The organism is Aliivibrio fischeri ATCC 7744 = JCM 18803 = DSM 507, assembly GCF_023983475.1.
Lineage (GTDB): Bacteria > Pseudomonadota > Gammaproteobacteria > Enterobacterales > Vibrionaceae > Aliivibrio > Aliivibrio fischeri.
The window spans coordinates 346,027-461,369 of record NZ_CP092713.1 but is presented as its reverse complement, the minus strand read 5'-3'; the positions used below and the strand labels follow the sequence as shown (position 1 = coordinate 461,369).

The window sequence follows — 115,343 nt, the reverse complement described above, 5'->3', positions numbered from 1 at the left end:
GGCTTCCATTAACGGTGGTATGGCGATTGTTTTTTATCTCATTAAACTGATTGTTATGTACTATTTTATGCTCATCATTAAACACTTCTATCGTGTGATCATGTTGGATCTGACTGTCCATGTCTTTTGCTGCATGAATATAAATTTGCTCTGCGTCTTTTTTATCTTCAAAGCGCAGTTCATTGAAGTTTTCACCACCTAATGAACTTGAGGTTTTAAAGGTACTGCGTGTTTTATGCTCAGGTAAGGTATAAGGTGGTTTATTAGCACCGTTATAAAGCGCTCCAGTAATAATGGGCTTATCTGGATCACCATGAATGAAACTGACAATCACCTCGTGTCCTATCCTAGGTAAAATAAACTGCCCATATTGGTTTCCAGCCCAGCCCTGAGATGTTCGTAACCAACAACTGGTCTTTTCATTTCCTTGACCATTTCTATCCCAATGAAACTGTACTTTTACGCGACCATGCTCATCACAATATATCTCTTCGCTTTCAGGGCCTGTTACGATAGCGGTATCAACATTATGGATCAGTGGTTTAGGTTGAGTGTTAAGCTTAAAAGGAACTATCCATGGCATACAGCGAAAGCTGGCATTATATTCAGAGCCACCATCAGCCAATTCTTCAAGTACCTGTGGCTGACGCCCGCTATGAAACACTTGAGTTAGCAACCAAGTATCGTTCCACTTAGGGTTAGGATGTTCTTGAATAGGTTGGAAATACCCTGCGGTCAATTGTGCGCAGTCGCTCTCGCCGAAAAGTTCAATACTCCTAGCTCTTTGTCGCTCTAATCGTAATGACGCTTGTTTTGTGGCTTTTTCTGATGAGGTTTGATTAATTGGGTATTGATAATGTTCTAATGCTAACTCAGAAGCACATTCACCTTGATCATCGTTCTGCATAATCCCAGCAGGAAGTCGTGTCGGCGTTTCAAAATTAAAGTCTCTTACTGATACTTTACCGACGCTTACTTGCTGCTTTTTCATTAAAGAAGTAATGGTGTTGCCATCTTTCGTCATTCCATTATCAGCAACAACGCACAAGGGAGGTAATTCGGTATATATTTCAGGTCCATCCGAAATAATCTGTTTAACCCCACTCTCTGTATGTTCAAAATAATACACTAAGCCTTCTTCAGACAATAAGCGCTGAACAAACATGGCATCGGATTCACCATATTGAACACAGTACTCTCTTGGTTCATGAGTATTAAACAGCTCAATAGTAAAATGATTACTCAAGATCCCCGCTTGTTGATAAATCTCGGTAATGATGTCTGGTACGGTTTTATTTTGAAATATTTGATAATTGGTTCGATAATTGAGAAGTGCAAAAATAGGAACCAGACTTAATCGGTAGGTACTGTTTCGAAAAGAAGTGCTGATTTGCTCTATCGATTCAATAATGCCATGCACATACCTTGGCGCAAAATCAGGATTATTGTCATGATGCAATGTCAAGCAAGCTGGCAATTGTAGCCATTGAGCTAAATTCAATTCAGGCTCTTCACAAATAAAAGTAACATCAAACTGATAGTTTTCTCCCAACGTTTCTTGCCCTGAGAATGAATACACTTGAAGTGGAATGTCTATCGTTGCAACGTTAATTTCAAATTGAGCTTGGTTTGCATCCTGCATAATGATCCTTCCTAATACACGATTCTATTTTCATCGCGTTAAACACGGTGACTTAATTAAATAAGCTAAAACGCAAAAAGGGAGAGCCATCATAAACAGCTAGGGGTGCTTATGATATTGACTCTCCCGAAAATGCGAGCGATTACGCTTTCATTGCTGTACGCCAGTCATCGTTACCTGATGTACCTGCGACTTCGTGCGTCCAATCAATGGCACGATATGTCATAAATACATCTTCTAGGTGTGTGAAATGCGCTTGTGATGGGTCTTGACAGTTAGGCATTGACGCTGTGATATCAACGATAATCGCATCGTGTAGAACTGTTGTGAAATAGTGCTCTTGTGTACCTGTTGCAGAAGTACGGTACCACTTAATCTCAACTTTAGGCAGTTTCTCACCAGACGTTAATGCGTTATACATTAGTGGTGATGCCTTATCGAATACTTTTGTAATACGTACAGGCTTATGCACACGTTGACCAGTAGGCTGACCTGATTGAGGATCACGAGGTAATAAAACCTGGTGTTCAAATCCTTGAACTAACACTTCGTCTTCATGACCTTCTTGGTAAATGTTACCTACTGAATCTTCAGTAAATGTACCTGCAGTAATTAGTCCCTGTTTTTCGCCTTCAATGCGCATATAAGCTGGAGTTGGCATACTTTCTTCCTTTTAAACAATAGTAAATGAATAATTCCTTATCCCTATAGCTAAAGGTGTGCCAATTTTTTAACCGTTAAATATCAACAAGATAAAATGATAAAAAACATAAATTATAAAATAAAAGTTTGAAAAACAATCAAAAATTCTTGAAAATCAATCAAACTAATATCCGTGCCAAATTAAACTATCTTTCGTACTGAATCACGATTTTCCGATTCAGTTATCAAAAAAACCATTAATTAAGTAAATGAGCATAAAGGTGACTCACTTTTTCACTGCATTTAGGATTCGCTTCCATTCTTTTATAATGTGCGATGGTTTTATGTAAATACTCTTGGTGCTCAGTATCACTCAAGTTCCACATTTCAGAACCTATGCAATGTAATGGCTGTGTTGATCGGTTACTCACATGCAATACTTCATAAAATCGTTGGTTTTCTTTTACAAGCGTTTCAGAGATCAAACCAAAGCCCATTTCAATTAATTCTCGCCTTACCCTGTAATTATGCAAAACTGGGCAAAGAATAAACTCTAAATCAGCATCTTTATTATACTGATAAATAGACCGTACTAACTCAATAAGTAAATCGCCACCAACACCAGCAATAATAATTAAATTTTTAGAATCATTAACTAATGGAAGGTGCGCCACATCCATACAATGAACCTGCCATTGAGGTTGAATATCAGCAGCGTATTTATTAAGTCGAGTTTCTAGCTCTACCATTAAGCTATCTACCACATCCACAAAATGAATCACGCTTTTGGGTTGTGAGGCTAATAAAGCCATACCTAACTGGCCATGGTCACAGCAACAGTCCCAAATATGATCATAATGGGTGGTTACTTTATTTCTGATGGTATCTAAACGAGAGCTTAATTTCATGAGTTTAATCTGTAGTAAAAATCAGACACAGTATATAGTATTTTTTTCATAAAAATCAGGTAAGCTACCCTATAGAATTCTTAATCAAATGGTAATGATGATGTATAAACTGATCGCGCTTGATATGGATGGCACTCTGCTTAATTCCGACAAACAAATCTCTGCAGAAAACAAAGCTGCAATTACCGCTGCTCGTGAAAAAGGTGTCGTTGTCGTATTGGCTTCTGGGCGCCCACTAAATGGCATGAAACCACAGCTTGAAGAACTTGGAATGACAACTGAAAACGACTACGTGCTCAGCTATAACGCATCATTAGTTCAAAAAGTGAAAAATGAAGAAGTGATCCGTAGCCAAATCATTACTGGTGCAGATGCCAAAGCCATTGCAAAACTTGCACAAGAGCTTGGTGTGAATGTTCATGCATTTTCTCAAGAAAAAGGCTTAATTACACCAGCACTAAGCCACTACACAGAGCATGAATCAAAAATCACAGGTATGCCAATCACAGTGATTGATTTTGAAGAACTTGCTGATGATGAACAGATACTTAAAGCAATGATGATTGATGAACCAGAACTGCTTTCTGCAGCTATCAAACAACTTCCTGAAGCACTTTATAAACAATTTACCATTGTGCAAAGTGCGCCTTTCTTCTTAGAGTTTTTAAACCCAAATAGCAACAAAGGTGTGGGTGTAGAAGCACTGGCTGATCATCTAGGCATTACCGCCGATGAGGTAATTTGTATGGGTGATGCTGGCAATGACTGGCACATGATTAAATACGCAGGTTTAGGCGTTGCAATGGCCAATGCAACCGACGATGTAAAAGAGATTGCTAATCACATTACCGTAAGTAATAACGAACATGGTGTAGCAAAAGTGATTGAAGAGTTTGTATTAAGCGCTTAATTTAATTACATAAATACAACTAAAAATAGCCCCTAGCATGAATAAACATACTAAGGGCTATTTTATTTCTGATAAAAGCTTATTACATGATTACGCTTCTGATTCAACCATGTGTTTTTCGTTATCTCCACCACTGTTCTTCTTCTTCAATGAAATAAGAATGAGTGAACACACCATACCAACAACAGCAACAGTTAAACCAATACCAAAGATCATTTGATATGCCTGAACTGCAGGATAGCTATCAATAATCCAGCCATTTAATGCATATGCCCAGAATACAGAAGCATAAGCTGCAAATGAACCGACGCTCATTGCTGAACCACTGTAATCTTTAGGTACGCCCGCTTCTGCCACTGGCGCTAAAATAATACCTTTTGCTAAGAAAATGCTAAATGAAAAACACATTAATAGAACCATGTTCATCATTAACATACCTTCTGATTTAGGCAGAGCAATCGTCACACCTAAACATACCGCAGTTAATCCTAATGCAAAGAACATCATCTTAATGGAAGATTTAAATACAAAATCAGCAATTGAACCCGCAACAAGACCTGCAACAACACCCATTGCGCCTGTATTAATGATACCGAAGATCGCAGCTTGAGCAGTAGACAACCCGAACACAGCTTGAAGATAAGGAACCGTATAAATCAGTGTAATATAAATCCAATATACGGTTAGAGAAGTAATTGCCGCTAACCATACCGTTGGCATTTTTAAAACGTGAATTAAGCCTTTTAACGCTTCTTTGTTTTTGCTCTCACCTTGCTTAATTTCCATGTGGTTATCTGGTACGAATTTCCATACACAGAAGATCATAGGAAGAATAAGTAAAGTATAGAAAACAATTGCACCTTGGAATACAAGAATAGAGCCTCCAACCAATGCCATGATACCTACGATAACGGCATTCATACTCATCTCAGCTGCACGTCGCACTGATTCTAATAACCCAAATGCCATCCCTTTGTTTCTATCGCCAGACATTAACGTCACACCATTCACAACGGCAGGCCAGAATGCTGCGTCGACTAAGCCCCAAATACCTGCAATAACGACAAGTACGCTAAAGCCAGGCTCTAAGAAGATGATCGCCATCATGCTTAAAAAACGAATCAACAAACTGGTTATTAAAATGGATTTAACAGAAAAACGATTATTGACCCAACCAGCTGGAATATAGAAGAACATTGCTGAGCCTATCAGCGTAAATAGGATACCCATTTGGGTATTATCTATTTTTAGTACTTCTAATAATAAATTGTAAAATGTTCCTTTAAAGGCTTCAAAAGCCGAGTAAATAATTTGCCCTGACATTACGACAGAGAAAAAACCGAATAGCTGATTTCGACTGGTAAACCCAATCTTTTCAAATAAGTTCATTTGAGCAATCCTTTCACGTTATTGAATTATTAGTTTTGTTATTATTGTTTTGCTTTGTATTTAGAAGGAAACTTATGAGCTATATCAGTACAAATACCATCTACACCCCAATTGAAAAGTTCATTTGCACGAGCCAAATCATTCACCGTCCAAACATTTACTTTAATGCCTGATGCTTTAAATTTTTGCACCATATCGCGAGTTAGTCCTTTTTCTTCGGGGTGAATATAGTCAGCTTGGCACCACTCAATAATCGAATTCCAGTCATCCCACAATGTATGGCTTTCAAAAAGACATGCTACTTTCGTTTCTGGGCTTTTGCGCTTAAATTCAGATAAAACAAGGTGGTTAAAACTTGAGATAATCAATTCTCGTTCTGGGTTTAATTCTTTAAGTGCAGAGATTAAATTATCAATCAACAAGTGACTTAACTTAGCGCTAGCTGAACATGATTTAATTTCAATATTGAGATTCAGCTCTTTTTCGTTCGCTAATGTAATTAATTGCTGAATCGTCGGTAAACGCTCATCAATATAATCATCACTAAACCAACTGCCAGCATCAATAGAAGATAAATCAGCGCTGCTAATATCACATAGGCGACCACTTTTATCTGTACAACGATCTAATGTATCGTCATGAGATATGATCACCGTGCCATCTTGTAGAATATCGACATCACATTCAAACCATTGAACACCATGATCTTTACATAATGAGAATGCTGAAAGGGTATTTTCAGGAGCTAGAGAAGACATTCCACGATGAGCTATTAATGTTTTCATTGTTAACCTATTTCACGTGTTAAAAGATAGAAATAATAATAACGCTTAGGTCATTGCATAAATGTGACAGAAACGAACAAAATGCGCATTCGAACGCTCGAATTGGAACTTTTATTACTTTTTGCAGCAAAGTTAACAATATTAATCACTAGAAATTAGCTCGCAAACTAATTTAGCATCCATCAAATCATACCCATTTAGTAGTAAAAACCATTTCAATAGCAATTTTCAACAGAATAAGTAACTATTACTTATAAGCTAAATAGATAAGTAAATTGATTAATAATGGACATTATGGCTTTGCTAATACAATTTGTTAGTAAGCAAAAAAATGGCACTTCATCTAAGATAAAGTGCCATCACGTTGGTCTATGAAATATTACTGCTGATAATAAGCTTTTTTCTCTCGATACATATGTTCATCTGCAATGGTAAACATTTTGAATAACTCTGTTTTATCTGAACATGCCCAACCAATAGAATAATGGGCTGCATAAGAGTTCCCCTCTTTATCTAAAAATGAAAGTCCTTTTTGATTCACTCTCAATTTATCAGACAACTGCAAGCACTCACTTTGCGTTACATTCTCTACAAGCAAAACAAACTCATCACCACCAATACGATAAAACTTAATGTCGCTTGATAATAACTGAGCAATATTGTGACAACTCGCTTTAATCAATTCATCACCAATACTATGCCCATATTGATCATTAATCGACTTTAATCCATTGACGTCTAAAATGAACAAACCAAAATTCCAAACTGCTTTAGAATCTCTATAACGTTGCTGATAATGCGTTAAGTCTTCATCAAACGCTTTTCTGTTTCCGCATGCGAGTAATACATCCGTTCTTGCAATATCAGCAAGCTCTAACCAAGACGATAATTGCTTTATAAATAGCTCAAATACCAGTACCTGCTTTTCTAATGCTTCTGTAGAAACAAAATGCAAACTCGCCAGCACTTTATAATTGCTAGCAACTATTTCAATGCCTGCATTATCACCTAAAGGATCAAAGCTGAGTTTCCAAACCGTCTCTGGAAACAATTTACTCAGTTGTTGTTCAACCTTTGCGGGTACATCATGAAAATCTAATGCTTTATATTCCGAGCCAAACTCAATCACTGCGGCTAAGTTGTTCTTGTTTACCTCTTCACGAAACAAAGCATCGCTAATTAAAGCCGTTTGTTTTTTTACTTGAACTTCCAATTCTTGATTAAATGATGATAATTTTTCATTACTTAATTCAATTAAGTTCTTAGATTCATTTAACTCTTCGTTTTTCTTCTTAAGTTCCAGTAGTTGATTACGAATCGTTAAACTCATTGTTTTTAATACGATTGCCATTCGTTCAAATTCGCTAAACTGAAAACGTTTCTCTCGTTTATTCGGTTTATTAGATGCGTAACTAACAATGGTATCTTCCATCTCAAGAAACTCTTTTGAAATCCAACGAGTGATCCCCATCGCTACAAAAATGACGGTAATAAGTGTCCAACCAATAACGGTAAATAGAGCTAATAAAGACGATTTCATGTCCTTCAAGCGTGACACATCAGAAAATTGGTACGTTATATCTAATGTCAGCGATGATGAAAATGAAGGATTATTTAATATAAAGATACGCTCAAGTGCACCATCTTTTGTTTTTGATTGCTCAATTTCATGTTCTTCATGACCAACATGTTGATTTAATTTAAAATTCTCATCTTTAAACAGGAAATGTTGGAAATGCTGCTCAATGGTCTCAAATGAAATAAGCACGACAACATAACCAGAGGCTCGATAACGACCAGATCCCTCTAAGTTATAAGCTAACATTGGAGTAATTAAAGCGATTCCTTTAGAAGATGAGGACTCCTTTATTAGATTTGGTTCTGAGTAAAACAGTGTCTTAGTTAGCCCTTTCTCATATATCGTATGATCGATATTAATCTGCTTAAGCAACTGACTATTTTCAAAATGATATGGACGACCGTTTAAATTATATAATGGTTCCCATTTATCGTTGAGAACGTACACGCTATTAATCAAGCGTGACAGTTCACTAAACCGAGTTAAATTATGTCTAACTACACTAGAATAAAGAATATTATCTAACGCTTGAATGTTAAATCGGTCACGTGACAGCCAATTGAGGCTTTGCTGAATACGATCGAACTCCACCACTATCTCTTGCGCAATGGTAGATACGGCATTTTGAATTTGCTGTTCTTTTTGATTAAATAGCGTTTCACCTATGCTATTAGTTAAAAATTGACTAATAAATATCAATGGCACAAGCGAGCAAATAATCAAAACGTAAGTGAATGCTTTACGTAAACTCACATATGGGCGAGAAATCATGATCCTTCTACCTTTTTAGAAAAACGATCAATTAATTGATTAATATAAAGCATGGTTTCTTCTTTGGGCATACCATCAGAATAACGAGATACGCCTCTTGCTAGTGCTTCCCAAATAAACGAGACTCGCACACTTGTTGGCATCGGCTGCGATTGTAAATATTGTTGATACACTGCATACATCACTTCTTGCTCAGGTTGTATCGATATTTGATTTACTTCCGTTGAAGCCGAAATATATTGATGCTCATTAATTAATTTGGTCAAAAATGCTTTGTCTTGAACCATAGTCAATAACTGTTTAATCATCACTCTTTTAGCTGGGTTCTGTAATGCTGTTTTCGTGATCATTAGTACTTTACCTGCAGATAGAGATTTCATTGGTATACCACGATAGCTTGGTAATGAGGCAATGCCGAGGTTACTACCGAACTTTTCACGTAAATCACTTACCGCCCAGTCCCCATCAATAAGGTATGACGCTTTACCATCTATAAATAACTGTCGACTACATAAACTATTACATTGAGACCCTAAGTGATTAAGCCTTACTAATTCATGAAAGAAAACTAATGTATTCATGCATTCATGATCTTTAAAATGAATCTGATCAAGCGGTATCTCTGGATGAAATAAACTAAAAAAAGCCGAAAAGAAATACATATCACGCGAGCTAAATGCAATGTGTGTTTTCTCTGGTTCTTTTTCAGATAACGCTTGTAATTGCTCCCACTGAGTAACAGGGTTAGGAGTCTTACTCTTATCGTAAAAAAGCATTAAATGATTACCAAGAAACAGAGGTAAGCCCATATAACTATCACCTACCATCGCACTTTGGCGCGCAGCAGGCTCTAACTGATCTTGATTTATCCACACTTTTGGAATCGGTGAAATACCTATAAATTTATGCAACCCAAGAAAATCAGAAGGTACCCACGCCACATCTGGCATGTAATTTTTAGATCTTGAAGCTAATAAGAGTTCTGCTTTCATTTCATCAATTGAGAATTTACGAATCATCAATTGGTTCCCTGTTCTTACTTCAAATTCAGCAGCTAACTCCTGATCAACGTTATCGCCAAATGCACTCCAAAATTCAAGCATTTCCGCTTTCGATATAAATGAAATAAATAATAATATAAGGGTGAAGAATTTAGACATGGGATTGTTTTTAAAAGTCAGATAAAAATGGAAAATATGCAGAGTAAATTAGTATAGTTTTAAGGTTGAATATTATATCAGATAAAGCTTAATTTACCTCTTTCTATTTATAAAATACCTCTTTAGGAGTTCATATTAGGTATTGAACTTCGCACCTTCGATTTCCAAAAAAGAAAAGACTATTTGAATTAATTTCACTAACTGAAACAGTAATAATTTCATTAGAATATAACCATACTAATAAAAAGGGTTTTATCATGAGTCAAGAACGTTTCTATAGCATCATTACCGATGCCAATTTGTCACCAAAACAAAAATCAAACTACTTAGCATTAGAAGCTGAAGCAAGTTTGCCTTATATGGAAATTAATACAGAAACTCGCAAAGCAATGGATGACGGCGTTCTTTGTGACATGTTTGAAGGCCATGCCCCTTTTAAACCTCGCTATGTATTACCTGATTACGCTAAGTTTTTAACTCAAGGTTCAGAATATTTAGAGTTAAGCCCAGCAGAAAATTTTGATGATGCATTAAATTTACTCACCATCATTTATCATCATGTCCCTTCTGTTACTTCTATTCCTGTTTATCTTGGTCAACTTGATACTGTACTTCTGCCTTATGTTGGCGCCCTTAGCGATGAAGAAATTTACCAAAAAATAAAACGTTTTTGGATCATGTTAGATCGCACGCTTCCTGATGCATTCATGCACGTAAACATTGGCCCAACGGACAATATCATTTGTCGTACCATCTTACGTGTCGATGCTGAGCTAAAACAAATAGCTCCAAACTTGACCTTTATGTATGACGCAGACATTACGCCTGATGACCTACTGCGCCAAGCGGCATCTAACATTTGTGAATGCAGCAAGCCTCACATTGCTAACTACCCTGTGCATGCACAAGCGTATAATAATACAGGCTTTGGCATTGTAAGTTGTTATAACTCACTGCCTCTTGCTGGTGGCTCAAATACCTTAGTTCGTATGAACTTAAAAGAAGCCGCTAAGAAAGCAGAAAACAAATCTGATTTCGTTAACCATATTCTGCCTCATTACTGCAACATCATGTTTAACTTAATCGAAACTCGTAGCGCTTTCTTACATGAAAAATCAAACTTCTTTGAAGGTTTCTTAACTAAAGAAGGTCTTATCAATGAAGATCGCTTTGCCCCTATGTTCGGTATTTATGGCATGGCTGAAGCTGTTGATATTTTGATGGAAAAAGAAGGTATCGAAGCCAAATATGGTCATGATGAAATCGCAAACCAATTAGGTCATGCGATTTCTAAGCAATTATCAGAAATCGTTGATGCGACCGATGTTAAATACGGTTATCACGGTAAAGCACTACTTCATGCTCAAGGCGGCATCAGCTTAGATATCGATGTAACACCTGGGGTTCGTATTCCTTATGGCACAGAACCGGATCCAGTTAGCTATGTACAAGCAACCGTTGGTCACCACCAATACTATACATCGGGTATTAGTGATATTTTAACGATTGATGAAACGGTAAAATCAAACCCTGAAGCCATGTTTAATTTAGCCAAAGGTGCATTACAATTAGGTTACCGTGAGTTTACTGCGAACGTTGCTTCAAATGATTTAGTTCGAATCACAGGTTACATGGTGAAACTGTCTGATATCGCAAAATACGATGCTGAAGGCTCACGAACTAACACCACTTTCTTGGGTGCAGAAGCAGCGAAAAATACAGAAGTATTAAATCGTACTCCGCGTGTTGCTGCGTTAGAAACGACACCAACCTACGCTAAGTAACCGCATTTATGGTTAACACTGCCCTTTTAAATGGCGATAGCTTCAACTATGAAAAAACAGGAATGGTCAGTAAAGTGCTGACCTTTTCTTGTGTTGATGGGCCGGGTAATCGCCTTGTGATCTTCTTACAAGGCTGTAACTATGACTGCATTACTTGTCATAACCCTCATACCATAAACCATTGTGATCACTGTGGTGATTGCGTTGCTCATTGCCCAACTAACGCATTAACGTTTGATGACTCACCAAACCAAAAAGTCATCTGGAATGAATCTCTGTGTACTCAATGTGACAAATGCATTGATGTTTGCCCAAGTAAATCGAATCCTAAAATCACCCTATATTCGGTTCAAGAATTACTTGAGTTAACCAAAAAACATGCACCTTTTTTAAGTGGTGTAACGGTTTCAGGAGGAGAAGCGACACTGCAACTTCCCTTTATTATTGAGTATTTTAAAGCAATTAAAGTCACTGATTCATTACGTCATTTAACCTGTTTTATTGATAGTAACGGTAGCTTGTCTGAACAAGGTTGGAACAAAATCCTACCTTATTTAGATGGTGCAATGATTGACTTAAAAGCATGGCAAAATGAAACGCATTTATGGCTCGTCGGTAGAGAGAACCATCGTGTATTAAACACAATAAGCTTACTCACTCAGCACAATAAGCTTCATGAAGTACGTTTGCTGTACATTCCCAATAAAACCGATTTACTCACTGAAGTGGATGCGGTGAGTGACTATCTAAAAACGTTACCTGAACACGTTCAGATCCGATTAAACGCCTTTCAACATCACGGTGTTATTGGTGAGGCATTAACGTGGGACAAATGCAGTAAAGCACAAATGGAAGAGTTTGAAGCCGACCTAGTACAGAGATTAGGTCGTAAAGTGATAACTCCATCTATCTACACTTAAGAAATAATAATGTGTTAGATACTAAAATAAAAACAAATTCCTAATACAAATAGCCAACACTATCCCCCTTATGTTGGCTATTTTTTTAAAAGTTATTTTGAAAATACTGCGGTTAAATAACGATTATTTAAGCCTTTAGTAATAATCGAATGCATTCGATAAAACAACGCACTTGGTTTTTGAATATAATGCTTAACGATATTACGACCAACGCCTTGCGAGCGGTTTTCTTTTGACTCTTTTTTTGAAAAAAGTCCTTTGAATTCCCAATATTGAATTTGCTCAAACGTTTCATAAGCTTGGTAATTAGATGCTGCGAATAACTGATAAAAAGAATCAACGGTAAAGTCGTGTAGATGATGAGGATTACCATCGACTGTTGGCGTCGTTGGTACAGAAGCAATCATGATGCCATTATCACTTAGTTGTGTGAGTAAATGCGTTACCATTTTTTGAGGTTCAGGGACGTGTTCAATGGTCTCTAAACTAATAATGGTATCAAATCGCTGATATAAGCCATCATATATTGCTAACTGAAAATCCATACCATCGCCGCACTCAAAATACAGGTTATCCGCTTGATAATGCTCTTTTGCGTACTCTATTGCTAATGGATCAACATCAACACCTACAAACAATTTATCTGGGTGAGCTTCTGCCATCATAGCGGTTCCATAACCACAACCACAGGCGATATCTAATATATACATCCCTTGTAATTGATCTGAAGCGAATTGATAACGCTCGATATGGATATCCAATACATCTTGGTGCTTTTGAGGATCCTGCTCTAACTGTTTTGGATAAATTCGTTCTAAAGAGTGCTCTGCAGTGATCTTTCCTTGTAATACATCCATTTAACTACCTATAAAATCAATTCATCAATGGTATGATTTAGATAGTAACATCATTCAAGGTTTTGTATTGCTTACTTGCTCTTTTATGCGATTCAACAACCAACTCAATGCTTGATCATTCAAACTCAACTTATTATAAACCACGCTATATGCAACTTGCCCATAACCAAATGGCAATGTTTTTTGAACTAATCCTTGCGCTTGTTTAGTCACTTCAAACCACTTTTTTGAGCTCGTAAATAAAAAATCAGATTGCTGACACATAGCTGCTGCGCTACCAAAATCGGCAACGAACATCGCCATCGTTCTAGACTGATGCTGTTGTGTTAGTAGCTGCTCAAAATAGGGCTTATTAAGTTCTTTATCAAAAATGCCTATATGTTTATAAGAAAGATAATCTTCAATAGTTAATTCATTTTTTGCTAAAGGATGATCCTCTCGCATTAAACAAACCATCTCATCTTCGATAACGCTTTCCCATACTAGCTGCTTTTCATTTGTCGGAGGCTGACTCTTATCATGAGGTAAAATAATCAGGTCAACTTGCCCATTAAGTAATGCATCAAATCCCAATTGCTCCTTTGAATGGACATTTATTTGAGCATTTGTCGCTTGATTTGACAAAATATCGCTAATAACAGGAGCAAAAACTTCAAGAGTACTTTCTCGCATAGAAAGAGAAAAACGACCAGAAAATAATGCCGGGTCAAACGTAGATTGGTTAAGTAGGCCATTCATATTATTCAAAATCAAATGAACCGTTGGCCCTATTTTTACTGCATAAGGTGTTGGGATCAGCTGTGTTCCATCTCGATAAAACAATTCATCATCTAGCACAATTCTTAATTGAGTTAATGTTTTACTGACACTGGATGGACTCATGCATAGCGTTTCAGCACTTTTAGTAACACTGTGAGTCGAAAGCATAATATGCAAAGCCGTCAAGTGCTTAAAACTAATACGAGAAAGTTGAATAAGATCCATTAGTGTCCACAAATAAGAATTAACCGAGAATACACATTATAAAACACTTTGCAGTTGAAATGACAAATAACATCCTTTACCATTCTTCACCTTACTCTTTGGGGAGTAGCCTGCTTTCTCGTTTTTCATAAAAATACATAAAACAGAAAGCTCATATATCAACATAATTGATGCAAAATCATCATGGTATATGAGACAAGCCAGAGCAGCTTGTTTGGCAAGACCTTAGATTAACATCACGAACCATTGGGTGGGCGTGAGGTTTTTCTATGGTTTTTATAATTATAATCCCACCCAAATGAGTAATGTCGTGAGTGTATTAGCTATATCAATAACCACCGTCGCCCTAGCGGAGATCGGTGACAAAACCCAACTCCTTTCTTTACTGCTTGCCAGTAGATACCGAAAACCAATCCCTATTATTGCTGCGATCTTTTTTGCAACTATTGTAAACCATGCTTTAGCTGCCTATTTAGGTGTTGTCGTTGCCGATTTCTTAACCCCTGAAACATTAAAGTGGGTTTTAATCATCAGTTTTGTAGCAATGGCTGGTTGGGTATTAATTCCTGATAAGCTAGATGATGATGAAGCTATATCAAATAGAGGCCCTTTTGTTGCCAGTTTCATCGCCTTTTTTATTGCTGAAATTGGAGACAAAACGCAAATCGCCACTTCTATTTTAGGAGCACAAAATGCCGATGCCTTACATTGGGTTATTTTAGGCACGACCATTGGCATGCTATTGGCAAACGTTCCTGTTGTATTAATAGGAAAACTTTCAGCAGATAAGTTGCCATTAACTCTAATCCATAGAATTACCGCTGTTATTTTCTTGGGGTTAGCAGTCGGTACGTTCTTGGGTATGTGATCACAGTAATTTTTAATTCTCTTCAATAAGACTGGTTAATGAAAAGCGAATTATAAAATTGCTCAAACTACAGGTTAACTTGTTTTCTATTAATAAGCCCTTATGTTTGTAATAGAAGCAGATCATCCTTTGATGATCTGCAGCCTATTTTACAGACGTTTAATAATGGACGGCCTTATGAACCCAGTTATCGATACCATTTTAGAGCATCGCTCTATTCGCTCTTTTACTAATGAACCTATCTCTAAAGAGCAATTAGATACCATCATCAGTGCGGGTATTGCAGCCTCTTCTTCTAGCTTGCTCCAAGTCAATTCTATTATTCGAATTACCGATAAGGAAAAACGAAAAGCATTAGTTGAGCTATCAGGAGGCCAGCCTTATGTTGAAGGTGCGGCGGAGTTTCTTGTTTTCTGTATTGATTTTCAACGTCATTATGAAATGAACCCGGAGATCAAAGCCGAATTTACCGAACTTACTCTTATTGGTGCTGTTGATGCAGGTATTATGGCGCAAAATTGTCTTTTAGCTGCAGAATCTATGGGATTAGGAGGTGTGTATATCGGTGGGTTACGTACAAACGCACAAGGTGTCGATGATTTATTAGAACTGCCAAAAAACACAGCTGTTTTGTTTGGTATGTGCCTAGGTTACCCAAATCAAGCGCCTCAAAAAAAGCCACGTTTAAGTCCTGATGTTATTGTTCATGAAAATAGTTATCAGCCACTGGATAAAAGTAAAATTGATGAATATGACGAAATAATGCAAAGCTACTATGCAACGCGCTCGACGAATCAAAAACAAAGTTCATGGTCAGAGCAAATTACAGGAAAACTATCTCAAGAATCTCGCCCTCACATTAAAGGCTACTTAAATAATAAAGGCCTAGCTATTAAGTGATATAAGCATAAATAGAGAAAACAACTAAACTTAAAACAATAAATACGGTTTTAAGGTGTTGTTATGCTTTCTATCTTTGATATTTTCAAAATTGGGGTTGGTCCATCAAGTTCTCATACTAATGGGCCAATGATTGCGGGTTATCATTTTACTCAACTGATTGAGCCTTACTTACCTCAAATAACACGCATTCAAGTTGATCTTTATGGATCTCTTTCATTAACCGGTATAGGGCACCATACTGATCGTGCAACGCTTCTGGGTTTACTTGGAAACAAACCCGATACGATAAAAATAACCAGTGCCAATCGCGCTATGCGTAAAGCAATAGAAGAACATACCCTCCAACTCTCTGGCCTATCAACCATCTCCTTCGATTATCAAACAGACATGCGGTTTCATAAAACAAATTTACCCTTGCATGAAAATGGTATGACTATTTCTGCTTTTACTACTGATAACAAACAAATCGCAATCGAAACGTATTACTCTGTTGGCGGCGGTTTCATCGCAACCGAAAGCGAACTTAAAAATGAAAATCAAGCACCAGAAATCAAGGTAGAGTTCCCTTTTGGCTCAGCGGATGAAATGCTAGAAAAAGCAGAAAAGTATGGACTCAGCCTAAGTGGATTAGTCTTACGTAACGAAGTCTCATTCCAATCAATAGAAGCAATTAACTCTAAAGCAGACCAAATCTGGAAAGTCATGTCCCTTTGCATGGAAAGAGGCTTTCAAACTGAAGGCATTCTTGAAGGTGGCTTAAATGTCACCCGTAGAGCACCTGCATTACTCAAAAAATTAGAAGTGAATACATCCACGCATAATGATCCTATGGAAGTATTAGATTGGGTGAATCTGTTTGCTTTTGCCGTTAGCGAAGAAAATGCAGCGGGCGGTCAGGTTGTAACCTCCCCTACAAACGGAGCAGCAGGTGTGATCCCAAGTGTTTTGATGTACTACCACAAGTTTATTAAACCCTTAGACACTAAGCAACTTAAAGACTTTTTAGCCGTATCGGGTGCTATCGGGATTTTATACAAAACCAACGCCTCTATCTCTGGAGCCGAAGTTGGTTGCCAAGGTGAAGTTGGCGTGTCGTCCTCCATGGCGGCAGCGGGGCTAACATCGCTTCTTGGTGGCAGTAATGAACAAATTTGCATGGCCGCTGAAATTGCAATGGAACATTCCTTAGGCATGACTTGTGACCCTATTGGGGGACTGGTTCAGGTTCCTTGTATCGAACGAAACGCGATGGGAGCAATGAAAGCCATAAATGCTTCACGTATGGCGTTAAAGCGCACAAGCAAATGCTTAATCTCACTAGATAAAGTCATTGAGACCATGTACCAAACAGGAAAAGACATGAATAAGAAATATCGAGAAACTTCACTAGGAGGATTGGCTTTAATTCATATGGCTCCTCCTTGTGAGTAATAATGGCCGCTCTATACTTCCATGAAGCTCTTCTTCTACAGGCCTAAATAACTCGATTAAGCCCTATTTTCATAGTTTGATTTGCATAACAGAAATACAAATCAACCTCTTTAATTTGTGACTACTATCATACTATTCCCACACAAATAGATAAGAGCGGAAAAATTTCCGCTTTTTGCTTTTTTAGCCGCCGTATTGTCTTTATTACCTTTTAAATCCTTTGGAGTATTTCATGTCATTATTCATGAGCTGTGTTGGAATCTTGGTGCTATTGTTCATTGGATTTTTACTATCCGAGAATAAAAAAGCCATCAATGTAAGAACGATCGTCATTGCGCTTATTACTCAAATATCATTCGGGGCTTTTGTAATGTATGTTCCTTTAGGTCAAGGAATACTACAAATGATGAGTGATGCGGTTAATCATATTATTAACTTCTCAAATGAGGGACTAACCTTCGTATTTGGCGATCTCGCTAACTATAAAGTCGGCTTTATTTTTGTGATTAACGTTCTTTGTGTCGTTATCTTTATTTCTGCACTTATCTCCGTGCTTTATTACCTCAAAATAATGCAGTTTGTAATTAATTTAATCGGTGGTGCGTTATCTAAATTATTCGGTACGAGTAAGGCGGAATCAATGTCTGCTACAGCTAACATTTTTGTTGGCCCTATCGAAGCTCCTTCAATGGTACGTCCGTTAATCAAAAAAATGACTCGCTCTGAACTGTTTGCGGTAATGACAGGCGGATTAGCGAGCGTTGCTGGCGGTACAATGATTGGCTACATCAATTTAGGAATAGACCCAAAATATATTTTAACCGCTTGCTTTATGACGGCTCCTGCTGGACTTCTGTTTGCCAAATTACTTTGCCCACAAACAGAACAAGAAAAAATCACTAATGAAATCGAAATCGATGACGAAACCACACCTAAATCACTCTTAGATGCGATAACTGATGGTTCTATCATGGGGATGAATCAAGTCGCCACCGTGACAGCCTTACTTATCTCCTTTGTTGCTTTGATCGCATTAGTAAATAGCTTAGTTGGCGGTATTGGTGATTTAATCTCGATTGAAGGTTTAAGCCTAGAACTGATTATCGGTTATATATTATCTCCTCTGGCTTTTTTAATGGGGGTTCCTTGGAGCGAAGCCGTTACCGCAGCATCACTAATTGGCCAAAAAATTGCGGTTAATGAGTTTGTTGCCTATATCAACTTTATTGAAATAGCGGAAACCTTGTCTCCAAAGACTCAAGCTATTGTTGTATTCAGCCTTTGTGGTTTTGCCAACATTGGTTCTTTAGCGATGGTTATTGGTGGCCTTGGTGCTATATGTCCAAATAAACGCCATATTCTTTCGGAAATTGGACCTCGTGTTTTAATGGCCGCAATTCTTGCAAACTTAATGTCAGGTACCATTGCTGGTGCGCTTCTTTCATTTTCTTAACATGTACTAATAAGGATTAATCATGTCGACTCCACATATTAATGCACCACTGGATGCATTTGCAGATACTATCTTGATGCCAGGTGATCCACTTCGCGCAAAATTAATAGCAGAAACTTATTTAGAAAATGTTGTTCAAGTTACTGATGTTCGAGGCATGTTAGGTTTTACTGGCGAATTTAAAGGTCGAAAAATCTCAGTCATGGGTCACGGAATGGGCGCACCATCTGCATCCATTTACTTTCATGAACTAATGACAACTTATAAGGTAAAAAACTTCATCCGCATAGGAAGCTGTGGCGCTATTCATGATGATGTGAAACTTAAAGATCTTATTGTAGCTATTGGTGCATCAACCGATTCAAAAATGAATCGCATTCGTTTTAAAGATAACGATTTTGCTGCAACTGCAAATTACAATATGCTTAGCGAGTGTGTTAATACGTTAAAAACGACTGACATTAATTACCTTGTAGGTAACGTTTTTTCTTCTGATCTATTTTATCGTCCAGATGAAGAGCAATACGACATGATGGCACGTTATGGCATTCTTGGAGTAGAGATGGAAGTTAATGCACTTTATAGTGCAGCAGCAGAAAACCATTGTAATGCCGTTGCCCTATGTACCGTGACTGACCATATTAAAAACCATGAACATTTGACGGCGGATGAACGTCGCACTGAACTTCATGAAATGATTAATGTTGCACTGGATGTAGCATTAAAATTACCAACTGAATAAAACATATCTTAAAGGCCAATTAATCATTGGCCTTTTTTCAAAGTGTAGAAATAACTAATGAATATAAAAAAAGGCGTCGTTGGTAAAGTTTATCATTGCCCGATTAAAGGGGAATTTGAATTTATCTCTAATGGGCTGATTACTATCGATCAGCAAGGTAAGATATGTGACGTTCTCCATCCTTCCGATCCTAATTATTCAAAAACGCTTAACTTCTTAAAAGAAAAAGATTCTCTACAAGAGTTAACCGAACAACAATTTTTATTACCTGGCATGGTTGATCTTCATATCCATGCACCACAATGGCCTCAAGCTGGGAAAGGGTTAGATCTTCCTCTCAATGAATGGCTTGACCATTATACGTTCCCTTTAGAGCATAAGTTTAGCGATCTGTCATTTGCAGAACAGTACTACCCTCACCTAGTAAAAACCTATTTAGCTAACGGCACTACAACAGCAACCTATTTTGCGACTATAGATACTTCATCTTCTCTTTATTTGGCAGAAACTTGCATTAAATATGGCCAACGTGCATTAGTTGGTAAAATCTCAATGGATGATAAGGAGATGTGTCCTAGCTACTACGTGGAAGAGAGTGCAGATCACTCTATTCAAGAAGCAGAAAAATTCATAATATCGTTTTCTCAACTAGCTAATAACAATAACTTAGTCGAACCAATCATCACGCCTAGGTTTATCCCTACCTGTTCGTTAGACGCATTAAAAGGGTTAGGTGATTTAGCGAAAAAATATCAATGTGCGGTTCAAACTCATGCTTCAGAAAGCGATTGGGCAAGAGATTTCAGCCAAGAAAAATACAATAAAACAGATATCGAAATTTACAACGAAGCAGGACTACTTGGTGAACGAACCATCTTAGCTCACTCTATCTTCTTAACCGATTCAGACATTAGCACTATCAAACAAAAAGGCTCGGGAATCGCTCACTGTCCAAGGTCCAATATCTATTTTGCAAATGCAGCATTGCCATTACGTGAATACTTAGATCAAGAGATTCAGCTCGGATTAGGCTCTGACATTGCAGGTGGCCCTTTTCCCTCGCTATTTATGGCTTGCTCAGATGCAGTCCTTCACTCAAGAGCACGAGAATGTGGAACAAATGCGAGTCTACCGGCAGAGATAAGGGGGCAAGAAAACAGCCGAGTCTCATTACTAGAAGCTTACTGGATGGCAACAACAGGTGGCGGTCAATTACTAAAGCTACCAGTTGGACAGTTTAAAAAGGGTTACTGCTTCGACGCTCTAGTTATTGATGATGAAGATTCTAACCTATTGATTTGTCCTGAACTCGATTCACCTCAAGACATACTAGAAAAAATCATCACTCACACAACCAGAAATAATATTCGTCAAATCTGGGTTGATGGCAATCAAGTAAAGTAAAACATTTAGAGCTGAGTTTGCAGAAAGAATCACGAACTGAGACAAAGCAGAATATTCTGCAACTCGCTCTTTATTATTATCGCATTTTTTTATGAAACCATTACCATAGAGCTATCTTTAATACACAGAGATAGAGCATGGATCTGTTTCAACAATTAATCTCAGAGCTTAATTTACCTAAGATCTCTTATGTTAAGAATGAGTTACTTTTACAGCAATCGACACCAATTAATTCGCTTCTATTTTGCCAAGACGCCGATTTAACCATTTTCCATATAAATGAACATGGTAAAGAATTTATTCTTGGAGTAGATACGAATTATTCAGGTCCTCTAGGTGAGATGGAATTCTTCCAACGAAAGCCTTATTCAACGTTGAATGTTAAAGCGAATAAAGCTGGTTATCTCTATAAAATTCCTAAACTTAAACTTCTTGAATTATTAAGAGAAAAACCAGAGCTAACGATTCTTCTGCTCGAATTCATTTCAACAAGATATAACAAAAATATCACTAAGTTAATGAATAACATCACATTATCAGCAAGGATTAATGTCATCGAACAGATCCTTGAATTAAAACAGCACTCAAATAGTCCGCTATTTAAAATTCCTGTGACCTTAAAAGCCAAGCAGCTAGGTATAACTGACCGATGCTATCGCCAAATTTTACAAGTTTTGAAAAAAGAAAATAAGCTAATCAAACAAGGGCATGAGTTTGAGTTACTGGATGAAAAAGCACTAAAAGACGAAGTGCTTTATACCGAAGTAGACAAATAAAAATGATCATCACTATTTTTTATATGGCGATACGATCGTATTTCCTGTCACGGCATGATGAGAGACCATCACCAAATCTTGATATAAGGTGCGAATATTCTCTTCACTCAACACATCATTTGGCTTTCCTTCAGCCATAATTTCACCTTGATTAATCAAAATCAAACGATCACAAAACTCAGCAGCGGTATTTAAGTTATGAATAGCAACCAATGCTGATTTTCCTTTTTGACATTCTTGGTATAAGACATTCATTAATTGAGATTCATGGCCAATATCTAAACTCGCTGTTGGCTCATCAAACAACATTAAAGGCGTATCTTGAACTAAAGTTCGGGCAAAATGAACGAGCTGTTTTTCACCACCAGATAAATCAGTAACATTACGCTTATGTAAATGCTCTATTCCCACTTTTTCTAATGCAGCTTGGCTTTGTTTCTCTATCTCAGCTGGAGATATAATTGAGTGTTGCTGTCTCGCATGAAAACCAAAACCAATGGTTTCCATCACATTAAAAGAAAAAGCGGCTTCACTGTATTGAGGCAAATAACTCATACATAACGCACGCTCAATATGAGATAAAACAGCAAGAGATTGACCTTGGATCTCAATACTTCCTTCGGCATAAGGCTGGAATCCACTGATGCACTTCATTAATGTACTTTTACCCGCGCCATTCGGGCCAATAATACCAACCAATTCACCAGAATTGACGGTAAATGAAATCGACTTTAATAATGCTTTAGTCCCAACCTGATAGTTTAATTGTGAGACATTTAATAATGGTTTCATGCTAAACGTCCCTTTCTTTGAAATCGAATGATCAAACCAATAAAGTAGCAACCACCAATAAATGAAGTAATGATCCCCGCTTTCAATTCATTAGGCGCAATGATCCAACGTCCTAATAAGTCACAAACCAATAGAAATATCACACCAAATATGGCTGAAAACGGCAATAATTTCTCATGACTTGGTCCTACTAATAGACGCACTAAATGAGGAACCATTAAGCCGATAAAACCAATAGGTCCAGCAATAGCAATCGACATCGCCGTTAATAACGTAGCAAACATCAATAATTTAAATCGTGTCTGTTTTACATTTAGCCCCATACCATGAGCACTCTCCTCACCTAAAGCGAGTAAATTGAGAGAACGACTCTCTTTGAGTAACAAGGTAGACACAATAATAATCACAGGTGTTGGCCATAATAAATGCTGCCACATACGACCATCCAGCCCCCCCATTGCCCAGAAAACAAATTGACTGACTTCATACTGTTGCGCCATTAATAGCAGTCCCATACGAGCACCGCCCAATAAACTCGATAGCGCCAAGCCAGTTAATATTAAAAATAAAATTTGTGAAGAAGAGTGACGAGATGCAAGAACATAAATAAACGCAGAAGCAACAAGAGCACCAACCGTTGTAAAAATAGGTAACCACATCGGGTTCATAAAAGAAAAACCCGTCACAATAGCGATAACAGCACCAAAACTGCTTCCCGAACTTACTCCTAATACATCAGGGCTCGCTAATGGGTTTTTAAATAATCCTTGAGTACAGGCTCCAGCTAAAGCCAATGCACCACCAGCCATAATTGCCGCACACGCCCTTGGCAAACGAATGTGCATCACAATTGCAGAGGCAAGCGGATACTCTTTAGTTGCTAACTCACTCCCACCAAATATATAACTCTTAAACATAGCTAAAATATCAATGATTGGAATGTGAACCGCACCAAGACTTAAATAAGCCAAGAATAATCCTAAAAATATGCAAATAGCAGCAACCGCTTGGAATGAGGTTAAACGATAAAAAGACATTAGCGTTTCTTATAAGCAGAATGATTAACAAACAAAATCGCATCAACAATATATTGACTGTAAACGCTTCTTAAAACGTGGGGCATTTGATAAACGCGTCCGTTTTTAATCGCTTTTACTGATTGCAGAGAAGGGTCAGATAAGACGTCTTGCTTAAATTTATCAGCACCTTTTTCATCTCCATACACCCACGCAGGTATAAATAAAATATCAGGATTTAATGCAATGACCATTTCTTTAGATACAGGAACTTGTCCGTATTTATCACTCACTAGCCCTTCAATGGCATTATTCAGATTTGCCTGTTTTAAGACTTCATCCCAAGTAGAATCTTGACCGCTCGATGTTCCCCACGGATTATAATCCAAAGCAGTTAATCGCTTTTTAGGTAAGATAACCTCTTGCTGTAAACGCTGTTGCATATCTTCGATGACTCGCTCAGCAGCAAGTCGACGATTAACAATATCACCGACTCGCAAAATCTCTGTTTCAACCTCTTTTAAGGTATTAGGCGTTTGAATGCGATAAACCGGGATACCAGCACTCTCAATAATCGCTAACTTTGATGCATCACTCCAATTAGCAGCAAAAACAATGTCAGGACGATTCGCTATGATCATTTCCACATTAAGTGCTAACAAAGGTATTGATTTTGGCAATATATCTTTAATCGCTGAATAGTTAGGATTATTAGCAAGATCTGTCAAACTGGATAATTGTTCTTTATCAACCAACTCCAATAATACGGCATCGGTGAATAACGTTTTTGACGATATTTTTGTAGGTGCTTTCTCTAAAATAACGGTATTACCTAACCCATCAACAACATGTAATGGATAGGTAGTTTCGGCCATCGTTGACCAAGAAAGCAAAAGAGAAAAAACAATAATAAATGGGTTTAACGCAAGCCAACGCATGGCAACTCCTGTAAATCGCGTACATAATATGAACCAACTTCGTATCTGACTCAAACTCTTGCAAGCTCTCACAGTGGCGCGCCCGTTACGGATTCTCACCGTATTCCGAAGTAATCTTCATTGTACGATGCTATGTTGATATATTCTATCTATAACCCTGAAAACATGGGATTAATTAGAGATACCCCCTACAACGTGATAAAATTCATCACCTCTTTAATCAACAAAGTAAATATTTATGGCACTTAAAGCATCTGGAAATATTGGTGAACTTTCATACCCATTCATTTTTGAAGACAGCCCATTATGTGACTTTGAAATATTAACGGATGAATTGTGTGCCTATACTGGCTTAGCTCTATCACAAGTAACTAATCAAGAAGTCCGTGAATCGCTAGAACGTCTACAACCAAAAATATTTCACCTTAATGGCTCGATTCGTGGGAAATGTGGCATCTTTGAGCTAGACGTTCAAGAGCTCGTGTCTGAAATGTTTTACTTTAAAGAACAAGTTCATGACAAAGGTAAGCGCTTTGTTCTTCCTCGTGGAACTGGCCCAGTGATTCAACTTCATCAATGCCGTAGCTTAAGTAAAAAAGTGGTTCGTGCCTTAGTCCTTATTGATAAATTAACCAATAAAACCATCCCAGAAACACTTCCTCGTTTTGCAAATGCGCTCGCTAACTATTACTTTGTGCTTACACGAGTATTAAACCAAGATATGGGTATTGATGAACCTGAATACACAAGCATTAATTATCCAACACCTGAATAGGTTAAATGTTATGTAAATATATCGTTAAGCGAATAATGAAAAAGAATATTAATAATAAGAACCATAATATTCTCTTTCATTATCAATGGCAGTAACACGATACAAGTCAATGCAACTCTATTTATGATCTTTAATTATATTGATAGCAAACCTCATATATTATAAAGTCCACCTCAATTATTACAGTCATGCAATAAATGACTTTTTTGTTAAATTTAGGTTAAGTGATTAGAGTGATTACATTTGGTAAGTCCAATAAATTATTTTTTTGGCCACGCTTTATCGTTTTATTTACAATGTTAAATATCTTATTATTTTCAGTGTTTTATTTCTATAAGTTCTCACAGAACCAGATAGAAATAAGTAAAATAAAATCAGAACAAAGTGCTCTAATTTCAGCACAAAAAAAATACATTGCCATGACTCTAAACAGCATTGGGCAAGACTTACTGCTGCTTTCTGATTTTATTGAAATTAACAAAGCGTATCAAAAACACGAACGTAAACTCATTAAACTAGCTGAAATGAACACGCTTGCTCTGAGCTTACGTAAAGGACTTTATGATCAATTAAGATACCTTGATCTTGAAGGCAATGAGCTCATTCGTATTAACTATAATAATGGTATTCCAAGTGTTGTTGCTGGTAATGAATTACAAAATAAATTTAACCGTTATTATTTTCAAGACAGCTTATCTTTAAATGATGGGGATATTTACGTTTCTATTTTAGATTTAAATATTGAGCATGGTGAAATCGAAGAACCTTATAAACCTATGATTCGTCTAGCTACGCCTGTATATGATGATCAGGGAAATAAAAGAGGTATCGTTATATTAAATTACCTTGCAGCGCATTTATTAGATGGTCTAAAACTATTTTCTTTGGATAAAAGAAACCATCACATGCTAATAAACAGTAATAATTACTTTTTATTTTATGATAAGAGACCCGATCTCGAATTTGCTTTCATGTTTAGTGATGACAAAAGTAAAACATACCCAGAAATTTATCCAATAACTTATTCTTGTATCGAGAAAGAATCTAAAGGTCAATATGAAATTGGTTCAGGTATTTTAACGTTCGATTCCGTCTTCGCTTACCCTAAAAATTTAGATTCAGTGAAATCAGTTAAAATTGTGAAAACGGACTCATGTTGGCGATTGATCACTTTTGTTCCTAATTACCCTAAGTGGTCAATTGAGCGAATCTCAAGCGGTGAAGTGACTCTAATTGGATGCTTTATTCTACTTTCTTTTGTTGTATCGTTGGTTATTACTCAATTACAACTGAAGAAAAAAATTGACCATAACGAAATAAAAAAACTGGCTCACCACGATAGCCTGACAGGCCTAATCAACCGTGGATACTTTAAAAAACTGTTTCATTGGAAAATGCAAAAAGCACGAAAAAATGAAACTAAATTAGCTCTGATCTACATTGATTTAGATGGATTTAAAGATCTCAATGACAACTTTGGCCACAGTGCAGGTGATTTAGCATTAAAAGCAGTAGCTCGAAATCTATACAGTACTTTCGCAGAAAATAGCTATGTTGCTCGATTAGGTGGTGATGAATTTGCCGTGCTTATTCATACGATTATTGATGAAGAAGCAATATTTGCTCTTGTTGAGGAGTTTTTAGAAAGCAGTAATGCACCATTGATGCTTGAAGATATTCCATACCAACTAAGCACAAGTATTGGTATCGCTTTCTTCCCTGAACATGGTCGTTCTATTAATGACTTAATGCACAACGCTGATGCTGCAATGTATGACATTAAACGTTCAGGAAAGAATGGATTTAAAGTATTTGAAAACCTTTAACTCAGGTTTTTATTACTAGGCTATATTGACCTTTTCTACGCCCAAGCCACTTTAGCTTGGGCGTAGTGATTTAAACGCCAACATAAAGCAAAAATAATCATATATAGGAAACTCGCTCCAAGCATTACTGTATTCCACCCTCCATGCTGCCAACAAAACATCAAATAAAAACCACCTAAACTACCACTGACATAATAATGCACCAAATACAAAGCTGTCGCCGTAGATTTAGCAGTTTCTGCTTGCTGACTCACCCAACCATAAGCTAATGAATGAGTAAAAAACGCTCCAAAGCTTAATACATTTAAACCAATCACTATTATAATTAGTGAATCGCTTGTCGTAATAAGCATTCCAATTAAGCTAATGAATGTCCCTACGAACATACCAAATACAGAACTAAAACGTTGACTCCATAAACCCACTAACCTAGAGCTTACCGTTCCGGATAAATAACAAAGAAAAATCATAGAAGTAACGCTTAAAGGTAAAGAGTAAGGCTCAGCAATTAGTCGAAAGCCAGTAACAGAATAAAGGTTTACAAATAAAGCAAAATTCACCCCGCCAATAACCATAGCAAGAAAGAGACGTCGGTTTCTTAAGTGTTGCACTATCACTCGATAATAAGAAGATAATTCCATTTTATCTTCATGGATTTTACTCTCTTTTGGTAATACAAATGCAACAAGCATCGCACCAATAAAACTGACACTAGCCATGAATATCACGGCAGTTTGCCAATCAAAATGATCCGTAATAATCCCTCCAAACAACCGCCCTGAAATACCACCTAATGAGTTTGCACTAATATAAGCACCGATCGCATAACTGAACGCTTTTGCTGTAAATGCTTCAGCCATATAAGCAACCGCTACAGCTGTAAACCCAGCTAGAGCCATCCCCATTATGGCTCGACTCACAATTAATACGGTTAAGCTATCTGTAAATAGCGACAATAAGCCTATTGCTGGTAATAAAAATAGACTTAATAACATCACATTACGACGACCAATAAAATCAGAGACAATAGCCCAAGGCAAAAGCATAAAGGCTAACGTAAATGTTCCAGCAGCTAGCAACCAATTGATTTTCGTGGCAGATACAGAAAAGTGCTCAGCAAGAACAGGTAGCATTGGCTGAAACAAATATAAATTACAAAATACAATAAAAGACCCAAATGCAAGAGCTGCACTTACTTGATAATAGGCCTTACTTTTAAACTCAATCATCTTAGTGATCGCCATTAGAAAACTGTACTAAAACTGTAGCAACTCCATTTGAATAGTGAAAATATATTATAATTATCATTTCAATAGCATTTAGTTATCACATGGATACTCGACTTCTTACTTATTTTGTTTCTATTGCTGAGCACAAAAACATGACACACGCCGCTCGCGCTCTACACATAGCTCAACCTGCCTTAAGTGTTGCAATAAAAAAACTAGAGAACCAACTAGAACTAGAACTATTTCGTAGAGATGAGAGAAAAATGATACTGACTCATGAAGGCGAAGTATTACTAACTCATGCAAAGCAAATCCTACAACAATTGGACGACGCCACACTGGCGATGAAAGAATTACGAGGTTTAGAGAAAGGGGAAGTTAGATTAGGTGTTCCAAGTATTATGGGGACCTATTATTTCCCAGATGTTTTAATGGCATTTAAAAGTCGTTATCCAAAATTAAAACTCACCATTGTTGATGCTGGTGCTCAATCAATACAAAAAATGCTGCTTGATGGTGAAATTGATCTTGGGATTACACAAATAAAAAACCTACCGAATGAACTGGATTCTGACCACTTACTTCGCTCCCAAATGGTTGCAGTTGTAAGTAATGAACATGAATTTGCTGATAAAAAATCACTCACTTTTTCAGAGTTTTTCTCTCAAGAATTAGTCATGTTCAAGCAAGGCTACTTTCATCGAGAAAAACTGGATGCCATCTGTAAACAAGAGGGACTAACTGCAAACTTTTCTTTTGAAACCAACCTATTAGCAGTGATTATGAAAATTGTAAAGCGTGACTTTGCCATTAGTGCATTACTAGAATTAGCTACCGAAAATGAGCCTGATATTGTTTCTATTCCATTTAGTGAGCCTATCTATTTAGATATATCCATTGCATGGAGAAAGAATGGTTATTTGTCTAAAGCTGATAGAACTTTTCTCGAATTTGTAAAACAAAACCATTAGAAGCTACATCAAGAAGCACGAAAAGTTCCCTAAAATCACACCTCATAAATGCAAAGTATGACTACCAAATTTGGTACTGACATTAATAAAAATTAGTGGAATATTAAATCTTACTTACTTTCTAGTTCAGTAACGAAAGTAATAAAAGATGAAATTAAAACAACAGCGCTAAACACTGTTTGCTAATAAATGAGGTGTCACAATGAAAAAATATATTCCTGTTCTATTTGCTCTAAGTGCTGTATCTGGTGTTAGTTATGCAGGTACAACAACACAAAGTGATTCTGTTGATTACTTACAAATGCGTAATGGCATTGCCTATCAAGTAAACCAAGAGACACCTTACTACAGGGAAATTTGTTCAAAAATACGATAATGGACAAATCTCAACAAAAGCTCAATTCAAAGATGGCGTTGAGATTGGTACAGAAAGTAATTGGTATCCAAATGGACAAATGGCTTCGAAACTTAATTATAAAGACGGCAAGCTTGATGGTTTAATGCAAACTTGGTACGTGAATGGTCAGAAAAAAACAGAATTCACGTATAAAAATAATCAGTTAGATGGCCAAGCAACACGTTGGTATGACAATGGCGAAAAAAATCTAACCGTTAATTACGATGATGGCCAAAAAGATGGCCTATACACCAGCTACTACGCTAATGGTAAAAAAGCCACTCAAGCCAATTACGACGATGGAAAAATCAAAGATGGCTCAGTCACCCACTGGAACAATCATGGTGACAAAGTGGAACAATTAACTTTTAAAAACCAAAAAGTCGTTTCAGAACAAACATGGATGCCAGAGAGTTAATCTGTTTATATAAGCCAATAAAAAAACGGCACTTCTATAATAGAAGTGCCGTTTGATTATTTAATGACTGAATTTATGTTTCTAACGTAAATTACTTAACGCTAGTTACACGGCTAACACGCTCACCAGTAAATGATGCTGAACGAATTTGAACGTCACCAGTTACTTTTGGTTTGTTTGCATTGTCGTATTCAGCCCATGTTTTACCGCCATCTACAGAGTATTGTAGCGTTACACCTGGGAATGAAATGTTCATGCTTAGCTCACCGTTCACAACTTCTGCACCTGGGATAGGTAGACGGTAATCAATACCCGCTCTTTCAAGTTTAGCTAACTCACGTTGACCCATTGTGTTTGCAAACTTAGTCCAATCAGCTAATTGTGCTTTCTTATCTACTAGGTTTGTTTGTAGAGAGTACTTAACACCCGCTTTGTATTCATTTTCCCAAGATGCTTCATGCCATGCACGCTCAGCCGCGGCGATAACACGTGGGAACACCATGTATTCATATTGCTCATCAGTACGTACGGTTTCAGACCAAAGTTGAGCAGATAGACCATAGAAAGGTTTCTTAGGTGATACTGTGCCCGCACTTTCAAAGCCATTACCGTCACGGTCAACTGATGTTTCCGCATTTTGAGGTAAGTTTTCTGGTGCAAAACCGAACATCTTACGAGTATCTGTTGCACGAGTTGCCCAGTAGTAACCACGCTCTTTTGCATCGACTTCGTATGGGAAGTCCATGTAAACGTAATCTGGGTTAGAGATAACTACATCGTAACCTTTTTCAGCCCATTCGTAAGCTGAAGCACCGCCGCCCCAGTACAATGTATCCCAGAAGTTTGCACGTACTGATTCCGTTGCAAATGCATTTGCATCTTCAGAGTGTTTTAAACCATCTTGCCATGCTTGGAAGTGTGGAATGCCTTGCTTAGCAACGATCTTAGATACTTGCTCTGCGAAGTGACTTGGTAAATGTTCGAAATCAGCAACTTCACCGTTTGCAATCAGAGACTGACACTGTGGCGATTTTTCAAATGGGAAGTCTTGCTTAGATAAATCTAAATCCCCTTTCCATGCGATTTTCTCTTCATCGTTGATATCTTGGAAACCAGCGTGAAGTTTGATGTTTTTCGCTTCATCACCACCGAAGTGCCATGTTGATAGAGGAACACCCGCCGCTTTGTGCATTGCTGCAACTTCTGTGATTACTTTATCTACGAACGTTGCAGATGAATCTAAACATGGGTTAATGAAGCTTTGTTTGTTGTAGAACTGAACCGTAGTTACGTTTGATTCATCCTTTGGATCCATCAGACGGTATTGGTTCGCTTCTTCCATCTTACCTTCAGCAGCAAGACGAGCATAACGTGCTTCCATTGACATAACTGCTGCACGTGAGTGAGCTGGCATATCGATTTCTGGAATCACTTCAATGTTACGGTTCTTAGCGTAAGTTAAGATTTCTAGGTAATCTTCTGTTGTGAAGTAACCAGAACCAAAGTTATCTGAATCAGCACCAGAACCTAGTTGAGGTAGTAGACAAGAAGTTTCTGTCTCATCAAAACAACGATTACCACCAATATCTGTTAGCTCAGGAAGACCAGGGATCTCTAAACGCCAACCTTCATCATCAGTTAAGTGAAGGTGTAGTTTGTTTAGCTTGTATGCTGCCATTTGATCAACAGTCGCTAGAATTGCTTCTTTTGAATGGAAGTTACGAGCGACATCAACCATTACACCACGGTATTCAAAACGTGGAGCATCTTCTACGTTTAACGTTGGGATTTCTGAGTTATCTAAACTTACTAGAGCAAGTAAAGATTGTACGCCGTAGAATGCACCCGCTTGGTCAAATGCTACAACTGTAGTTTTACCTTCAGTCACATCTAATTTGTATGCACCAGATACGCCATCCTTAAATTGTTTCTTATCAACAGAAACTGACACTGGGTATTCACCCGATGTTTCAAGACCAAGCAGCTCTGCACGTTGGTTTAACGCAGCAAGTTGGTCAGCATCAATACCGTTTGCAGTAATTGAGATACCTTTAGCTAAATCTACCGTTTTGTTCGTTAGTGTTGTTTTTAATGGTGTTGGAATAATGTGAGAAGCCACGTTTTCTTCAACTACATCTGCGTTTTTCTCAAAACGAGTGTTTGCCGTTGCAACAACGTTATTATCAGCAAGAGTACGTTTTAATTGAACACCGATGATTTCATCTACGTATTCGCCAGTATCTTCTGTATCTAAAGAAATGATATTACGAGCTTCAGCACCTGGAGCCGTTACAAACGCACCTGGCATAAAGTCCGTTTCAAATAACTGCCAGTATTCAGCGATCAGTGGAATAACCACTTCTTCACCAGCCGCGAAGCCGTCAAATTTTTCAGTTGGTTCAAGTTTATGTAAATCACCCGTTACGCGAGTAATTTTAAATTGGTCATTTTCTACATCTAAAATTAAACGGATGCTGTGGAAATAAATTGTCCAATCTTTTGAATCAACAGCTTCACCAGTGTTAGTTAGCGTCATGTTTACTTTGTTACATGATGCCCATTCAGCTTGAAGCTCTTTACATGCAAGACCGTCATCAGCACCTTGGTTTGTAATAACTGTGTAGTTAATATCTAGGTTTTCAGCTAGTTGATTAACAGCAGACTGCTCAGATGATGTTGATGAACAACCTGCAAGGCCAGCTAGTATTAGGGTTGATAAAAGCGTTTTCTTAAACATGATATACAATTCCATTATGAGTAATTTAATTTCTAATCTGGAATTACAATACGAAACTTTTTTGACTTTACAAATTAAGTAAATTCGCAATTTTGCTCTAAATCACACTTATTTTTATATTTTGCGGTATAAATTATTTTAATGCGATTCACGTCAACTTATAACGGAATGCAATTCCATTTAAATATTAAAAATATAACTATCATTATGTGAAGCAAAGCACATTTACTATTAAGTTAGTAATTATCAATACAAATTTTTACGACAAACGCTGCATATAATTGGTGTTAATAGACTTAATTCACTTTGAAATAAAGTTTTACAACTATATGAAACTTTATTCCAAAATAACTCAATATATTCATAAATTAATTTAAAACCCGCCGTAATCGATTGCTATCTCAATTTAAAAGAAAACAGATGTAAGAATAACCATTTTAAGAGATTTACATCACTAAAATAATTTCAAGAAATCACTATTATTACTAATTAGCAAACAGACAACACAGGCAAAGTTATGAGCACATTGATTGCGATCGCAATTACTACAGGTATTCTTTCAGGAGTTTGGGGCTGGGTAGCCATAAGCTTAGGTTTATTGAGTTGGGCAGGTTTTTTAGGATGTACAACCTACTTCGCCTCCCCTATTGATGGCATCAAAGGTATTGGATTAAGTATTGCGACGAATTTAAGTGGTGTTTTCTGGGCTATGGTGATCATAAAATTATCATCTATGATGAGCTTAGAGATCATTGGTTATATCATTACAGCCATTGTTGCTTTCTTTATGTGTGCTCAAGCTAAAAAGTCATGGCTAAGCTTTATTCCAGGTACGTTTATTGGTTCTTGCGCTACTTTTGCTTCCAATGGTAATTGGCAACTTGTTATTCCATCACTAATTTTGGGTGTTATATTTGCTTATGCGATGAAAACATCGGGCTTATGGTTAAAAGAAAAATTAGAAACAAACAAATTAATTGAAGCCAGTAAAAATTAGTCACTTTAGTACTATTGATTAGATACAAAAAAAAACTCTTACATATGCGAGCAGTAAGAGGTTTTTTTATTTGTTCTTTATACTAATATAATAAATTGCTTAAATGCAAAAACGCCGCTTGATATAACTATCAAGCGGCGTTCTTAAAAGTGGCTCCCTTTGCTGGACTTGAACCAGCGACATACGGATTAACAGTCCGCCGTTCTACCGACTGAACTAAAAGGGAACAGATTGTATCTCATAAAGAGAAAAGATGGTGCCGACTACCGGAGTCGAACTGGTGACCTACTGATTACAAGTCAGTTGCTCTACCTACTGAGCTAAGTCGGCACACTTTATCTTTTTACTATCAAGCTACAAGCTCAACAGTGTAATAGTGGCGGAGGGATAGGGATTTGAACCCTAGAAGGGCTATTAACCCTTGCCGGTTTTCAAGACCGGTGCTTTCGACCACTCAGCCATCCCTCCGCGGGACCATCTGAAGCAACTGCCTCATCAAGTGATGTCGCGCATTATAGAGAAAATGAGATCGGGCGCAAGTGTTTTTTGAAAAAAAATGTTTGTTTGATTAAAAAAAAGCCAAACTGATGTAATTTACGCAGAATTGAATGAATTATATCCATTTATCAATTACTTATTAACGATATGCAGTTGCGTCCCTGTTTTTTTGCTTTATATAACTGCTGATCGGCGGTTTCTAATAAAAATTGTTCTGATTTAATAGATTCCGCATTAATCAAAGCAGCGCCAACACTGATACTTACTCTACCATACGATGAAAATTCATGCGTAATGTTTAAATCATAAATACATTGACGTAATAACTCCGCAGTCTGTCTTAACTGTTCAAGATCGGTATCAAATTGGATTAAAGTAAACTCTTCACCACCGTACCGGTAAACTCTGTCCGTTTTCCTTTGTAAGGTTCTCATTAAAGCTTTCGCGACTCTAATAAGCACCTCATCCCCAGCTGAATGCCCATAGTTATCATTAAAAAGTTTAAAATGATCAATATCAAATATAATTAATCCCAGATTACCCTTTAAGCGTTGGCTTTCAGCCCATCGATTTTCTAAATCAAAATCAAACATACGACGATTGAGCAAATTAGTTAATCCATCTAAAGATGCATGTTTCTCTAATAAATCCGATTTGAGCTTAAGCGCTAACTGATTACGAATACGTTTTTGCAAAATAACAGCGTGAAATGGTTTAGTTACAAAATCAACAGCACCAAGATCTAAAGCTCGAATTTCATCTTCTATAGATTGATTAACCGTAATAACAATGATTGGGATATCTTTCGTTGTTTCATTATTTTTAAGCCTTTCAATTACCTCAAAGCCATCCATAATAGGCATATGAATGTCCAATAACACCAAATCTATATGTTCTTGATGGATAACGTCCAGAGCTTCCTGTCCATTTGTAACTGAAACACATGTGAATGCCTTTAATAACCGCTGCAATACAAGACGGCTCACAGGTTCATCTTCTGCAATTAAAATTTTTGGTTCAGTTAACATACATCACCTACTTCCATATTAAGAACCTCTGCTTTATTGATATCATAATTTTTATAGAAAGAATGTGATTCATAAAAAGAAATCTTAACCTATTGTTTATAAATGATATGTTTTTTATTATTTATCTTCTATAGTTAAAATATATAACATCAATGGGTGAGTAATAGTGATTAATATTAGCATATTAGAAGAAATGTTTGATGGGGATAAAGAGATCCTCCGCCAATTGTTCGAACTCTATCTAGAGGAGCACTCAACACTTTCAGATACAATAAATGAAGAATATAAAAACAATAAGTTACCTGAATTATTTCGCACTTTTCATACCCTTTATGGGGCATTAAGCAATTTATGTGAAGAAGATATTTTACCTTTAATTAAAGCAATTGAAGCCAATGCCAAAAACCATGAAACACCGTCTCAACACTCTATAGATTCAGTAATAGCTGAACTAGCGAAAATAAGACAGCAAATGATAGATTATTTAAATGATTAGCATCAATTCTCCCATACCGATTAACGATATGGGAGAAGAGTCGTACATGACTTGTACTGAGCAGTCATACTAAGCGATAGCTGACATTTTTTCTCTTTCAATTAACTTTAATGACCAATTTATAATACTATCAATATCCTGAGGCTTACTAATGTAATAACCTTGGACATAATCACAACCTAATTCTTGCAATTCAGCAAACAAATGTTCATCTTCTACCCCTTCAGCGACCACATTACAGCCTAAACTATGTGCAAGATAAATCGTCGATGCCACTATTGCATAATCACTATTACCAACAGCCATATTCCTAATAAATGATTGGTCAATTTTAATTTGATTAAATGCCAATATTCTTAACAGAGATAAAGAAGAGTACCCTGTACCAAAATCATCAATACTGATGTAAAAACCCAACTCTGATAATTTAGATAACATCAAATAGGCCGCATCTACATCAGACATTAAGGCACTTTCCGTAACTTCTAAAATCATACTCGATGGTTCAAGATGCTTATTTGCTACCATATCAAATAACTGGTTATACAAATCATCATCATATAGATCCAATGTAGAGATATTGATATGAACCTGAAAGTTTAAATTATCATTTTTTAATCGAATAATATCTGAAGCGACTTGACTCACAACCCACTGAGTAATGCCTTTGATATAATTGTTTTTTTCAGCAATTGAAATGAATTTATCTGGAGGGATCATACTGCCATCTTTTTGTGGCCAACGAATCAATGCTTCATAACCATGTAGAGTTTTATCTATACTATTCACAATAGGTTGATAATAAAGCTCAAACTCTTTATTCGGAATAGCATGAACTAGTTTACTCAAAATATCGACTTCATCATTAATAGATTGCGCATAATTTTCTGAATAAAAATCAATAACTAAGCCCAATTTTTTTGCTTTATAACAAGCGATATCTGCTCGTTTAAGTATTTCATCTGCGTTATCAATATCATTGGAGTAGATTACATTACCTATAATAGGTTGCAGTATGAAATTTTTGCCTTTCATTTTAATAGGTTGAATAAGTTGCTCATATACCTCTAAAGCAATACTGTAGATTTTGTCCTTATTCGTTAAATTTCCAATAATTATAATTTCATTGTTATCGTAAAAGATAGAAACATTTCTATCATTACGATGTTTCTTAACCAATAAGGAAGCATAAGATAAAATGCTATTAAATGTTTTATCTGAAGAATATTCAATTAATGTTCTATAATTTTGTATTTTAATCTTTGTTAAGTTAAACAATTCACCATTATTTATTTTTTCTTCAATAAGAGTTTTATAAATTTCTACTTTATTGGTTATAACTTCTGTTTCATCATTATTAGATACCGTTTTCACTATCTTGTTTATTATCAATATAAAAATGAATGCTAATTGAGTAAAAAAAGTAACACTAATTAACATTGAGATATCTACATAGTCTCTTAGCCCTTTTTCTAAAAGCATATTTTCAATATATACAAACCCAACAAAGTATATAAACAAAAGTATATAAGCTAATATTCTCTTCGAAAGCTCATTATTCTTAACAAGATCATAGATTCCTTTAGATAACAAAACCAAAGAAACAACATTAGCAAACAACAATAATTTTAAAATAACGCCATCATCCATATAAATACAACCTCAAAATCCATGACATTAAATATGAAACAAAATCAACCTAGTGCTATTTCTAAATCCAATTTGTTTTTCTTAAAAATAGTATTCAATTTAACGAGTGTTTCGGATTGTATTTGTCGAACTCTTTCTTTTGATAAATCCAAATCTTTACCTAAATCTTCTAATGTCTTAACCTTACATCCAAACAAACCATATCGATTGATGATGATCTCCTTCTCTCTATAATTTAAAGAATCAATCCAAGATGACAAATTCATTTCTAAGTTATCTTGAGATAAAGAGTTATCAGGTTCTAATGCTTTATTATTTGATGAAAGTTCAAAAAAATTAGGGGATAATTCATCACTACATGCTGAGTGACAAGTCAGTTGGTTAGGTATCAAGCTTATAATCTTACTTACTTTAATTTGTTCCTCTTCACAATAAGTAGAGATGTCTCTAATTGATGGTTCACGTTTTAATGATTTAGATAATTCACGAGCAGCTCTAAGATAAGTATTTAGTTCTTTCGTTATATGGACAGGGAGACGAACGGTTCTAGAATGATTAAATAATGCACTTTCAATGGATTCTCTGATCCACCAAACAGCATAAGTTGAAAAACGATATCCTAATTCCGGGTTAAATTTATCAATGGCTTTGATTAAACCCAAATTCCCTTCTTCAATAATATCTAAAATTGCCAAATCCGTTTGATTTCTTTTTCGATACTTATTCGCAACTTTAACAACAAGCCTCAGATTTGACTCAATTAATGTATTCCTTGCTGACAGGTCCCCTTTTTTATACAGTCGGCTATAAACCAACTCCTCTTCTGCAGTAAGTAACTGATAGCGATTTATTTCCTTTAAATATAAAGAATATGAATCTTTTAAACCCTGCTCTTCACAGGCTCTCATATCTAACTTTGCATAAGCCATAACATATCCTTGTACCTAGCTGTTTTATATTTATTGTTATCAACTGTTTTTTCAGTTGTAAATAAACTATGGTACAAACACTAACAAGCAGCAATACCGTAAATTAATTTTCATAAAAAAAAATAAAGATTTGTAGGCAAGGTCACAAGTAATTCAACTATAGTCTCAAATATAAGGCGACAATATATTGACACGTAACTACTTACAATATAAACAATAAAATATACTGTAGATAACAACATTTAAATAACATATTTATCAATATGAATTCTGATATATTCAATCTTAGTCCAATATCAAATAAACGATTAATTAATGTTTAAAAACAAAAGATAATTACTTGTTCTTACTTTTTCATCCTATGCTTTACTTATAGGTTGGCACTTATGCCTTTATGAACAAGGATTGTTTATGTCACTACTAGATCATTTTTCTATCAAATCAAGAGTTTTGGTCATTACTTTTGTCCCTTTAATTCTTATCTCTCTCTTTTTTAGTAAGGAAACATATGATCATGTTAAAAGTAATAATAACCTACACAACATCAGTGCTAATCTTAAATTAAGTCAATTGTTATTTTCATACATAAACACCATGCACATGGTACGAATGAGCTTTCTTTCAGAAGCAAGCACATCATCAGAAAGTTTGGACTCTGACATTTTGATAAATCGCATGCTATTAAAGACTATAAATATCGAATCAGCTAAGTTACATAAAGAAATAAGCAAATTAGATAGTACAGTAGAACGAGAAAACAATACATTAGATACAATAGTTCAAAAAAATGAATCACAGATCAACAGCCTCAATAATGTGTATAGACTTTTAATAAATACTATTTCCACCTCTAGATTTGAGTCCATCAGCCAAAAGCTAACTTTGCTAAATCAACTAGAACTAATACACTATTGGGCTCTAAATGAAAATTGGTACACTCAACTATATTCTCGTTTTCCATCTCAACAATTTGAAAAACAAATAGACCGTTTTTATTACCAACAAGACCTATATATTACTGATTTAATTCAAATAGAAGAGTTAAACTCAGATTTTCAAACATTAAAAGCAGCGTTTGATGCAAAACAATCATCTCAGGCTAATACCAATAATTACCTTTCCCAGATCGAAGTAAATAGGAATACAGTATTCTCTGAGCTAGAACAACAAGTTACAAATAAAATAAAAAGCTACCAACTTACTATTGCAGGCTACAGCATCTTACTCATTTCCTTATTTATACTCATTATAGGTATTGGTTTATCGTTATCATCACGAATTCGTTCATACTTAAAAATGGTGTCTTTATCAATGAATAATATTGAGAAAAACCATGATTACAGTATAAAACTATCCGAAAATGGAAAAGATGAACTCACTGTTTTTTCTAACGAAATGAATACTCTCATTGCCAAACGACACCAAAATGAGAAAAAACTAATCAACGAAAAAGAAGAGGCTGAAAATGCCAATAAAGCGAAAACAACTTTTTTAGCTAATATGTCACACGAGATAAGAACGCCACTCAATGGTATTATCGGTATGTCTGGCGTTCTCGCAGAGACTAAACTAACCCCTATTCAACTTGATTATCTCAATACAATAGAAACCTCATCACAAACCTTGCTTGTTTTGATTAACGATATTCTTGATTTATCAAAGATAGAAGCTGGAAATTTTGCCATTTATTCTCAACCAAGTAATGTACGTGAAGTGATCTTTGATACGCTTTCAATCGACATTGCTAAGGCAACAGAAAAAAATCTAGACCTACATATTCACATATCACCTGACGTTCCAAACTTCTTAACTCTTGATGAGCATAGGATTAAACAGGTGTTGATGAACTTAACATCGAATGCAATGAAGTTTACACATAAAGGCTTCATATCTATATCTGTAAGTTTTTCACACCGTGTTGATAACGAAGGGTATTTAACTATTGCAGTCAAAGATTCAGGCATAGGTATAAATACTAGTGCAAAAGAAAATATACTTAACCCATTTATACAAGGCGATAGTTCCATTACTCGTCGCTTTGGAGGCACAGGGTTAGGATTAACAATAACCAATCAATTAATTGAATTAATGGGAGGGGCTCTTGATATTGAATCAGAGCAAGAAAAAGGAAGCCGTTTTTCCTTCCGTATAAAAACCAATATTGTTAATAAGAAACTCCCAATCCCAGAAAAACTGGAGAAATTAACAATAATATTAGTTGATGACAATTCTGGTTTATCACGCCCATTAACGGAAGAACTACATCGTTACCGTATCAACAATATCATAGTTAAAAAAGAAACAGATAAAATCACTATTTTTGATAGTAGCAAAGCCATTATCTTATATTGTGTAACTAGCTGTTTAGAAGATAATTGCCGAGAAAAACTAATCAGCATTCATAACAAAAATTTGAACACGCCTTTAATCCTCGTTCAAAAACATAAAAGTCGTATTACTACCCTTGATTCCATCATTGATGGATTAGTCACGTTCCCTATTTTAGGACATCGTTTTATCAAAACCTTGGAGAATTCATTAAGTATTCATCAAGAAAATCAAATATCTATTAATGATGTAATGCATTCACCACCATTACACTTAAAAGCACAAAATGAACAAATTAGTGTAAACAAGGAACATATACTCATTGTTGAAGATAATTTGGTAAACCAAAAAGTTGCATCATTATTTCTTGGTAATTCAGGATACACTTTTGATATTGCGAACAATGGACAAGAAGCGGTAGAAAAGTTCACCGATAGTGAAGCATACAATATCATTTTGATGGATTGTATGATGCCAGTAAAAGATGGATTTACAGCAACTAAAGAGATCCGAAAAGTAGAAAAAAATCAAAAGCGCAAAAAAATACCAATCATAGCGTTAACTGCCAGCATTCTGGATCAAGATATATCAAAATGCTATGAATCAGGAATGGATGACTTTATTGCAAAACCATTTAAAAAAGAAATTTTATTAGAAAAAATCATGACGATAAAATAAGGACGATGCATGACTTCGGTTTTTAATCCAACATCAAATAATTTTAAGCAGTCAAACTTTGATATTCTCATTGTCGATGATTGTCAAATATCGTCCATGTATTTATTTCAGTTGATTAAACAGCTTGGTTTTACACAGATAGATAAAGCGTATTCATACCAAGACGCTATAAAGTGCTGTGCAAAAAAAAGATACGCATTACTTTTCATCGACTTCCATCTTGAACAAGCCATTAATGGCTCTGAATTACATGATTTACTAAAAGAAAAAGGGTTTATATCTCCTTACGCAAGAGTCATAACTGTATCAGGCGACAACACAACACAAACAGTCCTTGGCACTCTCTCAAAAGGTCGAGGGGATTATTTATGTAAGCCAATAAGTAAAGCGACACTCAAAAATAAAGTACAAAATGCTTTTTCAGAGTACAAGTTATTTAAAAAACTCTACACACTTTTAGAACAGCATAAATATGAAGAATTGATATCTAAAACGATATCAATCGCATCTCATAAAAACATTGTTGAACTTGACATGTTTCTTATCGATTTTTTATTTAAGCACGATAAGGAACTATTATTAAAACTGACTCAAACTCCCTCATTTAATAGCAGAAAAAATTACGTTCTTGCTCGTCTAAAAGTTCAAAATGACATTAAATCTGCTACTTCTGATAATCTAATACAGACAACAGTGCAACTGTGTGAAAAATACCCACTATTCGTTCAAGCTTTTGATTTTTTAAGTTTATTACAAATGAATGCTCAACATTATGAGGAGTCATTAAACACAGCATTAGATGCACTGACCCTAACAGCAAGAGATCCACATCGTTCATTATTAGTGCTAAAGCTGTCTTTAATATGTAATGACAAGTGTGAATTTCTGAAGGCAAGTCATCTACTAGCAAATCATTTACCAATTGCCTCTCCTAGCTGGTGTTCGTACCTCTCTGAATGTTTAAGTTACTTTGATAGCTACATCCAACAAACGACATCAGAAGTAGACAAAAAACAGCTGATTTTGGAACAAAAAAATTTCGTTCGTCGTTGCGAATATCGTTTAACAGACAAACAGAAAGTACAGTTAAATATTTTATACAATTATTCAATCAGTAAGCGTTTAATTGAAGAAGGGCATATATCAAAAGCAAAAAGACTGATCTTAAAAGCAACCTCTTCTTTTTATGATAATCTGCACCAACTCAATACGATTGTATTGATCGAACTAGTGTACTTACTTTCTTTTTTTGGTGAGCTTTGGCTTATAGCTAAGGTCAATGCAGTATTAAAAACAAAAACAAATTTAGATAATTATTGCCGAGATTGTCTTAACGTATTAAAGAATGATGCGGAGTTAATTCAATCTATAACACAATTATCCGTTACAATAGAAAAACTTTCAGGCCCTGAAGTTGAACAACCAACATTTGAACAACTTTTGAACGAATTGCAACGCCATCCCTATTCTTCTGAATTGTGTATTAGCTTTTTAGAAAAAATTATTAAATTGAGCCAAGACCTTCCTAATAATTTAAATAAAACAATAGATTTAATTAATGAAATGCCGCTTTCATTAGAGCTAAATCTACGTCGTGATACGATATTAAAACAGTTACATGCTCATATCGATATTGATAATGAATTACCATCGCACGTATCTAACCCTCCTTCGGCCTTGAACATCCCGTTATTTGTCGTAGACAAAAAACTAAAACAATTAACATAAAAAAAGCCACGTAGTACTACGTGGCTTCTAAGTTGCTCGCATCTATTATTTTAAATTAATACCATTCCCATTGAGTACCATCTACAACAAATTTTTTCTGCTGTGGATCACTGCCATCATATAACCAAATTTCAACAACGCTTTCATTCAAGCTATCAGCAATTGCGAACTCAATATCAACAGCTCCATTAGTTAATGGTACATCTATAATTTTACTTCCATAATCAACAAGATACCTACCATCCTCTTTCTCACTAAAACTCGAATAAACAGATAAATGTGCACGAGATGGTAAACTACCACTCAAATCGACAATTAACCGTTGATCGTCTATTGGATTAAATGAAAACCCTTCAGGAGCAACTAGGTCTTGTGTTTTTATTGGTTCAGGTTGTTCATCTGCGGCTGGAGAACTTCCACCAACACTCCCACCAGATGATGAACCTCCGCTATCACTACATGCCATTAAGAACAGTGCTGTTATTGATACAATAGCTATCTTATCCAACATAATATTTTTCATAATAACGTCCTTTTCTTAATAGTATTTGTTCGCAATAGCATTAGTGATGTCATACCAATCTGTATGAGTTTCACCACCTGATGTTGTGTAATCTGCGAATTGAGGATATGCCACAACTAAATCAACACGCTCTCTTGGCCATTTCCACTCATCATAAATAAGCAGAGCCCATGGCATATTATTGCTAGTTTTAAAATAACGAGACGTATTAGGATCACTGGTATCTTCTGCTAACTGATAAAAATTAGTATCAAATTTCTCAGTCGGTGCTTGGTCTGCTAAGTGAACCTCATAGCTTCGTCCTGGCGCTTGAGCAAAGCTTGGACCATGGTAATAGCCAGGAGTCGCATATAAGAACGGGTCATAAGGCATAGCTGGCATAGTACTGGTTGTAACAGGTGTGACAAGACTAAAGTGCAACTCAAACTCAACACCTACATCTTCTCGACAGTCATCTTGGGTTCTAAAGAAGTAGCAACTATAACTAGAAACTTCGATCGCATCATTAATTAAGATAAAGCTTGCTTCCGTCATTCCAGGCTCTTGAGCATCACCATCTTGCAGTGTCGAGTTGTAATATAAGCGAGTCTTATCTGAATCGATGTTAGTGGCATCAATGCCGGCTAATCGTACTGCAAAGCCACTGTGATAACTTGCACCAACAGCAACTAACTGGCCACTAATACTTACTTTAGCAACATCACCATCTTTTAATGTTTCAGTGATTCGATATCTTAAAACCATATCATTCATATCGTAATCAGCAGTTTCTGGCCAATTATCCTCATAAGCAATTGTTACGTAACCATCCGCTGATGGGAAATGACGTTGTGATGTATTTGCATCAACGATTGTAGCAACATGATCCTCTACTTCACCTGAAGTTGAACCACCATAATAAGCTAATCCAGTTTGTTGACTAAAACGGAATCTTGACCAAGTTTCACCAACCGTAGCGCCAAATGGCACACTAATAACTAAATTATTACTACCAGCTTCCAGTGCTTTATCTGCAATAACTTGTTCGCCATCATCAGAGAAGTCACCATCGTCATTCCAGTCGAACCACGCTGATAAATAACCAGTTGTTGATGCACTCACCGTAATAACAGAATCAAGTCCCGGCTCTAAAGCGGTAACAAAACCCACTCCATCTTCGTCATCACTGGTAATTGAATCATCAGAATCTGGAGACTGCGCTGCATAATAATCACCATCTACTGAAGCACCTAACCACGTAACCCCATCCATTTCATGACGTGCACCATTAGAAGCTAATGTGGTTCCATAATTTGAATCTGGAGCATCACCGAAATCAATCGTAGCAGGTTCATCGGTATCAATAAGAGGAGCATTAGCACAGCGAGCACCATCATTTTGGTTAGAATAAGGACCATCGGCAAATTTGACAGCAGGAACAACGCCTGAATCAATAATCGTTTGAGTAGATAAATTTACTCGATAAATTTGACCATCTTGGTTACGAGATAAATATAAATAACCATCAACATCAAAATACATAGCACCAAAAGTACCTAACTCACCAGTATCACCAATATAAGTCGCAGCGCCTGTATTGATATCGAATTCATATAATCCACCACTACCATTATCTACACCATATAGACGACTGTTACTTGGGTGAAAAGCAAAATCCGTTAATGACACAGAGGCAGTTGAAGTAATTAACTGCGCCGTTAGAGTGGAGTTCACATTCGAATCTAAAGGAGATAAATCGATCTTATATAAACCCGTTCCACTACGATATACATAGTAATGATGGTCATATACATCACCGACATAAAATGTTTTATCCGAAGGTAATCCATTTACATTTAACGTCGTTGCTTGAAAATTTTGTCCTAACCGAACCACGTTATAATTTGTGGTATCAAAGCCATAAATATATCGGTCAGTTTCATTAAAACCCACCCCATTTATATTAGAAGATAATCCCGTATCATCTTGCAAAAGACTATTGGTCCCGGTAACTAAATTAATACCATAGACAGATACAGGTTTACCTTGAAATAAATATGCCTTACTTGGACACGAATCAAAAGCAACAGCAAACACTTTTGAGCTGACTAATAAAAGTATTAGCATTGTTATCTTAAAAAATTGATACATAGCTTCTTCCTTATAGTTATGATGTTACTTTTTATAACTATTCAAAAGATATGCCAAAAATAAAGTATTGTTTTTAAAGGGTTTTAATTTACCCTACCTCTGTTTTTTTATTCTGATTATCAGATTGCACTCAATTAATTTCATTTTAATAAATAAAAACACACAGTAAATCCATCTTATTCATTCAAAAATAGGCGTATCAAAAACCACCTCTTTTTTACTCTCTTTACCTATCTGATCTTAAGTCGATTCTCATTCTGCAAACTGCATTGCAAATTGAGAATATATCATCACAACACCAAAAAAAGAGAATCATTAAATTTAAAGCACTGATAAATAAGAATTTAATTTTTGGCACGTATACTGCTCTAGTAACCTTATCAAAACAACGAGGATTATTCCCTAGGAGCTTATTATGGAACTACATCAATTCGAATCAAATGCAGATATTTTGGTGCTATCAGTTCAAGGTGATATGGACGCCATCGGTTGTAGAGATATTCAACCATCCATCGATAGCGTGATTGAACAAGAACATCATCAAGTTCAAATCGATTTATCACACGTAGCCTTTTTAGATTCATCAGGTATTGGCGCGATTGTTTATCTATATAAACGACTTATAGAGAAAGATCGTACTATGCAAATTAAAAATGCACATGGCCAGCCACTAGAGTTACTAAAACTTCTGCGTATTGAAAACGCAATTCCTGTTAATAAAACAACGCATTAATTAGTGCAAAACACCATTTTAACTGTATGACACATGGAGAGTTATAAAATGAAAAAAATATTAGGATTAGTTTTTGGATTACTTTCTGTGTCTGGTTGTACATCTTTTGCTGAACCTGGAAAAGGTGGAGAAGCTGAAAATTACCCGCAAGCGGCTTTTAGCCCTGTCATGCCAGATCAACCTCTTGGACCTGAGCATGGACTTAGATTTGATTGGGAATTAGCAGCTCGCCACCTAGATATTCTGATTCTAGAAAAAGCAGAATGGTGTTTTCCTGCGACCGTGCATCAAGCGAAACAAAATGAAGCTCGTATTGCACGAGAATTAGAAGGAGGCTTACAGCTGGATGCGGCAAATGACTTGGTTATTCAACGTAACTTGCTAAAACGATTAGAACGTCAGTTAGATTATGTGAAACGCCAAGAAACCTGCCAGCCACCAACAGATTCAAACAATGGGAATTCAGATATTGAATTAGCTCAAAAAATCCATGATCTTCTAAATAGAGACAATCAATTTGCTTTTAATTCTGCTGAATTAAATCCTAAATACATTGTTAACTTATCAGAAGCCTCACAATTACTAAATCAACATAAAGACTTTAAATTGCTTATTACAGGTCATGCTGATGCGTTAGGTGAAGAGGATGCGAATCAGAACCTAGCTCTTGAGCGAGCCAAACAAGTAAAACGTTACTTAAGCATTTTTGGTCTTTCACAACAAAGAATCCATGTTGATTCAGTAGGCTCAAATGATCCTTACCTAAGCGGTACTGAGCCTCATGTACGCCTAACCAATCGCCGAGTAACTATCGAGCTATTACAACTCGATCAACCACTAATGCTTGAAAACCCATCACACAATGAGGGCTAAGAACATGCGTATTATTCAAGTTCTACTTATCATAGTAATGCTGTCTCCCCTTTCTGTTTCTCAAGCGAAAGAGAAGAAGGATGTAGTTCGTGTGGGTGATATCATTTCAATCATGCTGCCCGGTGAGGACTCATTAAATAAAGGTTTTCAGGTCGATAAACAAGGACGTTTAATCTTACCTGAAATTGGACCAATCTCAGTGGTAGGCAAAACCGAAGCACAAATGGTTTCAACCGTAACATTAAACTTAAAGACCATTTTACAAGACTTAACTAACCTACAAGTGTTTATCAGCAAGCGTCAGTTGATTGTAAATATTCAAGGGTATGTGAAGCAACCTGGTGAATATACACTGTCTGATGGCGACTCAGTACAACTGGCACTTTACGCAGCAGGTGGTTTACGTTCTGGTGCCCAACTTAACCGTCTACAACTGCGTCGTTCAAACAAAGTAACGACCTTTAACTATAAGGCGTTCTTAGATTCAGGTGATCAAGCTCTTCTACCCACTCTGCAATCATTAGATACCCTATTTATCCCAGCCTCTCCTATGGTTGGTAATATTGAACAAGAATTTGACCCCGCAAAATTATCACAAGCAGGTGATGCTGCTGATGGAAAAAAAGCCATTAAAGTATTTGGTGAGGTAAATTCTCCGGGGACGTTCTCTTACAAAGATGGCAGTAACCTTGTTGATGTTCTAATGAGAGCGGGAGGGGTTACTCGCTATGCCGGTGTTGAACAAATCCGAGTAATTTCTAAAAACCAACCTGCTTTGTTTAATCTTAAGCGTTATTTAGATACTGGGGATTCTAGCCTACTACCACCACTAGAAGTTGGCTCAACCATTTTCGTTCCTAAACAAGAAGAAGAAATTAAATCAGGCTCTAATATGGTGTACGTCATGGGTGAAGTCGCAAAACCCGGTGCTTTTGAAGGAAAAAAAGGCGCAACGTTTATGGATATCCTAGCCAATGCAGGTGGTCCAACTCGTTTTGCTGAATCTCGTCAGATCCGAGTAATTAAAGCTAACGGTGCAGTGATTAATTTTGATTTATCTGGTTATACCGAAGGAACTAACTACCAACGCCCTCCAGCGATTGCAGCCGGTGATGCCATTTTCGTTCCTGAAAAAACCGATATGAATGAAAAATCATGGTTAAAAATTGCGCCTAGCCGCGCAGTTAGAGTTTTAGGTGAGGTACAACATCCAGGTCGCATTGAGTGGTCAGATGAAATGTCATTTCTTGATTTATTAGCTCATGTGGGTGGACCAACATTACGTGGTGATACCACTCGAATTGAAATTGTAACTCCAGACGCAAGCGGTAAGAATAATGTTTATACCTTTAACTTAGATTCATTTATATCAAAAGGTAAACCAGACTCAGCCCTACCGACAATTCGTGCAGGTGCCACTATTCGAGTACATGACTTACCTCAAGATCCATCAGACAATAAATCACAATGGGTACGTCAAAGCTCTGATAGCTCAATTTATGTCTTTGGTCAGGTAAACGCTGCGGGACGCTACCGCTTTACCAATGACATGCACTTTTTGGATATCTTATCTGCGGCTGATGGACCAACCATGGACGCTGATATCCATAATATTCGTATTACTCACAGAGATAAAAGTTACGCACGAGTAAGTAAACTAAACCTAGCTTTGTATTTTGAAACCGGTGATGAATCCCTACTACCAAAAGTAAAAACAGGCGACACCATTTATATCCCAGAAAAGAACCGTATTTGGGTAGATGAAAGTAAAGAAACCACCATACGTGTATTAGGAGCAATCAATAAACCCGGACGTTATCGTTTTAATGACTCAATGACCTTACTTGATCTATTAGCAGAAGCCGGAGGCCCTAGTGATGTGGCTTATCTAGAGAAAATTAGTGTCGTAAACCACTCTTTAAATGAAGGACAAGCAAGAACCTTTGATCTTGTTGAGTTCAGTCGTACTGCTGATTTTAGAAGCATTCCCGTACTAAGAGCTGGCGATACCGTATATATTCCAAATAAAGACGAAAGCACAATGGAGCAAGTCCGTGTGGTAATGAAAGATGTTTTCCAAATTGTCGCAACCATAGCATTAATAGGAGCATTATAATGAGGATCCCATCGTGCCACATGGAAATTGAACAAATCTTTTTGCAATTAGAGCAACAAGATAGCCGTTCACTGTGCATTACATCAACCAATTCAGGTGAAGGGGTAAGCTCATTAGCTCAAGCTTTAACAGAGCGACACTTACTGGCTGGTTACCGAACCTTATTGGTCGATCTTAACCTTCAAAACCCAAGTTTGATACCGTTATCATTTACACCTGATAATAACGACATTACAAAAGAGCCCTCTCATTACCTTACTTTTTCTCAACATAATAGTGTCGTACTTTCAGGTCTTGCAGTACCAACAAATAAAGCGGAAATCGTCGAATTACGTCAACCCAAAAACTTGAAAAAGCGAATTGATACTTGGTTAAAAGAGTTCGATAAAGTCATTATTGATGCTTCATCGGTTTCACAGCTCAATACCAACAACATTCCGGCTCAAACCATTGCAGGTTGCTGTGAAAGTACCCTTATGGTTATTTTGTCTGGTCAAACACTTCAAACCGAATTTAAAGACGCTTTAGAGAAATTAGAGAACCACAACGCAAATATTATTGGTCATGTTTTTAATGATAAATACCAACCAAGTTTAAAAAATGAAATTTGTAGAGAAATCGAACGCTTATCTTTTTTACCCAAAAAAATATCAACTAAACTTATAACAATCGTCCAAAAAAACCGATTTTTATCAACCATGGTATGATTATGAATTCTATTTTGCTTTTTTCAGATACAAAACCCACATCACTAGAATCGGTGAGAGTGCTGCGTCAATCTTTATCTAAGATCCTTAAAAATCTTGAGATAAACGCAACCGTATCGAATCAATGCTTATTATGTTTCTCTGAATGGAGCACCAATTTGGTTCTTCACCCTATCCAACCGAGTAAAACCATTAGCTTAGTTCTACGTAAAAGCAGTAGCCAATGGCAAATAGACATTATTGATGATGGCATACCATGGGATCCTACAGAGCAACATCAAGAAGCCAATCTCAGTGAATTTTCATTAAAATGTGGAGGACGAGGCATTGATATCATTCAAAATCAGACTGATGACATTCGCTATCAAACCACCACAAAGAACAATACATTAAGCCTATTATGGGATCGTATTCCTTCCCAGAAACAACCTCACATTTTGATTGTAGAAGACGATGTCATTCAATCAAAAATACTTCAAGCCTATCTTAATTCTGACTTTTCAATTACAGCAAAACCAAATGGCAGAGAAGCGCTGCAATTCCTACAACATAATAGTGTTGATTTAATTATTTCAGACATTCAAATGCCTGAAATGAGTGGGTTAGAGCTAAGATCACAACTAGAAAAAGAGAATAACTTTTCAATTCCATTTATTTTTCTTTCTCATATACAAGATACAAATACCGTTAATTATGCCGCTGAATTAGGTATTGATGATTTTCTACAAAAACCCGTACAAAAAACACAATTATTACATTCCATTACTCGTGTTTTAGGTCGTTTCCATCAGGTATATCATGCATTATCAGAACAACTTAACCAGAAGATCACTCACACTTTATTACCACGAATTGAGACACATTCAAAAAAATGGAAATTAGCCACACAACAGAGAACTGCAGGTCAAGGAGGTGGCGATTTTACTTTATCTAGAGTGAATAACGATAATACGTTATTACTTCTAGCTGATGTCATGGGACACGATGAAAGTGCAACTTTTTTCTCTTATGCCTACGCTGGCTATGTACGTGGCTTAATGCAACATGCAGACCTCACACAACCGTCGCAACTTTTATCACAACTTTCAAATAATGCATTTAAAGACCAACTTCTATCACAAACTATGTTAACTGCATGTTGCTTAAGTTTTATTGGTGATGATACGATAAAAATAAGTAGTGCGGGGCATCCTAAGCCTCTTCATATCACTCCAGAAAGAATTAATGTCATTAATACAGAAGGAACACTTCCAGGGTTATTACCCAATACTCATTATCAAGAAACCACTATATCGATCAAACATGGAGAACGTTTGGCCTTATTCACTGATGGACTGTTTGAATCAGGAGATACCACTTCAGAGCGCGAAACCTTAGAAAAAGCCATAAAAGAGCAGCTAATAAGTACGCTGCATTTACCACTGGAGCAAGCTATCAATCAAGTAATAAAAACCTTTGATACTTTGGCAGGAACACCACCCAATGACGATGCATTATTGCTGTTAATTGAGAACCAATAAAAGAGCAAATCTTGCAAGGAGCTAACTATGACATTTCGACTTAAAACGATCATTGGCATTTCTATTATTCAATGCATCATGTTATTGATCTTAGTGTTTAGCTCTGTGAAATTCATTTCAGACTCAAATGAACAAAGGCTAGTAGCAAGAGCTAATGCATCTGTACATATGTTCTCCAATGCAATAAAAGATCCCATAATCAATAATCAATACGACAAAGTCGTTTCCTTAATGAATGATTTTATCGCGTTAGAAAAAATTTGTTATATTCGTATTTTTCATGAAGATGGAAGCTTAATTGTTGAAGGTGGACCAAAACTGCATGAAGTCGCTAACCCCGACTCTTCAATCCTTCATAATGCATCGGATGGGACTTATGATGTCATTTTACCTATAATCGCCGATGATAAAACATTAGGGAAAGTGGAAATCGGATTTGGTACTCATGGTGAAAACACTTTCCTTTCCCAGGCAAAATCATGGATATTTGCCATTGCCTCTATTGAGCTTATCTTTGTTATTGGGCTTTCATTTTTACTTGGGAATGCCTTAACTCGCAATCTTCATAAACTGAAAAAAGCGGTCAATACCGTTGCCAATAAAGGCCCCGGAGCACAAGTTGATATATCATCTACTGGAGATTTAGGTGATGTAGCACAAGCATTTAATACCATGTCTTTAAAGCTTGAGCAAAACTATCAAGATCTACAACAAGCCAGAAATGAGGCAGAAGCAGCCAATAAAAACAAAAGTCGCTTTTTAGCTTCTATGAGCCATGAAATACGCACTCCTATGAATGCCGTTCTAGGTTTACTCGCAATTTTAAAAGACACAAGCCTAAAACCAAATCAGAAAGAACTCGTGAATACAGCTACAGATTCAAGTGAATTACTGCTCTCAATCATTAATGATATCCTCGATTTTTCTCGAATGGAGGCCAATACTTTCTACCTTGAAAATCATACCTTCAATATGCATGAGAGTTTAAATAGTGTGCTCAAAACTTTTCATCCACAAGCCCAAAATAAACAATTAGAATTGTCATTGGTTATTGCTGATAATGTTCCGGTCTATGTTCAGGGCGATGCTCACAGATTACGTCAAATATTATTAAATTTAGTTGGTAACAGCTTAAAGTTCACTGATAACGGGCAGATTCAAATATTAGTTAATGCCAAAGAGCATGAAGGACGAATCCAATTACACTGCTCAGTCCAAGATTCAGGTATTGGAATACAGCCAGAACAACTAGAATATTTATTTGATGAATTTACCATGGCGGATAGCAGCTTTTCTCGAACTCATGAAGGTTCAGGCTTAGGGTTGGCTATCTGTCAACGCTTAGTTCACATGATGGATGGTACCATTACAGTGAACAGCCAATATGGTTTGGGCAGTGAATTCTCTTTCAATATTCAATTAGATAAAGCCACAACAAAAGAGATTAACCGTCTATTATCAAATGAAAAAATAGAGCAGCAAAGAAATGTTGAACAGCAAAAATCCTGTGTATTCTCTGATGCTAATATTCTTGTAGTTGAAGATAACCATGCGAATCAAATTGTCATTAAAAACACGCTAAATTATGCCGGTTACTCAATTGACATCGCTCAGAATGGTAAAGAAGCAATAACAAAAGCAATTAATACCCAATATGACCTTATTTTCATGGATATATCCATGCCTGAAATGGATGGAATGACGGCAACGAAAAAAATTCGCTCTCTATCTGATACACACCAGAACATGCCTATCATTGCACTTACTGCACATGCCCTTTCGGGTGATAAAGAGCGATTTATAGAAGCGGGAATGACCGATTATCTTTCCAAACCATTTAGTCGGAGTAATTTATTAGAGTGCCTTGCTAAGTATTTGTTAAAAGAAGGCAAACAAGACACTTCATTTTGCCAAGAATGTGACCTATGTGAATTTAATGAATCAACCGAAGAACATAAAAATATGGATAATGAGCTATTATTAGTAGATGAACAGATAATTCAGCAAATCATCACTGACACAGATGCGAGTGTCATGCCTGAACTCATCCGTTTTTATATTATTGAATCAAAAGAGCGAGTAGAAACCATCTCAAGTGCAGCAAAAAATAAAGATTTATATGCATTAGAGTTTGAAGCGCATACATTAGGAAGCAGTGCATTAACGCTTGGAAATGTAGCCTTATCTACACTTGCAAGAGAGATTGAAATTCATTGTATTAATCAACAATTTGATGATGCGTTAGAAAAAGCAGCACACTTACCTGATTTAGCTACACTTTCATTAAATGCACTTGAACAAAGAAATAAGCAAGGTTTCTCAAAATAAAAGAATAAAATAAAATTCGCTAGGTAAAACAGGATGTTACTTATGCTACAAAAAGTATTATTAGTCGAAGACTCCACTTCTCTGGCTATCCTCTACAAACAATATGTGAAAGATGAACCCTATGAATTCTTTCACGTTACTACAGGGGAGCAAGCGAAGGCATTTATGGAAAAGAATCCACCACATTTGGTGATTCTCGATTTAAAACTGCCAGATATGTCAGGGCAGGATGTACTTGCATGGATGAAAGAAAAACAATTACCTACCGCCGTTATCATTGCAACCGCTCACGGCACAATCAATATTGCGGTGAATCTTCTACAAAATGGTGCAGATGATTTTATCGAAAAACCAATCCAAGCAGAACGATTAAAAACATCCATTGCGAACCACCTAAAGCGCAACAAGTTAGAAGGGTTAGTTGAAGATTTACAAAATACATTCAACCGAAAACAGTACCAAGGCTTTATTGGCTCAAGTTTGCCTATGCAAGCCGTCTATAAAATTATTGATTCGGTAGCGCCAACCACAGCCAGTGTCTTCATTTATGGTGAAAGTGGTACAGGTAAAGAAGTATGCGCCGAGGCAATTCATTATCAAAGTAAACGCAGCAATAAGCCTTTTGTTGCCATCAATTGCGGTGCCATACCTAGAGACTTAATGGAAAGTGAGATTTTTGGTCATATAAAAGGGGCTTTTACTGGTGCAACCACCGACCGTAAAGGCGCCGCCATGTTAGCGAATGGTGGCACACTCTTTTTGGATGAATTGTGCGAAATGGAACTTGAAATGCAGAAGAAATTATTGCGTTTCTTGCAGACAGGTCGATTTACTCCATTAGGTGGAAGCAAAGAGCTCAGCACCGATATACGTATTATTTGTGCAACCAACCGAGACCCATTAACTGAAGTTAACGAAGGTCGTTTTAGAGAGGATTTATACTACCGAGTCCATGTTGTGCCTATTCATATGCCACCACTGCGTGAACGTGGAACTGATATTATTGATATCGCAACTTTCTTCCTAAAAAAATACGCAAAAGAAGATCATAAAAAATTCAAAGCATTAAAGCGTAATGTTGAATTAAGACTCTGTAATTACTCATGGCCAGGTAATGTACGTCAGCTACAAAATATTATTCGAAATGTAGTGGTATTGCATAATGATACCCATGTGGCGATAGAACACCTTCCACCGCCACTAAATCAACCAGTAACCAATAAAACGGCACAGGTTGCTTCTAAGCCATCTTTTACTGCACCTTCTCAATTCTCAAGAAATACAGAAGTCGCTGAAGTTCAACATAATCAGACAGAACAACAGCAAATATCACCACCAGAAGAACAAGCTTTAGAAGCCAGTGCGACAGATGCAATTAATACCAGTGTAATTCGCCCAATGGCAGATATCGAACGTGAAGTCATTCAAAATGCCATCGATCATTGCGATGGAAATGTCCTTAATGCCGCTGTTCTATTGGAATTAAGCCCATCGACACTCTATCGTAAAAAGCAGGCATGGGAAGCCTATGAAGAATCCGAATGATGAAATATGGTTGCTACTTGATAGCCGTGACTTTGGAGGTATCGAATCACACGTACTACAACTTGCGAAAGGGCTAAAAACCTTTCAACGCTCGGTACGTGTGATTTTTCTCTGCCGTTATCCTACCACTCATCCTTTAGTCGCCCTACTTAATGAAGCGAACATTTCCTATCGTTTTTTAGAGGGCTCATTTTCATCTCTATTAACCTATACACGCCACCATAACCCAAAAGTCATTCATTCGCATGGCTACAAAGCAGCGTTATATTCCAGATTATTGCGTATATCTCAATGCAGCTCCCATCAAAAAATCCGCTTTATCAATACTTATCATGCAGGTGAAATTTCACAAGGAAAACTAGCCATATATGATTTTGTTGATCGCTGGAGTGCGCCGTTCAGTCATTACAATTTTGCAGTGAGTGAATTAATTAAAAAAAGGATCCCAAGTAAAACAACCGTATTAAATAATTTTGTAAATACACAGAACTTAACCCAATCAGAAGGTACCCAAATAGCATTTGTTGGACGCCTAAGTCATGAAAAAGCCCCTGATCGTTTCCTTGAATTAGCCAATCAACTATCTAAAGTACAGTTTCATTTTTATGGCTCAGGTCCAATGGAAAAAGACTTACAAAACAACTCACCTTCCAATCTTCATTTTCACGGACATCAAAACTCAATGGATGCCATATGGCCACACATTGGATTACTTGTTATTTGCTCTCGCTATGAAGGTTTACCTATGGTTGCATTAGAAGCCATGGGACGAGGTATTCCCGTTATCTCAACCCCCGTAGGAAATATGTCGACACTCATCTGTAATAATGAAAATGGATGGATCGTTAACCCTGATGCTCTACCTACAGCAATAAAAAAATGGGTAAACTTACCGTTAATCCAAGTCCAAACCATTCAAAAAAATGCACAACAAACTATTCAAAATACTTTCTCTTCTCAGGCCGTAATCCCCTCGTTATTGTCTGCTTATCAAATTTAATTTTGTTTCTCATATTGATAAAAACCCATTCTCAATTTGAGAAAAATAAAACCAAGCAATAATTAATCATTAAAATTCAATAAGATAATAAAAAATTTAAGATGGCACTCCATTTGCTCTATCTCTTATATCAAGAAGATACTGCAAGGAAGGTCAGCCGATGTCTAAAACAACCAAAACAACCTTACTGTTTGTACATTACGGTGATAATTGGATCCGAGGCAGCGAAGTTTGTCTTATTAATCTAATTAAAAGTATTAATCATCAAAAATACCGTTGCATTTTATGGTGTAACCAACAATGCCTTGCTGATGAAGTAAATAAACAAGTTGAAGTAGCCTATGTCACGCCTTTTACCTTATTACTTGGTTGGAGTGCTCCACGATTCTCCCTCTCAAATTGGTATCACTTTTATCAACAAGGTAAACAAATTATTGAATCGCACAATGTTGACTTGATCCATTGTAATAGTGCTGCACCTTGCCAATGGATGAACCTTGCTGCTCGTCATACACAAACCCCATTAATCACTCACCTACATACCCAATATCCACTAAGAGACAGACTGAGCTTAGGTATTCATTTAAGCCCTAAGTTAGTCACGGTAAGTGATGCCATTAGCCAAAACGTACTAATGGATGGATACAAAAAAGAACAGCTAACAACAGTACCAAATGGAATAAATACAACAAAATTAAACACTCAACATAAAATCGATTTAAGAACCCAACTAGGTATTGATAAAAGTGCTTATGTACTAGCAACATCGGGGTCATTAATTCATCGAAAAGGAATCGACCTACTTATTGATAGCTTGGTTCTGGTTGATGCTGTAATGCTGAATATCCATTTAGTTATTATTGGTGAAGGTGAAGAAAGAGCAAACCTTGAAGCACAGGTCCACCGATTAAAACTAACCAATAACGTCCATTTTTTAGGAGAGCAATGCAACGTCGTAGGGCTATTAAAAAGTGATATTAACGCTTACATCAGCGGCGCAAGAGACGAAGCCTTTGGTTTGGCACTCATTGAGGCATCACTAGCTCAACTTCCTGTTATTGCACCTATGGTTGGTGGTATTCCAGAGGTGATCACACACTACGAAACCGGCTTTCTTACACAACCCAATGACAGCGAATCTTTTGCGAAAGCCATTATGGTGTTTATCCAAAACCCACACTTAGCTTCTCGCTTAGGCAAAAAAGGAAAAGAAACCGTTTATCGTTATTTCACCTTATCTCAATACGCACAACAATTTGAAAATATCTATGAAGAACAACTCATTAACACTCAATCGCATACTCAACCTCTATGGGCGGCAATTAAACCTGTTTTCAATAACCTAACGTATATGTCGAAATTATTTGTACGTAATCACATTGTCTCCCACTTTCGCTCAAATGACGATCTAAGCAAGGAGGCTCATCATGAATAATATCAATCATATTTTAGTTTTCGACCCAATCACTTACGCAGGTGGTTCAAAAGTTGCCACTCGTGAAATGCTGGATTTAATTAACAGAAAAAAGCACCACATTACAATCCTTACCGCAAACCCAAGCTCTTGGTTATTACGTAATGTTGAAATGATTAACATGTCACACCCTAAATGGCTTCCAATATCAGAGCATGGTAAAGGCTATTGGTTAAGACAACTCTATTTTTGCTTTTGGTTAATTTACACCCGCATTTTCTATGGAAAAATAAACATGGCAGTTGGAGCTTCAGGCCCGGGGATCGACATGCCTCTTTATCTAATGAAATGGTTATTTGGTTATCAAATCACTCAACTTATCCATGGACCTGTTGGCTTATCTCGCTCTATTGGTCTCTGTTTATGTAGAGCTCAACACATCTTCTACTTAAAAAGCACTTACCCTTCTTTAATCGCAGCAATAAAACAAGTATGGAGAAAAAAAGCTGAACATATTCAAGAGGAGAATACTGAGCATCTATTACGAACTCACCATTTTGAAGCATTTGTGAATGGTATTAGTGAAAAGAACCTACCTTCTCCTTGTCAGTATCACTCCCCTTCACTTTTTTGGGCTGCGTCATTGTTAAAATGGAAAGGGTTAGATTTATTACTAGAAGTCATTAATTCGACTCCAGAATCTAGTCGAGTACCTACACGAATTTGCTACTTATTACCTGAAAATAATGCGCTTCCAACAACAGAAGCACCGCAAGAAATAACAAGCATTGAATGGCATCATCAACCAACTCAACTTGATCGCCTTCGTTCACAATCCAATATTTTCATATCAACAAGCCACCAAGAACCATTTGGTTTATCTATCCTTGAGGCTCTCACTGCAGGTATGTGTGTGATTATCCCTTCTGATGGTGCATTTTGGGATCTAGTATTAACGCATAATAAGAATTGCTTAAAATATAAGCCTAATGATATCAGTTCATTACAGCAACAAATCAATAAAGCGACATCTAATATTCAGTTAATAAAAACAATAGGAAAAGCAGGGGCCCATTTATCACAAGGTTACCGCGCAGAACAATGCTATTTAAATATTAAATTAGCAATAGAAAAGCGATCTCTTTCAGCTCTATCATTAAATGAGGTGAAACAATGAGTCTATTTCCTTTATCTCCGGCACTCAAAAATATGGCTCTATATGGCATAAGTATCGTGCTAATGAAAGGCGTATCTTTGTTCATGCTGCCATATATTGCCAATCATATTCCACAATATGAATTAGGACGTTTAGAGCTATTAGCCACTTTTGCAATGATTTTAAGTGTAGTTCTTGGATTTTCACTGCATGAAGCTCTTTATCGTTTTGCAGGCGCAGAGCAAGATCCTCATAAAAAAAGAAAAATAACTGCACAGATATTCACATTAACCATGATTGTTGGGGCAGTATCTCTTCCTATTATTTGGATAATGAGTCCTTTCTTTAATGAATTTAAACCTGAGTATGCCAGTACAATCGAGCTTGAATTATTACTCATGCCTTTAGCGTTTGAAGGAATGATTGCCGTTGTTTTAGCCTCTTTAAGAATGCAGGATAAAGCGCAATTATTCTTCTATTTAACAACAGGTCGAGCCTTACTTCAGGCCATCTTAACCGTTATTGTTTTACAACAAGGTTATGGCGTAACTGCTATTTTACTTGCTGGTTTTATCAGTGCAGTAATACAAATAATTGCTTTGGTTTACATACAAATGAATGAAAACCTGAAAGTGGAAAATACAAGTTATGTATTTAGCAAAGACATTGCACAACTATGCCTTCCATATTGCTTTCCATTAATGCTAAGTGGATTGATTGCTTTTGGTTTAAATGGTTTTGAACGTTGGGTGCTTGCGGAAAATACCAGTTTCAATGACATTGCTTTATATGCCGTAGCACTTAAGTTCTCTCTTGCTCTCACACTACTAATGCAGCCATTTTGCATGTGGTGGATGCCTAAACGGTTTGATTACTTACATGCAAAAGGAAATAAACTAACGGCGCAGATAACAGAAAGTAGTCTTGTACTACTGTGCTCATTAACGATCCTAGTCAGCTACTTAGCTCCTGTATTAATCGATTGGCTGATGCCAGCAGACTATCAATCAGCAAAACATATTGCAGTTGCCTTGATCATCGTTTCAGCAATTAAAGAATTAAATGAGTTAATTAATATTGGTGTACTTGCTAAGAAAAAAACAAACGCATTACTTTGGATTAATGGCGTAGCTACAATCATAGGAGTTGCACTAATTATTATGTTAACGCCAATATACGGTGTATCAGGCGTTCTTGTTTCATTGATTATCGCGCAACTACTACGAGTTATGGTAACGTTTATTCTATCTCAACGTTACCATAACCTTCCCTACTCAATGGGAAAATTAGCGGTTATATTTTTAATCACAACCATTTCAATTGCACTCAGCTTGTCTGGATATTCAACCCTGTTACACCTTGTTATCGCCGTTGCTTCTACGGCCACTTTGGTTGTCTTTGCTTTTCAATTAAGTCTCATCACTTTTCCTAAAAAAGAACAAACAGGAAAAACACTATGATAGATAATAATGTGCCACTTCAATCTCAATCATTACAATGGTTTACAGCTGTTGTATGCTCATTGCTAGCAGGAGCCTTGTGGCACTTATTTCCTCATCCAGCATTAATTGTTGTACTAGGTATAATTCCTCTTGCCGTTTTATATACATTAAATCGTCCATTTTTAATGGTATTATTTTTCGTCATTTTTTCCTTCTTCCGAATTCACGAGGTTTTTCCTCAACTTTACTCTTTAAAAATCCCACTATTGTTGTCTCTAGGATCACTTGCAGCTCTAGCTTGGCAAGTTGGGATTACTCGTCAAATTAAATTATTCTGGTGTAAAGAATTTACCTTACTTACTTGTTTTTTATTTTTGATTATCGTGGGTATTGTATTGGCTGGTAACCGTCCAATTGCTATTGAATACTTTAAAAACATCTATTGGAAAATTATTTTAATGACTTTCGCTATTGCCGTATTAGTCAGAACACCACAGCAACTAACCTTCACTTTAAGAGCAATCACCATTGCAGGCGTACTCGTCGGGATCGTAGCCATTCAAAATAAACTAGGAGGTATTGGATTAGTAGAAGAGACCCGTGTAACCATAGGGCGAGAACTCGGTTCTATGTTGGGAGATCCTAATGATTTAGCACTAGTACTTATGTTCCCTACATCTTTTGCTGTAGGTCTACTAGTAACCCATCAATTACCTTGGCATCAACGTCTCATTGGTTTTATCGCTATTCCTATTCTATTTTGGGCAATTATAGCAACACAAAGTCGAGGCGGATTATTAGGCATAATGGCCGTTTTTGGTATTTATGGCTTACAACGTATCAAGTCAAAAGCTTTATTGTTATCTATCGCTATCCTTGCTGGCGGTATATTATTCGCCATTGCTGGTATCTCAGATAGAGCTTCAGGAGGCTCGGCAGAAGCAGGCGTTGACGCATCAGCAATGGGACGTTTATACGCATGGGAAGCTGCTTTTAAGATGGCATTAGCCAACCCATTAACAGGTGTAGGTTTAGATAATTTTTATTCCAATTATTTCTATTATAGCCCTCACTGGGACGGATTAAATCATGCCGTTCATAGTACATGGTTTGGGGTTCTTGCTGAAACAGGCTTTCTAGGTCTAAGTATCTTTATTGCTCTTATTGTCGTACTAATTAAAAATGCCAACCACACTTTACAATCGGTTAAAGCAGTTAAAGACCGAATTGATCCCGCAATCTATACCAGTGCTCAAGCTGTATTTGCAGGGTTAATGGGAACCATAGTATCGGGAACATTTTTGACTCAAGGTTTCAATTGGCCAATCTATATTTTAGCGGCACTTGTCGTCGCGGTAGGTAAAACAGCTCAGGTTGCATTAAACCAATTAAAAGAGTAAATCCTCACTTTCAAATCGATTCTCAAAATGAGAAATTTAGAATAACCCTAATCAAAATAACATATCCAATTGAAATATAAGTAAAAAAATATTGGCACATTCCATGATTGATCTACATAAAGAGGAATCAAAAAAGGAATGCCAATATGAACACATTATCAATTTATCGTTTTAAACAGTGGCTAAAAGAAGGAGAGAGTCCGCTAGCTCTGACACTATTTCGTATAGCGAAATCCATCCGACATTTTGAGTTGCCAACTCCTCGCCTGCTTAACAAGGTGCTTTATGGGTTGCACAAGACTCTATGTACTCAATGGCAAGCATTTACTCACCTCATCTTCTATGTTCCAGCTTTCAAAGGTCGTTTAGAAAGTTATGGGAAACGCACACTGCTTTACGGTGGCTTACCTTTCTTTAGTGGTCCTTTAACAATGCGTATTGGTAATGACTGCCGCATTTCAGGGCAAACGACCTTTAGTGGGCGAACGAATTCAGATAATCCAACCTTAGAAGTGGGAAACAATGTCGATATTTGTTGGCAAACTACTATTGCTGTAGGCAACAAAGTCATTATTGGTGACAATGTGCGAATTGCAGGACAAGGTTTTTTATGTGGGTATCCAGGGCATCCCATTGATCCAACAGAGCGAGCTTTAGGGAAACCCGAACTAGATAGTCAAGTGGGCGATATTATCTTAGAGCAAGACGTATGGCTTGGCTCTCGAGTGAGTATTATCGGCAACGTTACGGTTGGTGAAGGAACTATTGTTGCATCTGGTAGTGTCGTGACCAAAAGCCTTCCATCTTTTGTACTTGCCGCCGGAAATCCGGCAAAAGTAATCAAAAAATTAGATGTTAATTCCTTAAATACAATCAAAGAGGAAATTCGCTATGAAGCCTGATTTGATTGTATTTGGAGAAGATTGGGGAGGACTTCCCTCAAGTACCCAACACTTAATAAAACAACTATCGCTTACTCGAAAAGTAGTGTGGGTTAACTCTATTGGTTTACGCCAGCCTCGCTTCTCAATTCATGATATAAAACGAGTGTGGAGAAAGCTGACACAAAAAAGAGCTGTTCAAGCCCATAATGAAAATGAGGCTCCGTTTACAACGGTAAATATCAAAACCATCCCTGCGCCAAAGGGAACATTTGCTCGTTGGGTTGCAAAAAAGCTTATCATCAATCAACTTAAGCCTATTTTGCAAAAAGAAAAACTAAACCAACCTATCTTATGGACATCATTACCTACGGTTGCTGATGTGTGTGGTGAACTAGGTGAAAAAAGCGTGGTTTATTATTGTGGTGATGATTTTGGTGCATTAGCTGGTGTTGACCACAGCACAGTAATACAGCATGAACAAAAACTCATTGATAAAGCAGATCTTATCCTAGCCGCCAGTAAAAAGTTACTAGTAAAATTTCCTAAAGGAAAAACCCAATTATTAACCCATGGTGTTGATTTCACATTATTTAATCAACCAGTACCAAGAGCAAAAGATCTGCCTAATGATGGGCGCCCTATTGCTGGTTTTTATGGCAGCCTATCCGACTGGCTTGATTACGACTTGCTAAATCAAGTTATTGCAGACAACCCACTTTGGCATTTCGTTTTTATCGGAAAAAATGAATTAACGTATAACCCATTTAAAAATCATCCTAATTTGCACTTACTTGGCCCCAAAATGCACTACCACTTGCCAAGATATAGTCAGCATTGGCAAGCAAACCTACTCCCATTTGTTGATAATGAACAAATTAGAGCCTGTAATCCTTTAAAACTATTAGAATATTTAGCAACAGGGACGCCTATTATTAGCACTTCATTTCCAGCGTTAGCGCCTTATATTGCTGAAATTCACACTGTAAATTCAACTCAAGATTTTACGACTCATTTAAACAATATTTATTCTAATTGGCTCAATTCATCAGTAAATAACAAAAACACTCAGCAAGCCGCATTAACTAAAAAGCATACATGGCAAGCAAAAGCACAACAGCTTGATGTGTGGTTGGAGGCATTATGATCACTTTAAGCCAACGTATTTTTATTATTTTAGAATCAGCATGGCGTCGCCGTTATTTGATTGTCTTACCTATAATATTAATGCCTTTTATTGGATTAACTATTGCGAAGTTAGCACCAAAGCATTATGACTCTCACACCAGCATGTTGATCCAAGAAACAGCAAAAATGAACCCATTCTTGGAAGATTTAGCCGTATCTACCATGTTAAAAGAGCGATTAAGTGCTTTGCAAACTCTTCTACATAGTCGGCATATATTAGGCTTAGTAGCAGAAGAACGAGGTTATATTCATGAATCAATGTCCCCTCAAGCTATTGATAATGAGATCAATCAACTATCCGCCAACTTATCTGTCAGCATGGCCGGTAAAGATTTAATTCGTATTGATTATCGAGCAAATAATCCTGATGGTATGAAAGATACGTTAGAGGCAGTTAGTCGTCATTTTACTGAGCAACTTTTAGCACCTGAACGTTCATCTATGAAGGATTCAAGTCAATTTCTTGCGGATAATATTGAATTTCGTCGACAAGAATTAGATATCGCGGAAGAAAAACTGGCCGAATTTAAAAGCCAAGAAAATACCGTATTACCTGAAATGCAACTCACAAGCTTAGATAGGCTAACCAAACTAAAACAACGTTTATACGAACGACAAGCTGAGCTCGCTGGTGCCAAAAAGCGTTTAGGCTCAATCGATCTTCAACTTTCAAAAACCAATCCAGTAATAGGGAAAATAGAAGAACAAATCATCCGAATTCGCGGAGAGTTAACCTTATTGCAAGCCAAATACACCCCTCAACACAGCAAAGTTCAAGGTAAATTACGTAACTTAAACCGTCTCGAAGAGGAACGTTCTCGCTTACTTTCACAAACTCAACCGGGCTTAAGTAGTGAACAATTATGGGACATCGCAAGTAGTAATAGCGTTGAAGATTTAGCAAAAGCGCCACCAATTCTTCTATCCCAACTAGAAGAGTTACAACAAGCAACCAGTAAAGTTGATGCATTAACAGAAGAAACTCGAGTTCTCGAAAGCATGATCAAGGATATTGAACTACAAGCATCTTCATTTGGACAAAACGAAAAAGTACTTTATCAATTACAGCGAGACTTAACGCTTAAGCGCCAGCTTTACAATGACTTAGTAGAACGTTTTGAAATGGCTAAGCTCACTCGTTCACTCGGGGTTTTTGAGCAAGAAAAACGAGTAAAAATTATTGATCGGCCTTATACACCAAGTGGACCTTCAAACTTACCCACCATTCTATATGCCATTGCAGGTATTGTAGGAGGTATCGGATTAGGTGTAGGTATGGCCGTGATTGCTGAATTATGTGACACCAGTATCCGAAGAAAAGATGAAATTAAAGCTCTAAACCCTGCACCTGTTCTTAGTCGCATACCGCCACAGCCCATGAAATGTTTTCATCTAACTGAAGAAAACCCAACGGTAGCGGACAACTTACTAGCAAACATATCTAAAGCAAATTAAAAATGACTCTCTTATTAATGTGAAACTTCAAATTACTAAATTCATTCTCAATTTGAGAAAAAGAAAATAACAACAATCAACATATTGAATAATAAAGAAATTTTAATTGGCACAATCTCTGCAATTTGTACATTAGAATCACAAATAGGAGTGCGATATGAAAACCATTATTCACGTTGTCCAACACCTTTCACCTGGCGGGTTAGAAAGTATGGTATTAGATATGTTGGAGTTTACAAGCCAAGAACATCGCATTGTTATTGTGAGTTTAGATGGTACTTATGAAGAAACGATTGAAAACTGGCCAAGACTGCAACGATATCAAGAGCAAATCATTTGTCTAAATAAATCGACAGGGTTTTCCTTTAAAACGATTAATCAATTACTTAATTTATTTAAAGAATACAATGCTGATGTTGTACATTCTCATCACATTGGTCCTTTAATTTATTCGGGCATTGCGGCTAAATTAAATAAAAAAATAAACCATGTGCATACCGAGCATGATGCCTGGCATCTAAATGTAAGCAAGCACCGTCGATTACAACGATTGGCCTTATCTTTATCTCATCCAAAATTAGTTGCAGATGCTAGCTTTGTAAAAAAAGCGCTTAATAATATTTTTAATAGCTACCCTATTTACACAATAAAAAATGGCATTAATCCATATAAATTCAGCATTGGCGACAAACAAAAAGCAAGAAGTAAACTGAATATAACACTGCCTGACAACGCCATTGTTATTGGTAATGCAGGTCGATTAGAACCTGTGAAAGGACAGTTAAACTTAATTGAAGCGTTTCGATTTCTAAATTCAAAATATCATTTACTGCTTGCAGGCTCTGGCTCTCAAAAAGAACACTTAATGCAACTGGTTAAGCAATATCATTTAGAAAGTAGAGTGCACTTTCTTGGGCATATCGACCATATGCCAACTTTCTATCACACGTTAGATTTATTTTGTCTTCCTTCCAATAACGAAGGATTTCCATTATCCACACTAGAAGCTCAAGCTTGCGGCATCCCTTGTATCGCAAACGATGTTGGCGGTGTAAGCGAAACTCTGTGCCCGAAATCCAGCATATTGGTCAATAACAATACGGCTATAACGTTAGCTCAAGCCATTGAATCTATGACACACAAAACCAAAAAATTCTCTTCACGAGATTTCATTTTAAAAAATAACCACGCCCAATCAATGGCTAGTGCCTATGAAGAGTTATATTTTGAAGGAGCAAACCTATGAATCTTTTTCTTATCATCATTACATCGTTAAGTATTGGTATCGTAATATACCATCATACACTTTACCCAATGCTGCTACGTTGGTTTGCTTCTCGTCATCCAGTAAAGGGAATAGAACCAACCTGTAGAAATTTTGCTGAATCAAAAAAAGATCGTACATTGCCTTTAATAACCATGATCATCCCAGCTTATAACGAAGCACAATGGATTGCAGAAAAGATTCGTAATTTATCCTGCTTAGATTATCCATCTTCAAAATTAAAAATTATCATCGCATGTGATGGATGCACTGATGATACTGTTACGATCGCTTATAACACCATACAAGAAGCGTTATGTGCAGATACCCATTTTGAGATTTTAGATTTTGAACATAATCAAGGAAAAGTGGCGCTGCTTAATCAACTTATCCCTCAATACCAATCAAGTGACATCATTGCACTAAGTGATGTTTCCGCTTTACTTTCGTATGACGCATTACTTATTGCAGCTAAACATTTCGAAAATAAAAATGTCGGTGTTGTAAATCCCACTTATCATTTATTAGCTCCTTCCTCTGAAGGTGAAAAGAAATATTGGGAATATCAAACCAGTATTAAACAACAAGAAGCAACATTGGGTTCAAGCCTAGGCTCCCATGGTGCTTTTTATCTATTTCGTTCAGAACTGTTTATTCACTTAGAATCAGATACCATTAATGACGACTTTATTTTACCCATGATGATAGTAAAGCAAGGTTATCAAGCAGTATATGACCCAAGCATTCTAGCGCTAGAGCTAGAACATGTTGTACAAGAAGAAGATTTTTCTCGAAGATTAAGAATTTCAGCAGGGAATGTACAGCAGCTGTTCCGTCTGATTACCTTATTTAACCCTAAATACAAAGGCACGGCATTTACCTTTTTCTCTGGCAAAGGGTTAAGAGCAATGATGCCATATTTCATGCTCATTGCTTATATTGGCTCAGCCTGCCTTTTATCCAACTCTTTGTTTTTAATCGCATTTATTGGGCAAGCCCTTGGGTATTGCATAGGTATTATTAGTCTGTTTTTCCCTACATTATTTTCAAATAAATATTGCCAAATTCTTGCTTATTTAGTTTCTGGTCACATGGCAAATTTACTTGGTGGTCTAAATTACATCTTTAAAAAACCAACGGTTCCATGGACCCGAGTTCAAAAATAAAAGAGGACTTTATTATGATAGATTCATATTACACAATGAACCAATCGACCATTAAAGCCAAACGTGCTTTCGATGTCTGTTTATCCATCATTGGCTTAATGCTTACATTACCACTTTTCCCATTTATTGCTTTAGCCATTAAGTTAGATTCAAAAGGTCCCGTATTTTACCGCCAGCTTCGAGTTGGAAAGGCTATGCCAGATAAAATTGATGTTTTTGAAATGATAAAGTTTAGAAGTATGGTGCAAGATGCCGAAGTGGTTACTGGAGCTACTCTTGCAACAAAAGGCGACAGTAGAGTTACCACTGTTGGTCGCATATTACGTAAAACACGCCTAGATGAATTACCACAGTTTTTTAATGTGATAAATGGGGATATGTCTCTTGTTGGCCCAAGACCTGAACGCCCAACCTTTTATAATAAGTTAGAGCGTGAAATCCCTTACTTTAGTGAAAGAACTTATGGCGTTTTACCAGGTATTACAGGATTAGCTCAAATTAACCAAGGTTATGATACGTGTATTGAAGATGTTCGTTCAAAAGTAGGATTTGACCATAGCTACGCTCTATCATTAACTTCAATTTCAGGATGGATTAAATCTGATATTTATATTCTTCTAATGACAATCAAAGTAATGATATTTGCTCGTGGTCAATAAAACTCAGTTTCTATTTGAAATTTATATATAAACCACCTTTAACCATTAAATTTTTATGGGTATCCTTTGTTGTCATTTATGCTCTTAAACATGCTAACTAATTAATTTATAAATAGACTCGTCTAGCAGTTATCAAAATTAAGACAATTAATGAATAGAATAAACTGCTACTATCTAACTAACAGCAATCAACTATTGGGAATACGGATACCTGATATGCAAAAAACATTGACGTCTGCCATCGACATTCCAGAGCAAATGCAAAACGACTGGCAAAATATGCTCGATATTTTATCGAATGTAATTAATGTACCAGCGGCATTAATTATGCGTATTTATGATAATGACATTAAAGTTTTTTCATCCAGTTCATCCACAGAAAACCCTTACATTAAAGGGGCGACAGAAAAACTCAACCAAGGGTTATATTGCGAAACAGTCATCAAAGAAAGACAGGAACTTACTGTCTTCAATGCGCTAGTTGACCCTGAATGGAACAATAACCCCGATCTAAAGCAAAACATGATTGCATATTGCGGGTTACCTTTATATTGGCCAGACAATACGCCTTTTGGCACCCTATGCATCTTAGATAAAAAAGAAAATCACTTTTCTCCAGCTTATCAAAAGTTGATGAAAACCTATCAGCATTCGATTGAAGCTCAACTTAATACCTTGTATCAACATGCTGACCTTCTTTATCGTCATAAAGAACTGCAAGCGGAAGTAGCGAAAACAACTCAACATCTAAATGAAATTAACATCAAATTATCTAATGAAATAGACTGCCGACGAGCTGCTGAACAAAAAGTGGAATATCATAAAAATCATGATGTTAATACTGGTTTCTTAAACCCTATCGCCATTCACCGACATGTAGATAGTCTGATCAAAAACGAAACCAAATTTGTTCTACTTCATGTCCATTTTGCGAATAGTCGAAAAATCCAGCAAGAATATGGCTATCAAGCTTTTGATTCTCTATTGATAGAATATCGTTCTAAATTAACCAAAATTACTGATACTTCAGTAACTGGTCGTTTAGGCTCTTCTGATATCCTATTAATTGTTCAAACTGACAAAGAAAAACTACCACAACTTTGCCAGCATTTATCCGAAATAGGCCAAGCAAACTACACTGCAAATGAGCAATCTCTCCATTTACAAAGCTACGTTGGAGCCGTACATTCGAAAGAAGGTATTTCTCGTTCAGACCTACTTCAATTTGCTTATGATACGGTTGTAAAATGTCAAAGCTTAGGCAAAACCTTTACTATTGCTGATGTTTCACTACCAACTCAATCAACATTATCCGAACATAAGATTGAACGCTACCTACTTGAAGCCGTTCGTAATCATGATTTGTTCTTAAATTATCAACCAAAAGTATGCCCAGTAAATAAAAAATGGATTGGTTGTGAGGCATTATTACGTTGGAATCACCCACACTTAGCCGCCATTGCGAATGATGTATTAATACAACTTGCAGAACGAAATGGACTTATTTACGAACTAGGGAACTTTGCACTTCGTAACGCAATTCAACAAGCTTCAGAGTGGATTCTACACTCACCAAATTTTGTTATGGCTGTGAATATTTCGGCTGTCCAATTAAAAGATCCTCATTTTGTTACTCATATAAAACAATTACTTAATCTATACCAATTGCCAGCTCGCAATCTTGAACTGGAAGTAACAGAAAGTGGCTTAATTTCAGATGAACCACTAGCCATCGCGACATTAAGTCAGCTAAATAATATGGGAATATCTATTGCGTTAGATGATTTTGGTACTGGCTATGCTTCATTCCAATACCTGAAAAAATACCCATTCAGTTCATTGAAAATCGATAAAAGCTTCATCGCAAATATTGAGAAAAACGCAGACGATCAAAATATTGTGTGCGCGATGATCAACATAGCTAAGAAACTGCAACTAAAAGTAGTTGTAGAAGGGGTTGAGAATCAAAATCAAGAAGCATTTGTTGTTAAAGAAGGCATAGACCTAATTCAAGGCTATCTCTATTCAAAACCCATTTCCGCAACCGATTTTGAAGAAGGGTTATTTAATCAATCTTCAATTGGTACGCCTTATTTCCAATTTGTGTAGTGGGCACTCTAAAATATCATTATAGAAAGAAGCAGAAGATCTGATACTCTTGCTAACAAATATCATAATAAAATGAACCCAGTCAGCATGAATATTCAAAAAATAGAACAAGAAGTACAACAGTGGTTAGAAGATGTGGTCATCGGCCTCAATCTTTGCCCTTTCGCAGCAAAACCCAACCGTAATAAACAAATCAAAATTTTTGTATCTGAAGCAACGACAGAAGAAGCATTGCTTGAAGATATTCTTCAAGAGTTAATGAATTTAGATTCGAAAACAGCTGAAGAGTTAGAAACAACGCTAGTTGCGATTCCTAATATGCTGCAAGATTTTATGGATTATAACTTCTTCTTAGATTGGGTTGACGCACTCATCAAACAGCAAGAATGGGAAGGTATTTATCAAATTGCGACGTTCCACCCTGATTACTGTTTTGGTGGTGCAGAGCCTGAAGATGATGAGAACCTAACTAATCGCTCTCCATATCCTGTACTTCACCTTATCCGTGAAGAAAGCATGGAAAAAGTGCTAAAACACTACCCAAATCCTGAAGCTATTCCAGATACAAACATTGCACGTGTTGAGGCGTTAACTTTAGAAGAACGTCGTAAGCTATTCCCTTACTTGTTCGTATGAGATAGGCTAGCAGCCATTAAGAAATAATTGAGAGAAATCGATGAAACGAGTTGTTTTATATGTTGCAGATAAATGTCCTCACTGCAAAGAAGCGCAACGATACCTTGATTCTAAAGGCATTAAATATCGTTTAACTAACGCAAAAATGCAGCGTGGTCGTAAAGAGCTAGAAGCCATTGGTGCTCGCTCTGTGCCGGTATTAAAAATCGGCGATCAAATGATGGCAGGTTGGAATCAGAAGAATTTCGATAAGATGTATAATAGTTAATTAAAAAAGGAGCTTATTTAAAGCTCCTTTTTTACATGACTGTAAATTTAAAAACACTTTCAACAAGAGAATAATATTTAAAAATAATTAATTTATATTAATCAATAATCACGCTATCTACATAAATAATATAATTATCTTCTTTATTTATTTCGCCTTTGATCGTCACTTTATCGTTTGGTTTCACTTGTAAACCAGACATCTTATCACCATCAATCTTTACATTTAAAGAGCCTGTATTATCTTTAAATACATAGACTTCCTTTCCTAAAGGTTCAATTAAGTACCCAGTTAATAGGATCGGTGTATCATCAATGACGGCGCTAGCATTTAATACCGATTCTACGCTATTTATTCCATCAACAGGTTTAGAAAATTCATCCTGATAATTAGCGGTTTGATCATTAGCCAATGCAAGAGTTGATGAACAAGCTAATATTAGTGTAAATAACAAATGTCTTTTTTTCATAAATAAAACCTTAACTATTATTATATGAAAAACCACATTAACATTTGTAACTCAATTTAATTACGACAAAAATAAGTTATAAATATATAGTAGTTTTAATCAATTTCATTTAGAGATTACGCCTAGTTTTTAATTATATCAAGACTTATGTTTGTTTTTATATTTCGATTAAAAACATTGTTATAACCTATAAATAAACAGTAATTAACCCACTGATTAACATCGTGTATATTGCATTTTCACTAATGTAAAACTTCATTCAAAAAAGCAAAATATAAACATAAATAAAAAGCAGGTTTTAATATAATTAAAACCTGCATAAAAACTAAAATAATAACTTAAAAGATCTACTTTAACGGTTTTAGTAACTGCTTTATCACACTCACCAAACTCATAAAGACAATGCTCATTGCAATTAATGGCAGTACAAACCACATACTGATATGAAGTGTCGGTTCTAATTTAAATCCCCATTTCACTAAGCTGAATACAATCGCTTCAGCTCCCATAACGGCAACAAACCCCGCAGCTAATGCCATCACACCATATTCACTCCATAGTGTATTACTAATACGTTGACGACTGGCGCCTAGAGTTCGATAAAGAGTGATCTCACGTTGACGCTGATACAAACTCAAACGAAGTAACGTGAATATCAATAAAATACCACTCACGACGCCTAATCCGGCTAATACAGTTAATGACCACGTAATTTGAGCTAGCATGGCTTGGATCTTCCCTCCCATGGTTCTAAAGTCTAATAAGCTAACCGTTGGGTAATCACGAGCCAATTGATTCAATAACGTATTTTCATCGTCATTCACTTTAAAACTAACTAACCACGTCGCTGGTAAATCTGCAATCACATCGGGGGTGAAAATAAAATAAAAGTTCGGTTTCATACTTTGCCAATCAACAACACGAATCGAATTAACTACCGCAGTAAAGGGCTGACTATTCACCGAAAAACTCAATGTATCACCAATAGTAATATCTAAGTCATTCGCGACATCTTGCTCAACAGACACTCCATTTTCGCTTGTCCATGCACCTACAGTGACCTGATTATGAACAGGCAATGTATTACGCCAAGTAAAATTAATTTCACGACGTAGCGCATCTGAGCCTTGTCCTTCACCTTTCATTTTCTCTTTGGTACTTTCACCATTAATTTCTGTTAAGCGTCCACGAACAATAGGGTAACCTTCTGAGCGATCCAATTTTTCATTATCCAATACTTGTAAGTACTCTTGTTGCTCATACGGAGCAATATTCATCGCAAACACATTAGGTGCATCCGGCGGTAAAGTTTGTTGCCAATCTCCTAATAAATCGGTTCTCACTAGCCAAATCACGGCCACTAACATTAAAGAGCCAGACAGTGCAGCCAATTGCATCATGCTGTTTTTTGGGGAGCGTTTAATCCGACTCAATGCCAATGTCATTGCAGCCCCCCATTTAACCCGCCCAAACAGGTGCACTAAACCGTAACTAATGCCAGCAAGTAAAACAAACAGTATGACTAAACCAACCGATACCATCCAAACTAGGCTGTTATTTCCATACATGAATAAAAAAGCCATGATGGGCACAGCAATAAGCCACCATCCTTTTTTTGAAGAAGTGTTTATTTGAGATTGCAAAACGGCAATCGCCGGCGTATCCAAAAGACGAATTAATGGAATACCAAGAGCTGGTAAACCAATGAATAAAGCAACAATAGAGCCAAATAAGAAAGGTTGCCAACCATAACTCGGTAAGTCTTCGGGTAGAATATCCGTTAAGGGAATACGTAATAACAACTCTAGTCCTAATCCGATTAAAGACCCTGCGATCACACCCGTAACAAACATCAAACCCACTTGACTGAATAACCAGCGCTTCAGCCACACTTTACTTGCCCCCATGCTTTTTAACATAGCAACGGTATTCGCACGACTGGTTGCATAATGCTGACAAGTTAATACTAAAGTGACCGAAGCCATTAAGATCACCATCAAAATCGTCAGTGACAAATATTGCTTTGCTTTTTGCATTAAATCGGCAGTTCGACCCTGTGTTTCTTCACTTATCCAACTTTCCCCTGCTTGCAATTCATACTCACTTTGAAGCAATGAGACCCCATTATCATCCCCTTTAAATAACGTTCGATATTGCACTCGGCTGCCCAGTTGAATGGCACCTGTTTTATCTAAATCAGATTGATGAATAAACACACTTGGCATAGTACGAAATGGGTTAAACGCCAACTCAGGTTCTGATTCAATCACTCCAGATATCGGCAACTCTGCATCACCAATGGCAATCACATCACCAATATGTAATTCCAGAAGAGATAAAAGGCGATCCGCAACCCACACCTCTCCTTGATTAACTTGTGTATGTAATTCATTGTTTTCACCATGCAATAATAGCTCACCACGAAGTGGATAATTGCTCTCAACAGACTTCACGCTCACCAATTGCATTCCAGTGTCACTGAATGCCATGGTTTGGAAACGAACTTGAGAGGAAGTAACTAGGTTTTGCTCAGCAGCACGCTGTAAAATAGATTCAGGGGTAGGATTTGCTGAACGGAAAACCAAATCCGCCGCCATCATAGAGCGACCTTGATCTGTCATGACTTTTTCAACCCGGATGGCTAAAGCAGATAATGCAACCACACACGCAACAATCAAGGTTAGCGCCGCCATGACAGGCCATAATTGTCCCTGCCAAATCTCACGCCAACTCCACCTCAATATCATTCGATTTCCAGAAAAAGGGGGATATTCTGAAGAGATTGATGTTAATGATTTCTCACTCATTTTACTTTACCTCTTCGCGGATCTGCCCAGCATCTATCGTTAGTGTACGCCCACATTTCTCAGCCAATTTAGGATCATGGGTGATAAGAACCAAGGTTGTCCCATGTTTTTGGTTCATTTCAAACAAAAGCTCAATAATGTGTTCAGCGGTATGTTGATCTAAATTTCCTGTGGGTTCATCAGCAAACAGGATTTTGGGTTGAGTCATAAAGGCGCGAGCTAATGCCACACGTTGTTGCTCTCCACCTGAAAGTTGAGATGGCAGATGCGTTTCTCGCCCTGAAAGTCCAACAGAATCGAGTAACTGTTTTGCTTTTTTAATGTCTTCACCTTCCCCACGTAAAATAGCCGGCAAAGTGACATTCTCAAGCGCTGTCAATGATGGGATAAGTAAGAAACTTTGAAATACAAAACCAATAGATTCACTACGGATCTGAGCTCGGGCCTCATCATCCATTTGAGATAGGCTTTTCCCTAATAATTCAATATCACCAGTAGAGGGGGTGTCCAACCCTGCAAGCAAAGTCATTAATGTTGATTTACCTGCACCTGACGTGCCAACAATCGCAACACTTTGACCAGATTGCACCTCAAAAGAAACGTCTTTTAAAATGGTTAATTCTGCCTCGTTAGAAATCACAGACTTTCCAACTGAACTCACTTTTATGGCAATCGTCATTATCCTTTCCTTTTGATATTATTTTTATGCTGTTATACGTATTGTATACATAAGTTCTTATTAATCAGCAATTTCATTTACACTTCTTTAACCAATTTATATAGGCAGATTTACGCTTTCTGCTATTCTATTGTTATCCACTATTGTTAAGGTTACTCATGCGTAAATTACTGACTCTTACTCTGATACTTATTAGCAGCCAATTTCTTGCTGTAAAAACCGCTTATAGCCAAACCTTACTGATTCTTGGTGACAGCTTAAGTGCGGGATATAACATGCCAATAGAACAAAGTTGGCCTTCATTATTACCAGAGCAACTTAATGCTTTAGGTAAGCCAACCACGGTTATAAATGGCAGTATTTCAGGTGATACAACAGGCAATGGATTAGATCGATTACCTAATCTATTAAAACAACATAAACCTAATTATGTACTTATTGAGTTAGGAGCCAATGATGGACTCCGTGGATTTCCACCACAAAAAATCAATGCCAATTTAGAAGAGATATTCGCTCAAATTAAGGCAAATAATGCACAACCATTATTGATGCAAATTCAAGTACCACCTAACTATGGAAAACGATACAGCCAAGCATTTGGATCACTTTACCCTAAATTAAGTGAAAAACACGCCATCCCCCTATTACCTTTTTTCTTAGAACAAGTAATCGTAAAGCCAGAATGGATGATGAAAGATGGATTACACCCAAAGCCTGAAGCTCAACCTTGGATAGCGGAGTTTATGGCAAAAGAGCTACAACCCTATTTATAAAAATTTTTATTCATAACAAACAAAAAGCCCGTCTATATTAAATAAACGGGCTTTTAAAATTACGGCTACCAATACAATCGGTATTATTCTGTATCATCATCAGCAGAGCCACTATCGTCATCATCTGAATTGTCTGATGAACGCTGTGTTCCACATAATGTATGAAATCTTGGCTTAAAGTTAATTTTATTTTGATACTTCAACCAACATTGCGCAAATTCTGAAGTCTCAGCAGGTAGATGCTGTATTTGCTCAACAAATCGTATTTCTGCTTCTGATTCAGGAGCCAACGTACCGTTTAATAGAGACTGCATTGTTCGACCATAGGTTTCTAAAATCAACGCTTCGCGGATTGTGAAACCACTGCGACTAAAACCTCGTTTGAAGTTTTTGTCATCGTAAAATTTAGTAAGAGTTCGCATTGATGCTTCTTCGTGACCACAAAAAACGTATATGTAATTCAGTGCAGTCACATTGTACAACGAAAAATATTAGCGATTTCAATCAAAATATTTTATTGTGGCGGTTACCACCATCAAAGAGATGATAACTTTGGATACTGATCTGCTTAAAACCTTCTTAGAAGTCACAAAAACGCGCCACTTTGGGCGTGCTGCAGAGCATTTATTTCTCACACAATCAGCCGTGAGTTTCCGTGTTCGACAGCTTGAATCACAGCTTGGAAACCCATTATTTACGCGCCAACGCCATAATGTACAGCTAACTGCTGCTGGTGAGCGCTTACTTCCTTATGCCGAAGCGATTTTACAAACATGGGGAAGAGCAAAACAAGACGTTGCACTGACTGAAGATTATAATTCGCAAATAACCATTGGTGCCAGTGCACTAATCTGGGAATTTGATGGAATATCAGATTGGATAAATGGGATCTATGACACAATCTCTGGTTTGGCATTACGCCTAGAATCCATACCTCGTCAAGAACTGGCAAAAGCACTATTAGAAAAGAGTGTGGACCTTTTTATTACCAGTGAACCACCCAAAATTGATGGTATTCGTGTATTTAAAATTCGTGATTATCAACTGCAACTCGTCTCTAGTACTCCAAACAGTACAATGGAAGCCATTCAATCTATGCCATTAGTGTATTTAGATTGGGGAGCTCGATTTGCGATTCAGCATAGTAAAATTGCTGAACTGCAAAAAACACCCATTTTGCATACCCATTCATCAAAAATGGCGCTTGATTATTTAATGTCACATTCAAGTATTGGTTACTTGCCTGCCCCAGTTATTAACCAAAGCGTTGATAATAAAGAACTGTATGTTGTGGAAGGCGCGCCAATTATGGAGCAAGAGCTGTACTTAGTGTGGCAAGAAAAAAGCGAAAAAGCAGAGCTTATTGAGCAAATTACCAACATAAAACCGAAAATGGTTACCTCTAGCGTTTAAAAAGCGATTTTTCGATTTACGATAAGGGCTTACACAAGCCCTTTTATTTTATCTATTTCTATAATAAATCACTGTATTAAGTGGTTTAATTGCCTTTTCCTCGTTACTATAATTATTATCTTTTTAATCTTACTTCCATCCACGGAGTACGACATTGAACGAACATCAAGATTTATCATTCCAAATTGAAACCTTATTCAATGCCGACGACCAACAGCAACAAATAAGCTTATTGAGTGAATTTGTAGAAAACGGCTTAGATACAGGTTCTGTGGCTCGTATTTTAGAAGCTTTCCCAGTTGATGACCGTGTGCAATTATGGCGTCACTTGCCACTAGAAATGCACATTGAAGTATTAACGGAAATGCGCGCTGATGCTCGTGTAGCAATCCTTGAGGAATTGTCAGAAGCCGAATTAAACTTCACCTTAGCAAAACTGGATAACTTATCGTTAATCGAGTGGGCAGAATCTCTGCCTGACGATATTTTCAGCCTTGCATTACAACTTATCAGCCGTGATGAGTTGGACTTATACGACGATGCAAAACAATATGACGATGAAGAAGTTGGTCACTGGGCTGACAGAAAAATAGCAACACTGCCTTTTAATGTCAGTGTAGGTCGAGCTAAAAAGCTATTAAAAACCAATCTGTTTGAATCGCATCAATACATGCACTTAATTAATCGTGCCCATAAGTTTCACGGTATTGTGCAATATACAGATATTTTAACCGCTGATGATTCAGTTAAAATTAACACACTAAAATTAGAAGATTGCTTAGTTCTTAATGTTCACCAACCATTAAGTGAAAGTATTGAAGCAATCGAACACTCAGCGGTGCCAAGTGTTGCTATTGTTGATGATGAAAACACGTTAATTGGACAATTAGATTGGCAATTTGCGATTAATACGCAACGTGAAATCTATGAAACCCGTTTAATGGCCGGTACCGGTATGGACGAAGGTGATGATCTATTCTCACCTATCATCAAGAGTTCGAAAAAGCGCGGTGTATGGTTAGGCATTAACTTGCTTACTGCTATTTTAGCATCGATTACTATCGGTTTATTTGAAGATGTCATTACCCAAGTCGTTGCTCTAGCGGTACTTATGCCGATTGTAGCCTCTATGGGAGGGATTGCTGGCAGCCAAACCTTAACGCTCATGGTTCGTGCAATGGCACTAAACCAAGTTACCGCTGGTAACCGTTTTGCCTTGTTAAAAAATGAATTAGGCATTGGCTCCATCAACGGATTGCTATGGTCGTTAATCATCGGTGGTATTGCTGGTGCGTGGTTCCAATCTTTTGCTTTGGGTGCCACGATTTCACTGGCTATCATTGTCAATATCGTTACCGCAGCACTATTTGGGGTACTTATTCCTATCACGCTAGATAAGTTTAAACTTGATCCTGCACTGGCTGGTTCAGTTATCCTAACCACAGTAACTGATGTAGTTGGCTTCTTTGCTTTCTTAGGTACAGCAAGCCTAGTAATGATGTAAATATCTATATAAAGACCTCCCCTGAATCGACATAAATCAATCAGGGGAGCTTTCTAATCTCACTCACCACCGTTTTTCATAGTCTCAAATCTCTCCAAAAGAAAATCTAAGAATAACCGGATACGTTTTGGCTGATATTTTTTACTCATGTATACCACATTAAGATCAGCACTTGATACAGATGTCGATGTATTAAAATTAGCCATATATCCATTAAGAACAGTAACAAGACGTCGATTGTTAATATCATCCTGCACGTCTAAAATTGACTTTAATGCTATCCCTGCCCCTTCAAGAGCCCAATAACGTACAACTTCTCCATCATCTGAAAATCGTTTAGGTAAAACAGTAATTACATTCTTTTTATCAGAGCCTTGGAAATGCCATGTTTTTAATTCCTCATGGCTACGAACCATCGCAAGACAATGATGATTAACCAAATCTTGTGGAGTTAACGGCGTTCCATGTTTAGCTAAATAGTCAGGTGATGCACACAACACTCGATGGCTAGATGATAATCGTCGAGATATCAAACTGCTATCGGCCAGTTCACCATATCGAACGACAATATCTATGCCTGATTCGGCAATATTTGAAACATCATCATTCAAGTATAAATATGGCACTACCTCTGGGTATTTTTCACAAAATTCAGACAAGATAGGAAGAATATATTGCTTACCAATGTCTTTAGGCGCTGCCACTCTTAACGCACCTTTAACCTCTTTAACTCCGTTTAAAATCAAATTCTCGGTTTCGTTTACATTATCTAAAATTTCAAGACTGGCTTTGTAATAAAGCTCCCCAGCATCGGTTAGAGATACATGTCGTGTACTGCGATTTAGTAATTTCACTCGATATCTTTCTTCAAGAGCTTGAAGTCTGGCTGTCATCGTTGCAGGTGATAAACCAAGCTCTCGCCCTGCTGCCGCTAAACCTTGATGCTTTACGATACTCACAAACATCGTCATATCAGAAAACTTATCCATCTATCGCCCCTTTAATTTTTCGAATGCGTATTATTCAGATTTTTCGAATAATGATTTTATATATTACTCAATTATCAAAATAAAGCGAATGAATATACTAGTTGCCATTAGGTCATAACAAAAAAGAAAGAAATTAAAGGTCATAGACATGAATCAAGAAAAAATGCCATTTCAAGTTTGGATACTCACATTAGCCGCATTCGCAATTGGTACTGCTGAATTTGTTATTGCAGGCATCCTACCTCAAATTGCAACCTCTCTTTCCATTACAGAAGGTCAAGCAGGCTACTTAATTAGTGCTTATGCATTAGCTATTGTTATTGGTGGTCCCATCCTAACCATCTATTTAGCTCGATTTAATAAAAAGGTCGTGTTAACGGGATTGATGACACTCTTTATCATCGGAAACATCTTGTCTGCATTAGCACCAAATTACCACCTATTGCTACTGAGTCGTGTCATAGCAGGATTAGTTCAAGGCCCCTTTTATGGTATCGGCGCTGTTGTTGCAACCAATTTAGTATCAGAAAAAATGGCTGGTAGAGCGGTAGGTCAAATGTTTGCAGGCTTAACCCTTGCCAACGTTCTCGGTGTTCCTGCTGGTACTTGGATTGGTCTAGAGTTCGGATGGCACGTTACCTTTTGTGTAGTAGCTACATTTGGTGCTATTGCCATGCTCTCAATTTTCACATCAATAAAATCAACTGGTCATGGTGAAGCTAAAGACATAAAAACTCAGCTTATGGCATTCAAAAATCCAATGTTACTTATCAGCTTAGCTATTACTGCATTATCGTGGTCGGGTTTTATGACTCTTTATGGCTACCTTGCACCAATTGCAATGCACATTACTGGCTATGGTGAATCAGCAGTTACATGGATTCTCGTTATTGTTGGATTTGGTCTTATTATTGGTAATACCTTAGGTGGTCGTTCTTCAGACAAAAACTTAAATAAGGCCTCTATGTTTTGGGCTATTGCAATGGTCGTATCTTTAATCGCTGTTGGCCTGACAATCGATAATAAACTTCTTTTCGTTGTGGCTGCATTTATCTTTGGTGTTGCCTCCTTCGCTAACGTACCAGCAATGCAACTTCGTGTAATGAATCACGGCGGCGAAGGACAAGAACTCGCTGCGACAGCAAATATTTCAGCTTTTAACTTAGCAAATGCATTTGGAGGATTCCTTGGTGGAATGGTGCTTGATAGTCAACTTGGAGCAAGCATGATCCCTTTTGCTGCCATCATTGTTCCTATTATCGGCTTGCTGTTTATCGCAAAGGCTAATCGTAATGAAAAATCAATAAAAACATCGACACCAACATTCGCTAATTAATCCCTCAATAAAGGTTCATTATCCGAGCCTTTTATCAAAGGAATTTAACGATGCCTTTAAATTTTATAACAGAAAAGAAACCATCAAATAAAGCAACAATTAATGATATCACCTTTTGTTTTCCTATCGAGGATATCGATATTTTTAATTACCAATTTTTACGAAAAATAGAAAAAACGACCATGATTTTTTTGCTGTTTTTTATCTATTTTTATTGCGCTTAATTACTCATTCTCTCAGCTTTAAACCATAACGATATTTAAAAGGAATCTATTATGAATCAAGAAAAAACCATTTTCGTTGTCATTGGTGGCACATCAGGTATTGGTGAAGCCGTAGCTCAAAAATTCATTAATGAAAACACAACGGTTCATATCGCAAGTCGCTCTACAGGATTAGATATTAGTGATGAAAATGCAGTCCATCACTATTTTGAATCCATTGGTCCAATTGATCACCTTATTATTACGGCAGGCTCATTTGCTCCATCAGGAAAAGTAATTGATGTTGCAATCGAAGAAGCAAAAACTGCTTTTGATATTAAATTCTGGGGATCAATCCATGCAGCAAAACACGCGGCAAGATATTTGAAACCAAAGGGTTCCATCACACTAACAACCGGTATGTTATCACGTAAAGTAATCGCAAATACCTATACAAAATCAGCAATTAACGCTGCATTAGAAGCCGTAACTAAAGTCCTAGCAAAAGAGCTAGCTCCAATTCGAGTGAATGCCGTAAGTCCAGGTCTAACTGCAACAACTGCCTATAAAAATATGGATACAGCATCTCGTGAATCTATGTATGAAACCGCAAAACAAAATCTCCCAGTAGGCAATATTGGCAATGCTTCTGATGTTGCAATGGCATATGTACTGGCAGTTACCAATCCATATATAACAGGTTCTATCATCGATGTTGATGGTGGTGCATTAATTAACTAATACGATTAAAAGGCAAAAAAATGAAAACATTATTTGAAAAAACACATTTAAAAAATATCACATTACAAAATCGAATAGTAATGGCTCCAATGACTCGTGCTCGCACAAGCCAACCCGGTAATATTCCAAATGACATGATGGCAACTTATTACAAACAACGTGCAACTGCCGGTCTCATTATTTCCGAAGCTACTCAAATTTCAGATGACTCTCAAGGTTATTCATTTACTCCAGGTGTTTATACTGATGAGCATGTTAAAGGATGGCAATCTGTCACTAACGCAACTCATAAAGAAGGGGCTGCGATATTCTGTCAATTATGGCATGTAGGTCGTGTATCTCATCCTACTTTCCAAAAAGGAGAACTACCTATTGCACCATCTGCTCTTGCTCCTGTAGAAACCAAAGTATGGATCTCTGATAAAGAAGGCAATGGCAATATGGTTGATTGTATTCAACCACGAGCAATGAACCAAGATGATATTAACCGTGTTATTCAAGATTTCGCCTATTCAGCTAAACGAGCAATCGAAGCGGGTTTCGATGGTGTTGAAATTCACGGAGGAAATGGATATTTGATTGATCAATTTCTTCGTACCAATTCAAATCATCGCACAGATAAATATGGAGATACTCGAGAGAATCGTATTCGCTTTCTACTTGAAGTTGTTGATGCGGTAAGTAAAGAAATTGATTCCGATAAAGTTGGAGTTCGCCTTGCTCCATTTATCACATTTAAAGACATGGATTGCCCAGATATCGTACCCACAATTCTTGATGCATCAAGAGAGTTGCAATCGCGTAATATTGCTTACTTGCATTTATCTGAAGCCGATTGGGACGATGCACCGATTATTCCTGAAAACTTTCGTATTGAACTAAGAAAACTGTTCACCAATACGATCATAGTCGCTGGTAGTTACACACAAGAACGCGCCAATGAAATCCTCAACAAAGGCTATGCTGACCTTGTAGCTTTTGGCCGTCCATTCATATCCAATCCAGACTTAGTATCACGCCTAAAAAACAATTATGAGCTAGCAGCACTAGACGGTAGTACTTTATTTGGCGGTAATGAGAAAGGTTATATTGATTACCCAGTCTACAGTGAAAATCTGTAATACCTATAAAAAACGCCTAAAGCAATTAACTTTGGGCGTTTTATTTATATATCAATAATTAACGTATTAACAATAAAGGTACTTCACTTTTTATTAATACCTTGGTTGTATGACTTCCTAAAAAAAACTGTCTTAACGTTGAATGACCATAAGCCCCCATCACCATCATGCCAATTTGATGATCTTTCTGGTACTTCAATAACGCATCATCAACAGAACCTGACAGTATGTCTTCATGCACATTAAGTCCTGCATTTTTTAATTTAATCGCCGCTTTCTCAAAAGCCGCACTCTTTGCCGCAAAGTCATCCACCATCACTAAATGACACTCTAATCCAGAAAGCAAAGGCGTATTAATCGCTTTTTCAATCAGTTTTTCACTCGTTGGACTGCCATCAAAAGCAATCAGATAAGACGTTGGAATAGAAAATGGGGAAGTAACTACTAATGTATGAGATTTAATAGAACGAATGATACTCTCAATTTGAGAACCTATCGTCTTATTACTGCTCTGATCTTCTCCTAGTTTACCAATAACCAATACTCTGAGTTGGTTTTCTAAATCAATCAGACTTTCAACTAAGCTTCCATGACGTTGTAATTGCTCAACATTATCAATGCCTTCTCTCATTACCCATTCAGCAGCCTCTTCTAGCAATTTTTTTCCATGCTTGAGTGCCACTTTACTGCGGGCTTCATCCAATTCGGCAAGCTCATTAAGTAATTCTTCTTGGCTGCCTAATCCTATTTGACCGGAGAATTCGCTCACAACCGGTCTCATCGTTTTATCAAGAGCATGTAATAAGATAAGCGGAGCATTAATCTTAGATGCAACCCATGCACTCGCTTCACATGTTGCGAGGGTTGTCGGGGAACCGTCAATACAAGCTATTATATTTTTCATTCTTCAATCCTTAATGTCCGGCCAATAGTTTTTCAACTTCTTCAGGTTTATCATGCACACCAAATTTATCAACAATAGTCTTGGTTGCTTGGTTCATTCCAATAAGCTCTACTTGCGTCCCTTCTCTGCGGAACTTGACCACCACTTTATCCAAGGCTGATACCGAGGTGATATCCCAAAAATGAGCCGCCGATAAATCAATCGTCACACATTCGATCACTTCTTTAAAATCAAAGGAAGCAATAAATTTATCCGATGAAACAAAAAACACTTGTCCTATTACGATATATTCACGCGATTTAGTCTCTTCCGAATTATTTTTTATTACCATCATCCTACTGATTTTATTAGCAAAGAATAATGAAGCAAGCAACACACCGACTAAAACCCCAATGGCTAAGTTATGCGTCATTACCACAATAATCACTGTGACTAACATAACAATGTTTGTCGATAATGGGTGCTTTTTCAAATCAGTAATTGAGCGCCATGAGAAAGTGCCAATCGCAACCATGATCATCACAGATACCAAAGCAGCCATCGGAATTTGCTTTAACCAAGGTCCAAGAAAAACCACCATAATCAATAAAAACACACCTGCTGACAGCGTAGACAATCGTCCACGTCCACCAGATTTTATATTAATCATTGATTGTCCGATCATCGCACAACCTGCCATACCACCAAGAAACCCCGTAAAGATATTAGCAATACCTTGGCCTTTGCACTCTCCGTTCTTATCGCTGCTTGTATCTGTTAAATCATCAACAATCGTCGCTGTCATCATCGACTCTAGTAATCCCACCACAGCTAGGCCAAGTGAGTATGGCAATACAATCAATAAAGTATTTAGGTTTAAAGGAACATCAGGCCAAAGGAAAATGGGCAATGTATCAGGCAGATGCCCCATATCACCTACAGTACGAACATCGATTCCAAACCAAATACTAATAATAGTTAATGCGATAATACAGACTAAAGGGGAAGGAATTAATTTACCGATAACAGGTAGGTATGGGAACAAATAGATAATCGCTAAACCAGCAACAGTCATTGCATATACATGCCATGTCACATCAGTTAATTCGGGTAATTGTGCCATAAAGATTAATATAGCTAACGCATTTACAAACCCAGTAACCACAGATCGTGATACAAAACGCATCAAGCTACCTAACTTTAAGTAACCTGCTAATATTTGAAATACTCCAGTCAACACTGTAGCAGCAAGCAAATACTCCAATCCGTGTTCTTTTACTAGAGTAACCATTAATAAAGCCATTGCTCCTGTTGCTGCGGAGATCATCCCAGAGCGACCTCCAGCAAACGCAATAACAACAGAAATACTGAACGAGGCATACAAGCCAACTTTTGGATCAACACCTGCGATAATAGAAAAAGCGATTGCTTCAGGGATTAAAGCAAGAGCAACAACGATACCCGCAAGGAGATCACCACGGATATTAGACATCCAGTCAATTTTGAAATTTTTAAACATTGAATTCTCAATTTATGCACGGCAATACGCACCAGAAATAGATCTGGGGTGTAAATAAGTGCTTCTTTGATAAATGTTGAGCGCGGAAAAGTAGCCGAAAATACGGCAAAGAATTAACAAGCGCAAAGAGTTAAGCTAACTACTCAGACGAGTACCAGGCTTATTAGTTAGCAATGAGAGCTATAGGGGGGGATGGAGCGTTTAAGGCGGCGTAATTAACACAGTGATCAATATCCTCTAAATCAAACAGATGGCCAGTCTATATTTACGAGGGGACCAATACAATTTCCATTATTAAAATCTAAGATTACCTACTTAAGCAACACAACCACTAATTTTTATAAACACAAAATAGCAGTGCTAGGTTTGACAATAATTATTACTATTTCTAGTCTAGCGTTTGACCCGTCTATAAGTGCAGGGTTGATAATAGCATCCAGATGGACAAGACATGCAAAATTGGCACAAACAGTTCGAAAAAATGGAACCTGATGCTCATCAAGAATTTTTAGAATCATTAAGTATTGATGCAAAGGAAATTTCTGAGATTAGAGCTTGGTCTAAAGCTTAAGAGATAAAAACGTAAACGCCTAAAGTTATTAGCTTTAGGCGTTACTTCTAACAAGACACGATTAAAAAACCGAGTGTTATAACTTCATGTGTAAGATTGGAAATGGTTTTCCCATATCATCAAGTTCAGAGCGAGATTCAACTTTAAACCCCATATGTTGATAAAAGCCAACAGCTTGTGGATTTTGTTCATTAACATCCACACTCTCGGCATTCAGCTCATTCACTGCATAGGTTAACAAGACTGTTCCAATTCCTTCTCCTCTTGTTTCATTTAGAATAAATAGCATTTCAATTTTTTGATTTAGTACACCGATAAAACCAAGAATCGCATCATTATTATTCTTTATACAACGCAAAGTTACTGAAGGAAACGCATGCTCCATGATAATAGGTTTAAAAAACTCAATATCTTCATCACTAATAAAGTCATGAGTTGCTCGGACTGAATTTTCCCAAACAGACAGCATTTCTGCATAGTCTTTAGGAAGCACATTTTCGATAATCATACTGTTCTCACTTAAACCGATTCATATTGATATGCGCAGCCGCGAACGTTCTATTGTACACATTTTTTAGACATAAACTTAGCAGCGAACCCAGTAACAAACATGGTGCCAATAACCACTAAAATTGTACCTATAATGGCGTTTATTCCTACAGTTTCTCCTAAGAACAAATATCCCCATAAGATCCCAAAGACAGGAATTATAAAGGTTACGGTTAAAGCAGAAGAAGCACCCAGCTCCTTAATAAGTCGGAAATACAATAAATAAGCCAATCCCGTACACACGGCACCAAGTGCAAAAACAGCCGCAATAATGTCTGAAGTAACTTCTTCTCTAGCAGGCATAAAAGGAACAAGGGGTAATACAAGTAATACAGACGCCCACATACTGCCGTGTGCGTTATTAAACGGCTCAACGCTTGGTGCATTCTTGGCGTAATTGGTTGCAACACCATAACTAAATGCCCCAGTTAACGCTGCAATAATAGGAATAACCGCCTCATCACCAATATTAATCGCTTCCCATCCAACTAAAACACTCACGCCTATCATTCCGAGAATCAATCCAAAAATAACCTGCTTACTTAATCCAGTTCGAGTCCATACAGCACCAATAATCGCTCCCCAGATCGGGGCTGTAGAGTTAAGAATAGCTAAAGTAGATACATTTAAAACTTGTGCAGAATAAGCAAATAACAAGAAAGGCAAAGCCGAATTAAACAAACCTAAAATAAGGAAATGTTTAATATTAGACATAAAACGTAGCGATTTTTTAAGGAAAAATGAAACAACAAGCAGAGTCAATGCGGCAAAAGCGACACGTACTTCAATTAAAACCGCAGGACCTAACGGATTAGCTGCAATCCTAACAAATAAAAATGAGCCGCCCCACAAAGCTGCTAAGGTAAATAAGCTTAATATATTGATCATCCATAATTCCAAAATGTGGGTAATTTTTTAGTGTGATTGATAATGATAAATTACTCAACCAGATGATTTTAAAAATGCTGTTTAGTACTCACCTGTATTTCAAATATAATTTGCATAGTTACAAACCAAATAACTCATAGATTGTCTCAATATTTAGCAAGGTATGCATAAATAAAAAAGGTATTATGTACGGATACACATAAAAACAAACTTCTATTTAAAGGAAAAAATTATGAAAATTCGCTTTTATCTTCTTGCAGCACTCGCTATGACTTCACTTTTTGGCTGCGGTGGAGGCGAACAATCTCTGAAAGTAACAGCAAGCGCATACACATCAAGTGTTGGTGAAACAGATGACACCCCGAACCTTGCAGCTTGGGGAGATACGCTTAAACCAGGAATGAAATCCATTGCTGTATCAAGAGATCTTATCGAAATGGGTCTGACTCATAATCAAGAAGTGAGAATCGAAGGGCTTGATGGTACATATCGCGTTCTTGATAAAATGAACAAGCGCTGGAAAAAGAAGATCGACATTTACATGGGTGAAGATGTTGAAAAAGCAAGACAATGGGGTAAGAAAGAAGTTGTTATCTACTGGACTGTAGAAGAAGAAAAGTAGAAAGTTAATAACTGCAAATCCAAAGATTTACAACTAAAGTGGCCTCACAATAAGGCCACTTTTTTATATTTCTAATATAAAGATTCTAACTGCCGATCACGCCGCCGTTATCTTTGGTGATCATCACAATCGTTGACCGAGGCTTACTGTTTCCACCTTGTGGGAAATGTCCAGATGGGTGTTGAACACCAACAAACATCGTCTTCTGATCTTCAGAGAAAGTTAATCCCGTAATTTCACAACCAATTGGACCAGTTAAGAAGCGACGCACTTCTCCAGTATTAGGATCACCGCACAACATCTGATTATTACCTTGTCCCGCAAAGTCTCCTTTGTTTGAGTAATTACCATCAGTTTGAATCCATAAACGTCCAGCTTTATCAAACCCAATACCATCAGGGCTATTAAACATATTATCTTTATTGATGTTATCACTGCCAGCGTACAAGCTATCTTTATGAACCGTTGGATTACCCGCAATTACGTATAAATCCCACTGGAACGTATTGCTAACATGATTGCCATTCGTTGGTTCCCAGCGCACAATTTGACCATAATGATTTTCAGCTCGAGGGTTTACTCCATCAACGTCTTGGCCTTCTTTTACACCTCGATATTTATTATTGGTTAGAGTACAAAACACATGCTTTTTATCAGGATGAACCGCAACCCATTCAGGTCTATCCATTGTCGTAGCCCCTACTTGCGTTGCCGCACGACGAGCAAAAATCATCACTTCAGCTTGGCTATTAAACCCATTCTCTTTGGTTAATCCATTTTTACCATAAGCCAGCTCTAGCCACTGACCCTCACCTTCTAACTTATCGTCTTTCATTGCAAATTTAGCAACATATAAGGTGCCTTCTTCAAGAAGATTACGATTTGCTCTGTTATTCCCTTCTTGGTATTTTCCTTTTGATACGAACTTATAAAGGTGTTCACCACGTTCGTCATCACCAAGATACACCACAACGTGACCATCATTATTTACGATCAATGCAGCATTCTCATGTTTAAATCGACCTAGTGCCGTTCGTTTTAATGGCGTTGAAGTTGGATCATTTGGATCAATTTCAACCACCCAACCAAAGCGATTCGGTTCATTTGGGTTTTTCGCAACATCAAAACGATCATCAAAATTATGCCACTGATATTCACTCTGCTTTACTTTAATACCGTAACGCTTATCATCAGGCGTTAATGTTGTATTTTGTTCTGAACCAAAGAAATCATTAAAATTCTCTTCACATGTTAAATAAGTACCCCAAGGCGTTTCGCCATTTGCACAATTATTAAAGGTACCTAACACCTTTTTACCAGTAGGATCGGCTTTGGTTTTTAGTAAATCATGACCTGCAGCAGGACCTGTCACTTCCATTTCAGTATTTGCGGTTATACGACGATTTGCTTTACCAGCTGAATCCATCGTCCATTGATCGTTCTTTCTGACGATTTCAACAATAGTTACACCCACAGCTGCTTGTGCTTTAGCTACATCATCCGCGGTCATGTTTTTACCTTGGTGAGCAAACAAAAATTCATAATTAGTGTATTCATTATTCACCGCGAGAATCGCCCGATCGCTTGATAATGGAAATACACTCATACCGTCAGTATTATCACCAAATTGCAGTGCTTGCGCTTTTGAATCCTGCTTTCCATTTGGATTAAATTGCGGAGCATTAGCAAAAATAGGATCTCCCCAAGACATCAATGTATTCCAACTGTAACCTTTAGGAAGCACAATAGAGTCACTTGTAGAGGTAGGAATGGCTTCAAAGTTTAATAGTGCACTATTCATATTACCTGCAATTGCTTTTGCTACTGGGTTTAACGCCAAAAAAGCGCCAGCACCTGCCGCAGCTGTTCCCATCAAGAAACCTCGACGAGATAAACGAGCATTCACCATATTGCTAAAATCAGATTCTTTTTCTACAAATTTATTCATCATACTTCCCTTTTCAAACTGTTATTTTTATAAGTGTATTTTTACAATCAGAAGTAGCCTAAAGGGGCTTTATGACAGAAATATTGAAAGGACATGACGATTTGATTGCGTATTTTTAAATCAAAATTTAGTACTCATCCCAGAATAAAAACATTCACTATCACAATAATTCTTTCTTTAATATTTATCTGATATAAAACTTATCCATTATTTCAGTCTGTATTGATTCATCTAACGTAGATATCAAGGAAAATCATGTTAAAGCAAACTCTATTATGTTTATTTTTGAGTTCATTATTTATAACAAGCGGTTGCGCTGAGTTAAAAGATGCAGGAAAAACCATCGGACATACTACACGTGATGTTACCACTGCTATTGGGCACGCCTCACGAGATGCAGCGAAATCAGTGAAAGCAGAATTAGATAAAGGGGAATGGGCAAGTGAACCTTAATTTCAAAATACGTGTTATGACATACAAATAAAAAAGCCTCTATTTGAAGAGGCTTTAAATCAACTAAAACGGTATTACATCAGCCATTTCCACCAAACAAAAATAGCTAAAAATCCAAATAAATAGATCAAACCAACAATGGATAACGCTTTTAATTTTGTTCCCATTTTTAGTTCATCTGGCAATTCCGTTTTTGTTACTAAAATATAATTCAGAGCAGCAAAAATCGGTGTTGTGATAAACGCCATGATCATTGCAAAATCTAACATACTCATTAAAGAAGAAATAAACAAAGTAACAATGGTAATCGCCAATACAGAAACAATCATGACCCAAGAATTATAGTGTTTTGGCTGATTTAATGGTTTACGCTGTAGTAATAATTGAGCTTCCGATACCGCTCTTGAATAGCCATCAATCACTGTAATGGTACTTCCAAAAATACAGAAAAAAGCGATAACTGCTATCAAATAACGTGACCATTCACCTATTGTTGCAGCATAAATTCCCACTAACTGATGGGAAAAACCAATGCCTGATGCTTTAAATTCAATTCCCGAACCATATAACACCAAAGCCCCTAAAGATAAAAAAACAACAGCAAGAATCGCGGTTCCAATATAACCAACATTAAAATCAAACAAGGCAGATTGTGGTGTTACCTTTTGAGTTTGACACTGACGCTTTAACCACATAGATGTGATACTTGAAATTTCGATAGGTGCAGGCATCCACCCCATCGTAATAACTAAAAATCCAATAGACGCAATTGACCAAACCGAAGGACCTTGATAATCAGTAGGAGCAACAGATCCATTAGAAAACGCAACACCTAAGGCTATCGTTGTCGCAATCGTTAATGTGGCCATAATTAATTTAGACAATTTATCTAAGGCTTTAAAATGTCCTGCAAATAATATTGTTATACAAATAATGAGAACAATACCAGACAACACATTTAAAGAGAGATCAAAAGGTAAAAAATAGCCTAATAAACTTGCACTAAATAACAATAAAGCAGCGGTATTAACGACAGCTGAAATTGCACTTAATACTAAAAACACCCATAAATAACCTCGTCCTAATTTATGATAACCTTGAATGATACTGTCTCCAGTACCAAGGGTATATTGAACTCCAGCTCTGAAGAATGGGTATTTCAGCAAATTAACCGCAAGAATTAGCAGCAACATTTCCCATCCATAGATTGCTCCAGCCTTAGTTGATGCAACCAAGTGAGAACCACCAACAGCCGCAGCGGCCATCATAATGCCTGGGCCTAACGACCGAGAAAGGTCACTTATTTTTAATTTTGGCTTCATGCCATTTTGTGTACAAGACGGTTCCATATCTATCCTTTTAGTAACAACACTTGCCTCACTACCCCTGTGAACAAGTACAATTTAATTTGAATTAACAATTAAGTTACATAAAGGCGTGATTTTAATCAATTGCAAAGTAGAGAATCAGTTCAAACAACACAGCATCGCTGCAAATAGTTATTGGAATCACTCATAAGCCAGGTAATTACATAGAAAAGATTGAGAATAGTGCGAACATAAGTACAATGCGAAAATAACCATTTAATCTCGCACTCATACAGAAGGTCTGTCACTTGGAAAAACATGAAGAAGTTCTGGTCGCTATACGCCAAATAATTCGAGCTATTGATTTACACTCGAAAAAGTTAAGCAAAGAGTATGGGTTAACAGGCCCTCAACTGATACTCATGCGCGCGATTCAAGAAATGGATAATGTGACAATCAAAGAGTTATCAAAACACACTAATGTAAGCCAAGCGACAACAACGACCATCATTGATCGTTTAGAACTTAATGGCTATGTTCAACGAATTCGTAGCGAATCTGACCGTCGTAAAGTTCATGCTCATTTAACGGATAAAGGAAAAGAGTTACTGGATAACGCTCCTCTTCCTTTACAAGACAGCTTTGTAAATAAATTTCATAATCTAGAAGCATGGGAACAGAGCCTTCTTTTATCATCGGTACAGCGTGTATCCGCGATGATGAATGCAGAAGATATCGATGCAGCTCCAGTACTACAACTTGAAGGTATTGCTAAAAGTTAGTAACCATACAAATCACCCACTTTCTAAAATAAAAAGCCTCTTCAAAGAGGCTTTTTTCTAGTCAGAAAAACGTTACTGCACATTAATCCAAACATTCATTCTTACTTGACAATTTCCTATACAATTCAACAATATACTTATTTGACAACAACCTTAGTGTATTATTTTTATATATAAATATATTATTAGCCGAATCTTGAATGGTGCCTATATGCTTCCCACCGAGCAACTCTAATATGTTAACAAAATAATCACTCACACAAAAAAAATAAATTGAATGATTCACATAATCTAACTCAATCAACTTTTCAATAAAAATGAATAATAACTCTTCAAATGTTTTCTTTTCTCTAAAAAAAGGAATATCAACAATAATTAACTCTTCATCTTTTTCTAAATTAACATTAACATTTTTATCTAATAAGAATGATTTAAAACAATAAGAGTTTTTAACATTAAGAAATGATGCTTGAATATGAGAAGTAATTCTTTCATTTTTAACATCATATTCTTTAAATAAATAACTGTTATATTTTAAACCATGTCGATCAATAAAATCATAAATATCAATATAAAAACCAAAGTTGTTATATAAATAAGAAAACACTTCCCTTATTTCTAATTCATTATAAATATTATAATAATAAATAATACTATCTTCATTAATTAATGGTTTATCATAGCTAGGATTCTTCCTGTATTTAAAATAAACATCAACAATCTTATCTACTTCAACAGAAGAACTATTTAAACTTCTATTAAATCTCATACAATTAGATATATTATCTTTAAAAAACAAATACATTAAAAACTGTCTATAGTTTGATGGTTTTGTTTTGTTTTTCGACCATCGACTTAATGTTATCGTATCTAAACTAAAGAAAGCCAGATCAAATTTATTTAACCTTTTAACTATTTCAACCTTAGTTAAATTACTTTCATTTAATTTATTTTCCAAATAAAAACTAAAAATAACTCACCCCTAACTAAGTATAAAAAATTAAAAATAACTAAATTTTAAATTTAAACAAATCAGACTCTAATTCTATCGTCATTTCTTTTATAGCAATAGTATCATCATTAACTTGGCTAATGATATCGCTTGACGATTTATTCATTAAGTATATTTCATTAATATTTACATTAACATCATTAATAACAGTTGCTTGTTCTTCCGTTGCTGTTGAGACTAAAATATTTGAGTCTCTCATTTTCCCAACCTGATCATTCACATAATCTATTGATTCAACAACTTTCATTGATTTATCTACGCAATCATTAATAGCAACTAATATTTGAGATTCCATCATATTAAAAACATGCTCTGTTTCCATATTGATTGTATCAACGATAGTATTAATCTCACTAGTAGACTGCTGCGTTTTTTGTGCTAAAACTCGAACTTCATCAGCAACTACAGCAAAACCTCGTCCAGACTCACCAGCTCTTGCCGCCTCTATTGCTGCATTCAAAGCTAATAAATTGGTTTGATCTGCAATACTGCTTATCATACTAATAACTGAATTTATGCGTTCATTTTCTGATTTCAATTTCCTAATCGCAGTTCCACAAGTTTCAATTATGGAATTGGCCTCTTGAACAGATTTCATCGATTCTTCAACTAATACTTTAGCTTCTTCTGTTAATTCAAGAGCTTCCTGCGACTGTCCAACAAGAGACTCTGAACTTTCAGTTACACTGGATATCGATGAGTTCATCTCATCACTCGCTGTCACTATAAGTGTTAATTGAGACTCTTGATCCACTGATGTATCATTCAATGTAATCGCTAAATTCGTAAATTGCTCTGTCTTTTTATGGATTAAATTATTTGTATTCGTAATATTTTCAATCAGTTGATGTATTGATATTCTGAATAATTTCAACTTCTCAGCAATACTTCCAAATTCGTGTTTCACAAACCGCCCTTTATCTATCCAATCGCAAATAGGACCTTCATTCAAATCAAAATTAATTAGCTGCTCTAGATGTTGTTCAAGAGCTGATAAGGCTGGTGATATACTAAAAAAAAGAACAATAGACATTAACCCACTTATTATTAATAATGATATCAATACCGTATCTGTTACAATCCTAATATCATCAGGAACATCAATAAACTGACCAGCAGTCATCAACCCTATTAATAATGATACCCCCACAATACTTGTTAAAGACAATATTAACAATTTATTCTTTACGCTAAAAAAACTCACAATCACACCTAATATTTAATTATCTGACAACATAATCTTAATCGTAATCAATAAAAAAAAACACTGCATTACAAAAAAAGAAAAAAAATAATGCTATTGATTTATATATCATCAGGAGTAGCATCCTAGTCACATTCAAAACAAATAAGCAACAAATATGAAATTACTAACATCAAAAGATATGAAAATATTTAAAGTGTTAATTGATGATAAAAATATGAATATTTCAGAAGCTATTAAAATCATAATGATAGAGGTTTATTTTCTTAGTTATAAAGATAGAGCTATAATTAGAAGATTAAATCGAATAATAACTTCAAAAAATAATAAGGACTTTGTGATCGAAATGAAAAGAATAAAGCTAATCAACTCTTTAAAGTCTTAAATAAAAAATCGATTAAATATAAGGTATAATATGCTTTATCGCAGTTTTAAAATTCAATATTCATCAGAAACGTTCATATACTCAATATCAATTAGAGATAAAAATAAAAAACAAGTTTTAATTAAATCAAAAAATTTGAACTATATAAAAAAACAAATTGATAATGTTTTAGATTTCCATGCTTTAGATCATATTGAAGTACAAACTAAAAGTAAAACGCAAAGTTTTTGGGGAACAATTAACAAGTAGTTCTAATTTCACTAAAATTACTCTTGCTTCTTTATAAATTAAACCAATGAGTTATCCCCATAACAGAAAGTTAATAATGGTATGAATAATTATTCAAACTAAACAAAAAGCCTCTTTTTTATAGAGGTTTTTTTGTTGAATCCTAATCAAAAAAATCGACTGATACATCACTCATCATGCCATCTTTGTGTAAACTGAACTTCTGTATTCAAACTCACAAAGAAGTCATTATGGATAACCTCATTACACAGTTATTATTTTCAGCTTCAATAACTGGCCCTATTTGTGTCATGTTGCTATTAGGTGTCCTACTTAAACGTATCCATCTTATTAATGATAATTTTATTGAAGTTGCATCTAAGTTGGTCTTTCAAGTGACCTTACCAGCCATGCTTTTTTTAAGTATTGTAAACGCCAAACATGATTTTTCCTCAAGTAGTCATTTAATCATCTATGGGCTTATTGCTAACTTTGTTTTCTTTCTTTTCACTATTTACTCCACTCGATTTGCTTTTAAAGACAAGCAAAATCACGGCGTTATTATTCAGGGTGGATTTCGCACTAACACGGCGATCATCGCTTTAGCTTATGTGGCTAATGCTTATGGAAATACTGGTGTTGCATTGGCTGCTATCTATGTTGCTTCAACAACTATTTTATATAATATTCAGGCTGTTATAGCTCTTACACCTAAGAATGATAACAATAAAAAACAAGCAATTGGGATAATAATAAAAACACTCACTAAAAACCCATTAATTATTTCCATTGTATTAGGTGTTATTTGTTCTCTTCTTTCCATTCCTGTACCTGATATGCTTTCACAAGCCGGACAATACTTTGCCAATATGACACTTCCTTTAGCTTTACTATGTGCGGGAGGCTCACTTAATTTACATTCAATGAAAGAAGAGAGCGCTGCTACGTGGTTTGCAACAAGCTATAAACTTATCTTAAGTCCATTATTCATTACGTCAGGAGGGATCCTCGTAGGGTTTAGAGGATTAGAGCTAGGACTTATTTTCTTTATGAGTGCAGCACCAACAGCTGCGGCAAGTTATGTAATGGCTAGAGCAATGGGGAGAAATGCAATATTAGCAGCAAACATTATCGCTCAAACAACCGTAGCCTCACTGTTTACTTGCACTCTAGGTATATTTATTTTGTCATCATTTAATCTAATTTAATAAATTTTTTGGAAAATGAAAAAACAGTATCCTATATATAGTAATACCAACATCGTTAATGTGATGCTCAATTATTACTGATGTTGGTACAATGTATCTACTATTGTTTTAGTTAATATCACGTTTTTCCAGAGAAGTTTCCCCTTAAGTTCTCTGGAATTTTTTTGTTTATTATAATGTGTAGCGCACACCAAAAGTAAATGCGATATCAGTTGAGTTATCCATATTTATCGCATTTTCGATAACAGAAAACTCAAACGCAGCCTTCTCCAATAAATAACGATAGCCTAAAACATATTCATGAGAGGACTCTGAAAAATCGTCACTATCATCAACAGTTCCTTCATAGTTATGATAAGAAGTAACAATATGATGCGATGGCGTAATGGCGTAACCATAACCAATAGCAAAAGAAACCGTATTGTCTTTGTATGGCAATTCACTTATCACACCACCGTCATGAAAAGTGACTCCAAGTGTAGAAAAAATAGCGTGTTTTTCATAGCTAAAGCTGTAGTTTGCCTGTAATCCTTGCTCAAAAGCCTCTCTTTTAAAATGACCACTATTCACTTTATTAAAATATAAACTAGCACCTAAACTTACTGCATTATGTTCATTAGTAAATAATTGATATTCAAAATAACTATGAAGTGCACTTGATAACGTTTCATTCTCAAAATCTTGAATATCCACACCATACTTAGGCACTGAGATAGAAAATTGATCATCTTCAACTTTATCTCTTCCATTTTGACCAATGCCAAAAAAGTCATGGAAACCATAAACAAAAGAATCCAGCCTATTGTTACCCGCGTAGTTATATTGATATTTTAACTCCGCTTTAAATTTAGGGGTGATTTGCCATTGTGCTCCAGTGACTATTTGATTTTGATAATAATCCATACTGAAGCTTTCTGAATGAGCCCAAACACTAGAAATGGTACCAGTAGCAAACAACTCTACAGAATCGTCTTTCATTGCAAAAGCAGAACGAAGCTCTGTCGCTAAACTGTTTGATTGCACTGGTGATTGAGCATAAGTTTTTAATGGCGTAACAGCAGTATCAGCCAATACCCAAGAAGAAGACAAACCAACCGTGATTGGAATTAAAATGAAGGTTATCGGTTTTCTTATAGGCATAATACTTTTCACATAATTAACCGCTACCAATAGATTGATAACAAAAGAAGAAATAAGGTAATAACAACATTATTACTTATCTTTCCCCTCTCTCTCAATGCGTTAATAATATGGTGGGAGATAGATCATACACAAAGCAGTTAAACGGCCATAAAAAAAGCAATTAATAATAAAACCAAACAGATGCATACAAAAATTAAATAAAATAACCCATGTGCATACAATTTAACTATCAACTCATTCTGTTTGTTGATGTAGCCATTCTTTAAATACACTGATTTTATCACTCACAGTCCCTTTTTGTTTCCACACAACGTAATAGGCTAACTCTGTGGTCGATTCAAGATCAGGGAACAACTGTACTAATCGTCCGCAATCTAAATCATCTTTTACTAATACACTTCTCCCCAAAGCGATACCTTGTCCATTGATTGCAGCTTGAATAACAGAAGCAGAGTTATTTATTTTTAGTCCTTTTTCTGTATTTACATCAAAAATACCATTCTGTTCAAACCACGCATTCCAAGAAGGAAAACCACTTTCTTTAGGTAGAGAGATATCATGCAATAAAGGAAATTGAGCAAGTGACTCTATACTTTCAATACCTTTATTAAGTAACTCAGGAGAACATACTGGAAAAACAGACTCTGTCATTAATAGCGATGCTTCTAATCCTTCCCACTGACCTTTTCCATAACGAATCCCAACATCGATGCTTTCGGTAAGATAATCCACTGTACGAATATTTGTATCTAGTCTTAAATCCCACTCAGGGTAAGAGGTTTGGAAATCATCTATTCTCATCAATAGCCATTTAGCCGCAAATGCAGGGCTTACAGCTACAGTTAAAATAGGACTGTTTTCCGTTGGTTTTAATAAATCTAAACCTTGTGTTAAATGCTCAAATCCGCGCGTAATTTCAGGTAAACCTAACAGCGCTTCTTTAGTTAAGACTAAACGAGATACTCCTGATGTTCGCCTTTCGAACAAAGAAATACCTAACCATTCTTCCAACAATTTTACTTGCTGTCCAATCGCCGCGGGAGTAACGTTTAGCTCTTTCGCCGCTAAAGAAAAACTCAAATGTCGTGCTGAAGCTTCAAAGGCTCGCAAACCATTTAAATGATGCAACTTCATAAAACACCTCCCTAAAAACAAACACCAATAAAGAAAAACTTTAGTGGAAGTATAGAAGTTCTGATTTGTGAGTACGAGATAAAAATTACACAATAAACTTTATCATCACACACTCATGTAGGTTTATTATGAAATTACACACTGATTTATCAAAACACGCGCATGCAATTTTCTCTCAATCCACATGGGTGCCTTCTCCAATAAAAGAAGTGTCTCGCAAAATGCTTGAACGTGATGGTGGCGAAATAGCAACAGCTACGACCCTAGTTCACTATGAACCTAATAGCTATTTTTCTTCTCATATCCATACAGGTGGTGAAGAGTTTTTTGTTTTAGATGGCACTTTTGCTGATGAGCACGGTGACTACCCTATTGGTACTTATATGCGTAACCCTATTGGCTCTTCTCACGCTCCAGTCGTAGAGGCGGGGTGCATGATTTTAGTTAAGCTAGGGCAATACCAAGAAGGTGACACAACTTCCGTACATATTGATACTCATACTCAAGATTTTCTTCCTGATCCTTCGCGTCATCACGTGCAATATCAAGCGCTACATTCTTTTAAACATGAAAGTGTTCGTCTTGAAAAATGGCAAACAAATCAAACTATCGAACTGGAAAACCTAGGAGGAATTGAACTCTTAGTTCTTGAAGGGAAATTTAATCATAATAATACTGAATATCGAAAATTTGATTGGCTACGTTTACCTATTGGACACTCCTTACGAGCTAGTATTGAGAAAGACACTTGTAAAGTTTGGATAAAAACAGGACACCACTTACATCAGATTCAAGATAAGTGAGAATTAATATGAAAACAGACTATCTAATTATTGGTTCGGGTTTAAGCGGCTTATACCTAGCTTATCAACTTGAAAAAATGGGTAAAAAATATCAAGTAATTGAATCACGTAAGCGTATTGGTGGCCGAATTTTATCATTAGATAACATGGATATGGGGCCATCTTGGTTTTGGCCACAAATGCATCCACGCATCACACAACTTATTGATGATTTAGAATTACCTATTTTCCCACAATATTCTCAAGGAGCCTATTTACTAGAAAATCAACTTAACAGTGCACCTATCATATACGAATCAGGATTTGAACAATCTCCAGTATCAATGAGAATTGCTGGTGGAATGCAATCCCTTGTTGAGACGCTATTTAATTTACTTCCTGCTAACCGCATTCGATTAGATAGCACGGTCACTCACGTTAATTACAAACAAAATGGTTATTCAGATATCACTGTTGATCAAAATAACAAAAAGCAAATTATCGAAACAAAGCATGTCATTTTTGCTATGCCTTTACGTCTTTTATCTGAGCGTGTTACGTTTAATCCTAGCTTACCTACAGATGTAAAAAAACACTTTGCTTCAACGCCGACATGGATGGCAGGTCAAGCAAAATTCTTTGCAGAATATGACACGCCTTTCTGGCGAAAAAATGGATTATCAGGCTCAGCAAGCAGTCATATTGGTCCGTTAATTGAAATTCATGATGCCAGTACATTTGAGGGCTCAGGTGCTTTATTCGGTTTTGTAGGAGTCGATGCGTCAACACGCATAAAAGCAGGCGAAGCTCGTATTAAACAAGCGGCAATAGAGCAATTAAGTCGGATTTTTGGAGAGCAAGCCGCTTTCCCTACTGATGTTAAATTATTAGATTGGAGCCAAGAAGCTAATACGGCAACGCAAGCAGATTACCAAACTCTAAGAAGTCACCCTTCTTATGGTCTACCAACTGCTGCAAGAGAGTTACGTCAATTACATTGGCACTTTGCAGGAACAGAATCAGCAGAGGAAAATGGTGGTTATTTAGAAGGTGCACTAGAAGCCGCCGATGCGGTTATTAACATTCTCGATTGAGATTAAAACAAAAGGCCAAGTCATGAATAGACTTGGCCTTAATGTATTCTTAGAGCAACTTAACAGCTGTGAGCCATTAAGAATTGAATATCATCTCCAGCGCCGTAATACACAGGCTCTTTTCCATGACTGAATAGTTTTAATGACTTTTCATTGGCTGTGTGATAGCTCAACTTACCATCAAGAATGTGCAGCCATGTACCTTCAGGAATACCAACGACAGGCTCATGCTTGTTCACTTCCAAAAACTCTTGAATACGCTCATCACGAGTTTCACCAAAATGCCCTTCAACGGATGCTTCTAAATAATGAGGGTTAATTTGGAATGGTACTAAATTTAATGAAGGCAGAATAGCGCCAGTAATGATAGGCATATCGTTCGTTGTACGAATCGTTGGGCAACCAATATTTGTGCCTGCACTCCAGCCGATATATGGAACGCCATTATCAAGTACAGCTTTACGAATAGGACCAATCAAACCTAAATCATGCAGTGTTTTATTTAATACCCAAGTATTGCCACCGCTAACCAAAATTCCATCCGCTTCTTGAATGGTCTTTACAGGGTCTTCTGAACGATGCAATCCTGTTACTTTGCAATCTAATCCAAGATGATCAAATGTTTGTTGTACCAAGGCAACACGATCATCATGACTTGAGCGAATAACAGCATAAGGAATAAGAACTAAATTCTTCGCTTTTGTACGTTGAATCTGTTCAATAATCGCGTCACTTGCGAACTCCATTACATGGTTATTGCCCGCAATTTTACCGTTACTTAATAATAAAATATCCATCTTCTTACAGCCTTATGTCTATTTAATATCGCCACAAATGTTTACTTTTATAAAAATAAGCATAGCGATCCAAGAGAGAGCAAAAACCATAACAGAAAAAATAAGGCTAAAACTTGTGTTAGATCTCACCTAACAATGATTAACTCAATGACTTAACATATAATTTTATTTTGGCAGAAGTAAGACAAAAATAAGTGTTTCAAGAAAACTTAACTTGTGAGCAGCCCGAATACAGGCATAATGCGCGTTAAATGATTACTTGGTCTACAATGACGTCTGTATATTCGACGTTTATTAAACTCCTTGAGGTGCAATGAAAATACCAAATAGATTACTGCCATTAGTTGAAGATGGTTTGATAGATGAAGTTCTAACCCAATTAATGAGCGGCAAAGAAGCCTCGGTCTACATTGTTCGTAGCGGCGATAATATTCAATGTGCAAAAGTATACAAAGAGATTGAACAGCGCAGTTTTAAACAAGCTGTCGCCTACCGTGAAGGTCGAAAAGTAAAAAACAGCCGCAGAGCTCGTGCGATGGAAAAAGGCTCTAAATTTGGCCGTGATGAGCAAGAAAAAGTATGGCAAAGTGCTGAAATCGATGCATTATACAAACTATCAGAAGCAGGTGTTCGAGTCCCTACTCCCTATGGTTGTTTTGATGGCGTATTATTAATGGAGCTGGTCACTGATGACGAAGGATCTGTAGCACCTCGCTTAAATGACGTGACCTTAACCAAAGAGCAAGCGATACGTGATCATGACTTAATGATCCAATACGTCACTCGTATGCTGTGTGCAGGTATTGTGCATGGTGACTTGTCTGAGTTTAATGTATTAGTCGATCACCTTGGTCCTGTCATCATCGACCTACCACAAGCCGTTGATGCCTCAGCAAACAATAATGCCAAATGGATGCTTGAGCGTGATGTAAACAACATGACCACCTATTATGGTCAATACGCCCCTGAACTACTTGGTTCTGAATACGCAAAAGAAATGTGGGCATTGTATGAAAGTGGTGAATTAACACCAAACACAAAGCTAACAGGCGTGTTTATTGATGATGGCAAAGATGCCGATGTCGATGGCTTAATGGCTGAAATCAATGCCGTAATGGAAGAAGCTCGTTTACGTAAAGAGCGACAACTTGAAGATCAAGATATCGATTAACCCTTTCAAATTGCAGATAATGGATTATCTGCTAACACTCCACGCTTTCTCTTTCTTCGACCACTCTCTTAAATTCATGATGATGAATAAAGTGATCAATTTGCTCAACAGTTTGTTTCGCATATATTAAACTGGTATGTGAATAATTTAGACACAGATGATCTTTAAGTTCAGGCAATAGCGTTTCTTCTACTGTAACTGTACCGTCAGAAGGCACTTTATCGCGAATAATCGAAGAACGAATACCAATAGACATAGTTCCAGCAATCGATCCTATCGGGCAATCTACGGTTAATTGGTTTACATCGACAAGGCCTTGTTCTTTTGAATTTCCTAAAATAAACCCAAATTTTCTACTTTGTATTTCTTTCGCAATCGAAGAACCTTGAAGTGGGGAACCAATAGTAACGATAGAATCGATAGGAGTATGTTTATCATTATGTGAATTGACAAAATGGACTGCGAGGATACCGCCTAGGCTATGGCCTACGATGACATTTTTTTCAGTTTCAGGTAAACAATTACGGATCCGTTTAAAAAGTAATGCTTCATTAATTCGCACAGAATTATAGCTGATCACTTGAATAGTATGACCTTTACGTCTTAAGCGAGAAGCTAATGGTTTCATCACAAGACCATGCATATACAAACCATGTAATACAACAATATGGGCCATTAGCTACTCCTTCAAAATCCATCTATTAACTATGACTATATCAAGAAGTAATCGTTCTCTATATGATAAAAATCATTCAAGTTTAATTAAATACAATCCCATTAATATCTTTAACTAACTCTATCGATTGTCTTTTGCATTTTGAGTTTCTTCGGCTTCATTCTTTAACCATACAGTAAACATCTGATAGGTAAGACTCAGTACAACGGCACCAACAAATAACCCCACAATCCCAGACATTGCCATTCCCCCTAATGCCCCTAACAAAATCACAATAATAGGAATATGAGAGCCACGACTTAACAATATAGGTTTCAAAATTGCGTCACTACTGCTTACCAAAACGCACCAAATAGCAAACAATACGCCAGTAGTCGTAGTATCAACACTAAAAACATAAAAAATGATAGGCAGAAGAATCAAAATCGGCGGAAGCTGGATAATGGCAAAAACAAGAACAAGAAATACCCATAACCCAAGAACTGACACAGAAATACCAACCGCTGCCATTCCTAAGCCTGCCATTGTAGCTTGTATTACTGCAACCCCAATAACCCCTTGAACAACACTTCTTATGGTTACTTTAGAGAGCTTAATTAACTCTTCACCATGTTTACCGGTTAGTCGATTAGTAATCAAAATAAAGGCACGTTCACATTTAGTCGCATTGGCCATAAACACGCCAGCTATAATTGTAGAGACAATAAACTGAATAAAACCACCACCAAGTGAACCAACGAGTGACGCCGCTTTTGCTGCTACCACTTTCACTTCTGCGCTGTATTTAAAAAGTAAGCTTTCTAGGTTCGATGATGCTAAAGACATAAATGAATAAGCTTCATGACCAATAATAGGCCAATCTTGCATACGTTCTTTTGGCTTAGGTATAGCGATACTGCCATCTTGATAACCTAAAAAGAGCTCGGTACCACTGGTATAAATACCGGTAGAAAGTGCAATAAGCGGGATCAGTAATAACAGCACTCCAATAACCGTTAAAATGATACTCACTTTACTTTCGCTTAATGCTGTCTTTTTACTAAAGAAGGCAACAATCGGATACAAGGCCGTTGCAATAATTCCGCCCCATACCATCAATAATAGAAATGGTTTTAAAATAGAAAAACACCATAAAACAAGCACAGACAAAGCACTAATTTTAATAAATGCATCAATCGCTTGGTTAGAGAAATTATGATCAAGTTTCATAAACATTCCTTGTTACTTAAAAGGGATAACCCAAGGTAAATTCGGGTCAGTATTACTTATATGTATAGTGTATTACTCAGCTAAAGTTAGCTTTTTTCTCTTGTAAACCACCAACAGATCAATGATGCGATTGTCACCATTATAACCCCTTGCCAAAATTGAATTGTTAACTCAATGTCTAAAATCCAAGCAGAAAAGAAAGTTGAAAATATAGGAGTAAAATATGAGAAAGTCGCAAGTAATACCATGTTGCCACCAATAATACCGATATTCCATAAGGCATAACCACTTCCCATTACAATACCAGCCAGCAATAGATCGATTGCGGCCTCACTGGTCATCACAATCGAGCCTTCATCACTTATCGCGTATTTGCACCATAATGAAAGTGCGGTTGCAATAAAAAACCACGTAATTGCATTCTTACCATTTGCTAATTTTTTCGTAATATTGCAATAAATTGCCCAAAGAAATGCGCCAGTAAATGCCAAAGAATAACTAACCGGATTACTTGCCGCGTTGTTCATTAATTGAGATATAGATAAGCCCTGATCGCCACTTAGTGTCCACGCGACACCAAAAAAAGACAGTAAAATAGCAGGATAAATGACTTTGCTTACTGGTTTTTTACTCGCAAGCACAGCAAACAACACCGTTAACGATGGCCATAAATAATTGATAATACTCATCTCAACCGCTTGGTTACGACTGTTTGCCATACCTAACGCTAAAGATAAACACATTTCATAGCAAACAAATAAGCCACCACCAATGAGCAAATAACGAGGTGAAAACAATTTTAATTTAGGTAAACCTACAGTAAAAATTAAAAACAACGAACCCACGCTATAAATCATAGCAGCCCCACCTATCGGGCCAAGTTGTTCACTTACATTACGAATAAGCCCAACAATTAAGCTCCACAACAAAATAGCTGAACAACCCGCTACAGTATATTTATATGATGAATTCACTTTTTTTGTTCCTAATTACAAGGTCTCAGATAACATAAAGACACTTTATCATTTTCAATCGATTTTTATTAACAAAAACATCAATAGAAAAAACAGATAATTATTTTTAAACCATTATTATCTTCAATAGAATTTTTATGTCATCATTTATTTTGAAGCTTAAAATTATTAAGACAAAGCACAAACTATTCACTAATAAAAAAAGATGATGGACTATTATGTTTAAAAATTTATCGCTTAAAAACAAGCTTGCGATCTCCGCAAGTGCTGCAATTATACTCGGGGGAGTATTGGTTGAAGCTCTTTCTTTCAAAGCCTCATTAGATCGCTTAGATACGGAAGTTGAACAACGATTAGAAAGCACCACCGCTTCATATAATCAATACGTAACAGACTGGATTACCTCTAAAGAACGCTCCTTAACCTCATTGCCTGCGGAAGCCAAAAACGACGCTATCGTTGTCCATCTAAAACAAATTCGTGACTCTGGTAAATTTGATAATATTTTTCTCGCCTACCCAGACGGTTCTCAAGTAAACGCTAACGATGTCATATTACCTCCAGGTAATAATGACCCAAGAAAATGGGGATGGTACACAAACGCTGTTGCCGCTCCTTCCAAAGTCTTTATGGACAACCCAACCGTTGCTGCTGCAACTGGGGCAAATGTTGTTTCTTTAGGAAAAGCGTTAAATTTACATGGGCAACAAGTGGTATTAGGTGCTGATGTAGAAATTACCGATATTTTAAACAGCATGGAAAAAGTCATTTTCCCTGGTGACGGTTTCATGTTTATCGCTAATGATAAAGGGAATATTTTTACCCATCCTGATACCAGCCTTCTAAATAAATCGGTATCAGAAGTCGGTTTAACCTTCGCAACAATTGAGCAAGCAGCCAATACCAATAGAGATATAACCGTTGAAATCAATAATGACGAATTCATTATTTATGCTAAAAGAATTGATGGAACAAGCTTAATTACCGTTAGTGTTATTAATTATGACTCATTAGTTGCGCCATTATTTGATGCAATTTCAGGTCAAATATTAGTAACGGTTTTTGTTGTTCTTATTTGTGCCGTACTTTTCAATTTGCTTTGTACGGTACTGTTCCGCCCATTAAATAATGTCTCTCAAGCCTTAGCTCAAATCGCTAATGGTAGTGGTGATTTAACGCAACGTATTCATGTTGAAAACAGCGATGAAGTTGGACAATTAGCAAATAACTTCAATACATTTGTAGAGAGTTTACAGCAGCTTATTCAACATATACGCCATCAATCACAACAGCTTACTGATGGTTCAGAGCAAAGCACTAACCGTGCAAACAACTCAGTAAAAGAACTTAATCTACAGCAACAAGAAATCACAATGGTTGCAACCGCTGTAACCGAAATGGCCTCTGCAACTCGTGAAATAGCCTCACATGCAGAACAAACAGCTGAAGCCGCTCAAAACTCATCAACAAGCACAGAAAAAGGCCATTCATTAGTTGTAGAAACCAAAGCATCAATTAATAATCTTGCCAATGAAGTTGCTGAAGCAAGTAATGTAATTAGTGAATTACAGCAACATTCACAAGAAATAAATACCGTTTTAGCTACCATACAAGGCATTGCAGAACAAACTAACCTGTTGGCACTAAATGCGGCAATCGAAGCTGCTCGTGCCGGAGAGCAAGGACGTGGATTTGCAGTCGTGGCTGATGAAGTTCGTGTACTATCACAACGTACACATACTTCAACAGAAGAGATAAAATCGACTATTGATATCCTACAGCAAACCACTAGCCGAGCAGTAAACTTAATGCAAAGCAGTTCTTCGTTAGCTGGTAATTCAGTTGAAGATGCAGATCGCGCAGCATTAGCACTTGAAGAAATCAGTGCTTCAGTAACACTGATCAGTGATATGGCAACTCAAATTGCAACAGCTGCAGAAGAACAAACTCACGTTACTGGTGAGATAACTCAGAACGTAACATCAATCAAAGACGTTACTGATCAGTTAGTAATAGATTCTGAAGACAGTTTAACTCAATCACATGATCTTAAAGAACAAGCTATTGAATTAAGTGAAAAAGTGGCAACATTTAAACTATCGTAAACTGACAGCAATATAATAAAAGTGGTGAGTTAGCTCATCACTTCAACTGTTTTATGCTGAGGACCTAAATAAGTGCCTTCATCAATAAAATAACGCAGTGACTCTTCACACTCAGGGCATTCAAACACTTCATTCGGTTCAATCTCTTCATCTTCAACCCAATCCCAACCAATATGTTCTTCACAACTAGGACAATCCACTTTACTTCCTCATTAAACTTTTTAATATCATATTTATCTAAATACATTACTCGGATAAAAACATAAATTTATCAGTTATATTTATCATCATAATATTTTGTTATATTGATAATCAACAATACGGTAATGACATGGTGATTTATGCTTAACCCTTTATGGCTTAATACCTTTTGCACTTTAGTTAATGTCGGGCATTTTACTCAAACGGCAGAAAAGCTTTTTATGACACAACCGGGTGTCAGTCAACACATAAAAAAATTAGAACAAGCTTGTGGGTATGACTTATTAAAACGTGAGGGGAAAAGTGTCGAACTTACTGAACAAGGCCGTCTTGTTTATGAATATGCCAATAGACAAAAGCAAAATGAAGCCCAACTCATTGAAGCATTAAGTTTTGATGACCCATATAAAGGGCTATGTAAATTATCTTGCTCAGGTGCATTAGCGCTATCTCTTTATCCTGAATGCATCAACTTACAAAAAGCACATCCAAATCTGACGACCTCTCTAGAGGCTGCACCAAATCATAAGATTTTGGACGATATTCAACGAGGATCCATTGATATTGGTATTGTTACTCATAACCCAACACCAAGCTTATTTAGTAGTGAAGAACTAACTGAAGAGCCTCTTTGTCTAGTATTACCAAAACATTATCAAAACACCCCGATCACTCTTGAAACCTTAATGCAATGCGGGTTAATAAAACATCCGGATGCAGAGCACTATTTATCACTGTATTTTGATAACTGTAAGGATCACGAATTAGAAAGTGGTAATGCAAATGAGTTTCCAGTGGCCAGTTACATCAATCAATTAAGCCAAATTTTATTGCCTGTTGCTCAAGGTATTGGCTTTACTGTATTGCCACAAAGTGCCATCGACGCCTTCCCCGATAAACAAGAGCTGTATATTCACGAGCCAACCCAATTGGTTATGGAGCGTCTGTTTTTAGTTCACAAACGAAACAGAGACTTACCAAAACGGTATCAAACGTTAATAGAGAGAATCAAACAAGTATTACTTTCTTAAAGCCCTAAAACCAAAAAACTCCTGATTATCAGGAGTTTTATTTTTTACCACTTTTTAGCCACATCTTTTGCAGTGTCTTTCCAGTATTGAATTCGCGCACGTTGCAATTGGGCTTTTCTTGTTCTTTTCATAAGAGACTTCCTTCTAACATTCATTTACTCGTCAATGAGCAACTTCATGAATTTCCTTACCCTTTGAATCTATCGAAGAGTTGCTCACATTGCGAGGATCAAGATCACGAATATTTAAACGTACCGCGTGTTTTTACTTATATTTCATGATCTATTTAACAGTTTATCGACTCTCATCACTAAACTGTATTCCATTGCTTTTTAACTAAGAAAAGAAACAACTGATTGAAATCACTCTACTAAATGACGAAACTGTGGCATGTAATCTAAATTTTCTCTCACCGTTTCTTCTAATGCTTTGTCTAAAATAGTGCCAGTGTTTACTAATGGGTTCAAAATCAGTGCTCGTTTAGCAAAATTTAAATCTCCAGTGATTGCAGCTTCAACTGTTAACGTTTCAAATTCTTTCATCAATTGAATAAGACGAAGTGTATCCGTCGGGAATGGGGAAACATTTAATGGCAAAGGACCATTTTTAGTAATCATAGAGCTCACCTCAACCGTACAGTCATCAGGTAAACCTGCAATTGTTCCATTATTACGTGTATTTACATGCATAATAGTTCGTTTATCGTTATAGATAGAACTCATTAACTCACAAGCGGCTTCTGAGTAATACTGACCACCACGCTTTTCTAACTCTTTTGGTTTCTCATTCAGATCTGGATTACGATAAATATCAAACAAACGATCTTCCATCTCTTTAACGACTTCGCCACGAGTTCCTTCTCCATCAGCTTCCTTTATTTCTTGTTGCATAATGTCATCACTCATATAGTAATAACGTAGGTAAGCACACGGGATCATACCCATTTTAGATAGTAGCTCTTTCGACCATGCAAAAGGGGGAATATTCTTAGGAACTAATTTATCATTACCCGCAATAATCTCATTAACGATATACGCAAGTTTATCTTGACCTTCATGTAAAATCTGACGAGCCCAAATAAAATGGTTTAACCCCGCAACTTGCATAATTACATCTTCTTCTTTAGCACTTAGTATTTCTGCAACACCCTTTTGCATAATTACAGGAACATTACATAAACCGACAGTTTTTACTTTAGTGTGTTTTAAAACAGCTTCAGTCACCATACCCGATGGATTAGTAAAATTAAGTAACCATGCATCAGGACATAATTCTTCAATATCTTTACAAATATCAAGCGTGATTGGGATAGTTCGACACGCATTTGCAAAACCACCAAGGCCATTTGTTTCCTGTCCTATCATTCCATATTTTAATGAAATACGTTCATCTCGAATTCGGCCTTCTAAACAACCCGCTCTAAATTGAGAACAGATAAAGTCAGACCCTTCTAATGCTTCACGACGGTTTAGCGTTACTTTTACCTTTATATCCAAATTTTCACGTTTAATCATACGACGAGCCAAACCCGCAATAATTTCTACCTTATCTTTTCCGTCTTCAATATCAACCAGCCATAACTCACTTAATGGTAATTCATGCTTTCGCTTTAATAGCCCTTCAATTAACTCTGGCGTATAGCTTGAACCACCACCGATCACAGCAATTTTTAAAGATTTTTTCATTCTGATTCCCTCAATATAAATTAGACTAGTTAATTAAACGTAAAGTTGACTTAACTAACAAACCATATAAAAATACTTATGAATTAGTAAAACTAATGTATAGATATAAAAGAAGAACTCCATGAATAATAAACAATCGTTACTAGCAAATTTATATACATTCAATATTGCAGCAAAAAGCTTAAGTTTTACGATTGCAGGAGAAGAACTTTTTTTAACTCAAGGAGCAATAAGCCAGCGCATTAAACAACTGGAACTCCAATTAGGATTTACCTTATTCATTCGATTAACTCGAAAGTTAGAGCTCACTGAAGAAGGAAAACGTTTATGGGATGTATTAGACTCTTCTCTTGAAACTATTTTTTCTGAAATCGAAGACATTCAATTTAATGAGCTCAGTGGAGAGCTTTACATAGGCGTTGCTCCTACTTTTGCGCAATCATGGTTAATGCCTAGACTGCCTGAATTTCAAGCACTATACCCTAACCTAAATCTAAAGATTCGAGTAAAAGCAAGCCCATTAGATTTCAAACATGAACCTGTTGATCTCGCCATTTATTACAGTAATGGACAGCACCCAGATCTTCATTGCGAAAAACTTTTTGATGAATACCTCACACCTATTTGTACGCCTCATTACGCCCAAAAATTCACCCAGCATCCTTTTAATATAAATAATGCTTGTCTAATTCATTGTACTGAATCATTAGATTCTATACGCACAGATTTTGAATGGATATACTGGCTATCTATGACAAATAAACCAACTCCAACACAAACGAAAAACTATGTCTTTAACCATTCAGAAATGGCGATATCTGCAGTAAGAAATGGAATGGGTATTGGCATTGCTCGTACCAATCTCATAAGTACATACTTAGAAAGTGGCGAATTAATAACTCCTTTTGAATCAATATCCTCTAATCTTAGTTACAATTTGATTTGCCCAAAAGGCCATGAACACCGCCCTAAATATCAAGCATTTACTCGTTGGCTACAACGAAAAATAAAAGAGCAGGACTAATATTTACCCCTGCTCTATCTTCATAAGCCCGAAATATTAAAACAACGTTAAGCCGAAGGCTTTTTTCACATTATGTAAAACTTGATTCGACTCTTCTTGAGATTTCTCACTGCCTTGTTTCAGAATATCAATAAGTTGCGCTTTATCTGAAATATACATTTCTCTACGTTCTCGAATCGGTTTTAATATCTCTTGCAAGCACTCTTCTAAGATTTTTTTAGTCATGCCATCACCTAAACCACCATTTTGGTATTTATTTTTAAGTTCATTGACATAAGCAATATCAGGATGAAAGGCATCCAAATAAGTAAATACCACATTGCCTTCTACTTGACCCGGATCTTCCACACGTAAATGAGTTGGGTCGGTATACATTGCTTTTACCGCTTTAGAAATATCTTTTTCACTAGAATTTAAAAGAATACAGTTACCCATGGATTTTGACATTTTAGACTTACCGTCAACACTAGGCAAACGCGGCATCTTACTTAATAACGGACGGCATTCAACAAGAATTTCCTCTTGAGCAATATGATTCAACTTTCTCACTATTTCATTCGTTTGCTCTATCATCGGTAATTGATCATCACCGACAGGAACTAATGTTGCTCTAAATGCCGTAATATCTGCTGCTTGGCTAATTGGATAAGTAAGAAAACCCGTTGGAATAGAAGAACCAAATGATTTATTTGCAATCTCATTTTTAACCGTTGGATTTCTTTGTAAACGAGCAACCGAAACTAAGTTTGAATAATACATTGTAAGTTCAGATAACGCAGGTATCGCTGATTGCAAACAAATCGTCGTTTTTAAAGGATCGATACCAACAGCAAGATAATCAGCCACCACATTCAGTATATTAGATGATACCTTATGAGGATTATGACCATTATCTGTTAAGCCTTGTAAATCAGCGACTAAGATCGTTTGCTCATACTGATTTTGCAATTGAACTCGTTGTTGCAAAGAGCCTACAAAGTGCCCTAAATGCAGCTGACCTGTCGCTCTATCACCAGTTAAGATTTTTTCTTTTTGGTTTGATTTATACGTAATGTTTTTATTTTTCATGATATTGCCTCTAGATAATTAAACCATCGGAGACAAATATTGCGAGTATTCATAAGCAGTCTTCCGACGGCTTTGAATATTTACATATAGATATGATTCAGCGCCGCTCTATAAAATAGAACGCCACCAACAAATTGAGATGAATGTAACTTGAGTATTCATAATCATGATTTAAAGCTATCACCATAAAAATCAGGACTCAAGTACTTTTTCACACCACAGTGAAACATTAATGACATGAAAATTCACTAAAACTGTCAGAAAATCGCCTCAAAATCGTCATAAAGTCTCTCTAGGATGACAATCAAATTATTGATGTAGTCCAAAAGGATAGAGACAAATGAAAACATTGCTAACCAGTGCGACATTACTCGTTACTACTTTATCAACGCCATTAATGGCAAAAGAAGCCGACATTCAATCCCTTGTCAATGCAGCCCAAAAAGAAGGCCAAGTATACAGTGTTGGTATGCCGGGAAGCTGGGCAAACTGGAAAGATACATGGAACGATTTAAATAAATTGTATGGCCTAAAGCATCAAGATACGGACATGAGTTCAGCTCAAGAAATTGCGAAATTTGCAGCAGAAAAGAACAACGCCACTGCCGATATCGGTGATATTGGCTTTGCTTTTGCACGAGTTGCAGTAAAAAAAGGCGTTACACAAGCCTATAAACCAACCACTTGGGATTCAATCCCTGATTGGGCGAAAGATAAAGACGGTCACTGGGCACTTGCTTATACAGGCACGATCTCTTTCATCTCAAATAATAAGTTAGTGAAAAATCCACCAACATCTTGGGATGATTTATTACAAGGAAACTACAAAGTCAGCGTTGGTGATGTTGGTGTGGCAGCACAAGCAAATAACGCCGTATTAGCTGCCGCTTTTGCAAAAGGTGGGGATGAAAGCAATCTAAAACCTGCGATTAAATTCTTTGCAGAGTTAGCCAAACAAGGTCGCTTATCTTATACCGACCCGGGTTTAGCTAATCTAGAAAAAGGGGAAGTCGAAGTTGCGCTACTGTGGGACTTTAATGCTTTAAATTATCGTGACAAATTAGGGCGAGATCGCTTTAGTGTTAATATTCCTCAGGATGGCTCTGTTATTTCTGGATATACTACTATCATAAATAAATTTGCTAAAAATCCAAATTCAGCAAAATTAGCACGTGAATACATCTTCAGTGATCAAGGACAGATTAACTTGGCAGAAGGCTACGCCCGCCCTATTCGTAGTGATGTTGTGTTGCCACAATCAATCCAAGATAAGTTAATTCCTAACGATCAATACACCAATGTTCAGCCTGTAAGTGATTTTAAAGCGTGGGAAAGATCCGCTCGTAAATTACCTCGCCAATGGCAAGAAAACGTATTAATTAACCAGCAGTAAGTGAATCCCATGAGCAGTAAGACTATTCTTGTTGTTCTCGATGGCCTTAATTATCAAGTAGCTCATGATTGTATGGGCTACTTAACAGGGTTAATTGAGCACCAAAGAGCAACACTATATAAAATTCAATCCGAATTACCTTCAATGTCTCGCCCATTATATGAGTGTTTATTAACGGGTATATCTCCTGTAAATAGTGGCATTGTAAACAATGATATTGTGCGATTATCTAACCAAGATTCCATATTCAGTTTAGCGACAAGCCAAGGTAAAACAACGGCAGGCGCTGCTTATCATTGGGTTAGTGAACTCTATAATATCGCTCCTTATCATGCGACACGTGATCGCTTTACCAACAACAAGCAACTCAACATTCAGCATGGTTGTTTCTATCATTGGGATCACTACCC

98 protein-coding genes, 3 tRNA genes, 2 pseudogenes and 2 riboswitches (2 of these 105 only partly in view) are annotated in these 115,343 nt (G+C 36.6%); of the genes and pseudogenes, 59 read left to right on the top strand and 44 right to left on the bottom strand.

Translation table 11 applies throughout. The features are described 5' to 3' along the window. From AVFI_RS15670 to AVFI_RS15660, 3 genes are all read right to left on the bottom strand, one after another. Window positions 1–1,642, bottom strand: partial view of a type VI secretion system Vgr family protein gene (locus tag AVFI_RS15670; protein WP_188863195.1) — the 5' portion only. The gene continues 455 nt to the left of window position 1, outside the view; 1,642 of the gene's 2,097 nt are visible here — the first part of the coding sequence; it begins with the start codon at window positions 1,640–1,642; its stop codon lies off the left edge, out of view. Window positions 1,643–1,784: 142 nt separating this feature from the next. Continuing rightward, window positions 1,785–2,303: an Hcp family type VI secretion system effector gene (locus tag AVFI_RS15665; protein WP_005423511.1), complete on the bottom strand. Its 519-nt coding sequence runs from the start codon at window positions 2,301–2,303 to the stop codon at window positions 1,785–1,787. Window positions 2,304–2,541: 238 nt separating this feature from the next. Then, window positions 2,542–3,192: a tRNA (adenine(22)-N(1))-methyltransferase gene (locus tag AVFI_RS15660; protein WP_054775179.1), complete on the bottom strand. Its 651-nt coding sequence runs from the start codon at window positions 3,190–3,192 to the stop codon at window positions 2,542–2,544. Between the two features lie 100 nt (window positions 3,193–3,292). Between AVFI_RS15660 and yidA the strand changes: the two genes are divergently transcribed. Then, window positions 3,293–4,102 carry a sugar-phosphatase gene (gene yidA, locus AVFI_RS15655; RefSeq protein WP_054775178.1) on the top strand — a complete coding sequence of 270 codons (810 nt, stop codon included), beginning with the start codon at window positions 3,293–3,295 and terminating at the stop codon, window positions 4,100–4,102. Between the two features lie 90 nt (window positions 4,103–4,192). Here yidA and AVFI_RS15650 read toward each other — a convergent pair whose 3' ends face one another. From AVFI_RS15650 to AVFI_RS15635, 4 genes are all read right to left on the bottom strand, one after another. After that, window positions 4,193–5,491: an MFS transporter gene (locus tag AVFI_RS15650; protein WP_065639911.1), complete on the bottom strand. Its 1,299-nt coding sequence runs from the start codon at window positions 5,489–5,491 to the stop codon at window positions 4,193–4,195. A gap of 41 nt (window positions 5,492–5,532) precedes the next feature. Then, window positions 5,533–6,276 carry a glycerophosphodiester phosphodiesterase family protein gene (locus AVFI_RS15645; RefSeq protein ID WP_005423519.1) on the bottom strand — a complete coding sequence of 248 codons (744 nt, stop codon included), beginning with the start codon at window positions 6,274–6,276 and terminating at the stop codon, window positions 5,533–5,535. A gap of 379 nt (window positions 6,277–6,655) precedes the next feature. Further along, window positions 6,656–8,626 (bottom strand): GGDEF domain-containing protein, encoded by a 1,971-nt coding sequence (locus AVFI_RS15640; protein WP_188863196.1) that lies wholly within the window; start codon window positions 8,624–8,626, stop codon window positions 6,656–6,658. Continuing rightward, window positions 8,623–9,729 (bottom strand): sugar ABC transporter substrate-binding protein, encoded by a 1,107-nt coding sequence (locus AVFI_RS15635; RefSeq protein ID WP_233941837.1) that lies wholly within the window; start codon window positions 9,727–9,729, stop codon window positions 8,623–8,625. Before AVFI_RS15635 ends, AVFI_RS15640 begins: the two co-directional genes overlap by 4 nt. 314 nt (window positions 9,730–10,043) lie before the next feature. On the opposite strand from AVFI_RS15635, the gene AVFI_RS15630 reads away from it, so the two are divergent. Both AVFI_RS15630 and AVFI_RS15625 read left to right on the top strand, forming a co-directional pair. Then, a complete protein-coding gene (locus tag AVFI_RS15630; RefSeq protein WP_054775177.1) occupies window positions 10,044–11,570 on the top strand; it encodes a YjjI family glycine radical enzyme in 1,527 nt (508 codons plus the stop codon). Window positions 11,571–11,578: 8 nt separating this feature from the next. Beyond that, window positions 11,579–12,490 (top strand): YjjW family glycine radical enzyme activase, encoded by a 912-nt coding sequence (locus tag AVFI_RS15625; RefSeq protein ID WP_188863197.1) that lies wholly within the window; start codon window positions 11,579–11,581, stop codon window positions 12,488–12,490. Between the two features lie 92 nt (window positions 12,491–12,582). On the opposite strand, the gene AVFI_RS15620 is transcribed toward AVFI_RS15625, so the two are convergent. Together AVFI_RS15620 and AVFI_RS15615 are read right to left on the bottom strand one after the other, a co-directional pair. Beyond that, window positions 12,583–13,347: a class I SAM-dependent methyltransferase gene (locus AVFI_RS15620; protein WP_005423530.1), complete on the bottom strand. Its 765-nt coding sequence runs from the start codon at window positions 13,345–13,347 to the stop codon at window positions 12,583–12,585. Between the two features lie 54 nt (window positions 13,348–13,401). Further along, entirely contained in the window at window positions 13,402–14,331 is a 930-nt protein-coding gene (locus tag AVFI_RS15615) for a LysR family transcriptional regulator (protein ID WP_065641665.1), read from the bottom strand. An 88-nt stretch (window positions 14,332–14,419) separates the two neighbouring features. After that, window positions 14,420–14,547, top strand: a riboswitch (yybP-ykoY riboswitch). Between the two features lie 94 nt (window positions 14,548–14,641). Between AVFI_RS15615 and AVFI_RS15610 the strand changes: the two genes are divergently transcribed. The 7 genes from AVFI_RS15610 to AVFI_RS15580 all read left to right on the top strand — a co-directional run bounded on the left by AVFI_RS15610 (window position 14,642) and on the right by AVFI_RS15580 (window position 21,908). Then, window positions 14,642–15,199: a TMEM165/GDT1 family protein gene (locus AVFI_RS15610; protein WP_065641666.1), complete on the top strand. Its 558-nt coding sequence runs from the start codon at window positions 14,642–14,644 to the stop codon at window positions 15,197–15,199. 177 nt (window positions 15,200–15,376) lie between these two features. Beyond that, window positions 15,377–16,099 (top strand): oxygen-insensitive NADPH nitroreductase, encoded by a 723-nt coding sequence (gene nfsA / locus AVFI_RS15605; protein WP_054775176.1) that lies wholly within the window; start codon window positions 15,377–15,379, stop codon window positions 16,097–16,099. A 63-nt stretch (window positions 16,100–16,162) separates the two neighbouring features. Continuing rightward, window positions 16,163–17,533, top strand: coding sequence for an L-serine ammonia-lyase (locus AVFI_RS15600; RefSeq protein ID WP_188863198.1), 1,371 nt, complete (start codon window positions 16,163–16,165; stop codon window positions 17,531–17,533). A gap of 232 nt (window positions 17,534–17,765) precedes the next feature. Beyond that, on the top strand, window positions 17,766–18,986 hold the full coding sequence (locus AVFI_RS15595; RefSeq protein WP_005423541.1) for a NupC/NupG family nucleoside CNT transporter: 1,221 nt from the start codon (window positions 17,766–17,768) through the stop codon (window positions 18,984–18,986). 22 nt (window positions 18,987–19,008) lie between these two features. Then, a complete protein-coding gene (deoD, locus tag AVFI_RS15590; protein ID WP_005423543.1) occupies window positions 19,009–19,728 on the top strand; it encodes a purine-nucleoside phosphorylase in 720 nt (239 codons plus the stop codon). A gap of 57 nt (window positions 19,729–19,785) precedes the next feature. Further along, window positions 19,786–21,132: a guanine deaminase gene (gene guaD / locus AVFI_RS15585; RefSeq protein ID WP_188863199.1), complete on the top strand. Its 1,347-nt coding sequence runs from the start codon at window positions 19,786–19,788 to the stop codon at window positions 21,130–21,132. 137 nt (window positions 21,133–21,269) lie between these two features. Then, window positions 21,270–21,908 carry a Crp/Fnr family transcriptional regulator gene (locus AVFI_RS15580; RefSeq protein WP_188863200.1) on the top strand — a complete coding sequence of 213 codons (639 nt, stop codon included), beginning with the start codon at window positions 21,270–21,272 and terminating at the stop codon, window positions 21,906–21,908. Window positions 21,909–21,920: 12 nt separating this feature from the next. Here the strand turns inward: AVFI_RS15580 and AVFI_RS15575 are convergent, their stop codons facing one another. Genes AVFI_RS15575 through AVFI_RS15565 form a run of 3 tightly spaced genes read right to left on the bottom strand, consistent with a single transcriptional unit; the run spans window position 21,921 to window position 24,654 of the window. Then, a complete protein-coding gene (locus AVFI_RS15575; protein WP_054775175.1) occupies window positions 21,921–22,700 on the bottom strand; it encodes an ABC transporter ATP-binding protein in 780 nt (259 codons plus the stop codon). Continuing rightward, window positions 22,697–23,737 carry a FecCD family ABC transporter permease gene (locus AVFI_RS15570; protein ID WP_188863201.1) on the bottom strand — a complete coding sequence of 347 codons (1,041 nt, stop codon included), beginning with the start codon at window positions 23,735–23,737 and terminating at the stop codon, window positions 22,697–22,699. The genes AVFI_RS15575 and AVFI_RS15570 overlap by 4 nt, the downstream gene beginning before the upstream one ends. After that, window positions 23,737–24,654 carry an ABC transporter substrate-binding protein gene (locus AVFI_RS15565; RefSeq protein WP_188863202.1) on the bottom strand — a complete coding sequence of 306 codons (918 nt, stop codon included), beginning with the start codon at window positions 24,652–24,654 and terminating at the stop codon, window positions 23,737–23,739. Before AVFI_RS15565 ends, AVFI_RS15570 begins: the two co-directional genes overlap by 1 nt. A gap of 19 nt (window positions 24,655–24,673) precedes the next feature. Further along, window positions 24,674–24,808, bottom strand: a riboswitch (cobalamin riboswitch). An 84-nt stretch (window positions 24,809–24,892) separates the two neighbouring features. On the opposite strand from AVFI_RS15565, the gene AVFI_RS15560 reads away from it, so the two are divergent. Together AVFI_RS15560 and AVFI_RS15555 are read left to right on the top strand one after the other, a co-directional pair. Beyond that, window positions 24,893–25,429, top strand: a complete 537-nt coding sequence (locus tag AVFI_RS15560; protein ID WP_054775174.1) for a cobalamin adenosyltransferase — start codon at window positions 24,893–24,895, stop codon at window positions 25,427–25,429. A gap of 296 nt (window positions 25,430–25,725) precedes the next feature. Then, window positions 25,726–27,255: a sensor domain-containing diguanylate cyclase gene (locus AVFI_RS15555; RefSeq protein WP_214651491.1), complete on the top strand. Its 1,530-nt coding sequence runs from the start codon at window positions 25,726–25,728 to the stop codon at window positions 27,253–27,255. 35 nt (window positions 27,256–27,290) lie between these two features. Here the strand turns inward: AVFI_RS15555 and AVFI_RS15550 are convergent, their stop codons facing one another. Beyond that, the gene (locus AVFI_RS15550) at window positions 27,291–28,484 is read right to left on the bottom strand and encodes an MFS transporter (protein WP_199414875.1); all 1,194 of its coding nucleotides are present in this window, start codon (window positions 28,482–28,484) and stop codon (window positions 27,291–27,293) included. Window positions 28,485–28,585: 101 nt separating this feature from the next. On the opposite strand from AVFI_RS15550, the gene AVFI_RS15545 reads away from it, so the two are divergent. Together AVFI_RS15545 and AVFI_RS15540 are read left to right on the top strand one after the other, a co-directional pair. Continuing rightward, window positions 28,586–29,455 carry a LysR family transcriptional regulator gene (locus tag AVFI_RS15545; protein WP_005423561.1) on the top strand — a complete coding sequence of 290 codons (870 nt, stop codon included), beginning with the start codon at window positions 28,586–28,588 and terminating at the stop codon, window positions 29,453–29,455. Window positions 29,456–29,657: 202 nt separating this feature from the next. Then, window positions 29,658–30,270, top strand: a pseudogene (locus AVFI_RS15540) (toxin-antitoxin system YwqK family antitoxin). Between the two features lie 91 nt (window positions 30,271–30,361). Here AVFI_RS15540 and AVFI_RS15535 read toward each other — a convergent pair. Further along, window positions 30,362–33,007: a beta-N-acetylhexosaminidase gene (locus AVFI_RS15535; protein WP_188863205.1), complete on the bottom strand. Its 2,646-nt coding sequence runs from the start codon at window positions 33,005–33,007 to the stop codon at window positions 30,362–30,364. Between the two features lie 517 nt (window positions 33,008–33,524). Between AVFI_RS15535 and AVFI_RS15530 the strand changes: the two genes are divergently transcribed. Next, window positions 33,525–34,004, top strand: coding sequence for a DUF1097 domain-containing protein (locus AVFI_RS15530; RefSeq protein WP_155679396.1), 480 nt, complete (start codon window positions 33,525–33,527; stop codon window positions 34,002–34,004). A gap of 150 nt (window positions 34,005–34,154) precedes the next feature. Here the strand turns inward: AVFI_RS15530 and AVFI_RS15525 are convergent. From AVFI_RS15525 to AVFI_RS15510, 4 genes are all read right to left on the bottom strand, one after another. Continuing rightward, window positions 34,155–34,230, bottom strand: a tRNA-Asn gene (locus AVFI_RS15525). 28 nt (window positions 34,231–34,258) lie between these two features. After that, window positions 34,259–34,334, bottom strand: a tRNA-Thr gene (locus AVFI_RS15520). A gap of 47 nt (window positions 34,335–34,381) precedes the next feature. Then, window positions 34,382–34,472: transfer RNA gene (locus AVFI_RS15515), tRNA-Ser, on the bottom strand. Window positions 34,473–34,630: 158 nt separating this feature from the next. Next, window positions 34,631–35,530, bottom strand: coding sequence for a GGDEF domain-containing response regulator (locus AVFI_RS15510; protein ID WP_054775173.1), 900 nt, complete (start codon window positions 35,528–35,530; stop codon window positions 34,631–34,633). 166 nt (window positions 35,531–35,696) lie between these two features. Here AVFI_RS15510 and AVFI_RS15505 point away from each other — a divergent pair, with 166 nt between their 5' ends. Then, window positions 35,697–36,026 carry an Hpt domain-containing protein gene (locus AVFI_RS15505; protein ID WP_188863206.1) on the top strand — a complete coding sequence of 110 codons (330 nt, stop codon included), beginning with the start codon at window positions 35,697–35,699 and terminating at the stop codon, window positions 36,024–36,026. A gap of 69 nt (window positions 36,027–36,095) precedes the next feature. On the opposite strand, the gene AVFI_RS15500 is transcribed toward AVFI_RS15505, so the two are convergent. Together AVFI_RS15500 and AVFI_RS15495 are read right to left on the bottom strand one after the other, a co-directional pair. Beyond that, window positions 36,096–37,676, bottom strand: a complete 1,581-nt coding sequence (locus AVFI_RS15500) for a putative bifunctional diguanylate cyclase/phosphodiesterase (protein WP_188863207.1) — start codon at window positions 37,674–37,676, stop codon at window positions 36,096–36,098. A gap of 44 nt (window positions 37,677–37,720) precedes the next feature. Then, window positions 37,721–38,605 (bottom strand): sigma-70 family RNA polymerase sigma factor, encoded by an 885-nt coding sequence (locus AVFI_RS15495; protein WP_054775172.1) that lies wholly within the window; start codon window positions 38,603–38,605, stop codon window positions 37,721–37,723. Between the two features lie 411 nt (window positions 38,606–39,016). On the opposite strand from AVFI_RS15495, the gene AVFI_RS15490 reads away from it, so the two are divergent. Both AVFI_RS15490 and AVFI_RS15485 read left to right on the top strand, forming a co-directional pair. Next, window positions 39,017–41,611, top strand: coding sequence for an ATP-binding protein (locus AVFI_RS15490; protein ID WP_188863208.1), 2,595 nt, complete (start codon window positions 39,017–39,019; stop codon window positions 41,609–41,611). Window positions 41,612–41,620: 9 nt separating this feature from the next. Next, complete coding sequence (locus AVFI_RS15485) at window positions 41,621–43,339, top strand: response regulator (RefSeq protein ID WP_065604651.1); 1,719 nt, start codon at window positions 41,621–41,623, stop codon at window positions 43,337–43,339. 55 nt (window positions 43,340–43,394) lie between these two features. Here AVFI_RS15485 and AVFI_RS15480 read toward each other — a convergent pair whose 3' ends face one another. Both AVFI_RS15480 and AVFI_RS15475 read right to left on the bottom strand, forming a co-directional pair. After that, window positions 43,395–43,862, bottom strand: coding sequence for a hypothetical protein (locus AVFI_RS15480; RefSeq protein WP_188863209.1), 468 nt, complete (start codon window positions 43,860–43,862; stop codon window positions 43,395–43,397). 15 nt (window positions 43,863–43,877) lie between these two features. Continuing rightward, entirely contained in the window at window positions 43,878–45,992 is a 2,115-nt protein-coding gene (locus AVFI_RS15475) for an LruC domain-containing protein (RefSeq protein ID WP_072055028.1), read from the bottom strand. Window positions 45,993–46,407: 415 nt separating this feature from the next. On the opposite strand from AVFI_RS15475, the gene AVFI_RS15470 reads away from it, so the two are divergent. The 21 genes from AVFI_RS15470 to AVFI_RS15370 all read left to right on the top strand — a co-directional run bounded on the left by AVFI_RS15470 (window position 46,408) and on the right by AVFI_RS15370 (window position 71,852). Next, a complete protein-coding gene (locus AVFI_RS15470; protein WP_012535320.1) occupies window positions 46,408–46,725 on the top strand; it encodes an STAS domain-containing protein in 318 nt (105 codons plus the stop codon). Between the two features lie 48 nt (window positions 46,726–46,773). Further along, window positions 46,774–47,598 (top strand): OmpA family protein, encoded by an 825-nt coding sequence (locus AVFI_RS15465; RefSeq protein ID WP_012534757.1) that lies wholly within the window; start codon window positions 46,774–46,776, stop codon window positions 47,596–47,598. Between the two features lie 4 nt (window positions 47,599–47,602). Beyond that, a complete protein-coding gene (locus AVFI_RS15460) occupies window positions 47,603–49,714 on the top strand; it encodes an SLBB domain-containing protein (protein ID WP_188863210.1) in 2,112 nt (703 codons plus the stop codon). After that, window positions 49,714–50,421: a CpsD/CapB family tyrosine-protein kinase gene (locus AVFI_RS15455; RefSeq protein ID WP_012534987.1), complete on the top strand. Its 708-nt coding sequence runs from the start codon at window positions 49,714–49,716 to the stop codon at window positions 50,419–50,421. Before AVFI_RS15460 ends, AVFI_RS15455 begins: the two co-directional genes overlap by 1 nt. Window positions 50,422–50,423: 2 nt before the next feature. Next, on the top strand, window positions 50,424–51,941 hold the full coding sequence (locus AVFI_RS15450) for a SpoIIE family protein phosphatase (RefSeq protein ID WP_188863211.1): 1,518 nt from the start codon (window positions 50,424–50,426) through the stop codon (window positions 51,939–51,941). Between the two features lie 27 nt (window positions 51,942–51,968). After that, on the top strand, window positions 51,969–54,269 hold the full coding sequence (locus tag AVFI_RS15445; RefSeq protein ID WP_188863212.1) for a response regulator: 2,301 nt from the start codon (window positions 51,969–51,971) through the stop codon (window positions 54,267–54,269). Between the two features lie 42 nt (window positions 54,270–54,311). Further along, window positions 54,312–55,814: a sigma-54-dependent transcriptional regulator gene (locus AVFI_RS15440; RefSeq protein WP_012534957.1), complete on the top strand. Its 1,503-nt coding sequence runs from the start codon at window positions 54,312–54,314 to the stop codon at window positions 55,812–55,814. Then, window positions 55,798–56,814, top strand: a complete 1,017-nt coding sequence (locus tag AVFI_RS15435; RefSeq protein ID WP_065597725.1) for a glycosyltransferase family 4 protein — start codon at window positions 55,798–55,800, stop codon at window positions 56,812–56,814. Before AVFI_RS15440 ends, AVFI_RS15435 begins: the two co-directional genes overlap by 17 nt. A 160-nt stretch (window positions 56,815–56,974) precedes the next feature. Beyond that, the gene (locus tag AVFI_RS15430) at window positions 56,975–58,249 is read left to right on the top strand and encodes a glycosyltransferase family 4 protein (RefSeq protein WP_012535421.1); all 1,275 of its coding nucleotides are present in this window, start codon (window positions 56,975–56,977) and stop codon (window positions 58,247–58,249) included. Next, window positions 58,242–59,405 (top strand): glycosyltransferase family 4 protein, encoded by a 1,164-nt coding sequence (locus tag AVFI_RS15425; RefSeq protein ID WP_012535034.1) that lies wholly within the window; start codon window positions 58,242–58,244, stop codon window positions 59,403–59,405. The genes AVFI_RS15430 and AVFI_RS15425 overlap by 8 nt, the downstream gene beginning before the upstream one ends. Then, window positions 59,402–60,844, top strand: coding sequence for a lipopolysaccharide biosynthesis protein (locus AVFI_RS15420; protein WP_065604656.1), 1,443 nt, complete (start codon window positions 59,402–59,404; stop codon window positions 60,842–60,844). The genes AVFI_RS15425 and AVFI_RS15420 overlap by 4 nt, the downstream gene beginning before the upstream one ends. Further along, window positions 60,841–62,226: an O-antigen ligase family protein gene (locus AVFI_RS15415; protein ID WP_054775169.1), complete on the top strand. Its 1,386-nt coding sequence runs from the start codon at window positions 60,841–60,843 to the stop codon at window positions 62,224–62,226. The genes AVFI_RS15420 and AVFI_RS15415 overlap by 4 nt, the downstream gene beginning before the upstream one ends. A gap of 146 nt (window positions 62,227–62,372) precedes the next feature. Further along, a complete protein-coding gene (locus AVFI_RS15410; RefSeq protein WP_054775168.1) occupies window positions 62,373–63,128 on the top strand; it encodes an acyltransferase in 756 nt (251 codons plus the stop codon). Beyond that, the gene (locus AVFI_RS15405) at window positions 63,118–64,254 is read left to right on the top strand and encodes a glycosyltransferase family protein (protein WP_146865797.1); all 1,137 of its coding nucleotides are present in this window, start codon (window positions 63,118–63,120) and stop codon (window positions 64,252–64,254) included. The genes AVFI_RS15410 and AVFI_RS15405 overlap by 11 nt, the downstream gene beginning before the upstream one ends. Beyond that, window positions 64,251–65,750, top strand: coding sequence for a GumC family protein (locus tag AVFI_RS15400; RefSeq protein WP_054775167.1), 1,500 nt, complete (start codon window positions 64,251–64,253; stop codon window positions 65,748–65,750). Before AVFI_RS15405 ends, AVFI_RS15400 begins: the two co-directional genes overlap by 4 nt. 157 nt (window positions 65,751–65,907) lie before the next feature. Continuing rightward, window positions 65,908–66,996: a glycosyltransferase family 4 protein gene (locus AVFI_RS15395; protein WP_146865799.1), complete on the top strand. Its 1,089-nt coding sequence runs from the start codon at window positions 65,908–65,910 to the stop codon at window positions 66,994–66,996. After that, window positions 66,993–68,180, top strand: a complete 1,188-nt coding sequence (locus tag AVFI_RS15390) for a glycosyltransferase family 2 protein (protein ID WP_054775166.1) — start codon at window positions 66,993–66,995, stop codon at window positions 68,178–68,180. The genes AVFI_RS15395 and AVFI_RS15390 overlap by 4 nt, the downstream gene beginning before the upstream one ends. Window positions 68,181–68,194: 14 nt before the next feature. Further along, window positions 68,195–68,839: a sugar transferase gene (locus tag AVFI_RS15385; RefSeq protein WP_188863213.1), complete on the top strand. Its 645-nt coding sequence runs from the start codon at window positions 68,195–68,197 to the stop codon at window positions 68,837–68,839. A gap of 216 nt (window positions 68,840–69,055) precedes the next feature. Then, window positions 69,056–70,948 (top strand): sensor domain-containing phosphodiesterase, encoded by a 1,893-nt coding sequence (locus AVFI_RS15380; protein ID WP_188863214.1) that lies wholly within the window; start codon window positions 69,056–69,058, stop codon window positions 70,946–70,948. Window positions 70,949–71,035: 87 nt separating this feature from the next. Then, a complete protein-coding gene (locus AVFI_RS15375) occupies window positions 71,036–71,584 on the top strand; it encodes a DUF1415 domain-containing protein (protein ID WP_005423707.1) in 549 nt (182 codons plus the stop codon). 40 nt (window positions 71,585–71,624) lie between these two features. Continuing rightward, window positions 71,625–71,852 (top strand): glutaredoxin family protein, encoded by a 228-nt coding sequence (locus AVFI_RS15370; protein ID WP_005423709.1) that lies wholly within the window; start codon window positions 71,625–71,627, stop codon window positions 71,850–71,852. A gap of 97 nt (window positions 71,853–71,949) precedes the next feature. Here the strand turns inward: AVFI_RS15370 and AVFI_RS15365 are convergent, their stop codons facing one another. The 3 genes from AVFI_RS15365 to AVFI_RS15355 all read right to left on the bottom strand — a co-directional run bounded on the left by AVFI_RS15365 (window position 71,950) and on the right by AVFI_RS15355 (window position 75,807). After that, window positions 71,950–72,321, bottom strand: a complete 372-nt coding sequence (locus AVFI_RS15365; RefSeq protein WP_005423711.1) for a YgiW/YdeI family stress tolerance OB fold protein — start codon at window positions 72,319–72,321, stop codon at window positions 71,950–71,952. A 347-nt stretch (window positions 72,322–72,668) separates the two neighbouring features. After that, on the bottom strand, window positions 72,669–75,128 hold the full coding sequence (locus AVFI_RS15360; RefSeq protein WP_065622501.1) for an ABC transporter permease: 2,460 nt from the start codon (window positions 75,126–75,128) through the stop codon (window positions 72,669–72,671). Window position 75,129: 1 nt separating this feature from the next. Further along, window positions 75,130–75,807 carry an ABC transporter ATP-binding protein gene (locus AVFI_RS15355; RefSeq protein WP_065622500.1) on the bottom strand — a complete coding sequence of 226 codons (678 nt, stop codon included), beginning with the start codon at window positions 75,805–75,807 and terminating at the stop codon, window positions 75,130–75,132. Window positions 75,808–75,965: 158 nt separating this feature from the next. Here AVFI_RS15355 and tesA point away from each other — a divergent pair, with 158 nt between their 5' ends. Further along, the gene (gene tesA / locus AVFI_RS15350; protein ID WP_065622499.1) at window positions 75,966–76,580 is read left to right on the top strand and encodes a multifunctional acyl-CoA thioesterase I/protease I/lysophospholipase L1; all 615 of its coding nucleotides are present in this window, start codon (window positions 75,966–75,968) and stop codon (window positions 76,578–76,580) included. Between the two features lie 83 nt (window positions 76,581–76,663). On the opposite strand, the gene AVFI_RS15345 is transcribed toward tesA, so the two are convergent. Then, the gene (locus AVFI_RS15345; RefSeq protein WP_005423717.1) at window positions 76,664–77,002 is read right to left on the bottom strand and encodes a DUF413 domain-containing protein; all 339 of its coding nucleotides are present in this window, start codon (window positions 77,000–77,002) and stop codon (window positions 76,664–76,666) included. A gap of 130 nt (window positions 77,003–77,132) precedes the next feature. Between AVFI_RS15345 and hdfR the strand changes: the two genes are divergently transcribed. Both hdfR and AVFI_RS15335 read left to right on the top strand, forming a co-directional pair. Then, entirely contained in the window at window positions 77,133–77,993 is an 861-nt protein-coding gene (gene hdfR / locus AVFI_RS15340; protein ID WP_188863215.1) for an HTH-type transcriptional regulator HdfR, read from the top strand. Window positions 77,994–78,147: 154 nt separating this feature from the next. Continuing rightward, entirely contained in the window at window positions 78,148–79,497 is a 1,350-nt protein-coding gene (locus tag AVFI_RS15335; RefSeq protein WP_005423719.1) for a magnesium transporter, read from the top strand. A gap of 59 nt (window positions 79,498–79,556) precedes the next feature. Here AVFI_RS15335 and AVFI_RS15330 read toward each other — a convergent pair whose 3' ends face one another. After that, window positions 79,557–80,486, bottom strand: a complete 930-nt coding sequence (locus AVFI_RS15330) for a LysR family transcriptional regulator (protein ID WP_069581566.1) — start codon at window positions 80,484–80,486, stop codon at window positions 79,557–79,559. Between the two features lie 148 nt (window positions 80,487–80,634). Here AVFI_RS15330 and AVFI_RS15325 point away from each other — a divergent pair, with 148 nt between their 5' ends. The 3 genes from AVFI_RS15325 to AVFI_RS15315 all read left to right on the top strand — a co-directional run bounded on the left by AVFI_RS15325 (window position 80,635) and on the right by AVFI_RS15315 (window position 83,887). After that, entirely contained in the window at window positions 80,635–81,822 is a 1,188-nt protein-coding gene (locus AVFI_RS15325; RefSeq protein ID WP_188863216.1) for an MFS transporter, read from the top strand. 275 nt (window positions 81,823–82,097) lie between these two features. Beyond that, on the top strand, window positions 82,098–82,766 hold the full coding sequence (locus AVFI_RS15320) for an SDR family oxidoreductase (RefSeq protein ID WP_065622496.1): 669 nt from the start codon (window positions 82,098–82,100) through the stop codon (window positions 82,764–82,766). Window positions 82,767–82,786: 20 nt separating this feature from the next. Then, window positions 82,787–83,887, top strand: a complete 1,101-nt coding sequence (locus AVFI_RS15315; RefSeq protein WP_188863217.1) for an alkene reductase — start codon at window positions 82,787–82,789, stop codon at window positions 83,885–83,887. Window positions 83,888–83,945: 58 nt separating this feature from the next. Here AVFI_RS15315 and AVFI_RS15310 read toward each other — a convergent pair whose 3' ends face one another. Both AVFI_RS15310 and AVFI_RS15305 read right to left on the bottom strand, forming a co-directional pair. Beyond that, a complete protein-coding gene (locus AVFI_RS15310) occupies window positions 83,946–84,791 on the bottom strand; it encodes a universal stress protein (RefSeq protein WP_188863218.1) in 846 nt (281 codons plus the stop codon). Window positions 84,792–84,801: 10 nt separating this feature from the next. Further along, entirely contained in the window at window positions 84,802–86,289 is a 1,488-nt protein-coding gene (locus tag AVFI_RS15305) for a SulP family inorganic anion transporter (protein ID WP_188863219.1), read from the bottom strand. 445 nt (window positions 86,290–86,734) lie between these two features. On the opposite strand from AVFI_RS15305, the pseudogene AVFI_RS20450 reads away from it, so the two are divergent. Then, window positions 86,735–86,860 (top strand): annotated as a pseudogene (locus AVFI_RS20450) (MerR family transcriptional regulator); the annotation flags it as partial. A gap of 76 nt (window positions 86,861–86,936) precedes the next feature. On the opposite strand, the gene AVFI_RS15300 reads toward AVFI_RS20450, so the two are convergent. Together AVFI_RS15300 and AVFI_RS15295 are read right to left on the bottom strand one after the other, a co-directional pair. Further along, window positions 86,937–87,368: a GNAT family N-acetyltransferase gene (locus AVFI_RS15300; RefSeq protein ID WP_065623337.1), complete on the bottom strand. Its 432-nt coding sequence runs from the start codon at window positions 87,366–87,368 to the stop codon at window positions 86,937–86,939. A gap of 50 nt (window positions 87,369–87,418) precedes the next feature. Beyond that, window positions 87,419–88,297 (bottom strand): DMT family transporter, encoded by an 879-nt coding sequence (locus tag AVFI_RS15295; protein WP_188863220.1) that lies wholly within the window; start codon window positions 88,295–88,297, stop codon window positions 87,419–87,421. Between the two features lie 232 nt (window positions 88,298–88,529). On the opposite strand from AVFI_RS15295, the gene AVFI_RS15290 reads away from it, so the two are divergent. After that, on the top strand, window positions 88,530–88,919 hold the full coding sequence (locus AVFI_RS15290; protein WP_005423724.1) for a 3D domain-containing protein: 390 nt from the start codon (window positions 88,530–88,532) through the stop codon (window positions 88,917–88,919). Between the two features lie 85 nt (window positions 88,920–89,004). On the opposite strand, the gene AVFI_RS15285 is transcribed toward AVFI_RS15290, so the two are convergent. Beyond that, complete coding sequence (locus tag AVFI_RS15285) at window positions 89,005–90,867, bottom strand: PhoX family protein (protein ID WP_188863221.1); 1,863 nt, start codon at window positions 90,865–90,867, stop codon at window positions 89,005–89,007. A gap of 255 nt (window positions 90,868–91,122) precedes the next feature. On the opposite strand from AVFI_RS15285, the gene AVFI_RS15280 reads away from it, so the two are divergent. Further along, window positions 91,123–91,320, top strand: a complete 198-nt coding sequence (locus AVFI_RS15280) for a hypothetical protein (RefSeq protein WP_012534784.1) — start codon at window positions 91,123–91,125, stop codon at window positions 91,318–91,320. 74 nt (window positions 91,321–91,394) lie between these two features. Here AVFI_RS15280 and AVFI_RS15275 read toward each other — a convergent pair whose 3' ends face one another. Further along, window positions 91,395–92,669: an NRAMP family divalent metal transporter gene (locus AVFI_RS15275; protein ID WP_155661818.1), complete on the bottom strand. Its 1,275-nt coding sequence runs from the start codon at window positions 92,667–92,669 to the stop codon at window positions 91,395–91,397. 266 nt (window positions 92,670–92,935) lie between these two features. Here AVFI_RS15275 and AVFI_RS15270 point away from each other — a divergent pair, with 266 nt between their 5' ends. After that, window positions 92,936–93,409 (top strand): MarR family winged helix-turn-helix transcriptional regulator, encoded by a 474-nt coding sequence (locus AVFI_RS15270; protein WP_005423733.1) that lies wholly within the window; start codon window positions 92,936–92,938, stop codon window positions 93,407–93,409. Between the two features lie 82 nt (window positions 93,410–93,491). Here the strand turns inward: AVFI_RS15270 and AVFI_RS15265 are convergent, their stop codons facing one another. Further along, on the bottom strand, window positions 93,492–94,367 hold the full coding sequence (locus AVFI_RS15265) for a glycosyltransferase family protein (protein WP_188863222.1): 876 nt from the start codon (window positions 94,365–94,367) through the stop codon (window positions 93,492–93,494). Window positions 94,368–94,419: 52 nt separating this feature from the next. After that, complete coding sequence (locus tag AVFI_RS15260; RefSeq protein ID WP_155661820.1) at window positions 94,420–95,625, bottom strand: methyl-accepting chemotaxis protein; 1,206 nt, start codon at window positions 95,623–95,625, stop codon at window positions 94,420–94,422. 157 nt (window positions 95,626–95,782) lie between these two features. On the opposite strand from AVFI_RS15260, the gene AVFI_RS15255 reads away from it, so the two are divergent. Beyond that, window positions 95,783–96,010, top strand: a complete 228-nt coding sequence (locus AVFI_RS15255) for a hypothetical protein (protein ID WP_199414876.1) — start codon at window positions 95,783–95,785, stop codon at window positions 96,008–96,010. 479 nt (window positions 96,011–96,489) lie between these two features. Then, complete coding sequence (locus AVFI_RS15250; protein WP_054775159.1) at window positions 96,490–97,446, top strand: AEC family transporter; 957 nt, start codon at window positions 96,490–96,492, stop codon at window positions 97,444–97,446. Window positions 97,447–97,617: 171 nt separating this feature from the next. On the opposite strand, the gene AVFI_RS15245 is transcribed toward AVFI_RS15250, so the two are convergent. Both AVFI_RS15245 and gcvA read right to left on the bottom strand, forming a co-directional pair. Further along, the gene (locus AVFI_RS15245; RefSeq protein WP_236783535.1) at window positions 97,618–98,598 is read right to left on the bottom strand and encodes a DUF3187 family protein; all 981 of its coding nucleotides are present in this window, start codon (window positions 98,596–98,598) and stop codon (window positions 97,618–97,620) included. Window positions 98,599–98,823: 225 nt separating this feature from the next. Then, window positions 98,824–99,723, bottom strand: coding sequence for a transcriptional regulator GcvA (gene gcvA, locus AVFI_RS15240; RefSeq protein WP_017018967.1), 900 nt, complete (start codon window positions 99,721–99,723; stop codon window positions 98,824–98,826). A 128-nt stretch (window positions 99,724–99,851) separates the two neighbouring features. On the opposite strand from gcvA, the gene AVFI_RS15235 reads away from it, so the two are divergent. Next, a complete protein-coding gene (locus AVFI_RS15235) occupies window positions 99,852–100,526 on the top strand; it encodes a cupin domain-containing protein (RefSeq protein ID WP_155661824.1) in 675 nt (224 codons plus the stop codon). Window positions 100,527–100,534: 8 nt separating this feature from the next. Further along, on the top strand, window positions 100,535–101,599 hold the full coding sequence (locus tag AVFI_RS15230) for a flavin monoamine oxidase family protein (RefSeq protein WP_054775158.1): 1,065 nt from the start codon (window positions 100,535–100,537) through the stop codon (window positions 101,597–101,599). Window positions 101,600–101,658: 59 nt separating this feature from the next. Here AVFI_RS15230 and pepE read toward each other — a convergent pair whose 3' ends face one another. After that, entirely contained in the window at window positions 101,659–102,396 is a 738-nt protein-coding gene (gene pepE / locus AVFI_RS15225; RefSeq protein ID WP_065596043.1) for a dipeptidase PepE, read from the bottom strand. Window positions 102,397–102,709: 313 nt separating this feature from the next. Between pepE and AVFI_RS15220 the strand changes: the two genes are divergently transcribed. Beyond that, entirely contained in the window at window positions 102,710–103,567 is an 858-nt protein-coding gene (locus AVFI_RS15220; RefSeq protein WP_017018963.1) for a PA4780 family RIO1-like protein kinase, read from the top strand. A 31-nt stretch (window positions 103,568–103,598) separates the two neighbouring features. Here AVFI_RS15220 and AVFI_RS15215 read toward each other — a convergent pair whose 3' ends face one another. The 3 genes from AVFI_RS15215 to yddG form a co-directional block, all read right to left on the bottom strand. Further along, window positions 103,599–104,243, bottom strand: coding sequence for a lipase family alpha/beta hydrolase (locus AVFI_RS15215; protein ID WP_054775157.1), 645 nt, complete (start codon window positions 104,241–104,243; stop codon window positions 103,599–103,601). Between the two features lie 120 nt (window positions 104,244–104,363). Next, window positions 104,364–105,452 carry an AI-2E family transporter gene (locus AVFI_RS15210; protein ID WP_017018961.1) on the bottom strand — a complete coding sequence of 363 codons (1,089 nt, stop codon included), beginning with the start codon at window positions 105,450–105,452 and terminating at the stop codon, window positions 104,364–104,366. 86 nt (window positions 105,453–105,538) lie between these two features. Further along, window positions 105,539–106,426, bottom strand: a complete 888-nt coding sequence (gene yddG / locus AVFI_RS15205) for an aromatic amino acid DMT transporter YddG (protein WP_065622484.1) — start codon at window positions 106,424–106,426, stop codon at window positions 105,539–105,541. 218 nt (window positions 106,427–106,644) lie between these two features. Between yddG and AVFI_RS15200 the strand changes: the two genes are divergently transcribed. Beyond that, entirely contained in the window at window positions 106,645–108,531 is a 1,887-nt protein-coding gene (locus AVFI_RS15200; protein ID WP_054775156.1) for a methyl-accepting chemotaxis protein, read from the top strand. 29 nt (window positions 108,532–108,560) lie between these two features. Here AVFI_RS15200 and AVFI_RS15195 read toward each other — a convergent pair whose 3' ends face one another. Then, window positions 108,561–108,731, bottom strand: coding sequence for a hypothetical protein (locus AVFI_RS15195; RefSeq protein WP_054775155.1), 171 nt, complete (start codon window positions 108,729–108,731; stop codon window positions 108,561–108,563). Window positions 108,732–108,872: 141 nt separating this feature from the next. Here AVFI_RS15195 and AVFI_RS15190 point away from each other — a divergent pair, with 141 nt between their 5' ends. After that, the gene (locus AVFI_RS15190; RefSeq protein WP_012534656.1) at window positions 108,873–109,763 is read left to right on the top strand and encodes a LysR family transcriptional regulator; all 891 of its coding nucleotides are present in this window, start codon (window positions 108,873–108,875) and stop codon (window positions 109,761–109,763) included. 362 nt (window positions 109,764–110,125) lie between these two features. Here the strand turns inward: AVFI_RS15190 and AVFI_RS15185 are convergent, their stop codons facing one another. Beyond that, a complete protein-coding gene (locus AVFI_RS15185; RefSeq protein WP_188863223.1) occupies window positions 110,126–111,448 on the bottom strand; it encodes a 6-phospho-beta-glucosidase in 1,323 nt (440 codons plus the stop codon). 121 nt (window positions 111,449–111,569) lie between these two features. Here AVFI_RS15185 and AVFI_RS15180 point away from each other — a divergent pair, with 121 nt between their 5' ends. Beyond that, the gene (locus AVFI_RS15180; protein ID WP_188863224.1) at window positions 111,570–112,472 is read left to right on the top strand and encodes a LysR substrate-binding domain-containing protein; all 903 of its coding nucleotides are present in this window, start codon (window positions 111,570–111,572) and stop codon (window positions 112,470–112,472) included. 36 nt (window positions 112,473–112,508) lie between these two features. Here the strand turns inward: AVFI_RS15180 and trpS are convergent, their stop codons facing one another. Further along, on the bottom strand, window positions 112,509–113,540 hold the full coding sequence (trpS, locus tag AVFI_RS15175; RefSeq protein WP_188863225.1) for a tryptophan--tRNA ligase: 1,032 nt from the start codon (window positions 113,538–113,540) through the stop codon (window positions 112,509–112,511). Between the two features lie 340 nt (window positions 113,541–113,880). Between trpS and AVFI_RS15170 the strand changes: the two genes are divergently transcribed. Both AVFI_RS15170 and AVFI_RS15165 read left to right on the top strand, forming a co-directional pair. Then, window positions 113,881–114,933: an ABC transporter substrate-binding protein gene (locus AVFI_RS15170; protein ID WP_054775152.1), complete on the top strand. Its 1,053-nt coding sequence runs from the start codon at window positions 113,881–113,883 to the stop codon at window positions 114,931–114,933. 9 nt (window positions 114,934–114,942) lie between these two features. Continuing rightward, window positions 114,943–115,343: the beginning of an alkaline phosphatase family protein gene (locus tag AVFI_RS15165; protein WP_188863226.1), read on the top strand. 415 nt of this gene lie beyond the right edge of the window; the window shows 401 of its 816 coding nt (coding positions 1–401); the start codon lies at window positions 114,943–114,945; the stop codon falls past the right edge of the window.

Coding starts and splice junctions, on each gene's coding strand:
- AVFI_RS15665 (WP_005423511.1), bottom strand. CDS start 2,303: ATGCCAACTCCAGCTTATATGCGCATTGAAGGCGAAAAACAGGGACTA.
- AVFI_RS15660 (WP_054775179.1), bottom strand. CDS start 3,192: ATGAAATTAAGCTCTCGTTTAGATACCATCAGAAATAAAGTAACCACC.
- yidA (WP_054775178.1), top strand. CDS start 3,293: ATGTATAAACTGATCGCGCTTGATATGGATGGCACTCTGCTTAATTCC.
- AVFI_RS15650 (WP_065639911.1), bottom strand. CDS start 5,491: ATGAACTTATTTGAAAAGATTGGGTTTACCAGTCGAAATCAGCTATTC.
- AVFI_RS15645 (WP_005423519.1), bottom strand. CDS start 6,276: ATGAAAACATTAATAGCTCATCGTGGAATGTCTTCTCTAGCTCCTGAA.
- AVFI_RS15640 (WP_188863196.1), bottom strand. CDS start 8,626: ATGATTTCTCGCCCATATGTGAGTTTACGTAAAGCATTCACTTACGTT.
- AVFI_RS15635 (WP_233941837.1), bottom strand. CDS start 9,729: ATGCTTGAATTTTGGAGTGCATTTGGCGATAACGTTGATCAGGAGTTA.
- AVFI_RS15630 (WP_054775177.1), top strand. CDS start 10,044: ATGAGTCAAGAACGTTTCTATAGCATCATTACCGATGCCAATTTGTCA.
- AVFI_RS15625 (WP_188863197.1), top strand. CDS start 11,579: ATGGTTAACACTGCCCTTTTAAATGGCGATAGCTTCAACTATGAAAAA.
- AVFI_RS15620 (WP_005423530.1), bottom strand. CDS start 13,347: ATGGATGTATTACAAGGAAAGATCACTGCAGAGCACTCTTTAGAACGA.
- AVFI_RS15615 (WP_065641665.1), bottom strand. CDS start 14,331: ATGGATCTTATTCAACTTTCTCGTATTAGTTTTAAGCACTTGACGGCT.
- nfsA (WP_054775176.1), top strand. CDS start 15,377: ATGAACCCAGTTATCGATACCATTTTAGAGCATCGCTCTATTCGCTCT.
- AVFI_RS15600 (WP_188863198.1), top strand. CDS start 16,163: ATGCTTTCTATCTTTGATATTTTCAAAATTGGGGTTGGTCCATCAAGT.
- AVFI_RS15595 (WP_005423541.1), top strand. CDS start 17,766: ATGTCATTATTCATGAGCTGTGTTGGAATCTTGGTGCTATTGTTCATT.
- deoD (WP_005423543.1), top strand. CDS start 19,009: ATGTCGACTCCACATATTAATGCACCACTGGATGCATTTGCAGATACT.
- guaD (WP_188863199.1), top strand. CDS start 19,786: ATGAATATAAAAAAAGGCGTCGTTGGTAAAGTTTATCATTGCCCGATT.
- AVFI_RS15580 (WP_188863200.1), top strand. CDS start 21,270: ATGGATCTGTTTCAACAATTAATCTCAGAGCTTAATTTACCTAAGATC.
- AVFI_RS15575 (WP_054775175.1), bottom strand. CDS start 22,700: ATGAAACCATTATTAAATGTCTCACAATTAAACTATCAGGTTGGGACT.
- AVFI_RS15570 (WP_188863201.1), bottom strand. CDS start 23,737: ATGTCTTTTTATCGTTTAACCTCATTCCAAGCGGTTGCTGCTATTTGC.
- AVFI_RS15565 (WP_188863202.1), bottom strand. CDS start 24,654: ATGCGTTGGCTTGCGTTAAACCCATTTATTATTGTTTTTTCTCTTTTG.
- AVFI_RS15560 (WP_054775174.1), top strand. CDS start 24,893: ATGGCACTTAAAGCATCTGGAAATATTGGTGAACTTTCATACCCATTC.
- AVFI_RS15555 (WP_214651491.1), top strand. CDS start 25,726: ATGTTAAATATCTTATTATTTTCAGTGTTTTATTTCTATAAGTTCTCA.
- AVFI_RS15550 (WP_199414875.1), bottom strand. CDS start 28,484: ATGATTGAGTTTAAAAGTAAGGCCTATTATCAAGTAAGTGCAGCTCTT.
- AVFI_RS15545 (WP_005423561.1), top strand. CDS start 28,586: ATGGATACTCGACTTCTTACTTATTTTGTTTCTATTGCTGAGCACAAA.
- AVFI_RS15535 (WP_188863205.1), bottom strand. CDS start 33,007: ATGTTTAAGAAAACGCTTTTATCAACCCTAATACTAGCTGGCCTTGCA.
- AVFI_RS15530 (WP_155679396.1), top strand. CDS start 33,525: ATGAGCACATTGATTGCGATCGCAATTACTACAGGTATTCTTTCAGGA.
- AVFI_RS15510 (WP_054775173.1), bottom strand. CDS start 35,530: ATGTTAACTGAACCAAAAATTTTAATTGCAGAAGATGAACCTGTGAGC.
- AVFI_RS15500 (WP_188863207.1), bottom strand. CDS start 37,676: ATGGATGATGGCGTTATTTTAAAATTATTGTTGTTTGCTAATGTTGTT.
- AVFI_RS15495 (WP_054775172.1), bottom strand. CDS start 38,605: ATGGCTTATGCAAAGTTAGATATGAGAGCCTGTGAAGAGCAGGGTTTA.
- AVFI_RS15490 (WP_188863208.1), top strand. CDS start 39,017: ATGTCACTACTAGATCATTTTTCTATCAAATCAAGAGTTTTGGTCATT.
- AVFI_RS15485 (WP_065604651.1), top strand. CDS start 41,621: ATGACTTCGGTTTTTAATCCAACATCAAATAATTTTAAGCAGTCAAAC.
- AVFI_RS15480 (WP_188863209.1), bottom strand. CDS start 43,862: ATGAAAAATATTATGTTGGATAAGATAGCTATTGTATCAATAACAGCA.
- AVFI_RS15475 (WP_072055028.1), bottom strand. CDS start 45,992: ATGTATCAATTTTTTAAGATAACAATGCTAATACTTTTATTAGTCAGC.
- AVFI_RS15470 (WP_012535320.1), top strand. CDS start 46,408: ATGGAACTACATCAATTCGAATCAAATGCAGATATTTTGGTGCTATCA.
- AVFI_RS15465 (WP_012534757.1), top strand. CDS start 46,774: ATGAAAAAAATATTAGGATTAGTTTTTGGATTACTTTCTGTGTCTGGT.
- AVFI_RS15460 (WP_188863210.1), top strand. CDS start 47,603: ATGCGTATTATTCAAGTTCTACTTATCATAGTAATGCTGTCTCCCCTT.
- AVFI_RS15455 (WP_012534987.1), top strand. CDS start 49,714: ATGAGGATCCCATCGTGCCACATGGAAATTGAACAAATCTTTTTGCAA.
- AVFI_RS15450 (WP_188863211.1), top strand. CDS start 50,424: ATGAATTCTATTTTGCTTTTTTCAGATACAAAACCCACATCACTAGAA.
- AVFI_RS15445 (WP_188863212.1), top strand. CDS start 51,969: ATGACATTTCGACTTAAAACGATCATTGGCATTTCTATTATTCAATGC.
- AVFI_RS15440 (WP_012534957.1), top strand. CDS start 54,312: ATGCTACAAAAAGTATTATTAGTCGAAGACTCCACTTCTCTGGCTATC.
- AVFI_RS15435 (WP_065597725.1), top strand. CDS start 55,798: ATGAAGAATCCGAATGATGAAATATGGTTGCTACTTGATAGCCGTGAC.
- AVFI_RS15430 (WP_012535421.1), top strand. CDS start 56,975: ATGTCTAAAACAACCAAAACAACCTTACTGTTTGTACATTACGGTGAT.
- AVFI_RS15425 (WP_012535034.1), top strand. CDS start 58,242: ATGAATAATATCAATCATATTTTAGTTTTCGACCCAATCACTTACGCA.
- AVFI_RS15420 (WP_065604656.1), top strand. CDS start 59,402: ATGAGTCTATTTCCTTTATCTCCGGCACTCAAAAATATGGCTCTATAT.
- AVFI_RS15415 (WP_054775169.1), top strand. CDS start 60,841: ATGATAGATAATAATGTGCCACTTCAATCTCAATCATTACAATGGTTT.
- AVFI_RS15410 (WP_054775168.1), top strand. CDS start 62,373: ATGAACACATTATCAATTTATCGTTTTAAACAGTGGCTAAAAGAAGGA.
- AVFI_RS15405 (WP_146865797.1), top strand. CDS start 63,118: ATGAAGCCTGATTTGATTGTATTTGGAGAAGATTGGGGAGGACTTCCC.
- AVFI_RS15400 (WP_054775167.1), top strand. CDS start 64,251: ATGATCACTTTAAGCCAACGTATTTTTATTATTTTAGAATCAGCATGG.
- AVFI_RS15395 (WP_146865799.1), top strand. CDS start 65,908: ATGAAAACCATTATTCACGTTGTCCAACACCTTTCACCTGGCGGGTTA.
- AVFI_RS15390 (WP_054775166.1), top strand. CDS start 66,993: ATGAATCTTTTTCTTATCATCATTACATCGTTAAGTATTGGTATCGTA.
- AVFI_RS15385 (WP_188863213.1), top strand. CDS start 68,195: ATGATAGATTCATATTACACAATGAACCAATCGACCATTAAAGCCAAA.
- AVFI_RS15380 (WP_188863214.1), top strand. CDS start 69,056: ATGCAAAAAACATTGACGTCTGCCATCGACATTCCAGAGCAAATGCAA.
- AVFI_RS15375 (WP_005423707.1), top strand. CDS start 71,036: ATGAATATTCAAAAAATAGAACAAGAAGTACAACAGTGGTTAGAAGAT.
- AVFI_RS15370 (WP_005423709.1), top strand. CDS start 71,625: ATGAAACGAGTTGTTTTATATGTTGCAGATAAATGTCCTCACTGCAAA.
- AVFI_RS15365 (WP_005423711.1), bottom strand. CDS start 72,321: ATGAAAAAAAGACATTTGTTATTTACACTAATATTAGCTTGTTCATCA.
- AVFI_RS15360 (WP_065622501.1), bottom strand. CDS start 75,128: ATGAGTGAGAAATCATTAACATCAATCTCTTCAGAATATCCCCCTTTT.
- AVFI_RS15355 (WP_065622500.1), bottom strand. CDS start 75,807: ATGACGATTGCCATAAAAGTGAGTTCAGTTGGAAAGTCTGTGATTTCT.
- tesA (WP_065622499.1), top strand. CDS start 75,966: ATGCGTAAATTACTGACTCTTACTCTGATACTTATTAGCAGCCAATTT.
- AVFI_RS15345 (WP_005423717.1), bottom strand. CDS start 77,002: ATGCGAACTCTTACTAAATTTTACGATGACAAAAACTTCAAACGAGGT.
- AVFI_RS15330 (WP_069581566.1), bottom strand. CDS start 80,486: ATGGATAAGTTTTCTGATATGACGATGTTTGTGAGTATCGTAAAGCAT.
- AVFI_RS15325 (WP_188863216.1), top strand. CDS start 80,635: ATGAATCAAGAAAAAATGCCATTTCAAGTTTGGATACTCACATTAGCC.
- AVFI_RS15320 (WP_065622496.1), top strand. CDS start 82,098: ATGAATCAAGAAAAAACCATTTTCGTTGTCATTGGTGGCACATCAGGT.
- AVFI_RS15315 (WP_188863217.1), top strand. CDS start 82,787: ATGAAAACATTATTTGAAAAAACACATTTAAAAAATATCACATTACAA.
- AVFI_RS15310 (WP_188863218.1), bottom strand. CDS start 84,791: ATGAAAAATATAATAGCTTGTATTGACGGTTCCCCGACAACCCTCGCA.
- AVFI_RS15305 (WP_188863219.1), bottom strand. CDS start 86,289: ATGTTTAAAAATTTCAAAATTGACTGGATGTCTAATATCCGTGGTGAT.
- AVFI_RS15300 (WP_065623337.1), bottom strand. CDS start 87,368: ATGATTATCGAAAATGTGCTTCCTAAAGACTATGCAGAAATGCTGTCT.
- AVFI_RS15295 (WP_188863220.1), bottom strand. CDS start 88,297: ATGATCAATATATTAAGCTTATTTACCTTAGCAGCTTTGTGGGGCGGC.
- AVFI_RS15290 (WP_005423724.1), top strand. CDS start 88,530: ATGAAAATTCGCTTTTATCTTCTTGCAGCACTCGCTATGACTTCACTT.
- AVFI_RS15285 (WP_188863221.1), bottom strand. CDS start 90,867: ATGAATAAATTTGTAGAAAAAGAATCTGATTTTAGCAATATGGTGAAT.
- AVFI_RS15280 (WP_012534784.1), top strand. CDS start 91,123: ATGTTAAAGCAAACTCTATTATGTTTATTTTTGAGTTCATTATTTATA.
- AVFI_RS15275 (WP_155661818.1), bottom strand. CDS start 92,669: ATGGAACCGTCTTGTACACAAAATGGCATGAAGCCAAAATTAAAAATA.
- AVFI_RS15255 (WP_199414876.1), top strand. CDS start 95,783: ATGAAATTACTAACATCAAAAGATATGAAAATATTTAAAGTGTTAATT.
- AVFI_RS15250 (WP_054775159.1), top strand. CDS start 96,490: ATGGATAACCTCATTACACAGTTATTATTTTCAGCTTCAATAACTGGC.
- gcvA (WP_017018967.1), bottom strand. CDS start 99,723: ATGAAGTTGCATCATTTAAATGGTTTGCGAGCCTTTGAAGCTTCAGCA.
- AVFI_RS15235 (WP_155661824.1), top strand. CDS start 99,852: ATGAAATTACACACTGATTTATCAAAACACGCGCATGCAATTTTCTCT.
- AVFI_RS15230 (WP_054775158.1), top strand. CDS start 100,535: ATGAAAACAGACTATCTAATTATTGGTTCGGGTTTAAGCGGCTTATAC.
- pepE (WP_065596043.1), bottom strand. CDS start 102,396: ATGGATATTTTATTATTAAGTAACGGTAAAATTGCGGGCAATAACCAT.
- AVFI_RS15220 (WP_017018963.1), top strand. CDS start 102,710: ATGAAAATACCAAATAGATTACTGCCATTAGTTGAAGATGGTTTGATA.
- AVFI_RS15215 (WP_054775157.1), bottom strand. CDS start 104,243: ATGGCCCATATTGTTGTATTACATGGTTTGTATATGCATGGTCTTGTG.
- AVFI_RS15210 (WP_017018961.1), bottom strand. CDS start 105,452: ATGAAACTTGATCATAATTTCTCTAACCAAGCGATTGATGCATTTATT.
- AVFI_RS15200 (WP_054775156.1), top strand. CDS start 106,645: ATGTTTAAAAATTTATCGCTTAAAAACAAGCTTGCGATCTCCGCAAGT.
- AVFI_RS15190 (WP_012534656.1), top strand. CDS start 108,873: ATGCTTAACCCTTTATGGCTTAATACCTTTTGCACTTTAGTTAATGTC.
- AVFI_RS15185 (WP_188863223.1), bottom strand. CDS start 111,448: ATGAAAAAATCTTTAAAAATTGCTGTGATCGGTGGTGGTTCAAGCTAT.
- AVFI_RS15180 (WP_188863224.1), top strand. CDS start 111,570: ATGAATAATAAACAATCGTTACTAGCAAATTTATATACATTCAATATT.
- trpS (WP_188863225.1), bottom strand. CDS start 113,540: ATGAAAAATAAAAACATTACGTATAAATCAAACCAAAAAGAAAAAATC.
- AVFI_RS15170 (WP_054775152.1), top strand. CDS start 113,881: ATGAAAACATTGCTAACCAGTGCGACATTACTCGTTACTACTTTATCA.